This window comes from Actinomycetota bacterium (assembly GCA_005888325.1).
GTDB lineage: Bacteria > Actinomycetota > Acidimicrobiia > Acidimicrobiales > AC-14 > AC-14.
On record VAWU01000025.1, the window covers coordinates 58,461 to 153,662 of the forward strand.

Below are 95,202 nucleotides of genomic sequence, written 5' to 3' on the forward strand. Positions count from 1 at the left end.
CGTGCTCATCCGCGCCCAGCTGGCCGAGCCGGACAACCACCTGCTCTCGGAGTCGACCTACAACCAGGTGTTCACCATGCACGGCAGCGTGATGGTCTACCTGTTCGCGGTGCCGATGGGGATGGGCCTCGCCAACTACCTCGTGCCACTGCAGATCGGCGCGCCCGACATGGCGTTCCCGCGTCTCAACGCGCTCTCCTACTGGCTCTACCTCTTCGGTGGGCTCACGATGCTGGGCGGGTTCCTCACGTCATCGGGGCCCGCCGCCTTCGGCTGGTTCGCCTACGCACCGCTCTCCGACGCCGTCCACTCCCCGGGCGCAGGCGCCGACCTCTGGATCGTCGCGGTGCTCGTCACCGGCGTGGCCACCGTGCTGACCGTCGTCAACCTCATCACCACCGTGATCTGCCTGCGGGCGCCGGGCATGACGATGTTCCGGATGCCGATCTTCACGTGGAACATGCTCGTCACCAGCTTCCTGGTGCTGCTTGCGTTCCCGGTTCTCACCGCCGCGCTGGCGATGCTCTACGCGGATCGCCACTTCGGCAGTCAGTTCTTCGAGATCCGCCGGGGGGGTGTGCCCATCGTGTGGCAGCACCTGTTCTGGTTCTTCGGCCACCCCGAGGTGTACATCATCGCCTTGCCGTGGTTCGGGGTCGTCACGGAGGTGATCCCGGTGTTCTCGCGCAAGCCCGTGTTCGGTTACAAGGGCTTCGTGTTCGCCACGCTGGCCATCGCGTCGCTGTCCACCACGGTCTGGGCGCACCACATGTTCGCGACGGGCGCGGTTCTGCTGCCGTTCTTCAGCGCGATGACCTATCTGATCGCCGTCCCGACGGGGGTGAAGTTCTTCAACTGGATCGCCACGATGTGGGGAGGCCGGCTCACCTTCGAGGCGCCCATGCTGTTCTGCGTGGGGTTCCTGCTCGTCTTCCTCATCGGCGGCCTGACCGGACCGATCCTTGCGGCGCCGTCGGTCGACTTCAACCTGACCGACACCTACTTCGTCGTCGCGCACATGCACTACGTGATGTTCGGCACCGCTGCCTTCGGGATGTTCGCGGGCCTCTATTTCTGGTGGCCGAAGTTCTTCGGCCGGCGTCTCCGGGAGAGCTGGGCCCGCGCCCACTTCTGGCTCACGTTCGTCGGGTTCAACCTCACGTTCTTCCCGCAGCACTACCTCGGACTGCGCGGCATGCCCCGCCGCATCGCCACGTACGGCGCCGGCCAGGGTTGGTCGTTCCTCAACCTGCTGTCCAGCATCGGTGGCGCCCTCGTCGCCGCGTCGGTGCTGCCGCTGCTCTGGAACATCTGGCTGTCGCGGCACGACGCGCGTGTCGGTGCCGACCCGTGGGGCGGCAACTCGCTCGAGTGGGCCACGTCCTCCCCGCCGCCCCATCACAACTTCGACGAGCTCCCGCGCATCCGCTCCGAGCGGCCGGTCTTCGACGCCCGCCACCCCGAGCTGGCCCGGACGGGCTCGTGACGCCGGGAGGCCGGTCCATGGGTACAGAGTCGCTGCTCTTCGCGGGGGCGGCGGTGTTCTTCGCCGCGGTCGCCGCGCTCTACGGGGTCACCAGCGACGAGCCGGCCGGCTCGGTGCTGCTCACGCTCCCCGTCGGCGCCCTGGCCCTCGTCGCCGTCTACCTCCGCGTCCAGGGTCGCCGCATCGGGGGGCCCCGCCCCGAGGACCTCCCCGACGCAGTGCCGGGCGCCGGCACCGGCGACATCGGCTATTTCCCGAACAGCAGCGCCTGGCCGTTCGTGATGGCCTTCGGCGCGGTCATGACCGCCAACGCCTTCGTGTTCGGCATCTGGCTCGCCATCCTCGGGGGTCTCGTGTTCCTCGCCGCGGTGCTGGGCTACGCGATGGAGGCGGAGACCTGAGCGACGTGCGACCGGCTCAGGCGCGATCGCGCACGGCCGGTGCCTGCCCGTCGGGGTCCACCTCGTCGTAGCCGCCCGTCGCCGTGCGTCGCACGCGCGATCCCACCGGACGCTGCATCGGATGTGAGTCGCCGCGCCGGAGGTCGCGGCACAGCTTCCGCGTCACGCGGAAAACGATGACGGGCAGCACGATCACAAGCACGCGGAACGTGTTGGTGATCGATTCCGGCGCGACGTGGAACTGCACCGCGAGGATGTCGTTGCCGCCGGCGAGGAACAGGAGCGTGTAGAAGGCCAGCGCGGCCGCACCGATCGCGGTGCGCACCGGCACGTCGCGCGGCCGGTTGAGCAGGTTGTGCGGCCCGCGGTCCTTGGTGAAGCGGGGCTCGAGGAACGGCCACGCGTACAGTCCACCGAAGGTCAGTCCCGGTAGCAGGACGCCGGGGAAGAACGGGTTCGGCACCGTGTGCCCGAAGGCGCGGATCTCCCATGGGGGCATGAGCCGGAGCGCGCCGTCGAGCCAGCCGACGTACCAGTCGGGCTGTGAGCCCGCCGAGACCGTTGCCGGCTTGAAGGGCCCGTAGAGCCAGATCGGGTTGATCTGCGCCAGGCCGCCGAGCGCGGTGAGCACCGCGGCCACGAGGAGGAACAGGCCCACCGACTTGATCGCGTACGTCGGCCACAGCCGCGAGCCCTCGATGTTGCGCTCGGTGCGCCCGGGCCCGGGGAACTGCGTGTGCTTCTGGTGCCACAGGATCGCCAGATGGGCGCTCAGGAGCCCGATGATGAGGGCGGGAAGGATCATGACGTGGAGCACGAAGAAGCGGGGAATGGTGGCGCTCGCGGGGAACTCGCCACCGAAGAACAGGAAGGCGAGCCATTCGCCGCCGATCGGGATCGACAGCGCGATCGAGTAAGCGACGCGCAGGCCCGTTCCCGACAGCAGGTCGTCGAGCAGCGAGTAGCCGAAGAATCCGTTGGCGATGGCGAGCAGGAGGAGGGTAACGCCGACGATCCAGTTGATCTCACGCGGCCGCCGGAACGCCCCGGTGAAGAAGACGCGACACAGGTGGACGATGATGGCGCCGATGAACACGAGCGCGGCCCAGTGGTGGACCTGACGCATCACCAGGCCGGCGCGCACCTGGAAGCTCAGGTCGAGGCCCGACCGGTAGGCCGCCGACATGGTCTGACCGCGCAACGGCGCGTACACCCCGTTGTAGACGACCTCGCGTGTGCTCGCCTCGAAGAAGAACGTGAGGTAGATACCGGTCAGCACGAGCACCGCGAACGCGTACATGGCGATCTCGCCGACCATGAACGACCAGTGATCGGGAAAGATCTTGTTGAGCGCGGTCCGGGCGAACTGCGACGCGCCGAGTCGGTCGTCGATCCAACGGGCGACCTTCGGGGCCGGCAACTTCATCCGCGGTTCCAGTAGCCGGGCCCGACGGGCTCGGTGAAGTCACGGCGCGCCGCGAGCACGCCGTTCTCCACGACCATCAGCGGCAGTTGGGGCAGCGACCGGGTGGCCGGGCCGAAGATGGGTCGGGCCCCGTCGAGCACGTCGAACGTCGACTGGTGGCACGGGCAGAGGAGCGAATGGGTGGTCTGGCGGTAGAGGCCGACCGGGCAGCCCACGTGCGTGCAGATCTTGCTGTAAGCGACGTGGCCGTCGGGCGACCAGTCCTCCCGCCCGGGGCGGGGCCGGATCTGGTCGGGGTCGACGCGCACGGCGACGATCTGGGAATCGGCGGCGTCGGGGCGGTCCTCGGGGAACGCGGTGACGATCCCACCCACCTCGAGGTCGCCGACGCGCACGAGCGAGCCGTCTTCGCGCATGAGCCGCTTCCCCGGCGCCCACGCGGTCGTCTGGAGCGTGCGGCCGGGGCTGGGACCGAGCGACCGGATGGGGAACAGGAGGGCGAGGCCGAGCGCACCCACCGCGCCCATGAGCAGGCGCGAGAGGAACGTTCGCCGCTCGAGCGCGAGCTCTCCTCGTTCGAAGCTCGCCTCGAAGGCGGCGCGCTCGTCCGGTGAGGAGCCGAGCGTCTCCCGGTCGCCGACGACGGGCGTGCCGGGCAGGAGGTACTTGGCCCAGAGGATCAGGCCGACCCCGAGCCCCCCGAAGCTGACGCCGAGGAGCGCGCCCTCGAGCTGGGGCTGGCCGCCACGCACGTACACCACGGCGAGGCCGAGGGCCCCGAGGGTGCTGACGATGAGCGCGGCGGCGATGCGCTTCTCTCCGGGCTGTGTCCCCCCGGGCACCGTCAGTCCCTCGTCCCGATCCAGTAGGCCACGGCGAGCATGCACCCGAGCCCGATGACCCAGGCCACGAACCCCTCGGGGACGGGCCCGATGTGGCCGAGCGGGTTGCCGCCCCGGTCGTCCGGCTTCCTCAGGTAGGAGACGTAGCGCACGATCGACGCGACCTGCTCGTCGTCGAGCGTCTCGGGGCCGAACACGGGCATCGCGCCCGGGCCGGTCCGGAGGGCTTCCGCGACCTGGAGGTCGGTCGCCCGCCACAGCGGCGGGGCGTCGATCGACACGCCGAGCGCGCCACCGGCACCCGCGGAGCTGTGGCACGCGGCGCAGTTCTGCGTATAGAGCTCGTTGCCCTCGGCGAGACCGCCCCGCTGGGCCAGCACCGGGATCGGCGGGCCCTTCCCGAGCGACGCGACATAGGCGACCAGCCGGTCGATGTCACCCCGCGAGTACGCGGGACGCGCGCGGACGGGCTGGTCGCCGGGGTCCGCCAGCGGCATGCGCCCGGTCGAGAGGTAGAAGTCGGCCGACGCGGCTCCGGCATGGGTCAGGTCGGGACCACGCTGCGTCCCCCCGCCGTCGAGACCGTGGCAGCTCGAGCAACCCGTGACGAAGAGGCTTCGTCCCGCCTCGACCGCGGTGACCTGCTGACGCGCCGACGCGACCGGTGCCGCCTGGGCGCGGGTGAGCGCGGCGGACGAGGCCACGAGCGCGGCGACGGCACCCGCGAGCGCCGCCGGCCGCACCAGTCGACGCCGTGTCACTTGAGGAGGAAGAGCGTCGCCCACAAGCCGATCCAGACCACGTCGACGAAGTGCCAGTAGTACGAAACGACCTCGACCGATGGCGTCGCGCCGGCGTCGAAGCGCCGGTCGCTCGCGCGCAACAGCAGCACGAGCATCGCTGCCAACCCGCCGATGACGTGGAGCCCGTGGAACCCGGTCATGAGGTAGAAGGCCGACCCGAAGGCGTGGGAGTCGACACGGAAGTCGAGCGTCGCCCACTCCCGGGCCTGATTGGCGACGAACAGGGCGCCGAGCAGGAGCGTGACCGCCAGCCAACGCCGGAAGACCGCCACCCGTCCGTGCTCGATGGCGCGCACCGCCAGCTGCATGGTGCCGCTCGACAGCACGAGGACGAGGGTGAACAGACCGCTGACGGGCACGGAGAGGTCGACACCGGAGGGCGGCCACGGGCCCGTCGCCGCCGCCCGCAACGTGAAGTAGGCGGCGAAGAGCCCGCTGAAGAACATGAGCTCCGACGCCAGCCACACCACCGTCCCCACCGTCAGCGTCGACGGTCGATCGAGCGGGCGATCGGTCGCGTGGTCGGGGGCAGCCGCCTGCACTGCCCTCGTTCTAGCCCAGCGCGCTCAAGCGCTCACATCCAGCGTTCCCACCATGCCGCCCCTTGTGGTACTTGCAGAAGAACTGGATCTTGCCGGCCTGGTCGGGCGTGAACGAAACGCTGACCGTCTTGCCGTCCTCCGCGTCCTTGTCGACGCTCGGTGACGACACGCTGAAAGTTGTGCTCGACCTTGCCCTCGTTCTTGAACGTCAGCGTGACCTTCTCGCCGGCTTTCGCGGCCAGGGTCTTGGGGTCGAAGCGGAAGTCGTAGGCCTCCAGCGTGGCTCCGTTCGCCGCCTTCGCCTTGGCACTGCTCTTGCCGTCGCTCCCGCAGGCTTGGAGCCCGAAGACCGATGCGAGGGCGAGCAGGACGACGGAGACGGTTGTCTGACGCGCATACCGTCCCTTACGCGCGACGCGGGTCGACGGATGACGACTCGCGCAGTCGCTCCCATTCCGGCTCGAGTTGGAGCAGGAAGGTGGCGCAGCGCTGCTCCTCGTCGGTCTCACCGACGGCGGCGGCCGTCCTGCGCAGGCCGTCGAGCGCGCGCAGGAAGCCCCGGTTCGTCTCGTGCCGCCAACGCACGTAACCGCTCCCCCGCCAACCGGCCTGGCGCAGCCGGTCGAGGCCGCGGTGGTAGCCGACGCGGAAGCAGGCGTAGGCCTCGACGTCGTCACGCGCCAGCTGGCCCGCGCGCGCCCACGCGTCGAGCGATCGGGGCCAGCGCGCGACCACGGCCGCCACGGCGTCGCGTCGCTCCGCCAACGGCCGCTCCAGCGCTTCCGCAAGGGCGCGCACGGCGTCGGCCGGCTCCGCGTCGAGCACCGTCTCCGGTGGACCGTGGGTGAGATTGACGGGCGCGTCCGACATGGGGCTGTCGTCTACCGCTGATCGCGGGCGGGCGCAACGTCCCAGGCGAAGGCGGCCATGGCGTCCCACTCCTCGACGTTCATGTGCTGCCACACCCAGAACGAAGCTCCGGTCGCGCCACCGCGCCGGGCGACGTCGAGAAACCGGCGGGTCTCGTCTGCGCTCGGCGCCGCGGACCGCCCGCCCTCGGGGCCCATGTCGTAGGCCTGCCCGATGAGGTGCACGGGACGCAGTGGCGCCAGCCGCGCCATGGCCTCGGTGGCCGCGGCTCCGGGCTCGGTGCACCCCCAGTAGACCATCGGCGCGAACGCGTCGACATACGGCGCGATCGTCGTGTACGGATAGGTCGCCCACAGACGATCGGTGGGACGGAACACCGTGGCCACGAGCAGGCGGCTGCCGGCCGCGCGTCGGGCCAGGCCCAGGTACACGGCCACCCGACGCGCCGACAGCATGGTGCCCTCGGTCGCCGTCTCGATGTCGGCGCTGAACCCGTCGAGCCTCGACCCGTCCGCGGCGCGCCAATCCAACGCCCGTCCCGTCCAGGCCCCGTCGGCGACGGGGTCGTAGAGGTACGGGAACGCCCAGCCCACCACCGCCATCCCGGCCCGGTGCGCCGCGGGTACCAGACGGTCGAGCACGGAGGCGCCGTAGAAGCCCTGACGCGAGTCGCCGACGCGCACCCACAGCTGGCGCAGCCCCGCGGCCCGGGCCCGGCGCACGATCGCGGCGACGTCGCCCCCCTCGGTCGCCGGCATCTGCCACACCCACATGCCCTTGCCCTCGATGGGGCCGCGATCGCCGCTGAGCCCACCCGGCGGGGCCGGCTCCGGCAGCGCCGCCTCGGGGACCAGCACCGACGGGTGCCAGGGCGGCGGGACCGGCGGGCGCGGCGGGCGGGGCGGGGCCGGGCACCCGGCCAGCGCCGCGAGGGGTGCGGGGGCCGGCGCCACGGTCGTGGGCGTGACCGTCGGAGCCGGCCCGGTCGCGGACGCCGATGCGGACGGGTGCGGGGCGTCGGGACCGGTGGCGCAGCCCACGACGAGGAGGGCCAGCAGGGCGGCAGGGATGGGCGAGACGGCGATCGCCCGCCGCCGGCGGGGGTGGAGACGGACGAGGGGTGCCGGAAGGCTCAGCGCGCCGGTGACGCCCCGTTCAACCCCGGGGCGCCCAACCCGGTGGCGCCCAGCCCGGCGCGGTTCAGGTCCACGCCGTGCCGCTGCAGGTAGTGCAGCTTGCGCGAGATCGCCTCGTGCCAGGCAGTCAGGTCGGCGGTGAAGAGCTCTCGGTCACCGTCCTCGTACGCGTGCTCGAGCTCGTCGAACGCCGCGTCCTCCTCGTCGAGCAGGGCCCGGTACCGGGCCAGGAAGTGCTCGTTGACCACCTCATCCAGTGCCACGGAGCAACCCCCGATCGTCGGCCGGCTCGTCGACACGACAGTACCGCCTCCTCACACAGCCCGACGACGGCGATCACAACCCGCACACACGGGACTGGCAGGCTGGGGAGCGTGGCCGAGGAGCAGGGCACGCAGGGACGGACCACGCGGAGCCGCATCGCCCACTTGTACCGGCGGGCGGGCTTCGGTGCCCGTCCCGAGGAGCTCGACGCCGCCGCGGCCCGCGGCTACCGCGTGACCGTCGATCACCTGCTGGACGCCGACGCGACCGACCCGGGCGTGGCGACCATGGCCGACCCCACGTTCAGCAAGGTGTTCGGCGACTTCATGACGGTGCGCCGCCACCGCCGTCACGAAGCCAGCCAGATGATGCTCTGGTGGATCAACCGCATGATCGCCGCAACCAACCCGCTCCCCGAGAAGCTCACGTTGTTCTGGCACGACCACTTCGCCACCTCGCTCCAGAAGGTGGGCTCGCCCGAGCTCATGTTCCGCCAGAACCAGTTGTTCCGCACCATGGGTGCCGGTCGCTTCGAGCCGCTCGCCCAGGCCGTGGCCAAGGACGCGGCGATGATGGTGTGGCTCGACTCCAACTCGAACAAGCGCGAGAGCCCCAACGAGAACTTCGCGCGCGAGCTGTTCGAGCTCTTCACGCTCGGCGCGGGCAACTACTCGGAGGCAGACGTCAAGGCGGCCGCCCGGGCGTTCACCGGGTGGCGGGTGAGCCCGCGCACGCAGCAGTTCGCGTTCGCGCCGCGACTCCACGACGGTGACGCGAAGGTGCTCTTCGGCGAGACGGGCAGCTTCGGAGGTGACGACGTCGTGCGGCTCGTCACCGGTCGGCCGGAGTGTGCCCGGTTCGTCACCGCGCAGCTGTGGAGCCACTTCGCCCGCCCCGTCACTCCGGACGACCCCCTCGTCGCCGAGCTCACGGACGCGTTCACGCCCGAGCTCGACGTGCGCGCGCTGCTGCGCGCCATGTTCCTGCATCCCGAGTTCGACTCGGCGAGCACCCGCACCGGTCTCGTGAAGCAGCCGATCGAGTACGTGGCGGGCGCGTTGCGCGCGCTCGGTCGACGGGCCGAGGGCGTCGACCTGTTGCGCGCCCTGCGCCAGCTCGGTCAGGAGCCGTTCGTTCCACCGAGCGTCGGCGGCTGGCCGGCGAACGGCTACTGGATCTCGACCGCGTCGAGCCTCGGACGGATGCGGTTCGCCGAGGCCGTGGCACGCGACGCCGACCTGACACCCGTCGCCTCCGTGTCGCGTCGTGCCCGCCCCGAGGCCGTGGCTCACCTGCTCTCCGTCGACGGCTGGGGAGCGACGACGACGAGGGCGCTCGAAAAAGTCGCGGACGAGCCGCGGTCCCTGCTCACGCTGGCCCTCGTGGCTCCCGAGTACGTGCTCGCATAAGGGGCAGCCGTGGCCATCACCCGACGACAGTTCATCACCGGTGAGGTGGGGGCGGGCGCGGCCGGCGCCGTCGGTGTGGCCCTGTCGCAGTCGCCCTGGCAGGCACGCGGCGACGACAAGACCGCGGCCACGACCACGACCGTCCCGACCGCGTCGAGCAAGGGCACGCTCGTGCTCGTCACCCTCTACGGCGGCAACGACGGCCTCGACACCGTGATCCCGTTCGAGGATGCCCGCTACCTCGGCGCGCGGGGTGAGCTCGGCAACTTCTCCGACGGCGGCCACCCCGACGGCGCCGTCATCCCCCTCGCCGACGGGCTCGCGCTCCATCCCGCCCTCACCGGGCTCAAGCGCCTCTGGGACGCGAGGCAGCTCGCGATCGTGCGCGGCGTCGGCTACCCGGCGCCCAACCGGAGCCACTTCGTGTCGATGGACATCTGGCAATCGGGCTCGACCGACGGTGGCAGCACCACCGGCTGGCTCGGACCGTGGCTCGACGCGACAGGCACCGACCCCCTCCGCGCCATAGCGGTCGGCGCGAGCGTGCCTCGCATCCTCAGGGGCGAGAAGGCGTCGGCGACGGCCGTACCCCTCGGCCCGTTCGCGTTGCCGGGCACACCGGCGCTGAAGGCCGCGTTCGGGTCCATGCAACACCCCGATGGGTTCGACGCACCCCTGGCCGCCGCCATCGCCCGCTCGGGCGCCGACCTGCTCACGACCGGCCGCACCATCGCCGACGTCGTCGCGGGCCGGCCCGAGAGCGAGGCCGGCGCGGCCAACCTCGAGGGTGTGGCGGACGGCGCCGACCGTCCGGGGCACACCGGCGAGCTCGGCGAGCAGCTCTCGCTCGTCGCCCGCCTCATCAAGGCCGACCTCCCGACGACGGTGTACTCCGTCGGCCTCGGCGGCTTCGATACCCACGCCAACGAGAAGGCGGTGCATGCCCAGCTCCTGGGCCAGCTCGACGCGTCCATCACGCGCTTCTTCGCGGACCTCGAAGGCGACCCGCACCGCGAAGGCGTGGTCATGGTCGCCTACAGCGAGTTCGGCCGGCGGGTGGCCGCCAACGCGAGCGGCGGCACCGACCACGGCGCGGCCGGCCCCGTGCTCGTCGCCGGTCCGCGCGTGAAGGGCGGCACGTTCTACGGCGACGAGCCCAGCCTGGTCGACCTCGACGACGGCGACCTGAAGCACACGACCGACTTCCGCTCGGTGTACGCGACCGTCCTCGAGGGGATCGTCGGCTTCGACGCGCGTCGCAGCCTCGGCGGTCCGTATCCCCGGCTCGACCTGCTGTAGCGCGTCTAGGGCTCTGCAGGCGGCGCGGGAGGTCGGGGGTCGATCAGCGCACCGGGCGTGGCCCACGGGTCGACGACGAGCTCGACCTCGGTGAAGTGCGGCTTGTGGCCGTTGCCGTTCAGCACCGGCAACGGGATCTCGACCTGGCCGTGGCCCTTGTGGGCGGCGAGCACCATCGCGTGGTAGCGCTCGGCCACCTCGGCGAACTCGGGTGTGGCGTAGACCTGCCCGTCGATGAGCGGCCCCGGGATGCCCTCGATGATCGCCTCGATGTCCTCGCCCGTGAGGGTCTTGTTCGTCTCGAGCGCGTGGGCCACGGCGAGCACGGCACGCCGGTCGTCGGCGAGGAGCTGCTCGGCCCGGGTGAGCAGGTCGGCCAGCTTCTCCTCGATGCGCTCGCCGAGCGTCCCCCGCAGCAGCTCCTGCTTCTCCCGCTTCTTGTCGTCCTCACCGGGCTTGCCGCCGCCACCGATGCCGACCCGCTGCGTCACCCCGTGGCAGGCCACAGTGGAGCCCATCCCCCAGTAACCCTCCATCAGCGTGGCGATCTGCGTGGCGCCCTCGAGATCGCCGGAGACGCCGGACGAGTTGTCGCCGTCGAAGAACAGGCGCTCGCCGGCCAGAGAGGCCAGGCTCACGACGATGTCGGCCTCGTACTCCGAGCGCCACTGCGTGAACTGGTCCTCGGGCGGGATCGACGCGACCATGCCGAGATAGGTGCCCCCCTTCTCGATCGTGGCGATGTCGATCGTGAGGTGGTGGCGGATGCGGTACGCGGCGACTGCGTGGCACGCCTCGTGCACCGCGACCGCGTGGCGCTCGCGCTCGATGTACTCCACGTTCTCGGGCGGGCCCAGGTCCTTCAGCTGCTTGGCCTTGACGATGTCGCGCCAGTCGATCGTGTCGCGGTCTTCTCGAATGGCGTGGATGAGGGCCTCGTTGATCAGGTCCTTGATCGTCGCGCCGGTGGCGTAGGGAGTGATCGTCGCGAGCTTGTCGATGTCGGCGGGCGTGAGCACGTGCTTGACCTTGTCGAGGTAGCCCTCGTAGGTGCGGACGCGGCCTTCCTTCGACGGGTAGCCCACCTTGTAGATGCGGTCGATGCGGCCGGGTCGGAGGAGAGCCTCGTCGAGCGCCTGCGGCATGTTCGTCGCCATCATCACGAGGATGCGGTACTTGGGCGGAGGCTTGGGCCGCATGCCGAGCAACCGCCGCCCGTACCGGTTGAGGAGGCCCCGCGGCTTCTTGAGGCCCGAGATCTCGGTCAGCAGCGCCTGCAGCATGCCGCCGCCCCCCATGCCCCCCATCATGAAGAACCCGTCGCGCCACCGACCCCGCGGCTCGGAGACCGCCGACGGCTCGAGACCGGTGTGCAACAGCATCGACGCGGTGTCGGGCGCCAGGTAGGAGAGGCCGTTGCACGACGGCGACGTGGCCCAGGGGCCCTGGTTGCGCCCCGACATCTGACCACCCAACGGCCCACCCGTCGTGAGCGCGCCGCGGCTGCCGAGCGCGTCCGCCTCGTCGAAGAAGACGATCACGCCGCCGTAGCGCACCGCGAGCTTGCGCAGCTTGCGGAAGACGCCCTTGACGGCCAGGGCCCCGAACCCGAACGCGGTGAGGCCACCGGGATCGACGAACACGTAGGGCTTGCCCGTCTCCCCCGCCACCGCCTCGGCCATGAGCGTCTTGCCGGTGCCCGGCGGCCCCCACAGCAGGATGCCGCTCGGCACGTGGCCACCCTTGGCCTCGATCGACTCCGGGTCCTCGAGGAACACGATGTTCTCCTGCACCCGGGCGAGCACCGCGTCCTGGCCCCACACGTCGCTGAAGCGGGTCTTCACGTCGTCGGGGAAGTAGACGTCGATGCCCTGGCGACCCGCGTACCAGGCCAGCCCGACGAACTGGATGATGATGACGAAGAAGAGGATCCCGAACTGGAAGACGAACGGCAGGGCCTGGACCAGCCGCACGGGCAGCTCGAACAGCGCGGTGGCCGGCGCGACCTTGAACGCCGACGCGAGCACCAGGTCGAGGACGACGAGGAACGTGACCCACTTGATGGTCCGCGCGATGCGGAAGCGGGTCCAGTCGCTGACACCGCTGAAGCGGCGATCGACGCCGCCGAAGATGCGCTCCTTCCAGAAGCGGTGGTAGCCGGCGTCACGCTCGCAGAAGACGTAGTGCAGCTGACGGATGGCTTCGAGCATGAGCAGCCCGATGAGCCAGGCCTTCGACCGCACCGTGTCCCAGAACGCGTCCCGCGCGGAGATGATCGGGTTGTCGGAGACCGCGCCCCAGAAGAAGAAGAGAAAGAGCGCGACGATCGCGAGGAGCAGCTTGACGCGGTCCCACGGCGCCAGCGGCTTGCGCGTCGGCAGCTCGTCGTCGCGCGGGCGGCTCTTGTACTCGGCCGGCGGCACCGGCCCGGTGTCGTGGTCGGGCCACGCGAGCCCGGGCTTGCCGTTCCCGTTACCGGTGTCAGCCTCGCTCATCGGTTCACCGTGCCTCGTCCCTCGGCCGCTGCACCGACCTGCCACATGGGAGCTGCGCTCCTCGCTGCGCTGCGGTGCTCGCTCACTTGTTCTCCTTGATCGTCCACGACGCGACGACTTCGTTGATGGTCTTGGCATTCTGCACGTAGCACCTCGCCTCGCACCCGATCACGAGTGTGTAGAGCAGGCGCGACGCGGTATCGGTCAACGTCGTCTGGTTCACCGTATAGGCCAGGCCGTGGTCTCCCTTGAGGTTGAACAGCACCTGGGTGCCGTGGAAGCCGCCCGGGCGCACGACCTCGTCGTCGCGGGCGATGACCTCGACCTTCGGCTCGCCGGACTGCTGATCCGTCTGTGCCCCCTGCTGCGCGTCGACGCTGAAGGGGAAGTTGCGCATGTCGGAGAGCGAGACCGAATCGCGCTGGTCGTCGTCGAGGACGAGCACCATCTCGCGCCCCGACGGCGAGGACGTGGCCGAGAACAGGTTGGCAGGCGACGGCCGCGGCGACGCGTCGAATCCGGTCACGTTCTGTCCCGCGACCAGGTCGGCGATACCGGTCGGCGTGAGCTTGTCGACGCCGGGCATGGCCGACAGCACCTGCTCCTTGCTGAAGACCTTCCACGTGCGCGGGACCTTGTAGTAGGAGTCGGCCGCCTCGACCGCCCGGCGCAGGGTCCGCTTGCCGACCGGGATCTTGTAGACGAGGGTGGGCGACTTCGTGGTCACGTAGTGGTACTTCGACGTGCCGCAGGCGACCAGGCCGACGCCCCCGGCGACGGCGAGCGCGATCGGGGGCGCCAAGCCCCTCAGCGTGCGCCAACCCCAAGGCATGCACCAGTATCGGCCGAATTCCGGGCCAAGGCGACCCGGAACTCCCCCCACCCCCCGCTTCGTGTCGTACGTGGCCGTCCTGGGCACGGCTGCGTACGACAAGATGCGGCCGTCACCGGGGTCGGTCGAGCCCGGCACCTCCTCGGGCGAGGGCCGGGCGGGTGAGCGAGAAACGGTCGCGGGGCACGGGTGGCTCCCGCCCCAGGGCCAGGTGGGCAAGGGCCTCGCCCAGCAGGGGGGCGAACTTGAAGCCGTGGCCCGACGTGCCCGCGCCCACCACCAGGCGGCCGCGGCGGTCGACGATGAAGTCGCGATCCGGGGTGTTGTCGTAGAGGCATGTCTCCTGCGCCACCGGTTCGGAGCGGAACCCGGGCAGGATGCGGGCGGCGGCGGCCCGGAGCCGGCCGGCCACGATCGGGTCGGGTGCGAGGCTGCGCCGCTCGTCGGTCGGGTCGACCGCGGGCCCGGTGCCGTGCTCGGCGAGCTTGTACCAGCCGAGCGCCGGGGTCGGCAGACCGTAGTACGACGGTTCGTCCCATTCGATGAACACCGGCAGCTCACCACGCCCATCGCGCCCGTCGCGCCCACCGGTCCCGGCCGGCGCCACGTAGGCGATCTGCTCACGCGTCGCCACCATCCCGACGCCGATGCCGAGGGGCCGCAGGAGCTCGGGCGCCCACGCGCCGCAGCACAGGACCGCGGCCGCGGCACGCACGCTTCCCGCCGACGTGGTGAGGGTCACGCCGCGGTCGCCGTCTGCCACGTCCAGCACCCGCGTCCCCTCCCGCAGGTCGCCGCCGGCCGCGGTGAGGGCGCGCACCAGCGCGGCGAGGCAACGGTCCGCCGCCAGCACGCCGGCCGTCGGCTCCCACAGCAGCGGCCCCGACAGCGCGAGCTCGGGATGGCGGCGGCGCGCCTCCCGCTCGTCGAGCTCGTCGCACGCGACGCCGGCGGCCGTCAACGCCCGCTGCACGCCCCGCATCCCGGGACCGGCGACGAGCGCGCCCGTCAGGGTGAGGAGGCCCGGGTCGTGGCCTTCCTGCTCGAGCTCGCGCCAGAGCGGCGCCGACGCCGCGGCCATTGCGACGTACTCGGGATCGTCGTACCCCAGGCGGAAGACACGCGACGCGCCGTGCGAGCTTCCGCGCGCATGGCCGACCGCGTCCTGCTCGAGCACCGACACCTCGTGACCGGCGCGCGCCAGCTGCCAGCCCGTCGCAAGTCCGACGACGCCTCCGCCCACGACGACGAGCTCGACTTCCTCGGCACCCACGCCGTGACATCATGCGCCGGATGGGAGTCGCGGTCGACTTCGTCTCGCGGGAGGACTGAGCCGCGCGCACCATCGTCGTCGTCGGCGCATCGCTCGCAGGCCTGCGCGCGGTCGAGACGCTCCGGCAACACGGCTACGACGGGCGGCTCGTGCTCGTCGGCGCCGAGCCGTCGCTCCCCTACGACCGGCCGCCACTCTCCAAGCAGGTGCTCGCAGGCGAGTGGGGCCCCGACGAGATCGTCCTGCGTCCCGCCGACGACTACTCCTCGCTCGCGCTCGACATGCGGCTCGGCCGGCGAGCCACCGCGCTCGATCTGGACGCGCGAGCGGTCGTGCTCGACGACGGCGAGCGCGTCGCCTTCGACGGCTTGGTCATCGCCACCGGCTGTCGTCCGCGACTGCTGCCGGGCACTCCCGACATCGCAGGGATCCACGTGCTGCGGACCCTCGACGACGCCCTCGCCATCCGCGCCGCGCTGGATGCAGCCGCGCGTGTCGTCGTGATCGGCGCCGGCTTCATCGGCTCCGAGGTCGCGGCTACCTGCAGGATGAGCGGCCTCGACGTGACGTTGCTCGAGGCGCTGCCGGTGCCCCTCGCCCGCGCCCTCGGAGACGAGATGGGCGCGGCGTGCGCGGAGCTCCACCGCGACAACGGCGTCGACCTCCGCGTCGTCGTGGCGCCGGCCGGGTTCGACGGCGACGAGCAGGTGGAGCGCGTCAGGCTGAGCGACGGCAGCGCGATCGACGCCGATGTCGTCGTCGTCGGTGTGGGTGTCGCGCCGGAGACCGCGTGGCTGGAGGGCTCGGGGCTCGCGCTCGGCGACGGCGTGCTCTGTGACGCGAGCTGCTTCGCCTCGGCGCCGGGCGTGGTGGCCGCAGGCGACGTGGCCCGCTGGCACAACCCGCTCTTCGGCGTCGACATGCGCGTCGAGCACTGGACCAACGCGGCCGAGCAGGGCATGGCCGCGGCACGCGCCCTGCTGGCAGGTGCGGGCGCCGAGCCCTTCGCGCCCGTGCCCTACTTCTGGTCCGACCAGTACGACGCGAAGATCCAGTTCGTCGGCACGTGCGCGCCCGACGACGAGGTCCGCATCGTGCACGGCTCGGTCGCGGAGCGTCGCTTCGTCGCGATCTACGGGCGCGCCGGCCGGTTGGTGGGCGCGCTCGCCCTCAGCCGCCCCCGGCTGCTCGTGGCGTACCGCCGCCTCATCGCGGAGCGGGCGTCGTGGGAGGACGCGCTCGCCCACGAGCCGACGTGAGCGCTTCTCTCGCTTCTTGTCGTAGACACCCGTCCTCAGGACGGCTGACTACGACAAGAACGGGGCTAGCCGAAGAGCACCGGCAACGCGGTGGGCGACCGGAAGATCTGACCGCGGATGTGCGGGTCGTCGCCCTCGGGATCGAGGCGCAGGTCGGGCAGCCGCTCGATCAGGGCGTCGACGGCGACGCGTGTCTCCATGCGCGCCAGGTGCATGCCGAGGCACATGTGCGGCCCGAAGCCGAAGGCGATGTGCTGCTGCGGGTCGCGGAAGATGTCGAAGCGGTCGGGCTCGGGGTAGCGAGTCTCGTCGCGGTTCGCCGCGCCGATGGCGACGCTGAGCACCGCTCCCGCCTTGATCGCCACCCCGCCGAGCTCGGTGTCGACGGTCGCCACCCGGGCGATGCCGTGGAGCGGCGGCTCCCATCGCAGCCCTTCCTCGATCGCCTGCGGAAGCAGGGCGCGGTCGGCGCGCACCGCCGCGAGCTGGTCCGGGTGGGTGAGCAGGCCGAACAGCAGGTTGCCCGACGAACGGTAGGTGGTCTCGACGCCGGCGGGGAGCAGCAGGCGCAGGAACGCGAAGATCTCCTCGTCGCTCAAGGTGTGGCCGTCGATCTCCGCGTGGGCCAGGTCGCTGATGAGGTCGTCGGCCGGCTCGGCGCGGCGGCGGTCGACGATCTCCTTGAAGTAGTCGCGCAGCTTCTCCGAGGCGGCGATGCCGCGGTCCCAGTCGGTGCCCACGCTGATCAGCTCGAGCGACCAGCGCTGGAAGCGCGGGTAGTCGCCCCGCGGGAGCCCGAGGATGCGCGCGATGACCTGCACGGGGAACGGGAAGGTGAACTCGCGGACGAGCTCAGCTCGACCGTTGCCGCGCCCGACGAACGCGTCGATGAGCTCGTCCACCACCGGGGAGACGAGCTCGGACTCCCAGCGCGCGAGCGTCTTCTGGCGGAACGCCTCGGCCACCAGACTGCGGTGGTGACGGTGCTCGGGCTCGTCCATCTCGAGGATGGTGTGGCCCATCACCGGGCCCATCATCGCTGCGTAGACCTCCGACGAGAACGTGTGGTTGTCGCGCAGCACCTGCGACACCAGGTCGTAGCTGTAGACGGTGTACTCGTCGGGCAGGTCGGGCGGGGCCTCGACGCCCTCCAGCGCGAAGATGCTCGTCTTCTGCACCGGGGCGCGGCGACGGGCGGCCGCCAGGTCGGGCCACGGGTCGCGCACGTCGCCCGCCAGGTCGCCGAACGCCTCGTAGGGGTCGTACTGCTCGGACGCCGGCTCGGTGGCGGGCTGCGTCGCGCCCTCGGTCGCGCTCATGAGGCCTCCCCGTGTCTGACGTGGACGTCAGAGTCTAGAGCACGCCGTACACTGCCCCGATGGGACGCATCGCAGTGCTCGACCCCACCGCGCCGCCGCCCGACGACGACGTCGGCCCCGGTCCCGACGTCGACCGGTTGACGGGCAGGCTCGTCGGCATCCGCTACGACCGCACCTGGCGCTCGTTCGAGTGGGTGATCGACGAGTGGGCACGGTCGCTCGAGGCCGAGGGCGCCCGGGTGCGCCTCTGGTGCGCGGGCAACCGCATCGGCGACGAGGGCGTTGCCACCCGAGCCGCGCTCGAGGCGTTCGCCGACGAGGTCGACCTCGCTGTGGTGGGCCTCGGCAACTGAGGGTCGTGCACCTCCTGGAGCGTCCACGACACGGTCGCCGTGGCGTCCAGGGGGAAGGCGGCGGTCGTCGCCGTGACCCAGGAGTTCGAGGCGCTCGCGCACACGATGGCCGCCAACGCGGGCCGCGCCGCGCTGCGCATCCACGTGCTCCCGTATCCGTTGGAGACGCTACCGGAAGACGAGGTGCGAGGCATTGCCAGACAGCACTATCGACCACTCCTGCGGGCCTTCGGGTTGCCAGCTCGAGTGGCTGACGAGTAGGCGCATCGAGGTCGACGAAGACGTCGTCGCCTTCACCCGGCTCGCCACCGACGCGGGCTGGGGCGACGGGCTGCCTCTCGTACCGCCTCGCGAAGAGCTCGTCCGCGGGCACGTGATCGCCTCGGGCCGCTTCCCCGACCAGCTCCTGGGCACGCTGCCGCCGCGGGCCGGGAGGTGCACGGTCGAGAAGCTGGCGGTCAACGCGGTGATGGCGGGCGCCCCTCCGGCGGCGATGCCGCTGCTGTGCGCGGCGATCGAGGCCATGAGCGCACCCGAGCACAACCTCTTCGCCCTGAACACCACGACCAGCTGCGTCGTGCCGGGCATGTTCGTGAACGGGCCCGGCCGCCACGAGCTGAAGATCCCGTACGGCCCCGGCTGCTTCGGCGGCGAGGCGGGGCCCGCGCCCGCCATCGGCCGGGCCACCCGTCTGACCATGCGCAACGTGGGTGGGCAGGTCGTCGGCGCGTCCTCCAAGAGCGTCTTCGGCCAGCCCGGCCGGGTCACCGGGGTCGTCGTGGCCGAGTGGGAGGAGCGCTCGCCGTGGGCACCGCTGGCCGCGCGCCGGGGCGTGCCGGGCAACGCGGTCACGGTCCACGGGGTGACCGGCACCATCGACGTCGCCGACATCACGGCCACGAGCGGGCCCGAGCTGCTGCAGGTGATCGGGTCCTCGCTCGCCTTCCCGGGCACCAACGCCTTCATCGGCGCCCACCACGGTGCGGAGGTGCTGGTGGCGATCGCTCCTCCGTGGGTCGACCTCATCGCCCGCGACGTCCCCGACCTGGCCGAGGTGCAGCAGCTGCTGTGGGAGCACGCCGCGCTGCCTGCCACCGCGTGGCCCGAGGCGCACCGCCGCCGGGCGGAGGAGAACGGCCGGATCGACGACCGCGGGCTCGTCCACCTGCTGGAGGGCCCGGAGCATCTGCTTGTGCTCGTGTGCGGCGGGCTCGGCAACCTGCACGCGCTCGCCTGCCACAGCTTCGGGCCGACGCGCGCGGTGACGCGCGCTTTCTAAGGTGGGCATGTGAGCGAGAACAACCTGACGCGCGACGAAGCGCGCACACGAGCCTCGCTCCTCTCCGATCTGTCCTACGACATCGCTCTCGACCTCACGACCGGCGAGGAGACCTTCGGCTGCACGACGACCATCCGCTTCCGGTGCAGAGAGCCGGGCGCGAGCACGTTCGTCGACCTCGTCGCACCCGAGGTCACGAGCGCAGCGCTGAACGGACGGCCGCTCCGGGCGGGCGCCTTCGACGGCAACCGCATCCACGTCGACGAGCTCGACGCCGACAACGTGCTGACGGTACGGGCGCGTTGTGCGTACGAGCACACCGGCGTCGGCCTGCACCGCTTCGTCGACCCCGTCGACGGCAGCGTGTACCTCTTCACTCACTTCGAGCCGTTCGACGCCCATCGCGTCTACCCGTGCTTCGACCAACCCGACCTCAAGGCGGTCTTCGCGCTGGCCGTGCGCGCCCCTGCCGGCTGGCTGGTGGTCGCCAACACGCCCGCGGTGAAGCAACCGGTCGAGGGCGAGGCGGGCGACTGGACGTTCGCGCCGACCTTCCTGCTGCCCACCTACATCACCGCGGTCGTCGCCGGGCCGTACCACGTCGAGCGCAGCTCGCACCGCGGCATCGACCTCGGCGTCTATTGCCGGCAGTCGCTTGCCGAGCACCTCGACGCGGGCGAGATCGTCGAGGTCACCGCGCAGGGGCTCGACTTCTACGAGCGGGTGTTCGACCACAAGTACCCGTTCGAGAAGTACGACCAGGTGTTCGTGCCCGAGTTCAACGCCGGCGCGATGGAAAACGCGGCGTGCGTCACGTTCCTCGAGGCCTATGTGTTCCGGTCGAAGGTCACCGACGCCGAGCGGGAGCGGCGGGCAGAGACGATCCTTCACGAGCTGGCGCACATGTGGTTCGGCGACCTCGTCACCATGCGGTGGTGGGACGACCTCTGGCTCAACGAGAGCTTCGCCACCTACGCGTCGATCCTGGCCCAGGCCGAGGCCACGCGCTTCCGCGGCTCGTGGACGACGTTCGCCAACGCGTGGAAGACATGGGCCTACCGCCAGGACCAGCTGCCGACCACCCACCCCATTGCGGCCGACATGGTCGACACCGACGCGGTGCACGTGAACTTCGACGGCATCACCTACGCGAAGGGGGCGTCGGTGTTGCGCCAGCTGGTCGCCTGGGTGGGCGACGAGGCGTTCCTGCGCGGTTGTGCGGACTACTTCCGTCGCCATGAATGGGCCAACACCGAGCTGGCGGACTTCCTCGCCGCGCTCGAGGAGACGTCGGGTCGCGACCTCGACGACTGGTCCGCCCGTTGGCTGGAGACCGCAGGGGTCAACACCGTGCAGGCCTCGTTCGACACGGCCGCCGGGAGCGGGCAGACGCCCTGCTTCTCGTCGTTCGCGGTGGTGCAGACCGCCCCTCCCGGGCACGACGTGCTGCGCCCGCACCGCATCGCCATCGGCCTCTACGACCGCGACGGCGAGCAGCTCACCCGACACCAGCGGGTCGAGATCGACGTCGACGGGGAACGCACCGTCGTCCCCGAGCTGGACGGACGGCAGGTGCCCGACCTCGTGCTCGTGAACGACGACGACCTCGCGTATACCAAGGTGCGCTTCGACGAACGCTCGCTCGCCACCGTCACCGCGCACCTCGGACGAATCGTCGACCCGCTGGCCCGGTCACTGTGCTGGGCCGCGACGTGGGACATGCTCCGCGACGCGGAGCTGTCCGCACGCAGGTATCTCGACGTGGTGCTCGGCAACATCGCGACCGAGTCCGAGATCAGCGTGATCACGAGCCTTCTCACCCAGGCGGCGTCTGCGGTGCTCGTGTTGGGGGCTCCGCCGCATCGCGAGCAGGGTCGACTGCGGCTGGCCGGCGCGGCGTGGCATGAGCTGGGTGCCGCGCCCCCGCGCAGCGACCACCAGCTGGCGTGGGCCCGCGCGTTCGTGGCGGCGGCACGCGACGAGGCGCACCTCAACCACGCCTGCGGTCTCCTCGACGGCGCGGTCACTGTCGACGGGCTGACGATCGACACCGAGTTCCGCTGGCACGTCATCGAGTCGCTGGCTGCGGCGGGCGCCCTCGACGTGGCCACGATCGACGCCGAGGCCGAGCGCGACCCGACCGACGCAGGCCTGCGCCACGCGGCCGCCGCCCGCGCCGCGCGTCCGGACCCGGCGGCGAAGGCCGCCGCGTGGGATGCCATCAAGGACCCGGCCACGGCGCTCGCCATGCTCCGGGCCCACGTGCGCGGCTTCCAGCAGCCCGACCAGGAGGACCTGCTGACGCCCTACGTCGACCCCTACTTCGACGCCCTCGGGCCCATGTGGCGCGAGCGGGGCCAGGAGGTGGCGCTCACCTTCGCGGGCACGATGTACCCGGCCGCGGTGGCGACGCCCGAGGTCGTGGCGCGCACCGACGCCGAGCTCACATCGGGCATCGACGTGCCCCCCATCCGGCGCCTGTTGCTCGAGGGCAAGGACCAGGTGGAGCGGGTGCTGCGCACCCGGGCCGCCGATCAGGGCTGACGCAACCGGTCCAGCACCTCCATGCACGCCACGCCGTCCGCGAAGGTCGCGGGCTCGACGGGTGACGACGGCTCTCCGCCACCGATGCGCGCCGCGAACGCCTCGGCCAAGCGCGTGTAGGGGCCCAGCTCGAGGTGGGTGAAGCGGTGACGCGGATCGGTGCTCGCCGGTGGCGCCGGCGGCAGCGCCAGGTCGGGGGGAACGTCGAGGCACCGCGGCGCGCCGGTCGCGTCCGCGTGCCACACGCGCCCGGCGTCGATCCACAAGGTGCCATCGGTGCCCGCCACCCGCGCCACGTCGGTGGCCGGCCCCCACGCGCCGGCCGTCTGCTGCACGACCGCGTGCGCGCCCGACGCGGTATCGAGCAGTGCGGTGAACGAGTCGGCCGCGGCAACCCGTCCGTCGCGCGCGGACGTCATCGACAACCGTCCCTGCACGGCTTCGACCTCGCCCAGCCAGACGCGCACCTGATCGACCGCGTGCGAACCCGAAGCACCGAGCCAGCCGCCGCCACGCGCGTTGTCGAACCACCAGTCGGGAGCGGGCGCGGCCGGGTCGGCGAGGAGCGGCACGTACGACACCAGCGTGGCCAGCCGCGGCTCGCCGACGCGTCCCTCCGCGATCGCCCGCGCGACGAGCGCACGCTCGGTCGCCCACCGGAACTCGTGGCCGACGAATCCCGTGACGCCGGCACGCGCCGCGGCGGAGGCCATCTCACGCGCCTCAGCGGCGTCGAGCGCGAACGGCTTCTCACACACGACGTGCTTGCCCGCGGCGACCGCGTCGAGCACCAGACGGTGGTGGGTGTGCGGTGGGGTCGCGATGCTCACCGCGTCGACGTCGGGTAGCGCGAGCGCGTCGTCGACCGACGTGAGCGCGCGTACGCCGAGGCGTTCCGCGCGCCGCGCGGTCCTGTCGCGATCGCGCCCCACGAGGGCGCGCACCACGAACCCGGCGGCGCGGAACGCCTCCACGTGGACCCGCGCGCCGAAACCGGTGCCGATGACGGCGATGCCCGGCCCGCTCAGCTCAGTAGCCCTCCACCGGGTCGACCACACCCTCGAGCGGCTCACCTGCGAGGTAACGCCGCAGGTTGGCGACGAACAGCTCGAGGATGCGGTTGTAGAGGTCCGGCGAGCTCCACGAGATGTGCGCGCTGAGCCGCACCTTCGGGTGCGCGTAAAGCCAGTGGCCCGCGGGCAGCGGCTCGGGATCGCACACGTCGAGGCTGGCCCTGGCCACCCGGTCGTCGTCGAGCGCGACGCGGAGCGCATCCTGGTCGATCAGGGAGCCGCGCGCGATGTTGACGATGTGCACGCCGGGCTTCACCGACGCGAGCGCGCTCGCGTCGACCAGGTGCCGGGTGTTCGCCGTGGCAGGCGCGGCGACGACGAGGTGGTCGGCCGCAGGCAGCAGCCGCGAGAGGTCCACGACCTCGACGCCCGCCAGCGGGCTGGGCGCGTGCGAGCGGCGGGTGGCGACCACGCGCATCTCGAACGCGAGCGCCCGCGACGCGATGGCGGTGCCGATGCCGCCCAGGCCGATCAGTCCGAGCGTGCGCCCGTGCAGCTGACCCAATTGGGCCCACGACCAGTGCTTCGGCGGCTCGTGCAGCCAGACGTCGGGAACGTCCTTCTCGAACGCGAGCATGGTGGCGAGCACGAACTCGGAGATCGGCACCGCCCCCGCCCCCCGGGAGCACGTCACGGTGCGGCCCGCGTAGACCTCCTGCGGAAACCCGTCGACCCCGGTCCCGAAGTTGTGCACCCAGCGGACGCCGCGTGATGCGAGCTCCGGCAGCGTGGCCGACCGGTGCATGGCCAGCAGCACCTCACCTTCGACCGTGGGGTCCACGTCGCCGTCGGTCGGCACCTCGACGACCTCGACCTCGGGCACCGCGTCCGTGATCTCTTTGGAGATCCCGCCCCCGAACTGGCTCAGCACCCTCACGCGCACGCCCCCAACAGCGGCCGCAGCTGCTCGGCCAGCGCGGTGGCGTGGGCGACGGGGTCGTCGAGGCCCCAGCCCATGTCGGGCAGGTCGAAGTACTCCACGCTGAGCAGACCGCCGTAGTCCATGGCGTCGAGCCTGCGGAACAGCGCGGCGAAGTCCACGTCGCCCTCCAGGGCCTGGGGCACGCCCCTGGCCGCCTGGCGCAGCTGCACGTGGTCGGCCCACGGCAGCAACTCCGCCGGGTCCTCGCCCCAGTTGGCCACGTGGCCCGTGTCGACGAGCAGCCGCAGCCCCGGCACCTCGTCGAGCATGGCCTTCACCGCGGTCACGCTGCCGACGATCGAGCCGGGCCACGGCTCCATGCGCACGCCGGGGGTGCGGCGATAGGCGCGCACGGCCCGCTCCCACATGCCCTCCGCCTCCGGTGGAGCGGGGCACGAGCAGTGCGGACGCGGCGAGGGGTGCGCCATCCGGTCGCCCACCGGCAGCGCGAGGTCGCCCTGCCAGTCGCACGGGACGTCGATGTGCGCGAAACCCAGCGCCTGCGCCCGGCGGGCGGCCTCGGGCAGAGGCGACGGCGCGAACACCACGTCGACCACGCCCAACGCCTTCCGCACGCGTTCACACTACGTGGATGTGATGGACCGCCACCCGGCCGTCGACGAGACCGAGCCGGCCCAGCGTGTGATGAGGCTGACCCCTCCGCTCGGTCGGCGAGCCCGGGTTGAACAGACGCTGGCCGTCGATGCCGAGCTCGTCGATCGGGACGTGGCTGTGGCCGAAGACCACCACCGCCGCGTCCGGGAAGCGGCGCCGCAGACGACCGGCCCGCCCGGCGCGTGCGCCGGAGTCGTGGACCATCGCGATGCGAACGCCATCGATGTCGACCACCAGCTGCTCGGGAAGGCACCCGACCAGCTCGTGGTCGTTGTTTCCCAGCACCGCGTGGACCGGCGCGAACCCCGACAGCTCGTCGAGCAGCTCGGGCACGAGCAGGTCGCCCGCATGGAGGATCACGTCCGCGCGCCCGAGCTCGGCACGAACGGTGTCCGACAAGCGGCGGCGCGAGCCCCTTCGGATGTGGGTGTCGGCCAGCACGACGATGTTGGTCACAGGCCCGATCTCGTGACCTCATCATGTCGCGCGGGCGTCCCGGTACGCTCGCCCCCCGTGGACCCGGTCGCGGCGCTCGAGCGCATCGCCTTCCTGCTCGAGGAGTCGCGCGCGCCCACGTACCGTGTGCGGGCGTTCCGCGGCGCGCTCGCCGCGGTCCAGCAGCTCGACCCGGCCGAGCTCCGGGCGCGTGCCGAGACCGGGCGCCTGCGCGAGCTCAAGGGCGTCGGCGAGACGACCGAGCGCGTCATCTCCGAGGCGCTCGCGGGCGGCACGCCCGCGTACCTCGACCGGCTCGAGTCCGATGCCATCGAGGCCACCGCGCCGCGAACGGGCCCGGGCGCTGCGATCCGCGCGCTCCTCAAGGGCGACTGCCACACGCACTCCGACTGGTCCGACGGTGGGAGCCCGATCGTCGACATGGCCCGCACCGCCCGCGACCTCGGCCACGAGTACCTCGTGCTCACCGATCACTCGCCGCGTCTCACCGTGGCCAGCGGCCTCTCGCGCGAGCGACTGCTGCAGCAGCTCGACGTCGTCGCCGAGCTGAACGAGGAGCTGGATCCCTTCCGCATCCTCACGGGCATCGAGGTCGACATCAACGAGGACGGCACGCTCGATCAGGACGCCGACGTGCTCGCGGGCCTCGACGTCGTGGTGGCCAGCGTCCACTCGAAGCTGCGCATGGAGAGCCGGCCCATGACCGAGCGCATGGTGTCGGCCGTCGCGGACCCCAACGTCGACATCCTGGGCCACTGCACCGGCCGGCTCCTCGCCGGCCGGGGCCGGCCCGAGTCCACCTTCGACGCGGAGCTGGTGTTCGCGGCGTGTGCGAAGTTCGACACCGCGGTCGAGATCAACTGCCGACCCGAGCGCCTCGACCCGCCCAAGCGGCTCCTGCGCATCGCGGTCGAGTCGGGCTGCCGCGTGTCGATCGACACCGACGCGCACGCGCCCGGCCAGCTCAACTGGCAGCGCTACGGCTGTGCGCGGGCGGAGGAGTGTGAGGTGCCGGCGTCGTCGATCGTGAACTCGTGGGGGGCCGACGACCTGCTGGCCTGGACCGGCTCGCACACCGCGGCCGACGGCTGAAGGCCCGGGGCGGCCGCGCCGGCGCGGATCAGGAGACGAAGACCTTGCCGCGGTGGGCCTGACGCAGGCGGCGGCGCTCCTCCTCGGAGGTGCCGCCCCACACACCGAACTCCTGGTTGGTGAGCACCGCGAACTCGAGGCAGGCTTCCCGCACCCCGCACCCGGCGCACACGGCCTTGGCCGACTCGATCTCGGTCAACGCGTGCCCCACCGTTCCCACCGGAAAGAACAGGTCGGGCGACGAGGCGCGACAAGCCGCGTCCTTCCGCCACCGCACGTCGATCGCCTGCATCGTCTCCACCCTGACAGCCAAATCTCTCCCCCTGGGGGCTCTGACAATGCCGGCGCGGCGGGCTACCCCGCCTCCGTCCGCTCGAAACCTGGAAATGGTAAACGCAACGGGTGGGTTTGGACAGGGTGACATCGCCGAATCCCGGGTGCTACGCCTGTTGGGTGCGCGAACAATCCCGCCGGAGCGCCGGCCCGGGTCCGTCGGAGGGCGAAGGATGAACCTCCCGGTCATGCCCCCCGTCCAGCCCATGCTGGCGAAGGCGACATCGGGACTTCCCAAGGGCGACGGGCTCGTCTTCGAGCCCAAATGGGACGGCTTCCGGTGCATCGTCTTCCGCGACGGCGACGAGGTGGAGTTGGGCAGTCGCAACGAGCGACCCTTGACCCGGTACTTCCCCGAGCTCCTGGACCCGATTCGCGCCCAACTGCCCGCGCGGTGCGTGGTCGACGGCGAGATCGTCATCGTCACGCCGCAAGGCCTCGACTTCGAGGCGCTCCTGCAACGGATCCACCCCGCCGAGTCCCGGGTGCGGATGCTGGCGGAGCAGACGCCCGCTTCGTTCGTGGCGTTCGATCTGCTCGCCCTCGGCGACGACGATCTCCGCGACCAACCCTTCGGCCCCCGCCGAGCGCAGCTCGAAGCCGTGCTCGCCGACGCCGAGCCCCCCATCCACCTGACTCCGCTCACCGAGGACCGCGACGTCGCAACCGACTGGTTCGCCCGCTTCGAGGGCGCCGGTCTCGACGGGGTGGTCGCCAAGCGCGTCGACCAGCCTTACCGCGAAAACGAGCGCGTCATGTTGAAGATCAAGCACGAGCGCACCGCGGACTGCGTCGTCGCAGGGTTCCGCTGGCACAAGAGCGGCGGCATCGTCGGCTCCCTCCTCCTCGGGCTCTACGACGAGCACGGCACGCTGCACCACGTCGGGGTGACCGCGGCGTTCACCATGGCGCGCCGCCGCGAGCTGGTCGACGAGCTGGCCCCCTACCGCGTCGACGCGCTCGAGGGACATCCGTGGGCGAGCTGGGCCGCGGCCGAGCAGGAGCAGGCCGAAGGAAAGCGCATGCCCGGCGCCACCAGCCGCTGGAACGCGGGCCGCGACCTCGCGTGGGAGCCGCTGCGGCCCGAGCTCGTCGTCGAGGTGGCCTTCGACCACCTCCAGGGCACGCGCTTCCGTCACGCCACCCACTTCCGCCGCTGGCGACCCGAGCGTGAGCCGCGCACGTGCACCTACTCGCAGTTCGAGGTCGTCGTGCCCGAGGAGCTGTCGACCGTCTTCAGCGCGTGAGCGCGCCACCGAGCCGGCGGTGCTGACCCTCGGCGGGATCGTCCTCGCGGGCGGTGCCGGGCGGCGGCTGGGACGGCCCAAGGCCTGCGTCGTGCTCGGCGGCCGCACCCTCGTGGAGCGGGCCGTCGAGACCCTCCGACGCCACTGCCGGTCGCTCGTCGTGATCAGCCGGCCCGGGATCGAGCTGCCCCCGCTCGACGCAACCGTCCTCTTCGACCGACCGGGGCCCGATGCCCCGCTCAACGCGCTCGCGACGGGCCTGGCCGCTCTCGACACGGGCGACGTGCTGGTGCTGGCGTGCGACCTCCCGTCGGCGGGGCCGGTCGTGGACCGCATCGCCCTCGCGCCGGCGGGCGCGGCCGCCGTGGCGCGCGACCGGGTGAGCCGGCGGTGGCAGCCCCTGTGCGCGCGCTACCCGCGCCTCGCCACGCTCGAGGTGTGCGAGCGGCTCCTCGCAGCCGGCGAGCTACGACTCCAGCCGGTCATCGCGGAGCTCGCGCCGTCGGCGGTCGACGCGAGCGCCGACGACCTGGCCAACGTCAACTCACCTGACGACCTGGCGCGTCTGACCGCGCTCACGCGGCAGGAGGCGGACGGGTGCTGAAGGCCAAGTGCCAGTCGGGTTCGCTCTCGCCGTCGATGCTCAGCTCCCACACGTAGCGCTGGCCCGGCGGCAACGGCAAGGGCCCGATGTTGATGGCCATCGCCCAGTCGAGCGGGATGCCCGGCGCGCTCTCGGCCCCGCGCACGACCTCGATCTCGCCCTCGAGGCGCAGCGGCTGCTGGCCGTCGTCGGGCGCGGGCAGGAACACCGGCGTGCCGTCGGCATCGACGAGCGCCAGCGTCCACCGGTGCGCCACCTCCGCCTGGTCCCAGGGGACATCGAGCTTGATCGCGATCGCGCTCGGCGCCGGCTCCGGCCCGGTGATCGACCAACCCCCACCGAGGACGTAGAGCTTTCCCGCCACTGCCTGGGCCGAGTCGGCCAGCATCATCGTCACGCGCATTCGGAGGAGCGATCGTACCGGCATCGACCTCGACGACGAGCGAGGCCCGCGACGCTCACCTCGCACATCGACGTGGCGGCGCGCCGCGACACACCGCTCTTGACGCACGCTTCCGACCGGACCATAGTGAACTATTCAGTTCACTATGATTCCGAGGCACACGTGACTCCCGGGCAAGCCATCGACGAGACGTTCGCGGCGCTGGGCGACCCAACACGGGCCGCGATCCTCCGCCGGCTCAGTCGCGGCCCGGCCTCGGTGACGGAGCTGGCCGAGTCCTTCGCGATGTCGTTGCGGGGGGTGCTCAAGCACGTGCAGGTCCTCGAGGACGCAGGAGTGGTGCACACGGTCAAGACCGGCCGCGTCCGCCGGTGCGAGATCGTCCGAGAGCCGATCGAAGATGCCGCCCGGTGGATCGAGCAGCTGCGGCGGCTGTGGGAGCGCCGGCTCGACCGGATCGACAGGTACGCACAGACCCAGGAGGAGCGATGACAGAAGGCACGACTCTGCAGATCGAGCGGCTCATCGACGCGTCGAGAGAGGCGGTGTTCGCGGTCTGGACCACCCGCGCCGCGATGGAGTCGTGGTACCAGGACGGCGACGGATGGGTCGTCCGTGTCACCGACCTCGACGTGCGCGCCGGCGGCCGTTACCGGGTCGAGTTCGGCCCGCCCGGTGAGAGGCCGTTCGTCGAGAGCGGCGTGTACCTCGAGGTCGACCCGCCGTCGCGCCTCGTCATGACCGAGACCATCGAAGGCGTCGACTCCCCCTGGACGGACACGCGCGTCACTGTCGAGCTTCGCGACGAGGGTGGCAAGACGCGGCTCGTGCTCTTGCACGAGGGCTTTCCCTCCGCCCACGAGTGTGATCTGGCGGCGGGCGGATGGCCCGGGTTCCTCGACCGGATCGAACGCATCGTCAGGGCCGGCGCGTCGTAGGGATCAGAGGTTCAGCGTCTCGAAGTCGTCGGGCAGCACCGCGTCCCCGATGCCCGACGCGTCGACGTCGGGACCCACGTGGGTGAGCACGAAGGGCACGGCAGGGAAGCGGGCGCGGAGCGCGCGGATCGCGTCGAGGTCCATGTGCGTGGGCTCGGGATGTCGACCGTTGCACTCGAGCACGGCAGTGTCGGACGCACCCACCAGCTCGTCGAGCCCCGCGCACGGCTGCGTGTCACCCGAGTAGGCGATCGTGCGGTGACCGCGTTCGAGGAGGTAGCCGAAGCAGCGGAGGTGCGGCACGTGGTCGACCTCGATGGCGCGAAACCGCAACGGCCCGGCCGCCTGCCAGGACCCGTCGACCTCGACGTAGCGGAGGTCGAGCTCCGCGTGCGCGGCATCGTGGACGTTGCGAACCGCACCGAGGCTCATCATGTCGGAGAGGAACGCGTCGACGTCAGGCGGTCCGACGATCGAGAGCGGCCGGTCGCGCCCCGACTTCAACAGCTCGAGCAGCAGGAACGGCCAGCCGAACGTGTGGTCGGCGTGGAAGTGCGAGATGACGACGACCTCGAGGTCCTTCGCCGCGAGACCGCAGCGGCGCAGGTGGGGCAGCACCGTCGGGGCCGGCTCGACGAGGATGTTGGTGTCGACGACGAAGCTGTTCCAGTAGCGGCCGGGAGCGAGGAAGTTGCCCGTGCCCAGAAAGGTGAGCGACGTCATCCGCGCCCGCCCGGACGAGAAGCGGCATCAGCCGGCCTCACCGGGGCTGGCTGCGCGGCTCACGGCCCATGTCCCTCGCGTGCTGCGGGAGGAGGTAGTCGAGCAGTCCGTCGACCCCCGAGGCACCGAGGGTCATGCCTCCGTCGACCACGAGGTTCTGGCCGGTGACGAAGCGGGCGAGCTCGGACCAGAGGAACACGACGACGTCGGCGACGTCGCCCGGCTCGCCGATGCGACTCATCGGCGTCAGCGCGGTCAGTCGTTCCTCCTGACCGGGGAGATCGTCGAGCAGGGGTGCGGTGAGGCGGGTTCGGATCATGCCCGGGCTGACCGAGTTCACCCGGATGGCGGGTGCGTACTCGAGGGCGGCGCCTGCGGTCAACGCGGCCACGCCCGCCTTGGCCGCCGAGTACGGCGCTTCACCCGCGGCCGGGCGGGTGCCGCTGATCGACGCCGTGCTCACGATGCTCCCGCCCCCGGCCTCGAGCATCAGCGGGACGCAAGCACGGAAGCCGTGGTACACGCCCGTGAGGTTGACCCGCACAATGCGGTCCCACTCGTCGGGCGGGAACTCGTGCAGCGGGGCCAGGAAGCTGGTGCCGGCATTGTTGAGCAGCAGCGTCAGGCCCCCCATGCGGTCGGCGGCCTCGCGCGCGGCCTCGGCCAACGCCCCCGCATCGGTGACGTCCACCGCGTACGCGTGGCCGTCGACCTCCTTGGCCACGGCTTCGGCCCGCTCGCCGTCGACGTCGACGACCGCCACGGTCGCGCCCTCCTCCGCCATGCGAAGGCACGTCGCGCGTCCGATGCCCGATCCGCCGCCCGTGACCAGTCCCTTCTGACCTGCGAGCAGTCCCATCGCACGCCGTTCCATGTGACAGAGGCTAGTAACTTCGGTCGCGATCATGACCGAGCGTCGTTCGGCTGGACTTACAGGTGGTCGACTCGCCGGTGAGGTCGCCATCGTCACCGGCTCCACCTCGGGCCTGGGACGAACCGTGGCGCGTCTGTTCGCGCGAGAGGGGGCTCGGGTCGTCGTCACCGGTCGCGATCACGAACGGGGCGAACGAATGGCCGCGGCGATCGCGGACGAAGGAGGCGACGCGACCTTCACAGCCGTGGATCTCGCCGACGAGGCTGCGTGCGACTCGCTCGTCGCCACCGCCGTCGAGCGGTTCGGCGGCCTCACCGTGCTCGTCAACAACGCGGTCACCAGTGGCGACGGTCGCGACGGTCCCGTCACCCTGGTCACCACCGAAGCCTGGGAGGCGACGTTGCGGGTGAACCTCACGGCCGTGGCGTGGCTGTGCCGCGCTGCCATCCCGGCGATGGTCGAGGCGGGCCACGGATCGATCGTGAACGTCTCGTCGCGCGCCGCGGAACGCGGCACGCCCGGCCTCGCCGCCTACGCGGCCAGCAAGGGCGGGATGAACGCGCTCACCCGCTCCATCGCCGTCGACTACGCCAAGGACAACGTGCGGTGCAACACGGTCAGCCCCGGTTACATCCTGCACGACCGTCGCGATGCCGGTCTCGACGGCGACCGTCGTCGACGCCTCGAGGGCATGCACCTCACGCGTCTCGGCACCGCCACCGACGTCGCCTACGCCGCGCTGTACCTCGCCAGCGTCGAGTCCGAGTTCGTCACCGGCATCAACCTGCCGGTCGACGGTGGGAGCACCGCGGCACGCGGGCTCGTGCTGGGCTGATCGCGTGGGCCGCAACACCGTCAAGCGACCGGTGCTCCGAGTCGACGCCGGCGTCGGCCGTGAGAGCTTCGACGCCCTCGTCGCCGAGGAGCCGCTCGAGCTGCGCGTCGGCGGCGTGCCCGTGTCCGTCACCATGCGGACTCCGGGCAACGACTTCGAGCTCGCGGCGGGGTTCGTGCTCACCGAGGGACTGGTGGCGCGACCGGCCGACGTGCGGGCGATGCGCTACTGCACGCCCGACCCGCAGCAGTACAACGTGCTCGACGTCGAGCTGGCGTCGGGTGTCGCGCCCGTCGACTCGAGCGCGGCGCGGAACTTCTTCACCTCGTCGTCGTGCGGGCTGTGCGGCAAGGCGAGCATCGACGCCGTCCGCACCCGCTCGCCGTACTCGGTGGCCGACGACCCGCTCCGCCTCTCCCCCACCATCCTCGCCGCGCTCCCAGCTCGCCTGCGCGAGGCCCAGCGCGTGTTCGACGCGACCGGTGGACTGCACGCGGCGGGACTCTTCGACGCGCAGGGCGCCCTCGTCTGCATGCGCGAAGACGTCGGACGTCACAACGCGTTCGACAAGGTGATCGGCTGGGCCGCGCTCGAAGGCCGCCTCCCGCTCACCTCTCACGTCATCCTGGCCTCGGGCCGCGCCGGCTTCGAGTTGGTGCAGAAGGCGCTGATGGCCGGCATCCCGGCGCTGGCTGCGGTCTCCGCGCCCTCGAGCCTGGCCGTCGAGCTGGCCGATGAAGCCGGCATGACGCTCGTGGGGTTCCTGCGCGGCGATCGCATGAACGTCTACGCCGGCGACCGGCGCGTCACGCGGCTCGAGCTTCGAACCGCGGACTGAGAAGAGCGCCGAGCCGGCTCGCCGGGCGTTGGGGGGAGGCGAGCCGGCTCGGGCGCAAGAGTGGAACGCTGGCCGGCGCGGCAACCGGCTTCATGTCCGCTCCTCAAGCGGAACGTCGTGGATGCCGCCCGGACGCGCCAGCCAATCGCACACCCGTTGCGCCGACGCTAAGACGAACGGCCTGTGGGCATCCAGAGGGATAACCCTGTGAATTGCCGAAATCTGTCCACAAGCAAATTCGTCCGTTCGCGCCCGTCTCCGGCGACCTCGCGGCACTTCAACCTCGAGGTCGTACACGGCGCGGTGTGAGACGCGCACGCTCGGTCGAGGCACGTGCGCTAGTGAACGCGAGCTTGCGCGCCGATCGTGTAGGCCGGGTCCCGCGCCGACTCCGAGCCGACGCGCACCACGGCGAAGCGCTCGCACAGCGCGCCGGCGAGGACCACCGCGCCGCCGCACACGGCGGCGCTGCGCCGCGTGCGTCCCGGCACGGTCGTCACCAGCGCGCCGGTCGCGATCAGCGCCCGGGCCCACGCGCTCAACCTTCCGGCCGGGCCCGTCCGGTACGGCTCCATCGTCACTCCGCGTCGACGCCTCATGACCTCGAGCGCGAGAAGCGACACGGTCGCGCCGCCGAACGTGAACCGGCGCGCCGGACGCGCGTCGACCACGGGCGTCAGCATCGCGGCCGCCGCTCCCGCGGACGCGGCGGCGCTCGCGGCGAAGACGAACGGCAGCTCGCGCCGCGCGTCGTGCCATGCGGGCACCGCGGTGTCCGAGACGAGGACCGCGGTGTAGGTCGCGATGAACGGCCCGAGCACGGCGGCGACCGTCTCGGCCGTCCGCCCGACGCGGGGCAGGACACCGAGCACCTCGCAGCCGGCCGCACCGACCGACGCGGGCCCGAAGGCGACCAGCAGCCAGGAGCCGACGCTCAACGGCGAGGTCGGCTTGAAGACGCGCAGCATGTTGTAGAAGCGCTCGGGCCGTCCGAGGTCGTCGATCAGCAGCACCGGGCTCGGGAGCAGACCCGCGGCCGCCGCGAGCAGAGCGGCGCGGGCGAGGCGGTGGTTGCCCGTCACGCGGGCGCCGAAGGCGAGCACGGAGGATGCGCCGGCCAGCCCGCCGGTGAAGAAGTAGAGGGGTACGTGGGCCTTCCAGACCGGCGCCCTCAGTATCGGGCGGTCGTAGTAGGACTGCGGGGTGGCGTCGGGCACCATCCGTCGCTCCCGCCCCGCCCTCATCTGCGGCCCCCGGCGTACGCGGCGACCACCCCGACGACGAGCGAGCCCGCGGCCGCCGCGGCGGCCCGCCACATCCCGGCCAGCCGCCGTGTGCTGTCGAACGGGTCGGGAGGCAGCCCGTACACCTGGGGCTCGTCGAGCAGCAGGAAGAACGCGCCGAATCCCCCGACGCCGTCACGCGCGTCCGCGCCGTAGAGGCGCGCTTCGGTCCGCCCGATGTCGTGCAGCTGGTCGACGCGACGCGCGGCTCGGCTGCGCAGCTCCTCGAGCGGGCCGAACTGGATCGAGTCGGTCGGACACGCCTGCGCGCACGCAGGCTCGAGGCCCCCCTTCAGCCGGTCGTAGCACAGCGTGCACTTCCAAGCCCGCCCGTCGCCGCGACGTTGATCGATCACGCCGAAGGGACAGGCCGGCACGCAGTAGCCGCAGCCGTTGCACACGTCCTGCTGCACGACCACCGTCCCGAACTCGGTGCGGAAGAGCGCGCCGGTCGGGCACACCTCCAGGCACGCGGCGTGGGTGCAGTGCTTGCACACGTCGGACGACATGAGCCACCTGACCCCGTCGGCGTCTCCGTCGTCGCGGGCCGGCGCCGATCGCTCGACGAACGCGACGTGGCGCCAGGTGCTCGCGCCGAGGCCCATCGTGTTGTCGTAGGAGTTGCCCGTGAACCCGAGCGGGTCCTCCGGCACCGCGTTCCATTCCTTGCACGCCACCTCGCACGCCTTGCAGCCGATGCAAAGCGTCGTGTCGGTGAAGAACCCGACGCGGCCGGCGGTCACCGGGGCCGGCGCCCGGGCCGGATGTCGCACGTCGCCGCCTTGGCTTCCTGGATGTGCACGTTGGGATCGAGCACCAGCGGCAGGAGGTCGTTGGCGGAATCGCCCTTGCTGATCCCCCGCCAGCCCCAGTGGTACGGCAGGCCCACCTGGTGCAGCGCCCGACCCTGAACGACGAGCGGTCGCATCCGCTCGGTCACGAGCACGCGCGCCTCGATGGCCGCGCGCGCGGTGACCACCGTGGCCCAGTCGCCGTGGACGAGCCCGCGCTCGTGCGCCAGCGCCGGGCTCACCTCGCAGAACGGCTCAGGCTGCAGCTCCGACAGGTAGCCGAGGAACCGTGACATCCCGCCGGCCGTGTGGTGCTCGGTCAGGCGGTACGTCGTGAGGACGTAGGGGTACGCAGCCGCGTCCTCGTTGTAACGGTTCTCGCGCCGGCGCGACGTCTGCCGCGCCGGGTTCGAGTCGCGGCCGTAGAGCCGGTTGGCGAACGGCGACTCGTGCGGCTCGTAGTGGGTCGGAAGCGGCCCGTCGACCAGGCCACTCGGCGCGTAGAGCCATCCCCGGCCGTCGGCCTGCATCACGAAGGGCTCGTCGCCCCGATGCGCGTCCTCGGCGCGTGCCCCCGCGGGAGGCACGTAGTCGGGCCGCTTGTGCACCGGGAAGTCGGGGACGTCGGCGCCCGTCCACTCGCCCGCCGCCGCGTCCCACCACACGTACCGCTTGCGCGTCGACCAGGGCCGGCCCTCCGGGTCGGCCGACGCCCGGTTGTAGAGAAGGCGGCGGTTCGCCGGCCACGCCCATCCCCACTCCGGCGCGACCCAACTCTGCTCGCGACCCGGCTTGCGGCGCGCCGTCTGGTTCACGCCGTCGGCGAACGCGCCGCAGTAGATCCAGCAGCCGCAAGCCGTCGAGCCGTCGGCGCGCAGCTCCGTGAACGCGGAGAGCTCGTGTCGGTCGGGCCCCCGGCCGTTGACCTCGCGCAAGACCGCGTCGGCGCGCGGCTCGTCGTGCTCGCCCTCGACCGGGTAGTCCCACGTGAGGTCGAGCAGGGGCCTGTCGCGCGGATCGGTCGACGTCGCGAGCCGCTCGCGGATGATGCGACCGAGGTGGAAGTAGAACCACAGATCGGACCGGCAGTCGTCGCGCGGCTCGACCGCTTTCGTGTGCCACTGCAGCAGACGTTGCGTGTTGGTGAAGCTGCCGTCCTTCTCGGTGTGGGCCGCGGCCGGCAGGAAGAACACCTCGGTTGCGATGTCGGACGTGTGCAGCTCACCGCGCTCGATCTCCGGCGAGTCGCACCAGAAGGCCGCCGTCTCCACCTCCACCAGGTCGCGGACCACCATCCAGTCGAGCTCGGCGAACGCCCGACGGTGGAGCCTTCCGTTCGCGGAGCCGACCGCGGGGTTCTCGCCGACCACGAAGAACCCCTTCACGCCACCGTCGAGCATCGCCTGAATCGACGCATAGGTCGAGTGGTCGCCGTCGATGCGGGGGAGGTAGTCGAAGCAGAAGTCGTTCTCGGCCGTGGCCGCGTCACCCCACCATGCCTTCAACAGGCTCACGACGTACGCGTCCATGTGGCCCCAGAACCCCGTCGCCGAGGAGTTCTGCTCGATGTACTCGGAGAGCGTCTGGTGCTCCTGCGCGTGCGGCATGGGGATGTAGCCGGGCAGGGTGTCGTAGAGCGTCGGGATGTCGGTCGAGCCCTGGATGCTCGCGTGGCCCCTCAGCGCGAGGATGCCGCCGCCCGGGCGTCCGATGTTGCCGAGCAGCAGCTGCACGATCGCGGCCGTGCGGATGTACTGCACACCGACGGAGTGCTGCGTCCAGCCCACCGCGTAGCAGAACGCCGACGTGCGTTCGCGCCCCGAGCTCCGGCACAGGGTCTCCGCCACCTCGAGGAAGACGTCCTTCGGCACGCCGCAGATGTCTTCGACGAGCTCGGGCGTGTAGCGAGCGAAGTGGCGCTTCAGCACCTGGAAGACGCACCGGGGATGGGTCAACGTGACGTCGCTCTCGGGCGGGTTGCCACTGAGCCCTCCGTGACTTCCGTGGCGATCGGGCGCGCCCGGCCGGGCCATCAGCTCGCGCTGGCCCGCCGCGGCTGCGGCCTCGAGGCCCTCGTACTGCCACGTCTCGACGTCGTACGTGCCCGCCGCCTCGTCCCAACCGGAGAACAGGCCGTCGAGGTCCTCGGTGTCGCGGAAGTCCTCGCGCAGGATCGTCGACGCGTTGGTGTAGGCCAGCACGTACTCGCGGAACTCCCGGCCGTTCTGCAGGATGTGGTTCACGAGACCGCCGAGAAAGGCGATGTCACTCCCGGCCCGGATCGGCACGTGCAGGTCGGCGACCGCGCTCGTCCGGGTGAAGCGGGGGTCGATGTGGATGACCTTCGCGCCCCGGGCCTGCGCCTCCATGACCCACTGGAAGCCGACCGGGTGGCACTCGGCCATGTTCGATCCCATGATCACGATGCAGTCGGAGTTCTGCAGGTCCTGCTGGAACGTCGTGGCGCCACCGCGACCGAACGAGGTCCCCAGACCGGGGACGGTGGCGGAGTGTCATATGCGCGCCTGGTTCTCGATCTGCACCGCCCCGAGCGCGGTGTAGAGCTTCTTCATCAGGTAGTTCTCTTCGTTGTCGAGCGTCGCGCCGCCGAGGCTGGCGATGCCCATCGTCCGGCGCAGCTGGCGGCCTCGACCGTCGTGCTCCTGCCACGTCGCCCGGCGGGTCTCGATCACGCGGTCCGCGATCATCTCCATCGCCCGGTCGAGCGACAGCTCCTCCCACTCGGTGCCGTGGGGGCGCCTGTACCTCACCCGGTACTCGCGCTCCGGACCGGTCACGAGCTGCTTGCTGGCCGAGCCCTTCGGGCACAGGCGCCCGCGCGAGATCGGGCTGTCGGGATCGCCCTCGATCTGCACGACCCGCTCGTCCTGCACGAAGACGCGCTGGCCGCACCCCACCGCGCAGTACGGGCACACCGAAGGCACCACGCGGTCGGCGCTCTCGGTGCGGGGCCGCGCGGCCGCCGATCGCCAGGAGCGCGCCGCGGCCCCCAACGCCAGGCGGTCGTCGCCGCGGAGCTGGCGGAGCACCGGCCACGACGACACCCACTCGAGCGACGGCCACTTCAACGGCCCACGATCGCGCAGAGCACCCAAGGTGCGCGCACCTTATCCACGGAGCTCCCGGAGGCGCGCTACAGCAGCGGCGACGTGGGCCCGGCGGTGGCGAAGACGCGCGCGAAGTCGGAGGTGGCGAGGGATCCGACGACCGACGTGATGTCGCACAGCTGGAGATCGACGATCCGACGGTCGACCAGGCACGGACGCGACAGGCCGGCAGCGCCCCAGTCGTCGAGCAGCACGTAGAGGTGTGACTGGCGCACGGAGTCCTTGGTCGAGCTCGTCACCTGGTGCACGCGCACGAGGCGACCGACGACCTCGTGGACGACCGCGGGCCGCGTCTTGTGCCGGCCGGGCTGGTCGGGGAAGGCGATCCAGGCCCAGACGACCGTTCCCCGGCAGAGCGCGGTGCGGGCGACGGCTTTGGCCTGTCGGAGCTCGCGCGCCGCCTTCGCCCGTTGGGCACCCGCCGCGCGGCGCGACCCGAGTCGACGCTCCAAACGATCGTCGGTCGCCATCGTCACTGCCTCCCAGCCGGAGCGCCGCCGGTCTAGCACTTCTTCACGCCACATTCACCCGGCGCGGCCGCTCCGCCCGGCGGATCTTCAGCACCCGGTCGGTGCGGAAGCTCGCCAGCTTCACGCTCCACGAGTCGAGCGCGGTGTGACGCGCCGTGCCGCCGGGCTCGAGCGGTGCCCCGCGGGCGAAGAACGTCGTCATCGGGCCCTCGTGCTGGTAGGAATCGGCGCCGTCCACCCACTCCACGGTGTCGTCGACCAGGGTCACCTCGAAGCTCATGGTCAAATCGTACGAAGCGTCGATTGTGGATGGATAGGGCCAAAACCCTGTGGATTTCGACGGTTGTCCACAGGCGTGGCCGGCGGTCCCGCTCGACAGGGGCACTGCGATACAGGCCGAGCGACGTGGCCGAGCGATGTGTCAGATTGACGCCATGACCAAGGGGGCGCGGCCCTGGATCGGCATCGACCTGGGCGGCACCAAGGTCTTCGGCGTCGTTCTCCACGGCGAGGAGGTCACGGCCGAGGCCAAGCGCAAGACGCCGGTGGCGGCCGGGCTCGACGGGGTCGTCGACACGATCGCGGGCGTCGTCGCCGACCTCGGCGGGCCGGGCGCCGCCGGAGGAGTCGGCGTCGGAGCCCCAGGTGTCGTCGATCACACGCGCGGCACCGTGCGCCGGGCGCCCAATCTGACCGGCTTCGACGCCGAGGTCGAGCTGGGCCCGCAGGTCTCCAAGGCCCTCGGCGGGGTCGACGTGCGACTCGACAACGACGTGAACGTCGGCGTGCTCGCGGAGCACCGGATGGGTGCGGCCCGGGGGGCCCGCGAGCTGCTCGGGGTCTGGGTGGGCACAGGCGTCGGGGGCGGCGTGGTGCTGGACGGTGTCCTCCGCCGCGGGCCGTCCGGGATCGCGGGAGAGATCGGTCACACCGTCGTGCATCCGGGGGGGCGCATCTGCGGTTGCGGCTTCCCCGGCCACCTCGAGGCGTACGCCGGCCGGGGATCGATGGAGCGGGAGGCCCGCGAGCGGCACGCGCACGGCGCGCCGACCGCACTCGTCGACCTCGCGGACGGCGGGTCCGGGCGCAAGCCGGGCCGGATGACGTCGGGCGTGTGGGCCAAGGCCCTCGCCGCCGGCGACCCGGTCGCGGAGGAGCTCATCGACGACGCGGTGATCGCGCTCGGCGCCGCCGTGGTCTCCGCGGTGACCTTGCTCGACCTCTCCGTGGTGGTCATCGGCGGTGGGCTGGGCGACAAGCTCGGTCCGTCGTTCGCGGGCCGGATCGAGCAGGCGGCGCGCGACGCGCTCTACATCCGCGGATTTCCGCTGCGCGTCGTGTCCGCGCAGCTGGGCGACCGGGCCGGCGCGATCGGCGCCGCGCTCATGGCCGCGGCCGGCTGATCAGGCGCGCGCGGCCAGGACGAGCGCGAGCTGGCGCGACTGCGCAAGCAGTCGACCGTCGCGCGACCAGAGCTCGCCGTCCTCCTCGGCGAAGCCCTCGGCGGAAAGGCGGCTGGAAAAGGTCACCAGGTACCAGTCGTCGTCGTGCGCGTCCGCGGGAGGCGCGGCCCGCAGGTGCACGGTCAGGTCGATGGTCGGCACGCCTGCCACCAGGCCGATCCGGTTGAACATCGACGGCAACCAGAAGTCCATCATGGCGGTGGCGAGGACGGCGTCGAGCCGCCGCGGCTCGACGAGGCGGATCCACCCACCCACGTGCGCGGCCGCGTCAGCCGTGAAAGCCGGCCGGGCGCCGATGGCCCACCTCGTCTCGATCTGCGTGAAGATCGGGGGCACCTCGCCGGGACGCACGGCCTCGGTGCACCTCTCGGGCGGCGGCACGTCGGGCATCACCGCGTCGTTGTACGCCGGCGCCGGCCATGCCTTCGACAGCGCACCGATCGCGATCGCGACGAGCCGGCCGTCCTGCGTCATGCGCGCGGTGACGGTGGACAGCGACCTCCCTCGCCGCTCGACCGCGGTGGTGACCCGCACCGGGCCCTCGGCCGGCGCCTCGAGGTAGTGCACGGTGAGCGACCGGGGGGCCCGCTCGCCATCGGCGGTCGCCTCGACGAGCGCCCGAAGGAGCATGGCCGCGAGATAACCCCCGTTGGGCCCGCGGAAGACCCACCAGGCGCGTGCGATGCGGCCCTCGAACGTGGTGTCGTCGACCCGCGTGAGCGCGGTGTCGAGGTCGAACCTCGTCGTCACGTCTCTTTGCGTGCCCGGCTGGGCTGCACGCGACTGGGCTCGCCACGCTGCTTGGCGAAGTGGGGTGGCCATGGCGCGTCGCCCAGCCCTCCGGCCTCGTCGCGCGCCGCCAGCTCGAGAAGGGGGTCGAGCGAATAATGGTGATCGTCGATGGCCGCGCCCGCGTCGCCCCGCTCCTTCACGCGCGCCGGCACCGTCGCCAGCGTGAGGTCTGACGGCTCGACGTCGGGCACCTCGTCCCACGACAGCGGACACGACACGCGGCCCTCGGGGTTGTTGCGCACCGAGTAGACCGATGCGACCGTGCGGTCGCGCGCGTTCTGGTTGTAGTCGATGAACACCCGCTCGCCCCGCTCCTCCTTCCACCACTTCGACGTCGCCAGCTCGGGGAGGCGGCGCTCCACCTCCCGACCCAGCGCCAGCGCCGCCCGGCGCACGCTGTAGAAGTCCCACCGGGGCTCGATGCGGACGTTGACGTGGATGCCCCGCGAGCCCGACGTCTTCGGGAAGCCGACCAGCCCGTGCTCATCGAGCACTGCACGCGCTTCCATCGCGACGCGACGCACCACGTCGAACGCCACCCCGGGCTGCGGGTCGAGGTCGATACGGAGCTCGTCGGGATGGTCGACGTCGGATCGCCGCACGGGCCACGGGTTGAGGTCGAGGCAGCCGAGGTTCACCGCCCAGACGAGGTGGGCGACGTCGACGGGGCAGAGCTCCTCTGCGTCGCGCCCGCTGGGGAACGAGACGGTCACGGTCTCGAGCCATTCCGGTCGCTTCGCCGGCACCCGCTTCTGGAAGAAGAACTCGCCCTCGGCGCCGTTGGGGAACCGCTTGAGCACGGTCGGGCGCTCGCGTACGCCGACCAGCGCACCGGCACCGACCGCGATGTAGTACTCCACCAGGTCGAGCTTGGTCTCACCGCGCGCCGAGAAGAACACCTTCGAGGGGTTCGACACGGTGAGGGTGCGGCCGTCCACCTCGACGTCGATTGCGTCCCGCGGCACCGACGAACAGTAACCTCGCACCATGTCCACCACCGTCGAACCCACGGTCGCGGCAACAGATCGCGCGACCGAGCAGGCCGTCGCCGAGCGCGTCGACCAGCTGTTGTCGGAGCACCCGCCCAAGCACACGCACCCGCGCGAGTTCCTCGGCCACCAGTTCGACCGGGGGTTGGCATGGGTGCAGTTCCCCGAGGGCCAGGGCGGCCTCGACGCCAGCCCCAAGCTCCAGAAGCTCGTCGACGAGCGGCTGCGGGCCGCGGGTGCGCCGTTCACCGCGATGCGCAACCCGATCGGGCTCGGCATGGCCGCGCCCACGATCGTCACCCACGGCAGCGAGGACCAGAAGCGGCGCTACCTACGACCGTTGTTCACGAGCGAGGAGATCTGGTGCCAGCTCTTCAGTGAGCCCGGCGCGGGCTCCGACGTGGCCGCGCTCGCGACGCGGGCGCAGCGCGACGGCGACGAGTGGATCGTCAACGGTCAGAAGGTGTGGACCACGCTCGCGCACACGTCGAGGCGCGCCCTGCTCATCGCGCGCACCGATCCCGACGCCCCGAAGCACCGCGGCATGACCTACTTCGTGCTCGACATGCATGCACCGGGCGTCGAGGTGCGGCCGCTGCGCCAGATCACCGGTGAGGCGGAGTTCAACGAGGTCTACCTCACGGAGGTGCGCATCCCCGACGCCGAGCGCCTGGGTGGTCTCGGTGAGGGCTGGCACGTCGCCCTGACCACGCTGATGAACGAGCGCGTGTCGATCGGCGGCGCCATCGCGCCGCGCGGTGGCGGCCCGATCGGCGAGGCGGTGCACCTCTGGCAGCAGCGCGCCGACAAGGACCCCGTCATGCGCGATCAGCTCACCCGGCTCTGGGTCGAGGCCGAGGTCAACCGGCTCACCAACATCCGCGCCTCACAGTTGCGCACCCGCGGCACGCCCGGCCCCGAGGGCTCCACCGCGAAGCTCGCCTTCGCCGAGCTCAACCAGCGCATCTTCGAGTTCTGCGTCAACCTGCTCGGTCCGAACGGGATGCTCTACGGGAGCTACGAGATGACGCGACCCGAAGAAGCCGCGCTCAGCGGACGCGACGTCCACAAGCTCTTCTTGCGAACGCGCGCCAACTCCATCGAGGGCGGCACGTCCGAGATCATGCGCAACATCCTCGGCGAGCGCGTGCTCGGCCTGCCCGGCGAGCCCCGCGTGGACAAGGACGTCCCATGGAGTGACGTCCCCAGGAGCTGAGTCGTCCCCTGGAGCGACGTCCCCAGGAGCTGAGACGTCCTTCCTGGAGCTCGATCGTGCCTACACCCCCTCGCTGAACCGCCCGTCGGGCTGGGCCTTCTGCATCATCCTGCTCAGGTCATCCCGCCGAAGGACCGATGAATGAACCAGGGCATTCGGCCAATGACGACCGAAGGGATGGTGAGGCAGATGGATGCGCGGTTGGATTGGCACCCGACAGAAGCCGAGGTGCAGGCGATCATCGAAGAGCTGCGCCCGGTCCTCGCGGCGATGGCCGAGCGTCAGAGCCTCCAGATGACCGAGCGGCCCGAGCCGACCCGCTCGGCCTGAGCGTCAGCGGTCGCGCAACCAGGGCCGCAGCACCACGAAGGACGCCTGCGGGCTGTCCGGATCGAAGTGAAGCTCGAGGATTCGCTCCTTGCGCTCGGGATCGAACACCTGCTGGAGGCCGCGGGCGACCGACGCGAGAACCGCCCCGGCCGCGGTGCGGCGCCGCCAGCGATCGATGGCACCGATCGCGCCGGTACCGTCGGGCGGAACGAGGGGCCGGTACTCGAAGAGGCGATCGTTGATCGACAGCGCTTGCAACGGGTCGTCGGCGCCGAACGGATCGTCCACCGCGAAGAGCCTACCGCTCGGCCGTCTCCCGCTGGACGTCGGCGAGGCGAGCGGCGATGCGGTCGAGCGCCCGCTCGAGATCGTGGTTGGTGACGACGTCGGCCAACGCGAGCCGGATCGACACCAGCTCGCGCGCGAGGAACTCCGTGTCGGCCAGCGCCCGGGCATTGACCTCGCGATCGCGCTCGATCTCCTCCCGGTCGCGATCGGCCTGGCGGTTCTGCGCGAGCAGGATCAACGGCGCCGCGTACGCAGCCTGCGTCGAGAACGCGAGGTTGAGCAGGATGAACGGATAGGGATCCCATTGCAGCCGGGCGGCGGCCACGTTGATCGAGATCCAGAGGATCACGAGGACGGTCTGGGCGACGAGGAAGCGGGCGGTGCCGAGGAGCCGGGCGATGGCCTCGGAGAATCGACCGAAGGCCTCGGGGTCGTAGTGGATGCCGAAGCGGATGCCCCCGCGCGGCTTCGACAGGTCCTCCCGCCGTCTCACCACCGGTGCACCGCCCCTGTCGCGCGGGTCGCGGCGCTCACCGGTCCCGCCAACCCTCGGGCAGCACCCGGTCGAGCACGTCGTCGACCGTGACCGCCCCCACCAGCCGGCCGCCCTCGTCGCAGACCGCCACCGCCACCGCGTCGTACGCCGCGAGCCGCTTGGCCACCTCGGCCTCGGGCAGGTCGGGCAGCACCGGCTCGTTGCCGTCGTCGATGCAGTCGACGATCGCCGACGCGGGACGCTCCCGTAGCAGGCGCTGGAAGCCCACCGCGCCGATGTAGGGACCGGTGGGCGTCTCGGTCGGCGGGTGCACCACGAAGACCTGGGCGGCGAGGGCGGCGGCGAGGTCGACGTCGCGCAGCCGCGCCAGCGCCTCGGCGACGGTCGTGTCGGGGCCGAGCACCACCGGCTCGGGCGTCATGAGGCCGCCCGCGGTGTCGCCCTCGTACTCGAGCAGCCGTCGGAGGGGGAGCGCCTCCTCCGGCTCCATGGCCCGCAGGAGCTCGTCGCGCTCGCCGACCGGCAGCTCCGCCAGCAGGTCGGCTGCGTCGTCCGCCTCCATCTGCTCGAGCACGTCGGCCGCCCGTTCGATGTCGAGGCTCTCGATCAGGCGCACCTGCTCGTCCTCGGGAAGCTCCTCGAGCACGTCGGCCAGACGCTCGTCGTCCATCGCCTCGGCGAGCGCCCGCCGCCGTTCGGGCGCGAGGCCCGCGATCCGTTGCGCCATGTCCGCGGGATGGAGCTCACGGAACTCGGCCACCTGGCGGGCCTCGGGCCCCACGTCGAACAGGGCCGCGGCCTCGTGCCACGGGGTGATGCGCGCCGCCCGCCGCCTGCGCAACAGGCCGCGTGGGCCCACGGAGACGGCCGCGACCTCCCAGGATCGGTAGCGGCCCGTGACCGCTTGCAGCGCCAGGTCGTTCACCACGTCCGCGCCGGACGGGCGGTCGAGCACGTCGCGCCGTGCCAGCAGCTCACCCGGGCGCAGCGCGAAACGGCGAAGGTCGACCGTTCCCGAGCTGAGGCGGATCCCCGACGCGTCGATCTCGCCGACGCGGTTGGCGTTCACGAAGATGCGGCGGCGCTGCACCGAGGCCACGAAACCGAGCACACGCGGCGGCGCGCCCGGGCTGGAGGGCGAGAGGACGACGTCGTCGAGGCGCCCGATGGCCACCCCTTCGGCGTCGAGGAGGGGCAGGCGCACCAGCCGTGACACGTAGATCGGTGCCGACCCGCTCATGTGCGCACCCTAGGACGGTCTCAGAGAGCGGCGATGGACTGCCGGGACATCCGCGGTCCGAAGCGCGGGGCGGTGACTCCCCCGGCCTCCAACAGGCGGATCACCCGGCCCCGGTGCCCGCGATAGGGCTCGAGCAGCTCCAGCATGCGCGCATCGTCGCCGCGGGGCTCGCCGGTCAGCGCCCACGACACCTGATGCGGCAGGTGGTAATCGCCGATGCTCACGGCGTCGGCGTCGCCCAGGGCGACGATGGCCACCTCGGCTGCGGTCCACGCGCCCACGCCGGGGACCGCCCGCAGGCGGCGGTGGGCGTCGGCGACCGGCAGGTGGACCGCCTCCTCCAGCCGGGGTGCCACCGCGTTCACCCGCCGCAGGGTGTCGGCCCGGCGGCGCTCCACGCCGAGGGGGTGGAACGCCCAATACGGCGCAGTCGCGAGCGCCGCCGGGCGGGGCGGGACGAGCATGCCCGCGTCGCCCGCCGGGCCGGGCGCCCGTTCACCGAACCGCCGCAACAGGCCGGCGTAGGAGCGGCGGGCCTCCCGCCCCGGAACCTTCTGCTCGAGGATGGACGGCACCGCGGCCTCCACCACGGCCTTCGAGCGGGCGATGCGCAGGCCGGGCAGGCGCCGGTGCAGCGCGCGTAGTAGAGGATGCTCGGGGCGGAACCCGCCGCAGGTGTCGTGACACCCCACGAGCTCGGGCGCGGCGTCGAGGGCCCACGCCGCCCCCGGTCCCCACGCGCGCACCCGCACCTCGCTCCCCTCGGCGGTGAGCCGCACGGCGGCCGGCCCGTCGGGTGTGCGGGTCGCCCGCCACACCCCGTCCGGCCCGACGCGCATCGAGGGGTCGAGACGACCCCGCCGCAACCAGCCCAGCGTGAGGCGGAGGTCGACCTCGTGCGGCGGACGGATGCACCGCTCGAGGGGTGCGCTCCTCGCTGCGCTGCGGTGCTCGCTCACCGGCCGACCACGGGCACCCACCGGACACCACCGCGCGGTCCCGCCGTGCGCACCTCGAGCAGCTCCGGCCGCAGGGCGCGGGACCGGCCGTCGGCGTCGCGCAGGCCCACCGACCCGTCGGGCTCGCGACGCGAGACCGTGCCCTCCTGCCATCGGCGCGCGGCCGACCGCCGGAAGCGGACGGTGTCGCCCTGGCTCAGGCCGACGTCGTCGAGGCTGGGCCTGGACGCGTCGAACAGGTTGGGCTGGTCCGACCGCGGGGGCACGGCGTCATCGTAGAGGGGGGCTGTGACAGGGGCTACGACACCGAGTCGAGCGCGGCGCGCAGGTCTGCCACGAGATCGTCGGCGGTCTCGATGCCGACCGACAGGCGCAGCAGCGCAGGGTCGACCGCGTTGGTCGACCCTGCCACCGACAGGTGTGTCATGCGTGCGGGGTGCTCGATGAGCGACTCCACCGCGCCGAGCGACTCGGCCAGCGTGAACACCCGGGTGGCGGCCGCGACCGCGACCGCGGCGGCTTCGCCGCCTCGCAGGGTGCACGACACCATGCCTCCGAAGTCGCGCATCTGGCGGCACGCGATCTCGTGCCCGCGGTGGCCGGGCCGCCCCGGCCAGAGCACGCGGTCGACGCCCGGGTGCGCGTCGAGCAGCTCGACGATCGCGCGCGCGTTCGCGCAGTGCCGGTCCATCCGCACCGCGAGCGTCTTCACCCCGCGCAGCACCAGCCAGCAGTCGAGCGGCGCGGGCACCGCTCCGATTGCGTTCTGCAGGAAGCCGATCGACGCCGCGAGCTCGTCGTCGAGCACCGCGACGAACCCGCCCACCACGTCGGAGTGGCCGCCCAGGTACTTGGTGGTGGAGTGCACCACCGCGTCGGCGCCCAGCTCGAGCGGTCGCTGCAGGTACGGCGTCGCGAACGTGTTGTCCACGACGCAGCGCGCCTCCCTGTCGTGCGCGTATTTCGCCACCGCCGCGATGTCGACGATGGCGAGCAACGGGTTGGTGGGCGACTCCACCCACACGAGCCGGGTGGTCGGCTGCCACGCGGCGGCGAGCGCGGCCGGGTCGTCGAGGTCGACTGCGTCGAACTGCATGCCCATGGGCGCGAAGACGTCGTGCACGAGTCGCCACGTGCCTCCGTATGCATCGCTCGGGATGACGACGTGGTCGCCCGGGCGCAGCGTGCGCAGCACGGCGTCGGTCGCGGCCAGGCCGCTCGCGAACGCGAACCCGTGACGTGCGCCTTCGAGCGAGGCGAGGCACTGCTCGAGCGCGGTGCGCGTCGGGTTGGCCGATCGCGAGTACTCGTAGCCGCGGTGCTCCCCCACCGCCTCCTGGGCGAACGTCGAGGTCTGGTAGATCGGCGTGCTCACCGCGCCGGTCGCGGGATCGGGCGGCTGACCCGCGTGGATCGCCCGGGTCTCGAAGCCGTGCTCCGGCCTCCGGGGCCCGGTCACGGCGTGAGGTGCCGGGCCAGGAACTCCAGGACGTCCGACCGGCTGAGGATGCCGACGGGATGCCCCGCGTCGAGCACCAGCACCGCGGGAGCGGTCTCCAGCCGGGCCACCGCCATCTCGACCGCCTCGCCGCTCCCCAGCGTGGGCAGCGCCGGCCCCATCACCTCCGCGATGGGCCGATCGAGGATCGTCGGGTCGGCGAAGGCGCGGTCCATCAGCTCGCGATCCTGCACCGCGCCCATCACCTCGGCCAGGACCAAGGGCGGTTCCGCCTTCACGACCGGCACCTGTGACACGCCGAACTCGCGCAGCACCGAGATCACGGCGCGCACCGTCTCGTCGGGGTGCACGTGCACGAGGGCCGGGACCGTGGCGCTCTTGCGGGCGAGGAGATCACCGGCCGTCTGCCCGCTCGCCCGCAGGAACCCGTAGTCCGCCATCCAGTCGTCGTTGTACAGCTTCGACAGGTAGCCGCGACCCGAGTCGGGGATGAGGACGACCACCACGTGCTCGGGGCCGAGCCCGCGGCCCACCTCGAGCGCCGCCCACACGGCCGTGCCCGCCGAGCCGCCGACGAGGATGCCTTCTTCGCGCGTGACCCGACGGGCGGTGAGGAACGAGTCGCGATCGCTCACCATCACGGTGCGGTCGACGGCCGTGCGGTCGAAGGTGTCCGGCCAGAAGTCCTCGCCGATCCCCTCGACGAGGTAGGGCCGTCCGCTGCCGCCCGAGTAGACCGAGCCCTCCGGGTCGGCGCCCACGATCTGCACGTCGGGGTTCTGCGTCTTGAGGTACCGGGAGACGCCGGTGATCGTGCCCCCCGTGCCGATGCCCGCGACGAAGTGCGTGATGCGGCCCGCGGTCTGGCGCCAGAGCTCGGGACCGGTCGTGCGCTCGTGCGAGTCGGGGTTGACGGGGTTGTGGTACTGGTCGGGCTGGAACGCGCCCGGGATCTCGGCGGCCAGGCGGTGGGCCACCGAGTAGTACGACTCCGGATGGTCGGGCGCGACTGCCGTGGGACAGACGATGACCTCGGCGCCGTACGCGCGCAGCAGGGCGATCTTCTCCGCGCTCATCTTGTCGGGCATCACGAAGACGCAGCGGTACCGGCGGCGGGCGGCCACGATCGCCAAACCGACGCCGGTGTTGCCCGAGGTGGGCTCGACGATCGTGCCTCCCGGCCGGAGCCGGCCCGTCGCCTCCGCCGCGTCGATCATCGCGACCGCGGGACGATCCTTGACGCTGCCTCCGGGATTGAGGAACTCGAGCTTGGCCAGCAGGTGGCACGACAGGTCGCGACCGATGCGGTCGAGCCGCACGATGGGCGTGCCGCCGACGAGATCGAGCAATGAGGTGGCGACCTCCATCGCCGCGCCGGAATCGGTGAGCGACAGCACCCGCACGCCGTCGATCGGATGCGCGGGTGGGGCATCGGTGTGGAGCGTGACGGGAAAGCCGGCGCGGTGCAGCAGCTTCGCCGCGTCCGTCGCCGTCGCCCCGCCCACCACGCTCACGTGGCGGGGGATGCGGGTGCGGATGTCCGCGAGGAGCTCGGGGCTCACGTCGCCGGATGCGGCGCGGACCACGTGGCGGGCCTGGAGTCGCAGGCGCTCGGGGGCCTCGCCGTCGCCGACGATGACGAGCACGTCCACGGCGCGGTCAGCCCCCGTCGAGGCGCGCGAGCTCGTCGGCGGTGAGCTCCAGGTCGGCAGCCCTCAGGCTGTCGAGGATGGTCTCCGGCCGGGTCGCGCCGGGGATCGGCACGACGACCGGCGCCTGGGCCAGCTCCCACGCGAGCGTGACCTGCTGCGGCGACACCCCGTGGGCTCGCGCCACCTCGTCGAACTCGCGGTGCCGCGCACCCAGCTTGCCCGCCCGCCCGATGCCGCCGAGCGGGCTCCACGGGAGGAATGCGATTCCGTGCTCGGCGCACAGCTGCAACTCGTCCTCCGAGCTGCGGAACCGCGGAGAGAACTCGTTCTGCACGCTCGCCAGCTGGTTGAGGATCTCGATCGACATCCGGATCTGACCGACATCCGCGTTGGAGATGCCGGTCAGCTGCACCTTGCCCTCGTCCTGCAGCTCCTTCAGCGTGCCCACGGAGTCCTCGTAGGGCACCGCGGGGTCGGGCCGGTGGAACTGGTAGAGCCCGATCGCATCGACACCGAGCGCTTTGAGGCTGGCGTCGCACGCGTCCCGCAGGTGCTCGGGTCGACCGTCGAGCTGCCACGACCCGTCGCCCGGCCGGTAGTGCCCGCCCTTGGTGGCGACGAGCACGGTGCCGGCGTCGCCGGACCACGACGCGAGCGCCTTGGCGATGAGGCGCTCGTTATGGCCGGTCTCGTCGAGATTCACGCAGTAGGCGTCGGCCGTGTCGATCAACGTGGCGCCCGCGTCGAGCGCGGCGTGGGTCGTCCGGATGGACTGCGCCTCGTCGGGCCGGCCCTCGAGCGACATGGGCATGGCGCCCAGGCCGATGGCGCTCACCTCTCTCCCCGCGATCGTCCGTCGGTGCATGACAGGCATCTTGCCGCGATCCCGGGCCCTGGGTCGGCAGAGCGAGGACCGAAGCGCAGAGCGAGGACCGAAGCGCAGCGGAGGCCCGCAGCTCCAATGTGGCAGCGGAGGACCGCAGCTCCAATGTGGCAGCGACGGCCGAGAACGTGCGGGCCTACGCTTGCGCCATGCCGTACGCGACGGGCCGCACCATCCACGACGCCGATTCACACGTGGTCGAGACTCCCGACTGGATCATCGGATACGCCGACCCGCGCCTGCGCGAGCGCATGCACCCCCTCTACGTCGCCACAGTGGCGCCCGGAGAGGAGGCGCTCATCGACGACGCGCGCAGGAAGCACGCCGATCCCGAGTACCGCGCCCTCGACGAGGAGCAGATCATGCTCCGCAAGAACTGGCGGGCCACGGGTGCCTTCATCGCGGACGACCGGCCGCGCGCCCTCGACCTGCTCGGGTTCGCCAGCCAGCTCGTGTTCAACACGTTCGCCAACAAGGAGTTGCAGCGGGCCGAGCATCGCGATGACCTCGAGTACACCTACGGCCTCGCACGCGCCCACAACCGCGCCATCGTCGACTTCTGCCGCGCCGACCGCCGCCTCCTGCCCGTGGGCTACGTGCCGCTCGCCGACTTCGAGCAGGCCGCCGCGATGGCGGTCGAGGCCCTCGACCTCGGCTGCGCGGCGTTGATGATCGCCTCCGCCTGCCCGCCCGGGCACTCGCCCAGCCACGTCGGCCTGTTCCCGGTCTGGGCCCGCGCCCAGGAGGCCGGCGTCCCGATCGTCCTCCACGTGGGCGGCGGCGGTCGCCTGCTCGACCCCCACTACTTCGACAACGGCCTCCCTCCGGTGCCCGACTTCCACGGCGGGGCCGAGAACTTCCGCTCGGTCGACTACATGGCGATCCCCTACCCGCCGATGCAGACCCTCGCCACGATGATCCTCGACGGGGTGCTCGACCGCTTCCCGACGCTGAAGATCGGCGTGATCGAGCAGGGGGCCTCGTGGGTGCCGGGTTGGATGCGCGCGATGGACTCCGCGGCAATCGCGTTCGTGAAGAACGAGGAGCGCCTCCAGAAGCTGTCGCTCACGCCCAGCGAGTTCGTGCGGCGGCAGATCCGGGTGACGCCGTACCCGCACGAGGACACGGGCTGGATCGTCGCCAACACCGGCCCCGAGGTCTGCCTCTTCTCCTCCGACTACCCGCACGTCGAGGGCGGTCGCAACCCACTCGCCCGCTTCGAGGCCAGCCTGGCCGGCGTCGACGAGCACGCGCAGCAACGCTTCTACTGCGACAACTTCGTCGACCTGATGGGTTCCGCCCTTCCCTGACCGGGCGAGCAGCGAGACGCGTCATTACGCGGGCTTGGGCTCCTTCGGGAGCCCGAGCACGCGCTCACCCACGATGTTGCGCTGGATCTCGGCGGCTCCGCCCCAGATGGTCTCCGAGCGCGAGAAGAAGAACGCGGCCTGCAGCGGGCTGACGGGATAGTGACGGGCGCGCGCCCGGCGGCCCATCCCGAGCGCGTACTCCTGGTTGACGTCGCCCGTGAGGATCTGGCCGTCCATCCCCATGACGTCGATGTAGAGCTCCATCACCTCGCGGTGGTACTCCGACCAGAACATCTTGTTGGTGGCGCCCAGCGCCGCGCTCGACTGGTCCTTGGTCTTGTTGAGCACCGCGGTGAGCGTCCGCAGGCCGTTCACCTCCATGATCTTCACCTTCGACCACGCCCGCGCAAGACGCTGACGAACGAGCGGGTCGGACGCCTTCCCGTTCTTGCGCGCTGCGTCGATGATGGCGTCGAGCTCGCGCTGGAAGCGGCGATGGCCGGTCGTGGCCGACGTGCCCCGCTCGAACCCGAGCGTCGTCATGGCGACGCTCCACCCGTTGTTCACACCACCGACGACGTTGTCCTTGGGGCACCGGGCGTTGTCGAAGAAGACCTCGTTGAACTCGGCCGAGCCGTCGATCTGCTCGATGGGCCTCACCTCGACGCCCGGCTGCTTCATGGGGACGAGCAGGTACGAGATGCCCTTGTGCTTCGGAGCGTCGGGATCGGTGCGCGCGAGCAGGAAGACGTAGTCGGCGTGCTTGGCCTGGGTGGTCCAGACCTTCTGACCGTTGACCACCCACTCGTCACCATCGAGCTCGGCGCGCGTCTTCAGCGAGGCGAGGTCGCTGCCGGCATCGGGCTCGCTGAATCCCTGGCACCACGAGATCTGGCCCCGCAGGATCTTGGGGAGGAACTCCTTCTTCTGCTCCTCGGAGCCCCATTGCAGGATCGTGGGGCCGACGAGGGTGTCACCGAAGAAGTCGGCGCGCATCGGCGCCCCGGCGCGGGCGAACTCCTCGTTGAGCACGACCGCCTGCATCGTGTCGAGGCCCTTGCCGCCGTACTCCTTCGGCCAGGAGGCGCAGATCCAGCCACCCTCGTGGAGCCTCTGCGGCCATTCCTTGTTGAAGCGCTTGCGCTCGTCGCCGTCCAATCGGAATCCCGGCGTGCCCCAACCCTCGGGCAGGTTCTCCTCCAACCAGGCCCGGATCTCCGTGCGGAACTCCTCGGCTTCGGGCGGGTAGCTCAGATCCATGGCCCCTATCTTCCTCCGACACCTCGCGAACGAACCAGCACGCTCTCGAACCAACACGCTATTTAGCCAGCGAGGTCACCAGGCCCGCCTGCCCGAGGTGGTACGTGACCATGATCGCCACCGGAGCCCAGGCGCGCGGCCGCACGAAGCGGTTCGTGGCGATGAGGGCGTCCGACGCGAAGAAGAGCGACGCGCCCGCCGCCGCGAGGACGTTGCCGGTGGCCAGCGCGCAAGTGACCATCGCGCTGATCACCGCCATGTAGGCGAGGACGGGCCCCGTGAGCTCGGCGTGCGGGCCACGGCGCACGGCCACCACCACGGGGGTGCCCACCGCGGCCGCGACCGTCGCAACCACCGCGGCGGACACCACGACGGCCGCCGCCGACGTCTCGCCGATGCGGAGACCGACGACATAGGCGACGTGGCCGGCGAGGAACGACACGAGCCCGGCCAGGAAGCGGTCGCGCGGGAGCATGAGGAATACGTCGCCCACCAACGAGAGGACGAGGGCCGCGACGAACCACGCGCGCCGCGCGTCCACCACCGGTTGGAGGATGAGCGCGACAACAACGAGCGCGACCATCGTGGCCGGTTTGCACACGTACTCGAGCCGCTTGTGCCCGCCCGCCACCGCTGTCCAGTCGCCCACCGCAAGCCCGGCCGCCACCGCGAGGGCGAGCCAGGCCGTCGCCGTCATGCCGGCAGTTTCTAGTCCCCCGGCCCCTAGAGTGCGCCCCCGGTGCGACCGGTGCTCCTCGTCCTCGCCTGTGCCGTCCTGCTGACGGGTGCAGCCGACGCGCCGGCCGCGACGCTGAGCCGCGAGCGCGGCGTGGACAACGCCTACCGGCAGGGACTCGCCCACTTCGGTGACGGGTGGATCTTCTCTGGCACCAACGGCTTGTGGCGCGTCGCGGACGACCTCCACGTCGAGGTCGCCAACACCTCGCCGATCCCCGACGACCTCCGCGGCCGCGGCTACGACCGCATCGGCGACGTCGACGTGGCGGGTGCCTACCTCTATGTGCCGCTCGCACAACCCGACGACCGGCGCGACGAGCAGGTCGTCGCGCGTTACGACGCGAAGACGCTGCGGTTCATCGACTCGGTCACGCTGCGGCAACATGAGATCGCGTTCGTCTCCGTCGACGCGCAGTCGGGCACCGCGTACTCGATGGGCCGCCTCGGAGGCGACGAGGTGCTGCGCTACGACCTCGGCGGCCTGCGTTGGCGCCGTCTCCCGTCCCTTCACCTCCGCCGTCGGGTGGAGAGGGTGCGGGGCGCGGACGTGGACGCGGGTTTCATGTACCTGTCGACGTCCGACCCGGGGAACACGCTGTACCGGGTCGACCTCGGCAGCGGTGCGGTGATCGACCTGGGCTCGGCCGGGCGGCGGGGCGACGAGGGGGCGGGCATCGACGTCACACCCCTGGCGACAGGGCGCATCCACACGCTCACCATCGCCGCCGACGACGTGTCGGTGCACCTGGAGGACTACCGCGTCCCGACCGCTCCGAGGACCGGTTCGGCCGAGCAGGTGATCATCGTCGTCACCGTGGCGGCCACGCTCGTCGCCACGATCGTCATCGTCGGGCTGGCGCGCCGGCGGGGGCGCGGAGCCGCCGGCCAATAGGCTGGGACGTCGCGTGCACATCGACTTCCTGCCATCCGAACGAACCAGCCTCGGCGTCGAGATGGAGTTGGAGATCGTCGACCGCGAAACCCGTGAGTTGCGCAGTGGCGCGAGCGAGATCCTCGATCTGATGGGCGCGGGCCACGACGGCGGGCACCCCAAGGCCAAGCACGAGCTGCTCGAGTCGACGATCGAGATCATCACCGGCGTCTGCTCGACGGTCCCCGAGGCACGCGCCGACCTGGCCGCCACGCTCGACGAGGTCACCACCCCCACCGCGCCTCGGGCGATGGAGCTGCTGTGCTCGGGAACCCACCCCTTCTCCGACTGGGCCGACCAGCACATCAGCCCGAACCCGCGCTACTCGCAGCTGGTCGAGGAGATGCAATGGCTGGCGCGCCGCCTCCAGATCTTCGGCATCCACGTGCACGTCGGTGTGCGCTCGGCCGAGAAGGCGATCGCCATCGCCAACGCGCTGTCCACCTACATCCCCCACTTCCTGGCCCTGTCCGCCTCGAGCCCGTACTGGATGGGGCGCGACACGGGGCTCGCCTCCAGTCGTTCCAAGGTGTTCGAGGGCCTTCCCACCGCCGGCCTCCCCTACCAGCTCTCGGGCTGGGACGAGTTCGAGGCCTTCATGACGACCCTCGTCTCCGCCCGTTCCATCAGCTCGATTCGAGAGGTGTGGTGGGACATCCGTCCCCATCCCAACTTCGGCACCGTCGAGCTGCGCATCTGCGACGGCATCCCCACGCTGGCCGAGGTGGCCGCGGTCGCCGCGGTGAGCCAATGCCTGGTGGACTGGCTCAACAACCTCATCGACCGCGGCTACACGTTGCCCGTGCCGCGCACATGGGTGCTGCGCGAGAACAAGTGGCGGGCGGCGCGCCACGGCGTCGACGCCGAGATCATCATCGACGAGAAGGGCACGCTGTCGCCGCTGCGTCACGAGGTGGCGCAACTCGTCGAAGAGCTGACGCCGGTGGCCCGGCGCCTCGACTGCGAAGCCGACCTGCAACGCGCGTTGGTCATGGCCGAGCGACCGAGCTACATGCGTCAGCGCGACGTGGTCGACCGAGGCGGTTCGCTGCGCGACGTCGTCGACAGCCTGATCGCCGAGCTCCGTACCGACACACCGGCGTGATGGCGTCGACCCGGCTCGTCCTCTGGGACGTCGACGGCACGCTCGTCCACGCCGGTGACGCGGCGGTCAGGGCGTTCGACGTCGCCGTGGAGCGCGTCATCGGACGTCCCGCCGGGCAGCACGGCGTGCGCATGAGCGGGAAGACCGATCCCCAGATCGCGCTGGAGATCCTCCAGTTCGCTCGGGTCGGCGCGGGTGAGGCACATGCGCACCTGCCGCTCGTGCTCGAGCACCTCGAGAACGAGGCGGCGGCCGCGGTGCACGATCTGCAGGAGCACGGGCGCGTCATGCCGGGCGTCGTCGAGCTCCTGACGCAACTGCACATCGCACCCGACGTCGTCTCGTCGGTGCTGACCGGCAACATCGAGCCGAACGCACGGCTGAAGGTCGCCGCGTTCGGCCTCGACCGGTGGCTCGATCTCGACGTCGGCGCCTACGGCAGCGACGACCACGACCGCAACCAGCTCGTTCCCATCGCGCTCGCCAAGCTGGCGTCGCAGCGCGGGATGGAGCTGCGCGCGGTCGATGTGTGGATCGTCGGCGACACGCCGCGCGACCTCGAATGTGCCCGGGCGGGCGGGGCGCGGTGCCTGCTCGTCGGCACCGGGCGGTTCCCGACCGAGGAGCTGCGCGCGCTCGGCCCCGAGGCCGCCGTCGACGATCTGCGCGATGTCGACGCGATGTACGACCTGTTGACCGCCGGCTGACCCGGACCCCTACGGGCCCGCGGGGCTCCCCGAGCCGGTCTGCTGCTCGAGCTGGCCGGTGCGCTGGTTCTGCTGGTTGACGACGTCCTGCGCCCGCTTCGCGACCGGCAGGCCGGTGTTGGGCGGGCCGTCCGGGACGGTGGCGGGGTGGGACGAGCCTCCGCACCCCGCGAGGCCGGAGACCACGAGCAGCGCTGCGGCGAGGAGGCGCGTCGGCTTCACCTCCCGATCATCGGATGGGAGCGGCGATTCCTTGACCCGGAGCGCTCAGCAGCTCGGGCGGTGGAGGGCCGAGGCGGCGGCGGAGGAAGTCGAGCAACGCCCGCCGCCGGGCGGGCCACGAGAAGAACGGGCCCCGCGCCGCGGGGTGGAGCCCCAGACGGGTCGTGTTGACGAGGGCGAAGCAGATGCGGATGAAGGCCGGGTAGCGCCCGAAGTGCTCGCGGACGAGCAGGAGTGAGTTCCGCAGCATGAGGTACTCGGCCACCTCGGAGCGGACGCTCACGCTCGGGTTGCGCACGATGGCCCCCCACACCACGCCCACCTCCCATCCCGCGGCCGTCGCCCGCAGACCGAGGTCGGCCTCCTCGCAGTACGCGAAATAGCGCTCGTCGAACAGCCCGATGTCCTCCAGGCACCCCCGTCGGGCGAGGAGGAGGGTGCCGTGCGGATGGCCGGCGTCCTCCCAGCCCTCGTCTCGACGCCGGTCGACGAGGATCCCCCCGAAGTAGCGGTCGACCACGGGCTTGCCCGGCTCGCCGAACTCGGCGCTCGCCAGTCCCGCCCGGGGGCGCTCGGCGACGGCGTCGAGGAGGCGCCGAAGGCAATCCGGCTCGGGGAGCGCGTCGTGGGGGGCGACGACCACCCACTCGCCCCAGCCCCGTTCCAACCAGCGCCGCACGCCGACGTTGGCCGCGCCACCGAACCCGACGTTGCGGCCGACGCGCACGACCTCCGCCGCGGGCAGACCCGCGGCCACCGCGGCCACCGCAGCGGGAGCCGAGCCGTTGTCGACCACGATGAGGCGCGCGTCCACGCCTCGCTGGGCGGCGAACGCGCGACCGGTGCGGACGCAGCGCTCGGCCTGGTCCCAGTGGACGATCACGACGGTGACCGGCGTGTCGGGCATTGCCGTCCCTTCCAGCCCTTCTCTCTGCGCGTTTCGTTCCGGGTGCTCCGTTGGCGCAGGACCCTACTCGTGCGCTCGCGTTTTCGATCTCACGTCACGGGGTAGAGCCTTCGTCACGTTCCGTAGTCAAATCAGCCGGGTCGCGCGGGCCCGAGGAGGTTCGGCAACACATGAGCATCGGCACGAGCATCTTCCTGATCGCCGTCGGCGCGATCCTCGAGTTCGCAGTCACCGTCGACAACCCCAAGGGATTCGATCTCAACACGATCGGCGTCATCCTGATGGTCGTGGGTGCGATCGGGCTCTTCCTCTCCCTGCTCTGGGCGCGCCGCACCACCACCACGACTGCCACCCCCATCGTCACTTCCCCCCGTCGCGAGGCCGTGGTGCACGAACGCGACGTCATCTGATCGCTCCCGCCACCCAGGAAAGAGAGCCAGGGCGCCATCGTCGGTGCCCGCCCTTTCTCGTTCTGCGCACGCGCCATCCGAGGATGCTTCCCTTGCTGAGGTCGACGGTTTAGAGTCACCCCAGCCTGGCGGGGCGATCGAACGGCCTCGCATCTGCAGCAGCGTTGACTCCAGCAGCGTTTATCTGTCCGCCTCGACAAGGCTGGTCAGTGCTTCACATGCGTGCCCACCATACGATTGACGCCACAGCAGCACAGCGGCAACCCTTCGTGGTCACCGTTCGCGCCCTTCGTTGCCTCATTGGTGTCGCCCCCAAGGTCCGCCGGTGACCGATACCGACGCCGACGCCGTCCCTCCGTCATACGCCAAGCGCCTCGGTGAGCACCTGCGTGCCGTGCGTGAGGGAAAGGGGCTCTCGCTCTCCGCCGTCGCGCGTGCTTCGGACCGCGAGTTCAAGGCCGCCGCGCTCGGCAACTACGAGCGCGGCGAGCGCGCCATCTCCGTTCCCCGACTGGCCCGTCTCGCGCGCATCTACGGCGTGCCCGTCGATGCCCTCTTGCCCGACATCGACTCACCCGACGCCGCGTCGGAGCACGCGTTCGCGCCGCGGCCCGGCTCCGCGGGCGCCGGTGTCGACAGCGGCGACAACGTCACCATCGACCTGACCCAGCTCGAGCGGGTGTCCGAGCCCGAGGCCGAGCTGCTGTCCCGCTACCTGCGCATGATCGAGTCGCAGCGACACGACTTCAACGGGCGGATGCTCACGATCCGACGCGACGATGTGCGCGCCATCGGCTACATCTGCGGCCAGGGCGCACGTCAGCTCGTCCGACGCCTCGACCAGCTCCACCTGCTCCTGGGACGCGAGCGCGTCACCAGCGAGCCGACCACGACCAGCACGACATGGTCGTCGTCGGAGCCGGAGCGACAGCCGCAGCCGAACTGAACCTGGGCGTACCGGGCGAGCCGAACCGGCGGCTGCGTTCGACCGTGCTCGCGCATTAGCCTAACGTTGCCCCTCCGAGAGGGGTGCCATTGCGGGGAAACGCCACGAACCGACCGCGGACGCCGCGACAGTCGTGCACGGGACGCGACACGTGACCACGGGGGGCCCGGGCGCGTTCCTCGGCACCCGCCTGAGCGCCCACCCGATCGGCGGAGTCGACGAGCTCCGCGACCTCGTCGACCAGCGGCTCAACGGTGCGCAGGCGCGGGTGGCCCGAGCCGAGGCCGAGCTGGCCCGACAGCTCCTCAGCGACCTCGAAGGTCACGACGACGCCGCCGACGCCGCGCTCATCGAGCAGGCCGCGGCGATTCGCCTCGCGGTGGCCCTGCCCCTCGACGCCGAGCTGCGCGTCGGCCGCTTGCGGCAGCAGACCCAGGAGCTGCGCGCCTCGTCGTCGCTCCGGGCCGAGGCGGACGGGACCGTGGCCGAGGCGGAGCGGCGACTCCAGCGCCTGGCGCCCGGCGTCCCCCTCAACGTCGATGCCGAGCTGCTGCGGGAGGCGAGCCACGACATCGCCATGGCCGAGGCGGCCGCGCAGGCGGCCCAGGCCGATCTGGGCACGGCTGCGAAGGCGGTGCGGCCGGAGCAGCGCATCGAGCTGCGTGCCGCGGGCAAGCGCGCCTACCAGGCCGACCTGCGGTACAAGAAGGCGCTCGCGGACACCAAGCCGCTCGTCGCCGCGTCGGTCGCCCTCGTCGTCGTGGCGGCGGCGTCCTTCGCGGCCGGCGCGGCCGGCGCCATCACCCTGCCTGCTGCGGCCGTCCTGAGCGGCGTGCTCGTCGTGCTCGCGCTGGGCGCCCTGTTGCAGCGTCGGTCGGTCGTGCGCCCGGCCCGCCGGACCTGCGTCGAGGCCGAGACCACGGCTCGCGACCTCGGCGAGGATCTCCGGGCGCGGGAGGGCGAGTTCGGCGACTGGGGCGTGCGGGTCATGAAGTCGATGGCCGCGGACGACGCCCTCCGGGCCGCGCTCGAACGATGGGAGGCCGTCGGGGGGCACGAGCTCGACCCCGACCAGGTCGAGCAGCTCGTTGCCGCCGTGGCGTCGCTCCACGAGGCGCGGGCCTGGCGGGGGCGCGCCGCGGACGAGGAGGGTCAGGCCCACGCCAGTTGGTCGGCGACCGCCTCGGCACTCGGCTTCTCCACCGAGCCCGCGCCCGAGCCGGGCGCGATGGTCGAGTTGGCGGAACGGGCGTTGGCGCTGCGCGCGGGAGCAACTGACCGCCTGCACGAGCTCGACCAGGCCGAGCGGCGGCTCGCGGCACGCATGCGGCTGGCCGAGCTGTTACGGGGGCGAACGCTCGCCGAGCTCGAGCACGACGCCAAACGGCTGGCCGCCGAGGCCGGCGACCACGACGCCGGCGACGGCGCCCTGCTCTACATCGACCAGGAAGCGATCGGGCCCGACGAGCGCGTCAACCTCCTGCTCGAGGCTCGCCGCCTGGGGCCCGACGGCCGCTTCGTCGTCGTCACCCGGGATCCTGGCGAATGGAGCGCCGCCCACTCGTCGGTCCGGCGCGCCGCCGGCGACGAGGGCGATCCCGAGCGCGAGCTCGACATCGACCTGCGCGATCGCGCGAGCTCGACGCGGACGACCGACGACGCCCGGCCCTGGTTCGCGAGCTAGGCGGGAGCGACGGGTGGACTGGGAGGCCTGGGCCCGTCGGGCCGAGCGCGCGATCGATGTCGCGGCACGGGGTGACTGGAAGGGACTCTTCGCGCCGGGCGCCACCTTCACCGACCCGGCCACCGCAGGCACGACCGACCTGCGCGCGATCGCGCGCGACACCCGCGGCGCGTTCCCCGACTGGACGCAGGAGATCACCTTCATCCGCGGCGGCGACGACTGGGCCGTGTTCGAGTGGGTCGGGCGAGCCACCTATCTCGGCGGCGAGGGCGACGAGCCGGGCAGCGGCGCCCCGATCGAGATGCGCGGCGCGACGATCGTCGAGGTGGACGCGGACGGGCTCGTCACGCGCTGGCGCGACTACCTCGACCGCAAGGAGCCCGAGCAGCAGATCCGCCGCTTCGCCAGGGCGCAGCGGAGCTGATCGCGCGCTCCCGTCTACGCTCGGCGCATGTTCGATCCCAACGACGTAGCCGACGCCGCCGATCTCGGCATCGACCCGCAGCGCCTGTCCGAGCTCCTCGACCGCGCCGGCCGCGACGTCGATTCCGGGCTGCTCCCCTCGTGCCAGCTGGCGGTCGCCCGCCACGGCCGCCTCGCCGCGTTCCACACCTTCGGCGACGCCACCAACGAGACGCGCTATGTCATCTTCTCCTGCACCAAGGCGCTCGTGGCGGCGGCCGCGTGGATGGTGATGGCCGAAGGCCGGCTCGACCCCGCGGCGAAGGTGGCCGATGTCATCCCCGAGTTCGCGACGAACGGCAAGGACGTCGTCACCATCGAGCAGGTGATGCTCCACACCGCGGGCTTCCCCTACGCGCCCATGGCGCCCGCGCTCTGGAACGACCGGGCCGCCCGCGTCGCTCGTTTCGCCGACTGGCGCCTCAACTGGGAGCCCGGCACCGCGTTCGAGTACCACGCCACGTCGGCCCATTGGGTGCTCGCCGAGCTCATCGATCGCCAGACCGGGCAGGACTATCGCGCGTTCATCCACGAGCGCATCGCCTTGCCCCTCGGCCTGCCCCGCCTCCGCGTCGGTCTCCCGCTCGACGAGCAACGCGACATCGCGCCGCTCGCAACCGTCGGCGAGCCCGCGTCGCCTGACGAGCTCGAAGCCGTCTTCGGGATCCGGGAGATCCCGCTGACAGAGGTCACCGACCACGCGCTGCTCGAGTTCAACTCCCCCGACGCGCGACGCGCGGGTGTGCCAGGGGGCGGGGGCGTGACCCGCGCCGCCGAGCTCGCCCTCTTCTACCAGGGGCTGCTGACCAACCCGGGCAACCTGTGGGACCCGGACGTGCTCGCCGATGCCACCGGCAACGTCCGCAACGTCTTCCCCGATCCCTGGTTCCGCTCGCCGGCCAACCGCACGCTCGGGCTCGTCGTCGCGGGCGACGACGGCTACGCGCACATGCGCATGAACTTCGGCCGCACCGTCTCCGCGCGCGCGTTCGGCCACGCGGGCGCGGGCGGCCAGATCGCGTGGGCCGACCCCGCGTCCGGGCTCTCGTTCTGCTACTTCACCAACGGTCTCGACGCGCACGTGCTCAGGCAGGCACGCCGCGGCCTGGCCCTGTCGAGTCGCGCCGCCGTGCTCTGCTCCTGACCGTTCCCCGCCCCGTCGCGAGCACCGGGCCAACGCGTGCCACGCTGGTGGCGTGGAGTGCAGCGAGTGCGGGCAGCCGATCGAACGCGGGCAGTCCGTCTACGTGAGCCGCGAGGGCTATGCGGCGGCGACCGAGATCCGTCGCGCCCTGGGCTACGTGCTCTGCGAGGACTGCGCGGGCCGGCTACCCGACGGGCCTCGCGGCGCGCACGGGTGAGCGCAGCGACTCGACCGGTTCCGGGCGGGAGTCAGTCCTCCTGGATCGAGATCGCCTGCTTCGGGCACCCGCGCACGGCGGCTTCGACCTTGGCCCGCAGGGCTTCGGGTGGATGCTCGTCGAGCAGGTAGAGGTTGTCGTCGTCGCGCACTTCGAACACCTCGGGCGCGAGACCCATGCAGATGGCGTTGCTCTCGCAGACGTCGTTGTCCACCACGACCTTCATGGCCGCAGCTTAGGCCGCGTCGTACGCTGACAGGTCGTGAGCTCCTCCGACCTGGTGTCGATCGACGGCCGACGCCTCGGTCGCCGGGCCCAGCTCACGCGCCGGCGCCTGCTCGACGCCACCGCGGAGCTCCTCGAGACGACGAGCATCCTGGACCTCGCGGTGGTCGACATCGCCCGACGCGTCGGCTCCTCGCCCGCCACCTTCTACCAGTACTTCCGCGACGTGGAGGAGGCGGTTCTCGCGCTCTCCGAGGAGGTGGGCGACGAGCTCCACGAGCTCGCGGGGCTGCTCGACGTGCCGTGGCGGGGTGCCGCCGGCCTCGATGCCGCCCGGTCGCTGGTCGACGGGTTCATCGACTACTGGGACCGTCACCGGGCCGTGCTGCGCACCCGGAACCTGGCCGCCCAGGAGGGTGATCGCCGGTTCCGGCTGGTGCGCAACCGGGCCCTCGGTGTCATCACCAACCGGCTGAGCGACAAGATCGCCGAAGCCAGGGCGGCGGGCCGGGTGTCCGACGGCATCACCCCGTACGCGGCCGCGGGCGCGCTCGTCGCGATGATGGAGCGGATGGCCGCCTATCACTTCGAGTTCGAGGGCCGGGGCGTGAGCCGCGACGCCATGGTCGAGACGATGGCGCACATCGTCCACCAGACCGTGACCGGCCGCCGCGCCTGACGTTGCCCACCGTCGCCGACGTTCTCGGCCGGGCGCTGCGCGACGCGGGTGTGAGGCGCGTGTTCGGCCAGCCGATCGCCGGTGTACCGAGCGTCGACGTGCTCGACGACTCGCTCGCGACGTTGCTGGCCGACGCCGCGGGCCATCTCGGCCCCGCGCCCGGCGCCGCCTTTCTCACCGACCGGCGGCTGCGCGTCTCGTCGCGTCCCGGCGGACGCGCGATCCCTGTCGCGGTCACCGACCCGGTCGACCTCGTCGGTGCGGTCGCCGAGGCGTGCGCGGTCGCGGCCGGGCCCGTGCCGGCAACGGTCGAGCTCGCGCTCGAGCTCGACCTCGACACACCTGTCGACCTCTCGCTCGCGACGGGCCGGACGACCGCAGGCGACGACGTAGGCGAGCCTCCCGCAGGGCCCGGGCCGGCCGCGTCGGTGGCGGTGCTCGCCGGCCCCGGCGTGGTCCGCACGGGCAGGCTCGACGGCGTACGCGCCTTCGCGGCCGCGGGCGGCCTCGGCGTGGCCAACACCTGGGGCGCGAAGGGGATGTTCGCGTGGGACAGCGCACACCACCTCGGGACCTGCGGTCTCCAAGCCGACGACTTCGCCCTGTTGGGCTTCGCCGACGTCGACCTGCTCGTCGTCACCGGCCTCGACCCCGACGAGGCCCCTGAGACGCGCTGGGGGCTCGCACCGTACGTCGTCGTCGCACCCGAGCACCTCGGTGCGCTCGCGCCCTCCTGGATCGGAGCGGCCGTCACCGGCCCGCCCAACCGGCTCTACCCCGAGCTGGCGGCCGTCGTCCGGCGACTGTCGCCCGCCGCCCGCGTCCCCCTGTCTCCCGCCCGGGCGGTCGCCGACCTCCGCGCCGAGCTCCCTCCCGGCGGCGTGATCGCCGCCGACCCCGGCCTCGCGGGCTTCTGGATCGCGCGCACGTTCCCGACGACCGAGCCGCGCAGCATCGGCGTCCCCGCCACCGTGGCTCCGGGCTACGCGGCCGCGGCCGCACTCGTCGCCCGACTCGACGATCGTCCGGCCATGGCGGTGACGACGTCGCCCGTCGACGCGATGACCGGGCGCGTGCTCGACCTGGCCGCACGCCTCGAGGTCGGCTTCCTTCTCGAGCTGTGGGCCGGCGAGGGTGCGCTGGCGAGCGCCGACGAGCATCGCGTCGACGTGCGGACGGCCCTCGATCACAACCGCGTGACGCGGCTCACCGTCCCCGTCGACGCGTCGCACACCGACGAGCTCCTCGCGGTTGCAGGTGAGGTGGTCGCGTGGGGCGGGCTCGCGCGGTCAGCCCACACCTGACGCCCGGCTGAGCGCGTCGAAGAACGCGGCCACGTCGTCGGCCGCGCGCACGAAGCGGCCGAGCGCGATCGACACACCCGTGACGCCCAGGTCCACCAGCTCGGCCGCCGCGTCGAGCGTGCGCTCCACGTCGGGCCGACCGTCGGGGCCCTTGACGCCCGCGAGCCCGGCGCGCACACCGACCGCGCCGGGGTCGCGACCGGCCCGCTCGCATTCCCGGGCCAGGAGCGCGATCCCTGAGGCCACCTCGTCGACCGGCGTGCCCGCGATGGGCAGCCAGCCGTCGCCCAGGGTGGCGATACGGCGAGCCGTGCGCTCCGTCGCGCCTCCGCCGAACCACACCGGTATCCCGCCGGCCTGCGCCGGCGCGGGTCGGCACCAGATGTCCGCGAACGACACGGTCGGCGAGGTGAACGACGCGGGCGCGTCACGCCACAGCACCCGGCAGGCGGCCACCGTGTCGTCGAGCCGCTGCTCGCGATCGGCCCATCCCATGTCGCTGGCCCAGAACTCCTCTCGCTGCCAGCCCGAGCCCACCCCAAGGTCGAGACGCCCACCCGAGAGCACGTCGAGCGTGGCCGCCGTCTTCGCGAGCAGCACCGCAGGTCGGAGCGGAGCGATGAGGATGCCGGTGCTCAGACGCACGCGCGTGGTCACGCCGGCCATGGCGGCGAGCACGACGAGCGGCTCGGGCCACGGCTCCTCCGGCGGGTACGGGAAGGTGCCGAACGGATAGCGGTCGGTGCGACTTCCCATCACGACGTGATCGGGCACCACGATCCGGTCGACACCCGCGTCGTCGGCCGCGCGCGCGAGGTCGAGCACCCCGCGGGAGTCGGGGCCGTAGATGCGCCCCACCCCGGACAGCGTCAAGGAGACCGTCGCGCTCACGCCGGCTCAATGTAGTGAGTCGGGCCGGTGCGGTCGCGGGCAGCCGCGCGCTCGTCAACAGCATCGCGGCCACCTCCGAGAATCCAATCGGTCCGGGTTAGCATTACCCCGGTGGGTGTTCTTCGCGCGAGGTATTCGACCGGAGCGGGTCACTCGTCGCCTTCGGGCTCTCGATACGCCCGACATACGTCCCGCTGAACAGGCACAGCCTTCTCACCGCCCGCTTACAGGCGGTATCTCGCGGCCCCATCCGTTGTCGGGTTTCGAAGTACGTTGGCCCGTAAGATTTGGTCGTGCATCCTGGGAGCCGCTGCGATCGCTGTCGTTGCCTTGGGAGGAGTGGAACCGGCTGTGATCTCTCCACGGTCGATGGCGAATACCGGCCCCTCGTCGTTCGTTACATTCGCTCGCATCTCTCGCGGCTTCCATTCGTGGTGTTCGCCCGCGAGGGGCGCACATGGGGTTTCTTTCGCCCTCACCAGCAACTGACCTTGGACCGAGGGGAGTGCTTCTGTGATGAAGGCCTCTCGCTTGTCGGATTGGTCGCCTACTTCGGGATCGTGGCTGTCTGTCGCGGGAGCGGTCTCGCTGCGGAGGCGCGGAACTTCGCTCTTCCCGCTGGTCATCCTGATCGCGAACGTGCTGAGATCGCGTTGGTCTTGGTGGCGTCGGTGGCGCTGAACCGAGCGCTGACGTCTGGGGCCGACGGCTTTCGCCGCCGCGCGCGTCCGGGCCCTGCTCGATCAACCCAGCCTGGTCGGCTTCACTTGCCGTCGTGAGCATCGCGGCGCCCGAACTCGTTCGATCGCAGCCCGCGCGCCGCCTCGCGGCGGGCTGGGCGCAATCGGCCGTGCTCGCGACCCCGCTCGTCGTCCTCGCCGCCCTGGCGTGGTCGCGGCGCTGGATGTCGGACGACGGCTTCATCCATTTGCGGGTCGTCCACCAGATCCTGGCCGGCCATGGGCCAGTCTTCAACGTCGGCCAGCGGGTGGAGGCATCGTCGAGCCCGTTGTGGGTGTTCACCCTCACGCTCGCCGATCTCGTGATCCCGCTACGCCTCGAATGGATCGCTGTCCTCCTCGGCATCGCGCTCACCTTGACGGGCGTGTGCCTGGCGATGGCGGGTGCCCGCTCGCTTTTTTCCCAGACGGGCGAGAGGCAGTTGTTCGTGCCGGTCGGCGCAGCGGTCCTCGTCGCCGTCTCCCCGGTATGGACGTTCTCGTCGAGCGGGCTCGAGGGCGGGCTGGCCTACGCCTGGCTCGGCTTCTGCTTTTGGGTGCTCGCCCGGTGGGCACGGACGTCGCGGCCGATCGGCACCGCGGCGGCGGTCGTGCTCGGCGTCGGCGCGCTGATCCGGCCCGAGCTCGCGGTGTTCACGCTGCTGTTCGCCGCCGTCGTTCTCCTCGGAGGCGGCCACGACCGACCCGCCGCGCGCTTGCGAACACTCGCGGCGATGGCCGCTGTGCCTCTCGCGTATCAGATCTTCCGCATGGGTTACTACGGGGCGCTGGCACCGCAACCCGCTGTCGCGAAGGAGGCTTCGCGTGCCTGGTGGAGCGCGGGGTGGACCTACCTGCGCGCGTTCGCCGACCCGTACTGGCTCTGGGTGCCGCTGGTGGTCCTCCTCGCGGGCGCCTACCTGCCGCAGTTCCGCGCTTTGCGACAGGCGCAGCGGTGGCGGGCCCTGCTGGTCGTCGGCGGCTTCGCCGTCGGCGCCATCGTCGACGCCGTCTACATCGTCCGCGTGGGCGGCGACTTCATGTACGCGCGCCTGCTGTTGCCGGCGCTGTTCGCATTCGTCGCACCCGTCGCCGTCGTTCCCTTGCGCACGCGGTACCTCGGGGCGACGCTGGTGCTTCCGTGGGTTGTTGCGAGTCTGTTCTTCCTGCGGTCACCCGCCGACAACCGGGGCGAGTTCGCGACCGGGCGGCACAACCTCGTCACCGTCGAAGACTTCGGCTTGGGTGAGGGACAGCCGCAGCGACGGTGGTTCACCGGCGACGGCGTCTACTTCCAGACCACTCGCCTCGACGCCCCGCCCGCCCCGGGGGAGCGCACGCCGGCGGTCGCGTTCTACGGCATCGGGATCACCGGCTACGCGCTCGGCACCAACGTGTACATCCTCGACCTGTTAGGACTGGCCGACCCTTTCACCGCGCATTTGCAGCTGGCGCGACGCGGGTTGATCGCCCACGAGAAGCCACTGCCTGCCCCGTGGATCGCAGCCCGGTTGCTGGCGCCGGGCGCCAACGTCGACGAGGGCGAGTTTCCCCTCCCAACCGGTTTCGGCGCGCAGCGGATCGACGCACCCGCCGGCGTGCCGTTCGACGAGCGGGTGAACCGGGCGCGCGCCGCGCTGCTCTGCCCCACGCTGAGACGCTTCGATGCCTCCTACACCGCTCCCCTCACCGCTCACCGCTTCGCCGACAACCTCTGGCACGCGGTCTCGTACTGGCGGCTCCGCATCCCGCCCGAGCCCGCCGACGCGTACGACCGCTTCTGCCGAAGCTAGTCAGGATGGACGGCCGGCTCGGTCCGCATCTACGTGGATCATCCACCATTGCGGGCGGAGCCGCGGATGGGTGGGATCACGCGGCCAACGTGAGCTTCGTGATCGTCGAGCGACCGTTCCTGCGGCTCGCGGGACGACCACCGGTCGACCGCTAGAGTCGCCGCCTGTGCTCGACGAGAGCCTCACGCTCGTGGTACCGCTGTACAACGAGGCCGCGCGCTTCGACTCGTTCGCCCCCGAGATCGCCGCGTTCGTGGCCGGCCAGCCCGAAGGCAGCGAGTTGGTCTTCGTGGACGACGGCAGTGCCGACGAGACGGCCGCGCTGGTCGAGAAGTTCCTCGCGTCCTCGCCTCCATGCCGAGCCCGTCTCATCCGTCGATCCCATTTCGGCAAAGGCGCGGCGCTCCAGGCCGCCCTCTCCGCCGCGACCACACCGGTCGCCGGCTTCTGCGATCTCGACCTCTCCACGCCCCTCCCCGACTTCGGGCGCATCACCGACGCTGCCCGGCAGGCCCCCATCGTCGCCATCGGGTCGCGTGACCTGGCGGCGTCGCACATCACCCAGCAGGAAGGAGCGGTGCGCGAGTTCCTCGGCCGCGCCTTCAACCGGGCGGTGCAGCTCATGGTCGCGCCCGGCATCGTCGACACGCAATGCGGGGCGAAGGTGGCGCAGACCGACCTGTGGCGCCAGATCCTTCCTCATTGTCGCGAGCGGGGATTCGCGTGGGACGTCGAAGTCGTCGCCGTCGCCAACTCGCTCGACATCCCCGTGCTCGAGATCGCGATCGAGTGGCGGCACGACGAGGGCTCGCAGGTGCGCGTGCTTCGCGACGGCGTTGCCATGGTATGGGCGCTGCCGCGGATCCGGCGCAAGGTCGCCCGGCGCCCCGGCGACCGTCGCCCCTCCGAGCCCAGGCCGGACACAGGCGTGTTCGACGACAGCAATGCCGCCGCCCTGGCGGAGGCCGATGCCGCCCACTGGTGGTTCCGGAGCAAGGCCGCGCTCGTGGCCTGGACCTTGCGACGGTGGGAGCCCGAGCCCGGTCGCCTCATCGACCTGGGTGCCGGCGCCGGCGGGGTCACCGCGATGCTCGGCTGGCCCCACGACCACACGATCCTCGTCGAGGGCAATGCGGAGCTCGCGGGCCGGGCCCTGCACCGTCACGGCCTCACCGTGGTCCGCGCCGACCTGGGCCGCCTACCGCTTGCCCCCGGCAGCGCCTCGGTCGTGTGCCTCCTCGACGTGCTCGAGCACCTCCCTCATCCCGGCGAGGCCCTCGCCGAGGCACGGCGGCTGCTCCGGGCGCGCGGTCACCTCATCGTGAACGTGCCCGGACACCCGCGGCTCTGGAGCGCGGCCGACGACGCGCTCGGCCACGTGCGCCGCTACAGCCGTGCCGCGCTGCGCGCCGAGCTCGAGCGCGAGGGCTTCGACGTCGTGTTCCTCTCGCACGTCTTCAGCTGGCTGGTCCTGCCGGTGTGGGCCCGCCGGCGCCTCACGGGGGCCGACGCCCCACTCGGCCTCGACATCGCTTCACCCGCCCTCGACGCCGCCGCCCTCCTCCTCACCCGACTCGAGCGCGCCGTCGTCACGCGTGCATCGCTTCCGCTGGGGACGTCGGTTCTGTGCGTGGCGACGCCCCGCGGCCCGGCCGGTGTCGAGCCCCCAACGCGGCGGCCGCCGAGATGGCGAGGAAGGGCAGGACGGGCACGTGGTATCGAGGATCACCGAACAGGATGAAGGGGAGCGCGCCCAAGCCCACCATCACAACCGCCACCAAGAGGCGCTTCGGGTGCCGGCGGCGCAGCAACGCGGGCAGGCCGAGCAGGCCGAGCGCCACGACCACGGCGTAGTAGACGTCGGCCGTCGTCTCCAGCACCGGACGGAAGTCCGACTCCCGCAGGGGGTGCGTAGGGTCGGCCGCGATGACGGCCAGCGCGTCGTGGTCGTCTCGGTACGCGAAGTACCCGCGCCAGAACATGAGCCGGGCCTCGTCACCCGGATGCTCGACCACGAACCTCAGGGCCTTGCGCGTGTTGTCGCGGTTGCGCCGCACCTCCCGCTGGTCGGACGGGAGACGGTCGTAGCCCTCGAGGCAGTACTTCGCCGCCACCTCGAAGGACCCGCCGGCACCCGGGTGCCGTGAGTCGCACAGCGCATCGCCGATCCCCGTCGAGAACACCGGTGCCTTCATCACCACCACGTTGCGCACCAGCCACGGGCTCACCACCACGACGACCGCGAGCGTGGCCCAGGCGGTCCGGGCCAGGGCCGCACGAAGGCGCGTGCCACTCAACAGCCACACGAGACACAGCCCGGGGAGCACCAGCAGCGAGAAGGGTCGCACGAGCGCCGACAGCCCGAGCACGAAGCCGAAGACCAGCAGCCGGCGCCGACTCACGTCGCGCCACGGTCCCGAGACGATCACCAGGACCGCGGCGAGGACGAGGAAGTTGAACAACGTCTCCAGATGGGCCTCGGCCGTGTAGTACACGAGGCTCGGGAACACGGCCACGAGCGCAGCCGTGTAGACGGCGACGCGCGAGCCGAACAGATGTCTCGCCACCTCGGCCGCCAACAACACGCTCCCCACGCCCAACGCCACCTGGAAGAAGCCGACCGCGCGCGGCAGGTTGTCGGGCAGCGGCGTGTGGAACACGAGCCAGAAGACGACCGCCAGCGCCGCGGGATAGCCGATGGGATAGAAGGCCGTAGGCGGAAACGTGCCGCTGCGCTCGGGAGGCGTGCGCGTGGTGTACGCGGCGAAGAAGCTCCGGTAACCCTGCCCCCTGGCCAGTTGCGCGCCGTGGTACGTGTACGCGACGGGGTCGCCCATCACCGCCCGCCGTGCGGCCAACACGACCCAACCGACGCGCACGGCGACGGCAACGACGACGATCGCCGCCAACCACAACCGCTCGTTGCGCGTATACGCGCTCCTCCACCAGGCACGGGGCCGTGACACGGCGCTCCCCCTCACAGGTGGGCGCGGGCGACCGGCGCCGGTGACGAGCCGGTGTCCGCGGGCACCGTCGCGCCCGCCTCGACCATCGGGGCCTCTCGGCGCCGGCGCAACCCGACCGCGGTGATGAGAAGGAGCATGGCGAGGAAGGTGACGACGGCGCCCAACCGCCCTGCCGGGGTGAGCCCGTGCGTGACGTGCAGCGCGGTCGCGCCCGGCGGCACGCGCGCCGCGAGGAGACCGCGTGATGAAAAGGTCTGGAGGCGCCCCCGCCCTGCAGCGGTCACCCGGTACACGTCGTAGTACAGGAGCGGGAACACGACCGTGCTGTCCGTGCGCAGGTCGACGTCGACGGCGACGTCGCCGCCGCCGCGATGCCAGCGCACGACTCGACCGTCGCCGCGCACCTGGGGCGCACCGATCAGGTAGGGGCCGATGTCGTAGGGATTCACCTGCTTCGGGAGGTACTCGCCTTCGACGGTGAAGCCCCGGTCGCCACGTGACGGGAGGAGACGCTCGATGTCGCGCTCGTCGACACCGCGGTAGAAGGCAGGCTCGCGCTGGACGGTCGGAACGATGACCGCGACGACGGCTGTGAACGCCAGAGCGCACCCGGTCACCCAGCGCGGAAGCACTCGCGACGCGATCACTATCGCGACGATGGTGGCGGCGAGGAACGCTAGGACGCCGACGAGCCGCCACGGGTACTGGATGTAGCCGAAGGTGCCCGGCAGGAAGCGGAGGAACGTTCGCGGGTTGATCACGAAGGCAAGGTTGAAGAGGTACGCCACGAGCAGGGCGGCGACGAACCAGATCCGCGTCCGCTGCTCGTCGGGCACGCGCCGGCGCCGGGCCCAGCCACGGAACAGGACCGCGGCCGACACCGCGACGAGCGCCAGCATGGCGAGATGGCCGGTACCCAGCACGAACGATCGACCGCAGTAGGTCCGCGGGCAGGCGGTGCCGTTGGGGAGGATGAAGTCCCGGTCGGGGCCGCGCCAGCCGTTGCGCCAGTCGCCGAGGAGCTTGCCGGGCGACACGCGTCCGAGCTGCACGAAGGCCGTGTCGGCGTGGAGCGCAGTGGCGCTCGACGCCCCGACATCGCCGAGCATGCTCTGTTGCGGGACGAGGAACCACGCCGTCAAGCCCAGGGCGAGAACGAACGCGGCAGCCAGCCCGGCCGCGACCCTCCATCCCTCACGCCACACCCCCAACAGCAGCAGGATGCCGTACGGGAAGCCGAAATACAGCGCGGTGGGCAGGTGGGTCAGCACCAGGCCGGCCCACGCGACCGGGAGATACCACGGCGTGCGCCGGTCGGCGATGGCGCGCCAGGTGCCCGCGAGGATCACTGGGAACCACACGAACGACCACGACTCGGCCAGCGCGCCGCGAACGAACACGTCGACGAGCCGATACGGAAACGAGAGGTAGAGCACCGCGGCGACCACCGCCGCCAGCCGGTTGCGCGTCACCACGACGCCCATGAAGTACATCGACCATCCGGACAGCACGGCCGAGAGGAGGAGCGCCAGGTTCACCCCCCGTACGAGATCGCCGGTCACGAACGAGAGCAGCGACGCGACGAGATATGCCAGCGGCGGGTAGAAGGTCGGAAACGCCGAGCCCGCCCCGCGTACCGCACCCGGCAACAGCTGCGGCACCCAGTGGCCGTTGCCGAACTCCTTCAGGTACTCGTGCGTTCGGAAGTAGAGATCGAGACCTTCGTGCGTGATCAGCGGGTCACGCGAGAACAGGGCGGAGTAGAGGAAGCAGGCGACGCCCGCGATGAGCGTCAACAAGAACAGATGTGTCCGCACGGTCACGTCAGGCACCAACGCGAGGCGCCGTCTCCGAGCCACCCCCGCACGGTAGGCGATGCGCCGGGGCCCGCTCACGTCGGTCTGTCACCTCCACGGGACCGGGCTGCCTTATGCTCCGCCGGACCAAAGGCAGAGGAGGCTCGTGCGGAGCAGTTCGCGGTGGAGGGTCGGGGTCGCTCGTCGAGTGGCGTTGGCCGCGAGCCTCGCGCTCGTCGCAGCCGCCTGCTCCAGCGGCGGAACGCGCGGCCCCACGACCGACTGGGCGACGTGGGGCTTCGGCGTCGAGCGTCAAGGCTTCAACCCCCACGAGTCGACGATCGGAGTGAGCAACGTCGACGAGCTGAAGCAGAGGTGGTCGGTCGAACTGGGCGCCAACATCGACACCGCGGCGATGGTCGCCGCGGGCGTGCGCGTCGGGGGGAAGGCGATCGACCTCGCGTACGTCGGCACCGAGCACGGCGTCTTCTACGCCATCGATGTGGCCGACGGGCGGATCGTGTGGAAGAAGCAGTTCGCCACCCAGACCCTCGACTGCTCCGAGTCGCCCGACAACATCTTCGGCATCACCGCCGGCGCCGCCATCGACAGACGCGGGAAGCGTGTGTTCGTGGCGACGGCCGACGGCAAGCTTCACGGGCTCGACCTGGCGAACGGGGCGGAGGTGCGGGGCTGGCCGGTCACGCTCACCGACGACCCGACCCATGAGTTCGTCCTGAGCGCGCCGACGCCGTGGAAGGGGCTGCTCTACGTCGCCACCGCGAGCCATTGCGACATCGGTCCCTACGAAGGCCGGATCTACGGCATCAACATGGTCACGGGGGCCAAGACGCACACCTTCTGGATCACCGGTGAGGGGCCGCCGCTCGGCGGCAGCGTCTGGGGCTGGGGAGGCGTCTCCGTCGACCCGAGGACCGGCGACGTCTTCGCCGCCACAGGAAACGCTCTCGGCCCGGAGAACGCGGGATACGGCAACCATGTCGTCCGCCTCACCGCCGCTCTGACGCCACTCGCGAGCCACGCACCGCCAACCGTCGGTTACGACGACGACTTCGGCTCGACGCCTGTCCTCTTCCAGCACAAGGGGTGCCCGCCCCAGCTGGCGACGATGCGCAAGCACGGTGCGCTCTACCTCTACAACCGCGCCACGATCGCCGGCGGCCCCCAGCAGACCGTCAACGTGTCCGGCACGCCCTACCGGCTCATCGGGGTCCCTGCGTTCTGGCCCGAGCACGACCTCCTCTTCGTGGCCAACCCGACGCCGCCGCCCGACGGCAACTACACGCACGGCATGATCGCGTTCAAGATCGGCGCCAACTGCCGGCTCGAGCTCGCCTGGCAGACGACGGCCGGCCGCAACGACAGCGTCACCTCCGCGCCGACGATCGCCAACGGTGTCGTGTACTACGGCGACGGCTTGGGCAACCAACTTCACGCGTTCGACGCGCGCACGGGCAAGCGCCTCTGGTCGAGCAAGCCGGCCGACGTCCGCGGCGCGCTCTTCGTCGCACCGGTCGTCGTGAACGGCATGGTGCTGGCCGGCGCATGGGACGGCCGCCTGCACGCTTGGACGCGTTAGCCCCGCCGGCCGCCGTCAACCAGGCGAAGGCAGCGCGGCCAGCACCTCGTCGAGCGGTGCGTGTTCCGAGGAGTGCGCGTCGAGGTGCGCGTAGCGCACGTGGGAGCCGGGCCCCACCACGAACGTGGCACCGAGCTGCGTGACACGGTTGCCCGAGCGGTGCACGCGAAAGCCGTCGCGGTGGGCCTGGCGGCTCCCGCTCCACGAGCGCGGGCCCGCCAGGGTGAAGATGCTCGCCTTGCGCACACTCGCCGCGCGTGCCGCCGACGCGTCGTCGTCGACCAGCACGGGGAAGTCGATCTGCTCTTCGGCCACGAACGCCTTCGCATAACGCACGTCGCCCGTGCCGATCGCCACCACCTCCGCGCCCCGGCTGCGGATCTCGTCGTGATGGCGACGCAACTGCGCCGCGTGCGCTCGGCAGTTCAGTCAGCCGAAGTGACGGAGGAAGACGAGGATGACGGGGCGATCCACCCAGAGGTCGCCCAGGCGATGGGGTACGCCGTCTGCGTCGTCCAGGGTGAGCGCCTCGAGCGCGGCGAGATCCATCTCGAGGAGCCTATCGGGGGTGGGCGATCCGGCTCGCCACGGAAGCGCAGGCCTCGAGGAGCACGGGTACGAACCGCTGCGAGCCGAACATGCACGCGGCGTGACCGGCGTCGACCGGGTGGATGGTGGCGCCGGGGATCGACTGGGCCAGCTTGATCTGACGGGTGGGCGGCACCCCGCGGTCACGCATCATCACGACGACGGCAGTCGGGACGTCGATCTCACCGACCCAGTCGCGCGAGCTGAAGCTGCCGATGGCCGAGAGCGCCTTGAAGAGGGCCGACGGTGGCGTGCGCCGGAACTCCTCCCACGCCCAACCGGGGAGACGGCGAACCGTCGGGCCGGGCTCGGCCTCGAACGCGTCGGCTTGTTGCCGCACCGCGGCGGGTGGCGCCGGGAGCATGAGCTGCACCGCACCCATGACCGCGGGTAGCGCGGTGAAGAACAGCCGCTCCCCCGGCTTGCCCTTGAAGTTGCGAGCGGCCGCGCAGAGCACGAGGCCCTGGATCAGGTCCGGGTGGCGCCGCCACACGAGCTGGGCCACCTGGCTCCCCATCGAATAGCCCACGAGCACGCAGTGCTCGATGCCGAGGGCCCGGGCGGCCGCGGCGACGTCGTCGGCGCAGTCCGACAGCCGGAACCGGCGCTCGGGCGCGGAGCTTCGGCCATGGCCGCGGAGGTCGAGCGCGACCACCCGGAACTGGGACGACAGCGACTGGAAGGCCGGCGCCCAGTTGAGCAGCGCGGTGGCGCCCAACCCGTGCACGAGCAACAGCACCGGTGCGTCGGGGCGGGGCCCGGGGATGTCGCAGGCGAACGCTACCCCCCGCTCGCCGAGCTCGATGAGCTCCGCATCGGGAAGCGTGACAACGGAAAGGAGGGGCGACACGAGGTCGTGCGTTGCCCGCATGATGTTCACGCCGCGCCTACCTCCCCGACGCGCCGAATCGCTCGAATCTGACGCGCCGTCAGAGTAATCGCGACCCCGCCGTCAGGCGCGAATGACGCGCGACCGAGGCTTGCCCGCCCGGGTGCCGTAGGCCCACGCGAGCCATCGCTCCGTGGCCCGCACCACGTGCAGGGTGCGGACCGACCGGAAGATCTCGAAGGCGTGTTGCGCTCCGGGCAACTCGGCGTAGACGACCGGCGCGTCCGACGCGGCGCGCAGCAGCCTGACGAAGCTGCGGGCCTCGGCCACCGGCACCAGCGTGTCGTTGGCCCCGTGCACGACGAGGAACGGGGGGGCGCCTTGGTTCACCTGATCCATCGGCGACGCGCGCTCCCACGCATCGCGCGCCGTGGCCAGCTTCGACTTCATCACCGTGCGCTCGAGGAACTTGCCCATCCCCCGGCCCCGAATCCCGTCGCGGTTGGTGAAGTCGTACACGCCGTAGAAGGGCACGCAGGCCTGGACCGTCGTGTCGGCGGTCTCGAAGCCGGGCTGGTACTCGGCCCGGTTGGGCGTGAGCGCGGCGAGGGACGCGAGGTGACCACCGGCCGAGCCGCCGCTGATCACGACGTAGCCGGGATCGCCGCCGTACTCGGAAACATGCTCCTTCACCCAGGCGAGCGCCCGCTTCACATCGATCAGGTGATCGGGGAACGTGGCCTTCGGGCTGAGCGCGTAGTTCGCGGTCACGCACACCCACCCGCGTGACGCGAGCTGGAGCATGAGGGGGATCCCCTGCTCGCGCTTGTCGCCGATGACCCATCCGCCTCCGTGGATGTAGAGGAAGACGGGACGACCGTCCGGACGGGCGCGGTTGCGGTACACGTCGAGGCGTTGGCTGCGCCGTCCCTGCCCGCCGAAGTCGATGTCGCGCACCTTCTCGACCTCGCGATCACGGGTGCGGATCGGGAGCACGAGGCGCTGCCAGCGCAGCACCGGATCGTCGTCGTCACACAGCTCGGGTGCCATGTCGGCCCGGTAGTCCTCGCCCAGCGTCTCCTGCAGCGCCGCCTCCATCACCGCGCCGGCACGTGACGCCTGTGCCACGAGCACGACCAGTCCGCACCACGAGACGACGGTGATGCCCAACCCCACCAGGCCCGGCCAGTCGTCGAGCGCGCCGCCGGCGATGAAGAGCGCGGTCGCCACCATCTGCCACACGAGGTGGTGCACCGGCAGCTCCGACGTGAGCCAGCCGGCGAAGAACGCGGGCAGGGAGAGCACCTCGACACGCAGCGGGCGGAAGGCGTTGATCGTGAAGAGCAGGCCGATGACGCTGACGATCAGGAAGACGGCTGGCATCTCGGTATCCCTCCTCGGAGGCCGGCGTCGCTCACGTCGCGCCGTCCGCGGTGAACTGCTTCTTCAGCTCGGCCTTCTGAACCTTGTCGGTGCCCGTGCGCGGCAGCTCTGACACGAACAGCACCCGGCGCGGCACCTTGTAGTCGCTGAGCCGCTCGTCGGCCCATGCCACCAGGCCGGCCTCGGTGAGCGTGTGGCCCTCCCGCAGGATGACCGCCGCCACCGGCACCTCGCCCTTGCGTTCGTCGGGCAGCCCGACGACGGCCGCCTCGGCGACCGCGGGGTGCATCCCGAGCGCGGCCTCCACCTCCACCGCGAACACCGAGTAGCCGCCGTGCTTGATCACGTCCTTCTTGCGGCCGGCGAGCTCGACCAGCCCCAGGTGCCGGCGGCGGGCGAGGTCGCCCGTGCGCATCCAGCCGTCGGCCGTCAGCGCCTCGTCGGTGGCGCCCCGCTTGCCGTGGTAGCCGCGCATCACGCCGGGGCCCTTCACGACGAGCTCGCCCACGGTGCCTCCGGCGACCGGCCGGCCTTCGTCGTCGACCACCTTCATCTTGAAGCCGGGCAGGGGAATGGCGACCGCGCCGCTCACCGGCAGCAGCGGCGGCAGCACCTTGAGGGCGACGCCTCCGCCGAGCTCGACCATGCCGTAGCCGTCGACGAACATCGCCTCGCCCACCGACTTCCCGATGAAGGGGAGCGTGGCCGAGGCGCCCAGGCGCTGGAACTTCTTGGCCAGCTCGAAGGGCATGGCGTCGGCGCCGGAGGCCCAGAGGCGGATGGACGAGAGGTCGCGGGTCTCCGCGCCCGCCTCGGCCATCATGCGGTACATGGCCGGCACGCCGATGAACACGGTCGCTTTCCGCTGCTCGATCGCGTCGAGCGCGGTGTCGGGCCGGAACTTGCGCAACAGGTAGACGGGCACGCCCAGTGCCGCGGCCTGGACGAGCATCGAGAAGCCGGCGATGTGGGCGACCGGCATCCCCGTGACGGCTTCGTCGCGTCGCAACCGCGCAGGGAACAGCACACCGCGCCCCGCCTGGCCGACGAGCGCCCGGTGGGTGAGCTGCGCGCCCTTCGGCTTCCCGGTCGTCCCCGACGTGTAGAAGAGCGCGGCGACGTCGTCCGGTTCCGCGTGCACGGCCTCGATGGCGGCGCCACCGTCGAGTTCGGCCGTGTCGCGGACGACGATGGCGGCCTCCGAGTCGGCCACGACATGGTCGACCTCCTCGTCGCGCATCTTCGGGTTGACGGGCACCGCCACCCCACCGGCGCGGCTGGCCGCGGCGCACAGCAGCACGAGGGCGTAGCCGTTGGGCGCCGCGATGACGACGCGGTCGCCGGGAGTGATCTTGGCCTGGATGGCACCGGCCCAGCGCGCGGTGAGCTCCGCGGCCTCCGCGTAGCTCAGGCGCAGCCCGTCCTCGCCGTCCTCCTCCACCAGAGGGGCGTCGCCGTGTACGCGTTCGAGCCGCTCGAACAGCGTCCCCAACGTGAGCTCATGCCCCCGTACGAGATCGAGCCGGTCACGCCACGCCATCTACGAGTCCGCCATCGATGAGGCGTTCCCCGCCGCGCTGGCCATGACGGGATTCTAGGCGGAGTGCCAGAATCGCAGTCATGGAGCGCCTCACGGGGCTCGACGCTGGGTTCCTCTACATGGAGACCCCCACCCAGCACATGCACACGCTGAAGATCGCGATCCTCGACCCCTCCACGGTGCCGGGCGGCTACAGCTTCCAGGGGGTCAAGGAGGTGCTGGCCGAACGCCTGCACCTGCTCCCCCCGTTTCGGCGCCGGCTGGTAGAGGTGCCCTTCAACCTGCACCACCCCGTGTGGATCGAGGACCCCGACTTCGACCTCGACTTCCACGTGCGCCGCGTCGGGGTACCCGCGCCCGGCGGCCAGGAGGAGCTCGACGAGCTCGTCTCCCAGATCGCCAGCCACCAGCTCGACCGCCGCCACCCGCTCTGGGAGCTCTGGGTCGTCGAGGCGCTCGAGCACGGCTCCATCGGCTTCGTCTCGAAGATCCACCATTGCATGGCCGACGGTGTCAAGGCGGCCGAGCTGCTGGTGAACGTCTTCGACACCGTGCCCGACGCGATCGCGCCCGCGCCCCCCGCGCGCCCGTGGCGCCCCGAGGCCATTCCATCGGGGGCCCAGCTGCTCGGGCAGGCGATCGTCGCCATGCTGCGCGCGCTCGTCGGCGTGCCTGCGTTGGTCAAGCGCACGCTCGGGGGCTTCCGTGCCGTCGCCCGTCGCCGTCGCTCCGGCGCGGTGAGCCCGCCCCTGCCCTTCAGCGCCCCGAAGACGGCGTTCAACACCGCGCTGACACCACACCGTTGGTACGTCTCCACCTCGCTGTCGCTCGAGGAGGTGAAGGCGGTGAAGTCCGCGCTCGGAGCAACCGTCAACGACGTCGTCCTCGCGGCATGCGCGGGCGCGCTGCGCCGTTACTTCGACGCGCGCGGCGACCCGGTCGACCGACCCCTCATCGCCGGCGTGCCCGTGTCGACGCGCACCGAGGAGAAGGGTCGTCTGGCCAACAGCGTCTCCAACCTGTTCGCATCGGTCCCGATCGATCTCGACGATCCGGTCGCACGGGTGACAGCGGTGCACGAGGTCATGAAGGGGGCGAAGGAACAGCTCAACCTCCTGGGTGTGGAGATGCTCGCCGACTGGTCCGAGCTCACCCCGCCCCGCCCCTACGCCGCGCTCAACCGCATGTACTCCCGCTGGCGGCTGGCCGATCGCCACCGCCCTCCGATCAACCTCGTGATCTCCAACGTCCCGGGACCGCCGCAACCGCTGTACGTGGGGGGCGCGAAGTTGCTCTCCATCTACTCCATGGGCCCGATCCTCGAGAACATCGGCCTCAACATCACGGTGTGGAGCTATCTCGACCAGATGAACTTCGGCATCGTCGCATGTCGCGAGACCATGCCTGACCTCCGTAGCCTGGTCGGCTACCTGCACGATGCGCTGGCGGAGCTCATGAAGGCGGCGGACTCCCGGCGCTCGTAGGAGCACGCACTTCGCTCTCGGGCGCGACTAGACCGTCGCCATGGCCGCACGTGTTTCGGAGCTCCTGGGCGAGGCCGTGAACCCGTGGGGCTGCGTGCTGCTCAGCGCGCTGACCGCCCTCGAAGCGTCCGCGTTCGTGGGCCTGTTCGTGCTCGGAGGCTTCTTCGCCTACCAAGGGAAGCTCAACCTGTTCCTCGTGATCGTGGTGACCGTGATCGGCGGTGTCATGGGCGACTCCGCCGGCTACGAGATCGGCCGCTTCCTGGGCGGACGCATGCGGCGCACGTGGTTCGGTCGCAAGATCGGGGAGCAACGTTGGGAGAGAGCGCACAAGTACGTGCGCGAGAAGGGCGCGCGCGCGGTGCTCCTGGGTCGATTCGTCGGCATCCTCCGCGCCCTGGTCCCGGCGGTGGCCGGCGACTCGCGCATGCCCTACTCGAAGTTCCTCCTCTGGAACGTGATCGGCGCGATCGTGTGGGGACCCTCCGTCGTCGTCGCCGGCTACCTCGCCGGGCGCTCGTGGCGGGTGATCGAGACCTACCTCAGCCGCGGCGGCTTCGCGCTCTTCGCACTCATCGTCCTGGGCTTCGTCGCCGCGCACCTCCTGCGCAAGCGCCGCAGGGAGAAGGCGGACACCTAGGAGACCGCTACCCCAGCTTCTCGGCGTAGTGGGCGCGCATCGACTCGTTGGCGTCGGCGACCGACCGAAGCCGCTCCTCGAGGCCGGTGAGCGCAGGCGCCGGCAGCACGCTGAGCAGCATCCCCGGCTCGACCGCAGTGAAAGTGCGCATCCCTGCGCACCCGAGCGAGAGCTCGAGACGGGTCGACTCGAGCGCACGGGGGATGGCCGCGCACGCGGGGCGCCCGTGGACGTGCATCGCCGGCTCGTCGAGCTGCACGGCCCCGGCCGCCTCGGCCAGCCACATCGCCTGCTCGGGCGTGGACGTCACGAGCACGACGTCGGGCTCGAGCGGGAAGCGCTCGAGCGGTCCGTACGCGATGACGGAGGGCCCCGGGCGCACGGATGGCAGCGCCGCCGCCTCGCCCGGTTGCAGATAGGCGATCGACTCCATCAGAGCGACCAGCTCGCCGGCCTTGTGCTGCACGTCGGGATCCGCATCGAGGCCCATGGTGAGGACCCCGATCGGGCAACCCGCGTGGTCGGCCGCCTCCGTGTAGAACACCCGGTCCCGCGCCAACCGCCAGAACCCGCAGCCGGCCGCCATCGCGGTGTCGACGTGGTCGATGCCGTCGGGCGCGGCATCGAGGAAGGCGACGGCCACCGGTGCCAGCTCGAGGCCGAGCGCGTCGCACAGCACGGTGTCGAGCTCGGCGTGCACGCCGACCTACTTCTTCGCCGCTTCGAAGTACGGGTTCGAACCGCTGGCGTGATCGGTCACGTCGGCGACCCGCACCACCTCGGGCACGGCTTCGCGTATTGCGACCTCGATGCCCTGGGTGAGCGTGACCGAGGCGAGGCCGCAGCCCTGGCAGCCACCGCTCAGGCGCAGGTACGCGACGTCGTCCTCGACCGCGACCAGCTCCGCCGCGCCACCGTGGGCCGCGATGCTGGGGTTGATCTGCTGCTCGAGCACCTGCATGATCCGCTGCGCCACGTCCCCAGTGAGGTCCGCGGGCGGACGACCCATGCCCGGGCTCGCGACGTCGGGCGGGCGGTTGGGGTTGTTGATCACCATGCCCGTCGAGCCGGGCCCGGACAGGTCGAGGGTGGCGCCACGCACCTTGTCGATGCTGTCGGCCGGGATCACGACCGAGAGATCGTCGTGACGTTGCACGACGTCGTCGCTCGCGGCGTCGTCGATGGCCTGGAAGTACATGTCGTAGGTGTACGCGCCCGCTGCGGTGCCGCTCACCTCGAGCCAGAGGGCCAGCCGCTCGGGCTCTGCCTCCTGGGCACGCGTCTCGAGCACGAGCGCGCGTGCCCGTTCGGTGACGGTGATGGCGGGGGCGGCGGCCGGCCCGCCCGCTTCGATGTCTTCGGGCTCTTCAGGCTCTTCGGGGCTCATCGCAGCAGTCATCATAGGCCCCGTGGCCCGTGTCCTCCTGCTGCTGCCCTCCGCCACGTACCGCGCGCCCGACTTCCTCGACGCGGCGCGCGCCCTCGACGTCGAGGTGGTGGTGGCCTCGGAGCAACGTCAGACGTTGGCCGGTGCCATGGGCGACCGCGCCCTCCACCTGGAGCTCTCCGATCCCGGTGCGGCTGCGGAGGCCATCGTCGCGCTCGCCCGTCGAGCCCCACTCGACGCGGTCGTCGCCGTCGACGACCAGGGCGTGCTCGTGGCCGCGGAGGCGTCGGCCCGCCTCGGCCTTCCGGCCAACGCCCCCGCGGCTGTGGCCGCGACGCGCGACAAGACGCTGATGCGGCGCGCCCTCGCCGAGGCCGGTGTCCCACAGCCCGCGTACCGGGTTGTCGGGCCGGAGGACGACGTGGTCGCGGCGGCCTCGGAGCTCGGGTTCCCGTGCGTGGTGAAGCCGGTGTCGCTGTCGGGGAGTCGCGGCGTCATCCGCGTCGACGACCCGGCGGCGGCAGGGGCGGCCGCCACGCGGGTGCGCCACATCCTCGACGACGCGGACGAAGACGCCGCCGGGCCACTGCTCGTCGAGCGGTTCGTCGCCGGTGACGAGGTCGCCCTCGAGGGGCTGCTGCGCGGCGGTCGGCTCGACGTGCTCACGGTCTTCGACAAGCCCGACCCGCTCGACGGCCCCTACTTCGAGGAGACGATCTACGTCACGCCGTCCCGCAAGCCCGCGGCCGCGCTCGACACGATTGCCGCGCGTACCGCCGACGCGATCGTCGCGCTCGGTCTACGCGAAGGCCCGATCCACGCGGAGTTGCGCGTCTCGGGCGACGAGGTGTTCGTGCTCGAGGTCGCAGCCCGTTCGATCGGGGGCCTGTGCTCACGCGCGCTGCGCTTCGGCGCGGGGGTTCGCCTCGAGGAGCTCATCCTCCGGCACGCGCTCGGCCTGCCGCTCGACGGAGTGCAGCGCGAGGCGGTCGCCGCCGGCGTGATGATGCTCCCGATCCCCCGCGCCGGCGTGCTGGCCGGCGTGCACGGCCAGGACCGCGCTCGCGCGGTACCCGGCATCGCCGGGCTCGAGATCACCATCCATGCGGGTCGACCGGTTCAGCCGTTGCCCGAGGGCGACCGCTACCTCGGGTTCCTCTTCGCACGCGGCGCCACGCCCGCCGAGGTCGAGCAGTCGCTCCGCGCCGCGCACGCGTGTCTCGACGTCGTCATCGACTGATCGCTTCTTGTCGTACACAGCCGTGGTGACGACGGTTGAGTACGACAAGAAGAAGGGGATTGGCGCTTAGGCTGGGCGGGACATGCGCGTTCTCCTGATCTCGACGTACGAGCTGGGTCACCAGCCGCTGCACGTCGCCTCTCCGGCGACCGCGCTCAGGCGGGCGGGCCACGACGTGCGTGCGCTCGACCTGAGCGTCGACCCGTGGGCGCCGGACCAGGTGACCTGGGCCGACGCCCTCGCGTTCTCGGTGCCCATGCACACGGCCATGCGGCTGGCGCTGCGCGCGGCCCGCACCGCGCGCGCCCTCCGGCCCGACGTCCCGATCTGCCTCTACGGGCTCTACGCGCCGGTGAGCCGCGACCACACCCTCGGGACGGTCGCCGACCGGCTGTTGGCGGGTGAGTACGAGAGCGCTCTCGTCGAGTGGGTCGACGGCCTCGCGTCGGGACGCGCGGGTGGTGGCGACCAGACGCTCGTCCACCTCGGACGCACGCGCTTCGGCCTTCCCGGGCGCGACCTGCTCCCCCCGCTCGAGCGCTACGCCCGCCTGGTGGTCGACGGTGGAGATCGACTGGTCGGATACGTCGAGGCGAGCCACGGCTGCGCCCACCGCTGCCGCCACTGCCCCGTGCCGGTCGTCTACGACGGGCGCATCCGTATCGTCGACCTCGATGCCGTCGTCGGCGACGTGGCCCAGCTGGTCGCGGCCGGGGCGCGCCACATCACCTTCGGAGATCCCGACTTCCTCAACGGCGTCCACCACTCGCGGCGCGTGGTGCGCGCCGTTCACGAGCGCTTTCCCGACCTCACGTTCGACTGCACGACCAAGGTCGAGCTCATCCTGCGACACGAGGGCATCTGGCCCGAGCTGGCGGCCGCCGGGTGCCTCTTCGTCGTCTCCGCCTTCGAGAGCCTGAACGACCACATCCTCCGGCGGCTCGACAAGGGCCACACCGCGGCCGACGCGGCCCGAGCGGTGGCGCTGCTGCGCGAGCAAGGCATCGAGATCCGCCCCTCGTTCCTGCCGTTCACGCCCTGGACGACCATGGCCGACGTCGTCGAGTTGCTCGAGTTCGTCGCCACCCATGACCTCATCGACAACGTCGACCCCGTGCAGTACACGATCCGCCTGCTCCTCCCCGAGGGATCGTTGCTGCTCGACCGGAGCGACCTCCTCCCCTACCTGGGGCACTACGACCCCGAGCTGCTCGGCTACCCGTGGACGGCTGCCGACCCTGCAGTCGACGCGCTGCAGGTCCGCGTGGCGCGCGTGGTCGAGCACAGCCTCGACGCGGGCGAGAGCATCGAGACCACGTTCGGACGCGTGTGGCGGGAGTCGGGTGCCCCTGGTGCCGCCCCCACCGCCGCGACCGCCGGGCGCCCTCGCCTCAGCGAGCCCTGGTTCTGCTGCGCGGAGCCCACCGAGGCTCAGCTGACCACCTAGTCGACAGATCGTTCAGAGCACCACGACAGACCGGAGCACCTCGCCGCGCTCCATCTTGTGGAACGCGTCCTCGACCTGATCGAGGCGGATGGTCTCCGACACGAAACCGTCGAGGTTCAGCTTGCCGCGAAGGTACAGGTCGATCAGCAGCGGGAAGTCACGCGACGGGAGGCAGTCGCCGTACCACGACGACTTGAGCGCGCCACCCCGGCCGAACAGCTCGATCATCGGCAACTCGATGGTCGCCTCCGGCGCCGGCACTCCGACCTGCACCACCGTCCCCGCGAGGTCGCGCGCGAAGAACGCCTGACGGTAGGTCTCGGGAAGGCCGACCGCCTCGACCACCACATCTGCCCCCAGGCCGTCGGTCAGGCCCTTGATGGCCTCGACGGGATCCGTCTCACGCGCGTCGACCACGTGGGTGGCGCCGAAGCCGCGTGCCCATTCGAGCTTGCGAGGGTCGACATCGACTGCGATGACGCGTCGCGCCCCGGCGAGGCTCGCCCCCGCGATGGCCGCGCTGCCCACACCGCCACATCCGATCACCGCCACCGTGTCGCCCTGCCCGACGTTGCCCGTGTGGACCGCAGCACCGAAGCCGGCCATCACGCCGCAGCCGATGAGACCGGCCGCTTCGGGACGCGCTGCGGGGTCGACCTTCACCGCTTGGCCCGCGGCGACGAGGGTCAGCTCGGCGAAGGCGCCGATGCCGAGGGCGGGGCTCAGTGGAGTGCCATCCGCACGCGTCATCTGCTGCGCCGCGTTGCGACTGTCGAAGCAGTACCAGGGTCGACCGCGCCGGCACGATCGACAGTTGCCGCACGGCGCCCGCCAGGCGATCACGACGTAGTCACCCGGCGCGACGCTGGTGACACCGTCGCCGATCGCCTCGATCGTGCCGGCGGCCTCGTGACCGAGGAGGAAGGGGAAGTCGTCGTTGATGGCGCCCTCCCGGTAGTGGAGGTCGGTGTGGCACACACCGCACGCCTGGACCCGGACGAGCACCTCGTCGGGCCCGGGATCGGGGACGACGATCGTCTCGAGCGAGACCGGCCGGCCCCGGTCCGCGGCCACGACGCCCTGCACCTCATGAGCCATGGCCGCGGACTGTAGCGTCGCCTCATGGCGGCCCAGACGGTGTACCGCGTGCGCGCCCATAACGCGGCCACCGAGTCCGAGAACAAGATCCACCACGATGACGTGGCGCAGCGGCACGGCTTTCGCGGTGGCCTCGTGCCGGGCGTGACCGTCTACGCGTACATGACCCACCCGGTCGTCGCGTTGTTCGGTCGCGCGTGGCTCGAGCGCGGGACGATGACGGCCCGTTTCCACCAGCCGTTCTACGACGGCGACACCGTCACGGTGGACGCGGCCTCCGTCGAGCCAACCGCGCTCGAGCTGACCGCCACCAACGACGCCGGCACCGTCTGTGCCACCGGCCGCGCCGCGCTCCCGTCCACGACCGACGCGGCCGCCCCGCCCGACCCGGCCGACTACCCCGAGACGCCCCTGCCCGATGAGCCGGCGCCGGCGACCCCGGAGACCCTCGCCGCGCTCGACGTGCTCGGCAGCCTCGAGGCGGGGTTCCACGCCGATCGCGCCCACGGGTTCCTCGGCCAGCTCGACGACGACCTCGTGCTGTACGCCCGCGACCGCATCGCCCATCCGGGCTGGTTGCTCCGTGCGGCCAACGACGTCCTGGCCGCCAACGTGCGCCTCGGGCCGTGGATCCACACTGCGAGCGCCGTCACCAACCTCGGGGTCGTCCACGACGGCGATCGGGTGGCCACGCGGGCGCGGGTTTCGGGGCTCTCCACGCGCAAGGGCCACGAGGTCGTCGAGCTCGACGTGATGCTGCTCGCGAACCGCGACCGACCCGTCGCCCACATCCGCCATTCCGCGATCTACCGGCTGCGCGAGCCGGGCGCAGCTACGTGAGCGTGCTGACGAGCACCGTCGTGCCGGCGACGTTGCCCTGCTGCGTGATCGCCTCGAGGCTCCCGTCGCGACCCTTGAGGTAGTGGTCGAAGAAGTCCAGCATGACCTTCACGATCACTGCGCCGGCCGGGCCGAAGAACAGCGTGTGCGGGCCGTGCAGGATCGTGAGCAGGAACTTCGGTGGGGTCGCGGCCCGGTAGGCGTTCTGACTGGATTGGTACGGAACGGTGGCGTCCGCGTCGCCATGGATCAGCAGCAACGGTGTCCCTCGGTAGACGAACGTCCCGCCCGGGAACGACGCCTCGATCCCCGAGATGGGGACCGCGGCCTTGATGCGAGTGTCGGTGCAGCACGAGTTGTAGGCGACGCCGAGTGTCGTCATCGCGCCCAGCGAGTGCCCGGCGACGGCCACCTTGTCGGGGTCGACCATCCCGTGCAGGAGACTGGCGCCGTCGCCGTTGAGCCGCAGCATCTCGGAGATGACGAAGCTCACGTCGGCGGGCTGGTTCTTGTAGTCCGCGGCGCTCGGCCCCCCCGGGGCGCCCCGGCTGCTGAGGGGAAAGGTGGGGGCGGCGACGACGTACCCTGCGGCCGCCAGCTGACGGAGGAGCGCGGTGTAGCTCGGACCGTTCGAGGTGAACCCGTGGGAGAACTCGATGAGGGGATACGGCCCGCCGTCGCGAGCCGGCGGCGCCTCGGGGACATCGCGGTCGCTCGCGTCACCCTGCGCGGGATACAGCACCATCGTCTGCAGGGTGCGCGACGGCCGCCCGGGCTCGCCGCGGTTCGGATCGGTCGGCCGGCTGGTGTCGACGAACGACTCCGTGCGCACACCGACGGCGTAGGGCCCGAAGTTCTGGGGCTTCGCCGGCGCGGTCGTCGCCGGCAGCGCCAGGGGCGAGGCCTGGTTGACGGTGCCGGAGGTACAGGCCGCAGCCATCGTGGCGGCGACGAGCGCGGTGGCCAGCGCGCCGCGCCGCCTCCACCGGCGGGGGGTGTCGGTGTGCGAGCGCGTGTGCGTGGGCCTCTCCACTCGTTCAGCCTACGGGAGCTCGACTACGCAGCGTAGGACTTCCCACCGTAGGACATCGACCGGCCGGCCGTAGGTCGCTCGGCTCATCCTGCGTTCAGATCCTCGTTTTGGGTGCCGATATGCCGTACAACGAGTAGCGCCGCGATCGACGACCGACAGCAGCCCCATGACGCCCATGACCATCTCGAGGACGCAATGAGCCTGACGGGGCTGGTGCGGGCGCGACGAGCGCTACGGCAGGCGGGCGTCGACGACAGGATGGCGCTCGAACGCGTGCCGCACACGTTGAACGAGGTCTGGTACGCGGGTCCGTACGTCCTTCGTATCAGCGCCTCACCCGTCTCGCGCCGGTTGGAGCACGAGGCCAACGTGGCCGCCGTGCTGCCGATCGAGGTGCTCTACCCCCACGTCGTGGGCCATGGGCGGGGCCCCGTGGGCGAGTGGCTGCTGTTGCGCCGCGCGCCCGGCCGGCCGCTCAGCCGCACATGGGGTGAGATGAGCGACAGCGAGCGGCGTCGCGCCGTCAGCCAGCTCGCGGATGCCATGCGGGCCCTCCACTCCGTCGTCCTGCCTCAGGACGGCCCGAGCGCCATCAGGCCGCCCTTCCTCGATCGCAACACGCTCGAGTGCCCCCACCAACTTCCTCCGGCGCGCACGCTCGAGCTCGTCGACCAGGCCACCCGGCTCCCGTACGTCGACGCCCCGATGCTCGCCAACGCCGCCGACATCGTGCGGGCCGGCGCGATCGCGCTCAACGGCGACCATGCCGCCCCGACTCTCGTCCACGGCGATCTCCACTTCGAGAACGTCCTCTGGGACGGACGCCAGATCAGCGCCCTCCTCGACTTCGAGTGGGCGCGTCCCGGCCCTCCCGACCTCGACCTCGACGTGCTGCTGCGCTTCTGCGCGGAGCCCGGCGTCAACGTCGCCGCGGACTACGAGCAGCAGCTGCGACGGCGCGACTACCGCGACCTGCCCGTCTGGTTGCGCGAGTCGTATCCGGAGCTGTTCGCGCACCCGCGCCTCAACGAGCGCCTGGCGTTGTACAGCCTGGCCTACGACCTCCGGGAGCTGCTGCTCCGACCGCCGCGAGGCCCGATCGACCAGTTGCCCACCCACCATCCCTACAACCGCATTCGCCGGCTGGTCGAGATGCGGCGCGCGGCCCACTCGAACCTGTGGTGATCCTGCGCAAGCGCCACGAGGCGATCCCCGTCCCCGATTGGGTCTGGCAGGACGCGTGGGTCGCGGTCATCAGCGCCTACGCCGAGCTGCGCATCCGGAGCGAGCCCGAGCTGCTCCGCTCGGTGAGAATGTGCGAGGCCACCATCCAGCAGGTGGCGGAGGCCGAGTCGGCGGAGGCGGCCGAGTTGCTCTCGGAAGGCACGTTGGGCACCCGCTCGGGGCCCGTCCTCGTGCGCGCCATCCGCTCCGGACACCCCGACATCGTGCGGGCCAAGCTGCTCGAGGACTTCCATCGCACGGTCTGGCCCGAGGCGGTGAGCCGTGGCCAGCGCGAGCTGCCCCGTGAGCTGACCTTCGACGCGGTGCTCGACGAGAACGGGCGCGACGAGCTCGAGGCCCTCTGCTTCCAGACCCTGCGTCGCTACGCCTCCGACGCCACGTGGGCGGTCGTGGTCGAGAGCGCGGCCTACGACACCGACGCCCGGCCCAACCCCCAGTTCGCCGAGGTGCTGCGCCTCCGGCTCTAGCAGTGGGTGGCCGAGCGGGGCGCGGTCCCGCCGGCGCTTCCGTCTATTGTCGCCCCGAACATGGGTCAGGTTGCCTTCCTGGACGTCTCCAAGCGCTTCGGGAGCTTCACCGCCGTCGCCGACCTCACGCTCGAGGTCGAGGATCAGGAGTTCCTCGTCCTGCTCGGGCCTTCCGGATGTGGGAAGACGACTGCCCTGCGGATGGTCGCCGGTCTCGAGGAGCCGACCGGCGGCACGATCCGGATCGGCACCCGCGTCGTCAACGACGTGGAGGCCAAGGACCGCGACGTCGCCATGGTGTTCCAGAGCTACGCGCTCTACCCGCACATGACGGTGGAGAAGAACATCGAGTTCCCGTTGCGATCGCGGAACGTCCCGAAGCACGAACGGCCGGCGATCGTGGCCGAGGCGGTCCGCACCCTCGACCTCGACGGCCTGCTCGATCGCCGTCCCGCCCAGCTGTCGGGTGGCCAGCGCCAGCGGGTGGCACTGGCGCGTGCCATCGTGCGTCGTCCCCAGGTGTTCCTCATGGACGAGCCGCTCTCCAACCTCGACGCCAAGCTGCGCGTCCAGACGCGCGCCGAGCTCATCGAGCTGCACCGGCGCCTGGCAACCACGTTCGTCTACGTGACCCACGATCAGGTCGAGGCGATGACGATGGGAGATCGCATCGCGATCATGAACGCAGGCGTGCTGCAACAAGTTGGACCTCCGCAGGACGTCTACGAGAAGCCGGCCAACCTCTTCGTCGCGCGCTTCATCGGCAATCCACCGATGAACACCATCACCGGCACCATCGCCCACGAGCCCGAGGGCGTCGTCGTCATGCTGCCCGGCGGGCGCGTCCCGCTGCCGGCCCCGCTCGCCCACGCGGTAAGCACCGATGGCCGCGCCGTCGTCCTGGGCGTTCGCCCGGAGCACCTGGCGATCGGCGACGGCCCGATCGCGGCCACGGTGTCGGTCGTCGAGTCGCTGGGCCACGAGCGCCACGTCGTCTGCCGGCTCGAGGACGGCCAGCTCGTCACCGCGCGACAGCCCTCGAGCGTGACGGCCCCCTCCGACGGGACTGCGGTGCGCCTGTCGTTCGACCCCGACCACCTGCACCTGTTCGACGCCACCACCGAGGCACGGTTCGACACATGAGCGACCTCGATCGGCTGGTACCCGCGGTCGACGTCACCTCGCGGCCGGTGCGCCGGCTCAGCCGCCGGGTCCGCGAGGCGGGGCTGGGCTATCTGCTCATCCTGCCGTCGCTGCTGGCCTTCGTGACCTTCGAGTTCTATCCCTTCTTCCGCAACTTCTACCTGGCGCTCTACCGCACCCCCCCGTTTCCCGGGTTGCCCAAACGCTGGGCCGGCCTCAGTCAGGTCGGCGACATCCTCTCGTCCGGCGACTTCCGCAACAGCCTCAAGGTGACGGCGCTGTTCGCGGTCCTCACCGTGCCCACGGGCGTCATCCTCGGCGTCGCGCTCGCGGTGCTCGCCCATCAACGCCTCAAGGGCATCGGCATCTACCGCACGATCTTCTCCTCGACGGTGGCGACGTCGGTGGCAGTGGCCTCGGTGATCTTCGTCACCCTCTTCAACCCACAGGTGGGGCTGCTCTCCTATCTCGTGGGCCAGAGAGACTTCTTGTCGGACCCGACGTGGGCACTGCCGGCCGTGTCCATCGCCTTCATCTGGCAGCACCTCGGCATCACCTTCATCCTGATCTCCGCCGGGCTCGGTGCCGTCCCCGACGAGCTGCTCGAGGCGGCGCACGTCGACGGGGCGGGGCCGTGGTCGCGCTTTCGCAACATCACCCTGCCCCTGCTCTCCCCGACCATCTTCTTCGCGACGGTCGTGACCTCGATCACCGCGTTCCAGGCCTTCGGCCAGATCGACCTGCTGACCGAGGGCGGTCCCGACAACCGGACCAATGTCCTCGTCTACGCCGCGTACAACGAGGTCTTCAAGCACAACAACCTCGGAGAAGCTTCGGTGCTGGCCATCGCGCTCTTCGTCATCACGCTGGTGCTCACGATCGCGCAGCTCACCTTCCTCGAACGGCGCGTGTTCTATGGCCGCTAGGCGATTCCGTCTGGTCGTGCGCTACGCGATACTCACCGCGGTGGCCGGGGTGGTGCTGTTCCCGCTCTACATCGCCGTCGTCAACTCACTCCTGCCCTCCGAGCAGCTCGTGGCCCGCCCTCCCCGCTTGTTCCCGGCGCACCCCGACTGGAGCACCTACCGCCGGGCGTGGAACGCCGGCCACCTCGGCAACTACCTGAAGAACAGCTTCATCGTCACCGCGCTGATCGTCGCGGGTCAGGTATCGACGTCGATCCTGGCCGCCTATGCGTTCGCCTTCCTGCGGTTCCCGTTGAAGCGGACGCTGTTCGTCGTGTTCCTCGCCACGACGATGATCCCCTTCGAGGTCACGTTCTTCACCAACCAACAGACGATCGTGAGCCTGGGCTGGTACGACACCTATCTCGCGCTCGCGGTGCCGTTCCTCGCGACGGGCTTCGGCACGTTCCTCCTGCGGCAGGCCTTCCTGCAGGTTCCACGCGACCTCCAGGACGCAGCTGCCCTCGACGGCTACGGGCACCTGCGCTTCATGACCCGGGTGGCCGTCCCCCTGGCGCGTCCCATGATCGCCGCTCTCAGCCTCTTCTCCTTCTTCGCGGCGTGGAACCAGTACCTTTGGCCGCTCATCGTCACCCGCGACGCCCGGCTCCGGACGGTGCAGATCGGTCTACGCCAACTGCGGGGTGAGTCGGTCAACGACATCAACGTCACCTTGGCGGGCACGGTGCTCGCCGCGTTGCCGTTGTTCATCCTGCTGCTCGTGTTCCAGAAGCAGCTCGTCCGAGGTCTGACGGCCGGTGCCGTGAAGGGATAGGGAGCGAATGTCTCGACCGTGGTCGCGCATCGGAGCAGTGGCGATGATCATCGGCCTGCTGGTCGCTGCATGTAGCAGTGGCAACGACAAGGGCAGCGGTGGCACGGGTGGTGGAGGTGGAGCGGCTGCGGGCAAGTGCCCGCTCGGCGCGATCGCCAAGGCGCCGCGCAAGCCGGTCGACATCACCGTCTGGCACGCCATGACCCAGGCCAACGAGACCACGCTCAAGCAGCTGACCGATCAGTTCAACGGCTCACAGACGGACGTCCGCGTCAAGCTCGTCAACCAGACGAACTACGAGGACACCTTCACCAAGTTCAAGGCCGGTCTCGGCAGCGGCGACCTTCCCGACCTGGTGCAGCTCCAGGACATCTCGCTCCAGCTGATGATCGACAGCCGGGCGATCCTGCCCGCGCAAGCGTGCGTCGACGCCGACAAGTACGACCTCTCCGACCACATCATCCGGGTGGTCGACTACTACAAGGTCAAAGGCGTGCTGTGGCCGATGCCGTTCAACGTGTCGAACCTGGTCCTGCTCTACAACAAGCAGGCCTTCACCAAAGCCGGTCTCGACCCCGAGAAACCGCCGGCCACCTTCGACGAGATCCGCGCTGCGTCCGAGAAGATCGTCGCCAGCGGCGCGGCCAAGGCCGGCATCGCCCTGAAGCGAGCACCCGAGTACCCCGAGCAGTGGCTGGCCAAGGCGGGGCAGCCCTACGTGAACAACGGCAACGGCCGGCAACGCCGGGCCACTGCGGTGACGTTCGACAACCAGGCGGGCCTCGACATCTACACCTGGCTCGCTTCGATGGTGAAGGACAAGCTGGCCGTCAGCACGCCCAACAAGGGGTTCGACCACCTGTTGGCGGTCGCGAACGCGAACACGGCGATGACCATCGAGAGCTCGGCGTCGCTCGGCACGATCGTCGGCGTGCTCGGCAACTACCCGTCGGTCACGCTCGGGGTGGGGGCGTTCCCCGGGCCCCTGGGCCAGGGCGGCGTGCTCGTGGGCGGTGCTGCGATGTACATCGTCAACAAGTCGAGCCCGGCCAAGCAGGAGGCGGCCTGGCGGTTCGCGAAGTTCCTCGACGAGCCGGCGTCACAGGCCACGTGGTCGGCCGGCACCGGCTACGTGCCCATTCGCAAGTCGGCCATCGACCTCGAGCCGATCAAGAAGCGATGGGCCGAGGTCCCGGGCTTCAAGGTGGCGTACGACCAGCTCCTGGCGGGTGCCACCAACACGGCCACCGCGGGACCAGTGATCGGCGACTACGCGGGGGTGCGCAAGGCGGTCGAGAACGCGCTGACCGCGATGATCACGACCGGCACCCCGCCGAAGACGGCGATCGACCAGGCCGCACAGCGCGCCAACGCCGCCATCAAGGACTACAACGTCCGCGTCGGCGGCTAGCTGCAACGAGGGCTCGGGCCCACCCTTCGCCGGGCGGCTTCGGCGTCGCGCCGCTCGGCATAGCGACCCCGCACCTCGTCGGCGTCGACGCGCGCGTCGGGCTCGACCACCTCTCCCCCACACAGGCTCCACGCGGCGGCAAGCTGCTCCGGCGGACAGCCGTGCAGCACGGACGCGGCCTGAACGCACGCGCCGGTGGCGACGAGCTCGTCGGCGACGGGCACGATCACGTGCCGGCCGGTGAGGCTCGCGACGATCGTGCGAACCGCGGTCGAGCGGGCGCCTCCGCCCACCAGCGCGAGCCGGCCCGTGTCGACATCCACCCCGACGCCCTTCAGCGCATCGAGACCGTCGAGCAATCCGCACACGACCCCCTCGATCGCCGCGCGCGCGACCTGGGCGGGCGTCACATCGGTTCGCAGACCGGCGAGCACGCCGGTGGCGTCGGGGCGGTTCGGTGTGCGTTCTCCGTCGAGATAGGGAAGCAGCACCAGCCCGCGCGCACCATCGCGTGCCTCGAGAGCGAGTCGATCGAAGCCGGCGAGGTCGACACCGAGCAGACGGGCGAAGGCGTCGACGACGCGCGCCGCGTTGAGGGTGCAGACGAGCGGCAGGAAGCGACCGGCTGCGTCGGCGAAGCCCGCCACCTCGCCCGACGCGTCGGCCACCGGGCGCTCGCTCACCGAGAACACCGTGCCCGACGTCCCGAGCGAGATGGCGACGTCGCCCGGCGCCAGGCCCAGCCCGAGGGCCGCGGCCATGTTGTCGCCCGTGCCGGGCGCCACGCGCGCGCCCTTCCAGTCGCCCACGGCCTCTCCCGGATCGGCGACGCGCGGCAACCGCGCAACCCAGTCGACGTCGGCGTCGACCAGCGCCAGGAGGTCGGGCCGCCAGCGCTCGTCGACCGGCGACCAGTAGCCGGTGCCCGACGCGTCGCCCCGATCGGTGACGACCTCACCCGTCAGCCTCAGCGTGAGCCAGTCATGAGGGAGGAGCAGCCGACGCACGGCGGCGAACACCTCGGGCTCGTTCTCCCGCAACCAGGCCAGCTTGGTGATTGTGAACGACGCCACGGGCACGCTGCCGCACGCAGCCGCCCACCCGCGCGCACCCAGGCGATCGACCAGCGCGGTCGCCTGTGGAGCCGACTCGGTGTCGTTCCAGAGCTTCGCCGGGCGTAGCACGCGGCCCCGCCCGTCGAGCACGACCATGCCGTGCTGTTGCGCGGCGACGGCCACGGCGTCCACCGGGGGGGCGCCCGCCTCCGCGTACGCAGCCTCGAACGCCCTCCACCAGGCCGCCGGGTCCTGCTCGGACCGGGGCGGGCCCGCCGGAGGATGTCGCGCGCGGCCGCCCGACACCAAACGCCCGTCATCGGCGTCGCGAATCTCCACCTTGCTGGACTGCGTCGACGAGTCGACGCCTAAAATAAGACCTATGTCGCCTC

The 95,202-nt window shown here is 71.4% G+C and carries 91 protein-coding genes and 1 pseudogene (1 of these 92 cut by a window edge); 40 read left to right on the top strand and 52 right to left on the bottom strand.

All coding sequences use genetic code 11. The features are described from left to right. Positions 1-1,486: pseudogene (locus tag E6G06_09195) on the top strand (cytochrome ubiquinol oxidase subunit I); it begins 34 nt to the left of the window's first position. 17 nt (positions 1,487-1,503) lie between these two features. Further along, positions 1,504-1,887 carry a cytochrome c oxidase subunit 4 gene (locus tag E6G06_09200; GenBank protein TML91624.1) on the top strand — a complete coding sequence of 128 codons (384 nt, stop codon included), beginning with the start codon at positions 1,504-1,506 and terminating at the stop codon, positions 1,885-1,887. A gap of 16 nt (positions 1,888-1,903) precedes the next feature. Here E6G06_09200 and E6G06_09205 read toward each other — a convergent pair whose 3' ends face one another. From E6G06_09205 to E6G06_09235, 7 genes are all read right to left on the bottom strand, one after another. Beyond that, entirely contained in the window at positions 1,904-3,313 is a 1,410-nt protein-coding gene (locus E6G06_09205) for a ubiquinol-cytochrome c reductase cytochrome b subunit (protein ID TML91625.1), read from the bottom strand. Continuing rightward, a complete protein-coding gene (locus E6G06_09210) occupies positions 3,310-4,155 on the bottom strand; it encodes a Rieske (2Fe-2S) protein (protein TML91626.1) in 846 nt (281 codons plus the stop codon). The genes E6G06_09205 and E6G06_09210 overlap by 4 nt, the downstream gene beginning before the upstream one ends. Before the next feature lie 2 nt (positions 4,156-4,157). Then, a complete protein-coding gene (locus tag E6G06_09215; protein TML91627.1) occupies positions 4,158-5,156 on the bottom strand; it encodes a c-type cytochrome in 999 nt (332 codons plus the stop codon). After that, entirely contained in the window at positions 4,913-5,404 is a 492-nt protein-coding gene (locus tag E6G06_09220; GenBank protein TML91710.1) for a heme-copper oxidase subunit III, read from the bottom strand. The genes E6G06_09215 and E6G06_09220 overlap by 244 nt, the downstream gene beginning before the upstream one ends. 501 nt (positions 5,405-5,905) lie before the next feature. Continuing rightward, positions 5,906-6,370, bottom strand: coding sequence for a DUF3151 family protein (locus tag E6G06_09225; protein TML91628.1), 465 nt, complete (start codon positions 6,368-6,370; stop codon positions 5,906-5,908). An 11-nt stretch (positions 6,371-6,381) separates the two neighbouring features. Continuing rightward, on the bottom strand, positions 6,382-7,323 hold the full coding sequence (locus E6G06_09230; GenBank protein ID TML91629.1) for a hypothetical protein: 942 nt from the start codon (positions 7,321-7,323) through the stop codon (positions 6,382-6,384). 179 nt (positions 7,324-7,502) lie between these two features. Next, on the bottom strand, positions 7,503-7,769 hold the full coding sequence (locus tag E6G06_09235; protein TML91630.1) for a hypothetical protein: 267 nt from the start codon (positions 7,767-7,769) through the stop codon (positions 7,503-7,505). Positions 7,770-7,880: 111 nt separating this feature from the next. Between E6G06_09235 and E6G06_09240 the strand changes: the two genes are divergently transcribed. Continuing rightward, positions 7,881-9,179, top strand: a complete 1,299-nt coding sequence (locus tag E6G06_09240) for a DUF1800 domain-containing protein (GenBank protein ID TML91631.1) — start codon at positions 7,881-7,883, stop codon at positions 9,177-9,179. Between the two features lie 9 nt (positions 9,180-9,188). Beyond that, complete coding sequence (locus tag E6G06_09245) at positions 9,189-10,478, top strand: DUF1501 domain-containing protein (protein TML91632.1); 1,290 nt, start codon at positions 9,189-9,191, stop codon at positions 10,476-10,478. A gap of 5 nt (positions 10,479-10,483) precedes the next feature. Here the strand turns inward: E6G06_09245 and E6G06_09250 are convergent, their stop codons facing one another. The 3 genes from E6G06_09250 to E6G06_09260 all read right to left on the bottom strand — a co-directional run bounded on the left by E6G06_09250 (position 10,484) and on the right by E6G06_09260 (position 15,078). Beyond that, entirely contained in the window at positions 10,484-12,973 is a 2,490-nt protein-coding gene (locus E6G06_09250) for an AAA family ATPase (protein ID TML91633.1), read from the bottom strand. Positions 12,974-13,055: 82 nt separating this feature from the next. Then, positions 13,056-13,775 carry a hypothetical protein gene (locus tag E6G06_09255; GenBank protein ID TML91634.1) on the bottom strand — a complete coding sequence of 240 codons (720 nt, stop codon included), beginning with the start codon at positions 13,773-13,775 and terminating at the stop codon, positions 13,056-13,058. Positions 13,776-13,917: 142 nt separating this feature from the next. Then, a complete protein-coding gene (locus E6G06_09260; protein TML91635.1) occupies positions 13,918-15,078 on the bottom strand; it encodes an FAD-dependent oxidoreductase in 1,161 nt (386 codons plus the stop codon). A 71-nt stretch (positions 15,079-15,149) separates the two neighbouring features. Here E6G06_09260 and E6G06_09265 point away from each other — a divergent pair, with 71 nt between their 5' ends. Further along, positions 15,150-16,337, top strand: coding sequence for an NAD(P)/FAD-dependent oxidoreductase (locus tag E6G06_09265; protein TML91636.1), 1,188 nt, complete (start codon positions 15,150-15,152; stop codon positions 16,335-16,337). 65 nt (positions 16,338-16,402) lie between these two features. Here E6G06_09265 and E6G06_09270 read toward each other — a convergent pair whose 3' ends face one another. Further along, positions 16,403-17,656 (bottom strand): cytochrome P450, encoded by a 1,254-nt coding sequence (locus tag E6G06_09270; protein ID TML91637.1) that lies wholly within the window; start codon positions 17,654-17,656, stop codon positions 16,403-16,405. Positions 17,657-17,715: 59 nt separating this feature from the next. On the opposite strand from E6G06_09270, the gene E6G06_09275 reads away from it, so the two are divergent. From E6G06_09275 to pepN, 4 genes are read left to right on the top strand one after another with little or no spacing between them, the layout of a single operon-like run. After that, positions 17,716-18,009, top strand: coding sequence for a hypothetical protein (locus tag E6G06_09275; GenBank protein ID TML91638.1), 294 nt, complete (start codon positions 17,716-17,718; stop codon positions 18,007-18,009). A 39-nt stretch (positions 18,010-18,048) separates the two neighbouring features. Then, positions 18,049-18,270, top strand: coding sequence for a hypothetical protein (locus tag E6G06_09280; protein TML91639.1), 222 nt, complete (start codon positions 18,049-18,051; stop codon positions 18,268-18,270). Between the two features lie 4 nt (positions 18,271-18,274). After that, on the top strand, positions 18,275-19,288 hold the full coding sequence (locus E6G06_09285) for a hypothetical protein (protein ID TML91711.1): 1,014 nt from the start codon (positions 18,275-18,277) through the stop codon (positions 19,286-19,288). Positions 19,289-19,297: 9 nt separating this feature from the next. Continuing rightward, positions 19,298-21,832 (top strand): aminopeptidase N, encoded by a 2,535-nt coding sequence (gene pepN / locus E6G06_09290; GenBank protein TML91640.1) that lies wholly within the window; start codon positions 19,298-19,300, stop codon positions 21,830-21,832. On the opposite strand, the gene E6G06_09295 is transcribed toward pepN, so the two are convergent. Genes E6G06_09295 through E6G06_09310 form a run of 4 tightly spaced genes read right to left on the bottom strand, consistent with a single transcriptional unit; the run spans position 21,823 to position 24,889 of the window. Then, entirely contained in the window at positions 21,823-22,860 is a 1,038-nt protein-coding gene (locus E6G06_09295) for a Gfo/Idh/MocA family oxidoreductase (GenBank protein TML91712.1), read from the bottom strand. The two genes, pepN and E6G06_09295, sit on opposite strands and share 10 nt — an antisense overlap. Before the next feature lies 1 nt (position 22,861). Next, entirely contained in the window at positions 22,862-23,782 is a 921-nt protein-coding gene (locus tag E6G06_09300) for a hypothetical protein (protein ID TML91641.1), read from the bottom strand. Continuing rightward, positions 23,779-24,402, bottom strand: a complete 624-nt coding sequence (locus E6G06_09305; protein TML91642.1) for a sugar phosphate isomerase/epimerase — start codon at positions 24,400-24,402, stop codon at positions 23,779-23,781. Before E6G06_09305 ends, E6G06_09300 begins: the two co-directional genes overlap by 4 nt. A gap of 4 nt (positions 24,403-24,406) precedes the next feature. Further along, complete coding sequence (locus tag E6G06_09310) at positions 24,407-24,889, bottom strand: metallophosphoesterase family protein (GenBank protein ID TML91713.1); 483 nt, start codon at positions 24,887-24,889, stop codon at positions 24,407-24,409. A gap of 66 nt (positions 24,890-24,955) precedes the next feature. Between E6G06_09310 and E6G06_09315 the strand changes: the two genes are divergently transcribed. Further along, positions 24,956-25,990, top strand: coding sequence for a PHP domain-containing protein (locus E6G06_09315; GenBank protein TML91643.1), 1,035 nt, complete (start codon positions 24,956-24,958; stop codon positions 25,988-25,990). A 28-nt stretch (positions 25,991-26,018) separates the two neighbouring features. On the opposite strand, the gene E6G06_09320 is transcribed toward E6G06_09315, so the two are convergent. Continuing rightward, complete coding sequence (locus E6G06_09320) at positions 26,019-26,267, bottom strand: WhiB family transcriptional regulator (GenBank protein TML91714.1); 249 nt, start codon at positions 26,265-26,267, stop codon at positions 26,019-26,021. Positions 26,268-26,496: 229 nt separating this feature from the next. Here E6G06_09320 and E6G06_09325 point away from each other — a divergent pair, with 229 nt between their 5' ends. Together E6G06_09325 and E6G06_09330 are read left to right on the top strand one after the other, a co-directional pair. After that, positions 26,497-27,570 (top strand): ATP-dependent DNA ligase, encoded by a 1,074-nt coding sequence (locus E6G06_09325; GenBank protein TML91644.1) that lies wholly within the window; start codon positions 26,497-26,499, stop codon positions 27,568-27,570. After that, on the top strand, positions 27,494-28,174 hold the full coding sequence (locus E6G06_09330) for a molybdenum cofactor guanylyltransferase (GenBank protein TML91645.1): 681 nt from the start codon (positions 27,494-27,496) through the stop codon (positions 28,172-28,174). The genes E6G06_09325 and E6G06_09330 overlap by 77 nt, the downstream gene beginning before the upstream one ends. Here the strand turns inward: E6G06_09330 and E6G06_09335 are convergent. Then, the gene (locus E6G06_09335) at positions 28,146-28,577 is read right to left on the bottom strand and encodes a hypothetical protein (GenBank protein TML91646.1); all 432 of its coding nucleotides are present in this window, start codon (positions 28,575-28,577) and stop codon (positions 28,146-28,148) included. The two genes, E6G06_09330 and E6G06_09335, sit on opposite strands and share 29 nt — an antisense overlap. A 162-nt stretch (positions 28,578-28,739) precedes the next feature. Between E6G06_09335 and E6G06_09340 the strand changes: the two genes are divergently transcribed. Both E6G06_09340 and E6G06_09345 read left to right on the top strand, forming a co-directional pair. Next, positions 28,740-29,069 carry a winged helix-turn-helix transcriptional regulator gene (locus E6G06_09340; protein TML91647.1) on the top strand — a complete coding sequence of 110 codons (330 nt, stop codon included), beginning with the start codon at positions 28,740-28,742 and terminating at the stop codon, positions 29,067-29,069. Next, the gene (locus E6G06_09345) at positions 29,066-29,515 is read left to right on the top strand and encodes an SRPBCC domain-containing protein (GenBank protein TML91648.1); all 450 of its coding nucleotides are present in this window, start codon (positions 29,066-29,068) and stop codon (positions 29,513-29,515) included. The genes E6G06_09340 and E6G06_09345 overlap by 4 nt, the downstream gene beginning before the upstream one ends. Positions 29,516-29,518: 3 nt before the next feature. On the opposite strand, the gene E6G06_09350 is transcribed toward E6G06_09345, so the two are convergent. Then, positions 29,519-30,238, bottom strand: a complete 720-nt coding sequence (locus tag E6G06_09350) for a ribonuclease Z (protein TML91649.1) — start codon at positions 30,236-30,238, stop codon at positions 29,519-29,521. Between the two features lie 37 nt (positions 30,239-30,275). Further along, positions 30,276-31,202 (bottom strand): SDR family oxidoreductase, encoded by a 927-nt coding sequence (locus E6G06_09355; GenBank protein ID TML91650.1) that lies wholly within the window; start codon positions 31,200-31,202, stop codon positions 30,276-30,278. Here E6G06_09355 and E6G06_09360 point away from each other — a divergent pair. Both E6G06_09360 and fdhD read left to right on the top strand, forming a co-directional pair. Further along, a complete protein-coding gene (locus tag E6G06_09360; protein ID TML91651.1) occupies positions 31,144-31,947 on the top strand; it encodes a glucose 1-dehydrogenase in 804 nt (267 codons plus the stop codon). The two genes, E6G06_09355 and E6G06_09360, sit on opposite strands and share 59 nt — an antisense overlap. 4 nt (positions 31,948-31,951) lie before the next feature. Beyond that, positions 31,952-32,785, top strand: a complete 834-nt coding sequence (gene fdhD / locus E6G06_09365; GenBank protein ID TML91652.1) for a formate dehydrogenase accessory sulfurtransferase FdhD — start codon at positions 31,952-31,954, stop codon at positions 32,783-32,785. Between the two features lie 338 nt (positions 32,786-33,123). Here fdhD and E6G06_09370 read toward each other — a convergent pair whose 3' ends face one another. The 6 genes from E6G06_09370 to E6G06_09395 all read right to left on the bottom strand — a co-directional run bounded on the left by E6G06_09370 (position 33,124) and on the right by E6G06_09395 (position 38,737). After that, entirely contained in the window at positions 33,124-34,029 is a 906-nt protein-coding gene (locus E6G06_09370; GenBank protein ID TML91653.1) for a polysulfide reductase, read from the bottom strand. Beyond that, positions 34,026-34,841, bottom strand: a complete 816-nt coding sequence (locus E6G06_09375) for a 4Fe-4S dicluster domain-containing protein (GenBank protein ID TML91654.1) — start codon at positions 34,839-34,841, stop codon at positions 34,026-34,028. The genes E6G06_09370 and E6G06_09375 overlap by 4 nt, the downstream gene beginning before the upstream one ends. Next, positions 34,808-37,351, bottom strand: a complete 2,544-nt coding sequence (locus E6G06_09380; protein ID TML91655.1) for a formate dehydrogenase — start codon at positions 37,349-37,351, stop codon at positions 34,808-34,810. Before E6G06_09380 ends, E6G06_09375 begins: the two co-directional genes overlap by 34 nt. Positions 37,352-37,372: 21 nt before the next feature. Beyond that, a complete protein-coding gene (locus E6G06_09385) occupies positions 37,373-37,948 on the bottom strand; it encodes a dehydrogenase (GenBank protein ID TML91656.1) in 576 nt (191 codons plus the stop codon). A gap of 65 nt (positions 37,949-38,013) precedes the next feature. Continuing rightward, entirely contained in the window at positions 38,014-38,457 is a 444-nt protein-coding gene (locus E6G06_09390; protein TML91657.1) for a hypothetical protein, read from the bottom strand. 43 nt (positions 38,458-38,500) lie between these two features. Then, on the bottom strand, positions 38,501-38,737 hold the full coding sequence (locus tag E6G06_09395; protein TML91658.1) for a hypothetical protein: 237 nt from the start codon (positions 38,735-38,737) through the stop codon (positions 38,501-38,503). Positions 38,738-38,891: 154 nt separating this feature from the next. Here E6G06_09395 and E6G06_09400 point away from each other — a divergent pair, with 154 nt between their 5' ends. Beyond that, on the top strand, positions 38,892-39,860 hold the full coding sequence (locus E6G06_09400; GenBank protein ID TML91659.1) for an ROK family protein: 969 nt from the start codon (positions 38,892-38,894) through the stop codon (positions 39,858-39,860). Here the strand turns inward: E6G06_09400 and E6G06_09405 are convergent, their stop codons facing one another. Both E6G06_09405 and E6G06_09410 read right to left on the bottom strand, forming a co-directional pair. Then, positions 39,861-40,742: a thioesterase family protein gene (locus E6G06_09405; GenBank protein ID TML91660.1), complete on the bottom strand. Its 882-nt coding sequence runs from the start codon at positions 40,740-40,742 to the stop codon at positions 39,861-39,863. After that, on the bottom strand, positions 40,667-41,701 hold the full coding sequence (locus tag E6G06_09410; protein ID TML91661.1) for an ATP-dependent DNA ligase: 1,035 nt from the start codon (positions 41,699-41,701) through the stop codon (positions 40,667-40,669). The genes E6G06_09405 and E6G06_09410 overlap by 76 nt, the downstream gene beginning before the upstream one ends. Between E6G06_09410 and E6G06_09415 the strand changes: the two genes are divergently transcribed. Further along, positions 41,700-42,917, top strand: coding sequence for an acyl-CoA dehydrogenase (locus tag E6G06_09415; GenBank protein TML91662.1), 1,218 nt, complete (start codon positions 41,700-41,702; stop codon positions 42,915-42,917). The genes E6G06_09410 and E6G06_09415 overlap by 2 nt on opposite strands. Positions 42,918-43,250: 333 nt before the next feature. On the opposite strand, the gene E6G06_09420 is transcribed toward E6G06_09415, so the two are convergent. The 8 genes from E6G06_09420 to E6G06_09455 all read right to left on the bottom strand — a co-directional run bounded on the left by E6G06_09420 (position 43,251) and on the right by E6G06_09455 (position 50,206). Then, positions 43,251-43,535, bottom strand: coding sequence for a hypothetical protein (locus E6G06_09420; protein TML91663.1), 285 nt, complete (start codon positions 43,533-43,535; stop codon positions 43,251-43,253). Between the two features lie 10 nt (positions 43,536-43,545). After that, the gene (locus tag E6G06_09425) at positions 43,546-44,031 is read right to left on the bottom strand and encodes a DUF1003 domain-containing protein (GenBank protein TML91664.1); all 486 of its coding nucleotides are present in this window, start codon (positions 44,029-44,031) and stop codon (positions 43,546-43,548) included. 34 nt (positions 44,032-44,065) lie between these two features. Beyond that, positions 44,066-45,271, bottom strand: a complete 1,206-nt coding sequence (locus tag E6G06_09430; GenBank protein TML91665.1) for a magnesium transporter — start codon at positions 45,269-45,271, stop codon at positions 44,066-44,068. A 20-nt stretch (positions 45,272-45,291) separates the two neighbouring features. Next, on the bottom strand, positions 45,292-46,230 hold the full coding sequence (locus E6G06_09435) for a DNA-3-methyladenine glycosylase 2 family protein (GenBank protein ID TML91666.1): 939 nt from the start codon (positions 46,228-46,230) through the stop codon (positions 45,292-45,294). Further along, positions 46,227-46,496 (bottom strand): hypothetical protein, encoded by a 270-nt coding sequence (locus E6G06_09440; protein TML91667.1) that lies wholly within the window; start codon positions 46,494-46,496, stop codon positions 46,227-46,229. The genes E6G06_09435 and E6G06_09440 overlap by 4 nt, the downstream gene beginning before the upstream one ends. Positions 46,497-46,528: 32 nt before the next feature. Beyond that, positions 46,529-47,689, bottom strand: coding sequence for a cystathionine gamma-synthase (locus E6G06_09445; protein ID TML91668.1), 1,161 nt, complete (start codon positions 47,687-47,689; stop codon positions 46,529-46,531). Further along, positions 47,686-49,056 carry a cystathionine beta-synthase gene (locus tag E6G06_09450; protein TML91715.1) on the bottom strand — a complete coding sequence of 457 codons (1,371 nt, stop codon included), beginning with the start codon at positions 49,054-49,056 and terminating at the stop codon, positions 47,686-47,688. The genes E6G06_09445 and E6G06_09450 overlap by 4 nt, the downstream gene beginning before the upstream one ends. Positions 49,057-49,348: 292 nt before the next feature. Continuing rightward, entirely contained in the window at positions 49,349-50,206 is an 858-nt protein-coding gene (locus E6G06_09455; protein ID TML91669.1) for an aldo/keto reductase, read from the bottom strand. Positions 50,207-50,373: 167 nt separating this feature from the next. Here E6G06_09455 and E6G06_09460 point away from each other — a divergent pair, with 167 nt between their 5' ends. Further along, positions 50,374-51,534: an amidohydrolase gene (locus tag E6G06_09460; GenBank protein ID TML91670.1), complete on the top strand. Its 1,161-nt coding sequence runs from the start codon at positions 50,374-50,376 to the stop codon at positions 51,532-51,534. Between the two features lie 24 nt (positions 51,535-51,558). Here the strand turns inward: E6G06_09460 and E6G06_09465 are convergent, their stop codons facing one another. Both E6G06_09465 and E6G06_09470 read right to left on the bottom strand, forming a co-directional pair. Beyond that, a complete protein-coding gene (locus E6G06_09465) occupies positions 51,559-52,794 on the bottom strand; it encodes an acyl-CoA dehydrogenase (GenBank protein TML91671.1) in 1,236 nt (411 codons plus the stop codon). A 58-nt stretch (positions 52,795-52,852) separates the two neighbouring features. After that, entirely contained in the window at positions 52,853-54,445 is a 1,593-nt protein-coding gene (locus tag E6G06_09470) for a lysoplasmalogenase (GenBank protein TML91672.1), read from the bottom strand. Here E6G06_09470 and E6G06_09475 point away from each other — a divergent pair. Together E6G06_09475 and E6G06_09480 are read left to right on the top strand one after the other, a co-directional pair. Next, positions 54,438-55,568 (top strand): glutamate--cysteine ligase, encoded by a 1,131-nt coding sequence (locus E6G06_09475; GenBank protein TML91673.1) that lies wholly within the window; start codon positions 54,438-54,440, stop codon positions 55,566-55,568. The genes E6G06_09470 and E6G06_09475 overlap by 8 nt on opposite strands. Continuing rightward, positions 55,568-56,275 carry a hydrolase gene (locus E6G06_09480; protein ID TML91674.1) on the top strand — a complete coding sequence of 236 codons (708 nt, stop codon included), beginning with the start codon at positions 55,568-55,570 and terminating at the stop codon, positions 56,273-56,275. The genes E6G06_09475 and E6G06_09480 overlap by 1 nt, the downstream gene beginning before the upstream one ends. 9 nt (positions 56,276-56,284) lie before the next feature. Here E6G06_09480 and E6G06_09485 read toward each other — a convergent pair whose 3' ends face one another. Together E6G06_09485 and E6G06_09490 are read right to left on the bottom strand one after the other, a co-directional pair. Then, a complete protein-coding gene (locus E6G06_09485) occupies positions 56,285-56,497 on the bottom strand; it encodes a hypothetical protein (GenBank protein TML91675.1) in 213 nt (70 codons plus the stop codon). Between the two features lie 7 nt (positions 56,498-56,504). Beyond that, a complete protein-coding gene (locus E6G06_09490; protein ID TML91676.1) occupies positions 56,505-57,404 on the bottom strand; it encodes a glycosyltransferase in 900 nt (299 codons plus the stop codon). A 170-nt stretch (positions 57,405-57,574) separates the two neighbouring features. On the opposite strand from E6G06_09490, the gene E6G06_09495 reads away from it, so the two are divergent. The 4 genes from E6G06_09495 (at position 57,575) to E6G06_09510 (ending at position 62,050) form a co-directional block, all read left to right on the top strand. After that, positions 57,575-57,814: a hypothetical protein gene (locus E6G06_09495; protein TML91677.1), complete on the top strand. Its 240-nt coding sequence runs from the start codon at positions 57,575-57,577 to the stop codon at positions 57,812-57,814. A gap of 292 nt (positions 57,815-58,106) precedes the next feature. After that, the gene (locus E6G06_09500) at positions 58,107-58,760 is read left to right on the top strand and encodes a transcriptional regulator (GenBank protein ID TML91678.1); all 654 of its coding nucleotides are present in this window, start codon (positions 58,107-58,109) and stop codon (positions 58,758-58,760) included. Positions 58,761-59,848: 1,088 nt separating this feature from the next. After that, entirely contained in the window at positions 59,849-60,868 is a 1,020-nt protein-coding gene (locus tag E6G06_09505) for a nuclear transport factor 2 family protein (protein TML91716.1), read from the top strand. A gap of 27 nt (positions 60,869-60,895) precedes the next feature. After that, positions 60,896-62,050 (top strand): beta-lactamase family protein, encoded by a 1,155-nt coding sequence (locus E6G06_09510; protein TML91679.1) that lies wholly within the window; start codon positions 60,896-60,898, stop codon positions 62,048-62,050. Between the two features lie 248 nt (positions 62,051-62,298). On the opposite strand, the gene E6G06_09515 is transcribed toward E6G06_09510, so the two are convergent. Further along, positions 62,299-62,493 (bottom strand): ferredoxin, encoded by a 195-nt coding sequence (locus tag E6G06_09515; GenBank protein ID TML91680.1) that lies wholly within the window; start codon positions 62,491-62,493, stop codon positions 62,299-62,301. Between the two features lie 36 nt (positions 62,494-62,529). Here E6G06_09515 and E6G06_09520 point away from each other — a divergent pair, with 36 nt between their 5' ends. Together E6G06_09520 and E6G06_09525 are read left to right on the top strand one after the other, a co-directional pair. Next, positions 62,530-63,171, top strand: coding sequence for a TetR/AcrR family transcriptional regulator (locus E6G06_09520; GenBank protein TML91681.1), 642 nt, complete (start codon positions 62,530-62,532; stop codon positions 63,169-63,171). Positions 63,172-63,173: 2 nt separating this feature from the next. Beyond that, positions 63,174-64,475, top strand: coding sequence for a hypothetical protein (locus E6G06_09525; protein ID TML91682.1), 1,302 nt, complete (start codon positions 63,174-63,176; stop codon positions 64,473-64,475). Here the strand turns inward: E6G06_09525 and E6G06_09530 are convergent. Then, positions 64,461-65,366 carry a TIGR03619 family F420-dependent LLM class oxidoreductase gene (locus E6G06_09530; GenBank protein ID TML91683.1) on the bottom strand — a complete coding sequence of 302 codons (906 nt, stop codon included), beginning with the start codon at positions 65,364-65,366 and terminating at the stop codon, positions 64,461-64,463. The two genes, E6G06_09525 and E6G06_09530, sit on opposite strands and share 15 nt — an antisense overlap. Positions 65,367-67,750: 2,384 nt before the next feature. Here E6G06_09530 and E6G06_09535 point away from each other — a divergent pair. Next, on the top strand, positions 67,751-69,619 hold the full coding sequence (locus tag E6G06_09535; protein ID TML91684.1) for a glycosyltransferase: 1,869 nt from the start codon (positions 67,751-67,753) through the stop codon (positions 69,617-69,619). On the opposite strand, the gene E6G06_09540 is transcribed toward E6G06_09535, so the two are convergent. Next, complete coding sequence (locus E6G06_09540) at positions 69,468-72,035, bottom strand: glycosyltransferase family 39 protein (protein ID TML91717.1); 2,568 nt, start codon at positions 72,033-72,035, stop codon at positions 69,468-69,470. The two genes, E6G06_09535 and E6G06_09540, sit on opposite strands and share 152 nt — an antisense overlap. Next, a complete protein-coding gene (locus E6G06_09545) occupies positions 70,856-72,739 on the bottom strand; it encodes a hypothetical protein (protein ID TML91685.1) in 1,884 nt (627 codons plus the stop codon). Before E6G06_09545 ends, E6G06_09540 begins: the two co-directional genes overlap by 1,180 nt. Here E6G06_09545 and E6G06_09550 point away from each other — a divergent pair. Beyond that, a complete protein-coding gene (locus tag E6G06_09550; protein TML91686.1) occupies positions 72,720-74,240 on the top strand; it encodes a hypothetical protein in 1,521 nt (506 codons plus the stop codon). The genes E6G06_09545 and E6G06_09550 overlap by 20 nt on opposite strands. A gap of 15 nt (positions 74,241-74,255) precedes the next feature. Here the strand turns inward: E6G06_09550 and E6G06_09555 are convergent, their stop codons facing one another. The 4 genes from E6G06_09555 to E6G06_09570 all read right to left on the bottom strand — a co-directional run bounded on the left by E6G06_09555 (position 74,256) and on the right by E6G06_09570 (position 78,580). Next, on the bottom strand, positions 74,256-74,669 hold the full coding sequence (locus E6G06_09555; GenBank protein TML91687.1) for a redoxin domain-containing protein: 414 nt from the start codon (positions 74,667-74,669) through the stop codon (positions 74,256-74,258). A 130-nt stretch (positions 74,670-74,799) separates the two neighbouring features. Then, entirely contained in the window at positions 74,800-75,708 is a 909-nt protein-coding gene (locus tag E6G06_09560; protein ID TML91688.1) for an alpha/beta fold hydrolase, read from the bottom strand. 72 nt (positions 75,709-75,780) lie between these two features. Then, positions 75,781-77,040 carry an alpha/beta hydrolase gene (locus E6G06_09565; protein TML91689.1) on the bottom strand — a complete coding sequence of 420 codons (1,260 nt, stop codon included), beginning with the start codon at positions 77,038-77,040 and terminating at the stop codon, positions 75,781-75,783. Positions 77,041-77,071: 31 nt separating this feature from the next. Continuing rightward, positions 77,072-78,580, bottom strand: a complete 1,509-nt coding sequence (locus E6G06_09570) for a long-chain fatty acid--CoA ligase (protein ID TML91690.1) — start codon at positions 78,578-78,580, stop codon at positions 77,072-77,074. A gap of 80 nt (positions 78,581-78,660) precedes the next feature. Here E6G06_09570 and E6G06_09575 point away from each other — a divergent pair, with 80 nt between their 5' ends. Continuing rightward, the gene (locus E6G06_09575) at positions 78,661-80,064 is read left to right on the top strand and encodes a wax ester/triacylglycerol synthase family O-acyltransferase (GenBank protein TML91691.1); all 1,404 of its coding nucleotides are present in this window, start codon (positions 78,661-78,663) and stop codon (positions 80,062-80,064) included. 40 nt (positions 80,065-80,104) lie between these two features. Continuing rightward, positions 80,105-80,704 carry a DedA family protein gene (locus E6G06_09580; protein ID TML91692.1) on the top strand — a complete coding sequence of 200 codons (600 nt, stop codon included), beginning with the start codon at positions 80,105-80,107 and terminating at the stop codon, positions 80,702-80,704. A gap of 7 nt (positions 80,705-80,711) precedes the next feature. Here E6G06_09580 and E6G06_09585 read toward each other — a convergent pair whose 3' ends face one another. Both E6G06_09585 and E6G06_09590 read right to left on the bottom strand, forming a co-directional pair. Then, positions 80,712-81,404 carry a hypothetical protein gene (locus E6G06_09585; GenBank protein ID TML91693.1) on the bottom strand — a complete coding sequence of 231 codons (693 nt, stop codon included), beginning with the start codon at positions 81,402-81,404 and terminating at the stop codon, positions 80,712-80,714. A gap of 6 nt (positions 81,405-81,410) precedes the next feature. Then, a complete protein-coding gene (locus tag E6G06_09590; protein TML91694.1) occupies positions 81,411-82,106 on the bottom strand; it encodes a hypothetical protein in 696 nt (231 codons plus the stop codon). On the opposite strand from E6G06_09590, the gene E6G06_09595 reads away from it, so the two are divergent. Both E6G06_09595 and E6G06_09600 read left to right on the top strand, forming a co-directional pair. Beyond that, the gene (locus tag E6G06_09595) at positions 82,057-83,331 is read left to right on the top strand and encodes an ATP-grasp domain-containing protein (protein ID TML91695.1); all 1,275 of its coding nucleotides are present in this window, start codon (positions 82,057-82,059) and stop codon (positions 83,329-83,331) included. The genes E6G06_09590 and E6G06_09595 overlap by 50 nt on opposite strands. Positions 83,332-83,413: 82 nt before the next feature. Then, positions 83,414-84,778 carry a radical SAM protein gene (locus E6G06_09600; protein ID TML91696.1) on the top strand — a complete coding sequence of 455 codons (1,365 nt, stop codon included), beginning with the start codon at positions 83,414-83,416 and terminating at the stop codon, positions 84,776-84,778. 12 nt (positions 84,779-84,790) lie between these two features. On the opposite strand, the gene E6G06_09605 is transcribed toward E6G06_09600, so the two are convergent. After that, on the bottom strand, positions 84,791-85,876 hold the full coding sequence (locus E6G06_09605) for an S-(hydroxymethyl)mycothiol dehydrogenase (protein TML91697.1): 1,086 nt from the start codon (positions 85,874-85,876) through the stop codon (positions 84,791-84,793). 24 nt (positions 85,877-85,900) lie between these two features. Here E6G06_09605 and E6G06_09610 point away from each other — a divergent pair, with 24 nt between their 5' ends. Continuing rightward, positions 85,901-86,716 carry a hypothetical protein gene (locus E6G06_09610; protein TML91698.1) on the top strand — a complete coding sequence of 272 codons (816 nt, stop codon included), beginning with the start codon at positions 85,901-85,903 and terminating at the stop codon, positions 86,714-86,716. Here the strand turns inward: E6G06_09610 and E6G06_09615 are convergent. Further along, positions 86,709-87,749, bottom strand: a complete 1,041-nt coding sequence (locus tag E6G06_09615) for a phospholipase (GenBank protein ID TML91699.1) — start codon at positions 87,747-87,749, stop codon at positions 86,709-86,711. The genes E6G06_09610 and E6G06_09615 overlap by 8 nt on opposite strands. 195 nt (positions 87,750-87,944) lie before the next feature. Between E6G06_09615 and E6G06_09620 the strand changes: the two genes are divergently transcribed. Genes E6G06_09620 through E6G06_09645 form a run of 6 tightly spaced genes read left to right on the top strand, consistent with a single transcriptional unit; the run spans position 87,945 to position 93,755 of the window. Further along, positions 87,945-88,934 (top strand): hypothetical protein, encoded by a 990-nt coding sequence (locus tag E6G06_09620; protein ID TML91700.1) that lies wholly within the window; start codon positions 87,945-87,947, stop codon positions 88,932-88,934. Then, positions 88,931-89,461, top strand: coding sequence for a hypothetical protein (locus E6G06_09625; protein TML91701.1), 531 nt, complete (start codon positions 88,931-88,933; stop codon positions 89,459-89,461). The genes E6G06_09620 and E6G06_09625 overlap by 4 nt, the downstream gene beginning before the upstream one ends. A gap of 60 nt (positions 89,462-89,521) precedes the next feature. Continuing rightward, entirely contained in the window at positions 89,522-90,604 is a 1,083-nt protein-coding gene (locus E6G06_09630) for an ABC transporter ATP-binding protein (GenBank protein TML91702.1), read from the top strand. Beyond that, entirely contained in the window at positions 90,601-91,530 is a 930-nt protein-coding gene (locus tag E6G06_09635; GenBank protein ID TML91703.1) for a sugar ABC transporter permease, read from the top strand. The genes E6G06_09630 and E6G06_09635 overlap by 4 nt, the downstream gene beginning before the upstream one ends. Next, on the top strand, positions 91,520-92,344 hold the full coding sequence (locus E6G06_09640) for a carbohydrate ABC transporter permease (protein ID TML91704.1): 825 nt from the start codon (positions 91,520-91,522) through the stop codon (positions 92,342-92,344). Before E6G06_09635 ends, E6G06_09640 begins: the two co-directional genes overlap by 11 nt. A 7-nt stretch (positions 92,345-92,351) precedes the next feature. Further along, positions 92,352-93,755, top strand: a complete 1,404-nt coding sequence (locus tag E6G06_09645) for an ABC transporter substrate-binding protein (GenBank protein ID TML91705.1) — start codon at positions 92,352-92,354, stop codon at positions 93,753-93,755. Here E6G06_09645 and xylB read toward each other — a convergent pair. After that, positions 93,752-95,194, bottom strand: coding sequence for a xylulokinase (xylB, locus tag E6G06_09650; GenBank protein TML91718.1), 1,443 nt, complete (start codon positions 95,192-95,194; stop codon positions 93,752-93,754). The genes E6G06_09645 and xylB overlap by 4 nt on opposite strands. Positions 95,195-95,202 lie beyond the last annotated feature (8 nt).

What these genes read in the sequence shown, in the direction of transcription:
- E6G06_09450 (TML91715.1), bottom strand. Translation starts at nt 49,056, where the DNA reads ATGGAGGTCGCCACCTCATTGCTCGATCTCGTCGGCGGCACGCCCATC.
- E6G06_09495 (TML91677.1), top strand. Translation starts at nt 57,575, where the DNA reads ATGAGCATCGGCACGAGCATCTTCCTGATCGCCGTCGGCGCGATCCTC.
- E6G06_09595 (TML91695.1), top strand. Translation starts at nt 82,057, where the DNA reads ATGTCTTCGGGCTCTTCAGGCTCTTCGGGGCTCATCGCAGCAGTCATC.
- E6G06_09590 (TML91694.1), bottom strand. Translation starts at nt 82,106, where the DNA reads ATGATGACTGCTGCGATGAGCCCCGAAGAGCCTGAAGAGCCCGAAGAC.
- E6G06_09640 (TML91704.1), top strand. Translation starts at nt 91,520, where the DNA reads ATGGCCGCTAGGCGATTCCGTCTGGTCGTGCGCTACGCGATACTCACC.
- E6G06_09630 (TML91702.1), top strand. Translation starts at nt 89,522, where the DNA reads ATGGGTCAGGTTGCCTTCCTGGACGTCTCCAAGCGCTTCGGGAGCTTC.
- E6G06_09395 (TML91658.1), bottom strand. Translation starts at nt 38,737, where the DNA reads ATGAGCTTCGAGGTGACCCTGGTCGACGACACCGTGGAGTGGGTGGAC.
- E6G06_09200 (TML91624.1), top strand. Translation starts at nt 1,504, where the DNA reads ATGGGTACAGAGTCGCTGCTCTTCGCGGGGGCGGCGGTGTTCTTCGCC.
- E6G06_09205 (TML91625.1), bottom strand. Translation starts at nt 3,313, where the DNA reads ATGAAGTTGCCGGCCCCGAAGGTCGCCCGTTGGATCGACGACCGACTC.
- E6G06_09335 (TML91646.1), bottom strand. Translation starts at nt 28,577, where the DNA reads ATGCGCGTGACGATGATGCTGGCCGACTCGGCCCAGGCAGTGGCGGGA.
- E6G06_09620 (TML91700.1), top strand. Translation starts at nt 87,945, where the DNA reads ATGAGCCTGACGGGGCTGGTGCGGGCGCGACGAGCGCTACGGCAGGCG.
- E6G06_09400 (TML91659.1), top strand. Translation starts at nt 38,892, where the DNA reads ATGACCAAGGGGGCGCGGCCCTGGATCGGCATCGACCTGGGCGGCACC.
- E6G06_09390 (TML91657.1), bottom strand. Translation starts at nt 38,457, where the DNA reads ATGGCGACCGACGATCGTTTGGAGCGTCGACTCGGGTCGCGCCGCGCG.
- E6G06_09220 (TML91710.1), bottom strand. Translation starts at nt 5,404, where the DNA reads ATGTTCTTCAGCGGGCTCTTCGCCGCCTACTTCACGTTGCGGGCGGCG.
- E6G06_09605 (TML91697.1), bottom strand. Translation starts at nt 85,876, where the DNA reads ATGGCTCATGAGGTGCAGGGCGTCGTGGCCGCGGACCGGGGCCGGCCG.
- E6G06_09515 (TML91680.1), bottom strand. Translation starts at nt 62,493, where the DNA reads ATGAAGGTCGTGGTGGACAACGACGTCTGCGAGAGCAACGCCATCTGC.
- E6G06_09250 (TML91633.1), bottom strand. Translation starts at nt 12,973, where the DNA reads ATGAGCGAGGCTGACACCGGTAACGGGAACGGCAAGCCCGGGCTCGCG.
- E6G06_09565 (TML91689.1), bottom strand. Translation starts at nt 77,040, where the DNA reads ATGCCAGCCGTCTTCCTGATCGTCAGCGTCATCGGCCTGCTCTTCACG.
- E6G06_09270 (TML91637.1), bottom strand. Translation starts at nt 17,656, where the DNA reads ATGAGCGCGACCGAGGGCGCGACGCAGCCCGCCACCGAGCCGGCGTCC.
- E6G06_09275 (TML91638.1), top strand. Translation starts at nt 17,716, where the DNA reads ATGGGACGCATCGCAGTGCTCGACCCCACCGCGCCGCCGCCCGACGAC.
- E6G06_09510 (TML91679.1), top strand. Translation starts at nt 60,896, where the DNA reads ATGTTCGATCCCAACGACGTAGCCGACGCCGCCGATCTCGGCATCGAC.
- E6G06_09570 (TML91690.1), bottom strand. Translation starts at nt 78,580, where the DNA reads ATGGCGTGGCGTGACCGGCTCGATCTCGTACGGGGGCATGAGCTCACG.
- E6G06_09405 (TML91660.1), bottom strand. Translation starts at nt 40,742, where the DNA reads ATGGCCACCCCACTTCGCCAAGCAGCGTGGCGAGCCCAGTCGCGTGCA.
- E6G06_09490 (TML91676.1), bottom strand. Translation starts at nt 57,404, where the DNA reads ATGCCCGACACGCCGGTCACCGTCGTGATCGTCCACTGGGACCAGGCC.
- E6G06_09480 (TML91674.1), top strand. Translation starts at nt 55,568, where the DNA reads ATGGCGTCGACCCGGCTCGTCCTCTGGGACGTCGACGGCACGCTCGTC.
- E6G06_09635 (TML91703.1), top strand. Translation starts at nt 90,601, where the DNA reads ATGAGCGACCTCGATCGGCTGGTACCCGCGGTCGACGTCACCTCGCGG.
- E6G06_09360 (TML91651.1), top strand. Translation starts at nt 31,144, where the DNA reads ATGACCGAGCGTCGTTCGGCTGGACTTACAGGTGGTCGACTCGCCGGT.
- E6G06_09600 (TML91696.1), top strand. Translation starts at nt 83,414, where the DNA reads ATGCGCGTTCTCCTGATCTCGACGTACGAGCTGGGTCACCAGCCGCTG.
- E6G06_09470 (TML91672.1), bottom strand. Translation starts at nt 54,445, where the DNA reads ATGTGCACGCGACGTCCCAGCCTATTGGCCGGCGGCTCCGCGCCCCCG.
- E6G06_09455 (TML91669.1), bottom strand. Translation starts at nt 50,206, where the DNA reads ATGCACCGACGGACGATCGCGGGGAGAGAGGTGAGCGCCATCGGCCTG.
- E6G06_09610 (TML91698.1), top strand. Translation starts at nt 85,901, where the DNA reads ATGGCGGCCCAGACGGTGTACCGCGTGCGCGCCCATAACGCGGCCACC.
- E6G06_09325 (TML91644.1), top strand. Translation starts at nt 26,497, where the DNA reads ATGAACCTCCCGGTCATGCCCCCCGTCCAGCCCATGCTGGCGAAGGCG.
- E6G06_09580 (TML91692.1), top strand. Translation starts at nt 80,105, where the DNA reads ATGGCCGCACGTGTTTCGGAGCTCCTGGGCGAGGCCGTGAACCCGTGG.
- E6G06_09465 (TML91671.1), bottom strand. Translation starts at nt 52,794, where the DNA reads ATGGATCTGAGCTACCCGCCCGAAGCCGAGGAGTTCCGCACGGAGATC.
- E6G06_09350 (TML91649.1), bottom strand. Translation starts at nt 30,238, where the DNA reads ATGACGTCGCTCACCTTTCTGGGCACGGGCAACTTCCTCGCTCCCGGC.
- E6G06_09540 (TML91717.1), bottom strand. Translation starts at nt 72,035, where the DNA reads ATGGAGGGTCGCGGCCGGGCTGGCTGCCGCGTTCGTTCTCGCCCTGGG.
- E6G06_09410 (TML91661.1), bottom strand. Translation starts at nt 41,701, where the DNA reads ATGGTGCGAGGTTACTGTTCGTCGGTGCCGCGGGACGCAATCGACGTC.
- E6G06_09415 (TML91662.1), top strand. Translation starts at nt 41,700, where the DNA reads ATGTCCACCACCGTCGAACCCACGGTCGCGGCAACAGATCGCGCGACC.
- E6G06_09575 (TML91691.1), top strand. Translation starts at nt 78,661, where the DNA reads ATGGAGCGCCTCACGGGGCTCGACGCTGGGTTCCTCTACATGGAGACC.
- E6G06_09645 (TML91705.1), top strand. Translation starts at nt 92,352, where the DNA reads ATGTCTCGACCGTGGTCGCGCATCGGAGCAGTGGCGATGATCATCGGC.
- E6G06_09535 (TML91684.1), top strand. Translation starts at nt 67,751, where the DNA reads ATGCCTCCTACACCGCTCCCCTCACCGCTCACCGCTTCGCCGACAACC.
- E6G06_09550 (TML91686.1), top strand. Translation starts at nt 72,720, where the DNA reads ATGCGCCGGGGCCCGCTCACGTCGGTCTGTCACCTCCACGGGACCGGG.
- E6G06_09460 (TML91670.1), top strand. Translation starts at nt 50,374, where the DNA reads ATGCCGTACGCGACGGGCCGCACCATCCACGACGCCGATTCACACGTG.
- E6G06_09225 (TML91628.1), bottom strand. Translation starts at nt 6,370, where the DNA reads ATGTCGGACGCGCCCGTCAATCTCACCCACGGTCCACCGGAGACGGTG.
- E6G06_09345 (TML91648.1), top strand. Translation starts at nt 29,066, where the DNA reads ATGACAGAAGGCACGACTCTGCAGATCGAGCGGCTCATCGACGCGTCG.
- E6G06_09355 (TML91650.1), bottom strand. Translation starts at nt 31,202, where the DNA reads ATGGCGACCTCACCGGCGAGTCGACCACCTGTAAGTCCAGCCGAACGA.
- E6G06_09370 (TML91653.1), bottom strand. Translation starts at nt 34,029, where the DNA reads ATGAGGGCGGGGCGGGAGCGACGGATGGTGCCCGACGCCACCCCGCAG.
- E6G06_09430 (TML91665.1), bottom strand. Translation starts at nt 45,271, where the DNA reads ATGAGCGGGTCGGCACCGATCTACGTGTCACGGCTGGTGCGCCTGCCC.